Consider the following 115,343-nt stretch of genomic DNA (forward strand, 5'->3'; position numbering starts at 1 on the left):
CCACAGGCAAATGCGCTATTATTTCATGCATGATAACGGACCGGCATTAGCTACAGACCTCATGTTCTCTGATGTTGCGGTGAGTGCTATTTCAAATCTTAGTGGCTGTCAGAATATTCTTTTTAATGTAACTCCTACTTCATACAATAATTGGTTTGGTTCGAATATGATAGACTGGTTTTGGGAAATAGGAACTCAAGGCGTTAGTTTTGCTAATGTTGTGATAACGCGCATCCCGGAACTTGATTTAGACCAATCCACTAAAGAGCAAATGTTGTCAAGTGCCTATTTTCAACGTGCTTGGCGTTACTATCATTTGATTTTTCAGTTTGGCGATATACCTTTTTTATCAAAAGAAGTTTCAACTCCTAAACTGGACTTTCGTTCTACAAAAATGGAAGTTATTATAGAACAAATGATTAAAGATCTGGAATTTGCTGTGGCGCATATTGCTGAACACGCTGATTATGGCAAGGAAAATAGAGGAGCATGTAGAATGTTATTGATAAAATTTTATATAGCAGCAGGTCGGTTTGATGAAGCCATTGAACAAGCTAATGCACTCATTAATACTTCGGGGTATCAATTGATGGAAAATACTTTTGGTAAATGGGAGAATCCTCATCCGGAAGATCACCCTATAACCCGTAATGTTGTTTGGGATTTACATAGGCCAGTGAATAAAGCTGATGTTGCAAATAAAGAGACTATTATGCTGATGGTGAATCGGTATGATAATTCAGAAAGCCGCTTATATACAAATTTTTTATATAATATGACGCCGTTTTGGTCCCAAACTGATAAAAATTGGGGAATTATTACTCCGAGTAAAGCAAATTCAGGCCTAACAAGACAATCTGCAACATCATCTATGTTAAACCAATATCCTGATTTTATGGACCTCAGAGCTATTTATGGTCGGGGTGAGGCCTTTTCAAGACCTACTTACTTTGCGGAAAAGGGTATGTGGAATGATAAATCAGATCTTCGTCATAGCAGAGAGAGTGGTAATTGGTTTGTTATGGAAGATTTGAGATATAATGATCCGAAGTTATTGGAAACGGAGGATGCAGAGTATTATTTGCAACCAATTCGAAAATATGCAGACGATGGCACTTTGTTGTGCAAAGATACTATTCGTTGTTGGTTTGATTTTCCATATTATAAATTATGGGTTGAAGATATAGAAAAAGAGGTTGCAAATGGCTACATAGGCACGGACTATGTTGGAGGGCCAGGTGATTGGTATGTATACCGTTTGGCTGAAGCCTATCTACTAAGGGCCGAAGCTTATTACTGGAAAAAGGAATATGCTAAGGCAGCGGAGGATGTGAATAAGATAAGAAAACGTGCTAATTGTTCGAAGATGTTTACGGCAACAGATCTGATGAATATTGAGGGACTTGATGTTATTATGGACGAGAGAGCAAGAGAATTGATGTTTGAAGAACTTAGACATGTGGAACTGGTACGTGTTTCTTATACAAAGGCTAATCAGGAAGGAGGGTATAACTCTCCTAAAGATATTGCAGATGAAAATAGTAATAGCTATTGGTGGCATAGGGTGACTAACTATAATAATTACTATAATAAAGGAGTAAAGACATTGAATGGTGACGAATATAAAATAGGTAAATATAATATATTTTGGCCTATACCGCAAACGGCGATTGATGCGAACTTGTATGGTCGTGTTAACCAGAATTATGGTTATAATGGTTATGAGATGAATGTAGAGCCGATTAGCTCATTAGAAGAACAGGAACAGGCTAATCAATAATATTTATGGTAAGAGTAAAAGAGATTATGTGATACTACTATTGGATGATTTCTTTTACTCCTACATTTTTGAATGTATTTAAGATAATGAGAACTAATATATTGAAGTGCTAGTGATGCAATAAATAGCATCTGATAATAATTTAATCCACGTTAATCATTAAAAATGAAAAGAATTTATACAATTGCTTTAATGTTATCTTTTTGTTCTTTAATCTTTGCTCAGACGTACGCAATTTATGATTTAAAGGTTAATGGTAAGAATAACCCTGTTGGCGTTGATAATCAGGATCTTGTCTTCAGTTGGAAAATAAGTTCTATAGAACGAAATTTCATTCAACCCTCTTATCAGATTGAAGTATGGGATGAACAAAATAATCTCGTGTGGAATAGTAAGAAGGTGAAGAGTGACAACTCTATCGGAGTGAAATATGAAGGCAAGTCTCTTAAAGCAGGAGGTTATTATACTTGGATAGTTAGGGTAGGGAAAGTTAAGTCGCAGATAGCTTCTTTTGTAATCGCCCTCAATTTTGATGGGGCAAAGTGGATTGGGTTAGAAAATGACAAGGATAATTATAAGGTTGTGCCTGGAATCCATTCACCTCTGGTTCAGCACGAGATTAGAGATCGTAAAACAGGAATGTATATCCTACCGTTGTTAAGACGTGATTTCGATATTGAAAAACCTGTTAAGCGAGCCGTTATGTCTCTTAGTGGACTTGGCCACTTTGAATTATTCGCTAATGGCAGCAAAGTAGGTGATCACTTTCTTGATCCAGGCTGGACGGATTATTCTACAAATGCTCTTTATGAGAGTTTTGATGTGACGGATATGCTGCAAAAGGGGAAAAATACTCTTGGAATAATGCTTGGAGGAGGATTCTATAATGTTCCGCGTGAGAGGTATTACAAACAGCTTATAAGCTTTGGTGCCCCCAAAGCTGTGGGAGTGCTGGAAATGACTTACGAAGATGGAGCAAAGGAGAGGATTGTGACGGATACCGAATGGTTAGCATCCCATTCGCCGATAACCTATTCAAGTATATATGGAGGTGAGGATTATGATAAGAGTCTGTTACAGAAAGGATGGAATACTCCAAATTTTGATGCGTCTCATTGGAAAAGCGCTGTTGAGTCAAAACTAAATATAGAACTGTCGGCTCAAAAAAGTGAGCCATTAAAAGTACGTAACAGATTTAATGTGGTAAAGAGATATAAAAACCATAAAGGGAATACGATATATGACTTCGGACAAAATATGTCGGGAATAATTGAATTGAAAGTAAAAGGAAAGGATGGTACCATAGTAAGGATGCATCCTGCCGAACTGCTTAATAAGGATAGCACAACCAATCAAAGCGCATCTGGAGCGCCATATTATTTTGAGTATAAGATATCTGGAGATACTGTTCAGGAGTGGAGACCTCAGTTTTCTTACTATGGCTTCAGGTACATAGAACTGGACAGAACAGAAAATCTGGAGAGTATAGAGATCAATGCTCTACACACAACAAATTCAGCTCGGGAAGTCGGTCGCTTCAGTTGTTCATCGCCTATGTTTAATAAGGTATACGAACTTATAGACTGGTCAATTAGGAGTAATCTTGCTTCTATCTTGACGGACTGTCCTCATAGGGAAAAGCTCGGATGGTTAGAAGTTGCTCATCTTATGCAGTATTCGATGCAGTACCGCTATGACCTATCGACATTCTATAAAAAAACGATAGACGATATGGCAAAGGCGCAATATCTTGATGGTATGGTTCCAACGATAGCTCCTGAATATGTACATTTCAGTGATGGATTTGAGAATACTCCTGAATGGGGAAGTGCCTTTATTATCAGTTCTTGGTACTACTATAAATGGTATGCTGACAAGACTCTTCTGGAGAAATATTATGATAAGATGTCTAGTTATGTTGACTATCTGACCTCACGATCCAAAGGATATATAGTAGCTTATGGACTTGGCGACTGGTATGATCTTGGTCCTGGTACTCCCGGATATGCACAGTTGACGACTGTCGGAGTTACATCAACTGCTATTTATTACTATGATGTTACTATAATGCAGCGTATAGCGCAGCTTCTCGGAAAGAAAGCTGATAGTGAAAAATTTGGGGCTCTTGGTACTAAGATTAAAAATGCCTTTAATAAAAGATACTTTAATGAACAGACAAAGACATATGATCGTAACAGCCAAACCGCAAACGCGATGGCACTTTATATGGGATTGGTAGAAGACCAGAACAAGGAAATTGTATTATCAAATCTTATAACAGATATCGCAGGTCGTGACTATGCACTTACGGCGGGTGATATCGGCTACCGTTACGTGTTGCGGGCATTAGATGATAACAACAGGAATGAGGTCGTTTACCGTATGAACAGTCGTTATGACGTGCCGGGTTATGGCTGGCAGTTGGCGGGAGGGGCTACAGCTTTGACTGAGTCTTGGCAGAATTATGGTTTTGTGTCTAATAATCACTGCATGCTTGGTCATCTTATGGAATGGTTTTTCTCGGTTCTTGGAGGTATTAAACAAAGTAAAAATTCGGTCGCTTTCAAGGAACTTATGATAGCTCCTGTCCTTGTTTCCGGAATAAACAGTGCTCAAACTAGTCTTGAGACATCTTATGGCAGAGTGGAATGTAGATGGAAGGATGAGACAGACGGCTTTTCTATGGATGTCACTATTCCGCCGGGAAGCATTGCAACAGTAGTGCTCCCTTGTCCTAAAGACGGTAAGGTAATGGATGCAGGTAGAAATGTGAAGGTTGACAAATACGATAATGGTAAGGCATATATTAAGATTGGTTCAGGTAATTATAAATTTACAACAAAATGAATAAAGTAAAAGTAGGATTGGCATGTATCGGACTTGATACATACTGGAAACAATTTGACGGATTGTTGGACAGACTCTTGTCCGGCAATGGTATAATAAAAGAAAAATTAGAGAAATATGGGGCTGAGGTTGTGGATGTAGGTATGATAGATACTCCCTTTAAAGCCTCATTGGCAGTCGATATGCTTCATGGAGTAGAACTCTTGTTTGTCTATATATCTACTTATGCCCTTTCCTCCACTGTATTACCTATTGCAAAAGGAATTAAAAGCAGAGTTATTCTTCTTAATGTTCAACCTTCCGCTGCTATAAATTACAATTATATCAACTCATTGGATGATAGAGGGAAAATGACTGGTGAATGGCTCGCGAATTGTCAAGTTTGTTCTCTGCCTGAAATCGCCAGCGTGTTCAGACGTACGGGAGTTGCCTTCAGTGTAATTACTGGGCATATGGAGCAGAAAGAGGTATGGAGTGAGATAAAAGAATGGGTGATGGCAGTGAGTGCAGTTTATGGTATGCGGCATAACAACTTGGCTGTTTTGGGACATTACTATTGCGGTATGCTGGATGTTTATACTGACCTGACGCGTCAATGTGGTGTATTTGGAACTCATATTGAACTTGTTGAGATGTGTGAGCTGAAAAAGTTCTGGGATGGCGTCAATCAGAATGATATTAAAGCCAAAATAGCTCAGTTCGAGAATGAGTTCACCATTGATTCCCGTTGCAGTAAACATGAGCTTATTCGTGCTGCTAAGACATCTGTAGCTCTTGACAGACTTGTAGAGAAGCATAATATAGGCTCCATGGCCTATTATTATGAGGGGGAAGATGATTATCAGGATATTGTTACTTCGATAATAGCTGGGAATACTCTTTTGACGTCAAAAGGCATTCCTATAGCCGGAGAATGTGAGGTAAAAAATGCTCAAGCCATGAAAATATTCTCCCTTATGGGTGCCGGAGGTTCATTCAGTGAGTTCTATGGTTTGGATTTTAATGATGATGTAGTAATGCTTGGGCATGATGGACCTACACATATAAGCATTGCTCAGGGAAATGCAGAGTTGGTTCCGTTGCCAATATATCACGGTAAACCCGGCTCTGGGCTTTCCATTCAGATGAGCGTGAAACATGGTGATGTGACTATTCTTTCTGTATGTGAGGATACACAAGATATTTACCTGCTTGTAGCTGAAGGAAAATCAGTGAAAGGCCCTGTACTTAATATAGGGAACACCAATAGCCGTTATAAATTCTCTATAGGAGCCAAAGAGTTTATTAATGCTTGGTCCGAATCAGGACCGTCTCACCACTGTGCGATTGGAGTAGGACATTTAGGAACGACTATTGAGAAATTTGGTTCTCTACTTGGCATAAAGACAATTAAAATATGTTAGCTGTTCTGAGTCTATGTTAGGTTTAACTTTTGCAATCGAATCATAGCTGGATAAATTACAACGATTTGATATACAATGAGCAAAATTCAAACTAGTTCTTATAATTAATAACTCAATTATTGTCGGATGCGATTTACTGTATCATTATTAATGTTGAAACAAAAATCTATTTATGAAAAAGAAGTATACTAATAAGATTGTATTAAAATACATTGTTTCTATTTTATTTCATATAATTCCATTGCAAGGTGTAGCTCAGATTAGTTTTGAGGAATTTAAAAGTCCGCTTCAAGAGATGGAACCGTGGGTTTATTGGATGTGGGTAAATGGAAATGTTAGCAAAGAAGGAGTTGAGAAAGATTTGGAGGCAATGCACCGTGTAGGTATTAATGGAGCAATTATTCTTGATGTAGATCAATATAGTCCGAATGGCCCTGTTGTATATAACGATGAAAAATGGCAGGACATTTTTCACCATACGATTGTTACGGCACAGCGATTAGGTATGGAAATTGGTGCTAATAATGGTGCTGGATATTGGGGAAGTGGAGGCCCGTGGATAAAACCTGAGATGGCCATGCAGTGGGTAGTAAGTAGTGAAACTTATATTCGTGGAGGCAGTCGATGGAGTGGAGTCTTGAAATCTCCTGGGTTGGGTGAGGATTATTGTGATATAGCTGTTATAGCAGTAGGTGTGATAGATACTGTACCGGAAAAGCGTTATAATATTCTCGATTTTCCTCTGAAAAGTTGCCAGAATCCGGGTAATGCAGGTCCAGTACGATACTCTTGTGCGAAAGCAACTTATAATGCATTACGATGGCCGGGATTTCCACGATACTTAATGTATAGGGGGACACAAAGTGCTCCTTTGGATGAGGTAGCTCCCTCTCAAACTATTATACCACAGAACAGGGTTGTCAATCTTACTGAAAAGATGCAAAGTAATGGAATTTTGGAATGGGATGTACCTGAAGGTGAATGGACGATCATTCGTTTTGGTCATCAATGGACAGGAAGTTGTATAGGTCCTGTAACAGATGAGGCTATAGGCCCCGAAACAGATAAATTGAGTAAAGAAGCCACTAGATTTCATTTTAATAAGATTGTGAAAGATTTGAAACGCAGTGCTGATAGTAATACTTTTACAACTATTCATATTGATAGTTGGGAAGGGGGAGGACAGAATTGGACACCTGGTTTTGAAGAATTATTTAGGGAGCGTCGTGGATATGATATTTTACCTTGGTTACCGGTTTTGACAGGACGTATCATTAACTCCCTACAGGAATCTGAACGTTTTATGTTTGATTTGCGTAGGACAATTAGTGAACTGTTTGTTGAAAACTATATTAAAGAAATTCAGCAATTAGCGCATAAGGAAAAGCTTAAATTTTCTTATGAAAGTTATACTACTCCTGCAAATGATATGGATGTAATGCAGTATGTCGATATTCCTATGGCTGAATTTTGGATACCTGTGGGGTGGCATCCGAATTTTGATCCTACTATTAAATTAATGGCATCAGCATCTCATTTAAATGGAACTTCAATAGTTGCGGCAGAAGCATTGACTGCTTCTGGTGCTGAACGGTGGCAATGGCATCCTGCTATGATGAAGCCGTTGGTTGATGCTGCTTTTTGTGGAGGAATAAACCGTTTAGTCTTTCATCGTTATTCTAGTCAATATTTTGATGTGGACGGTCCTGGTATTCAGATGAATATGTGGGGCGCTAAATATGAACGTACAAATACTTGGTGGGAATTTTCTACGGCATGGCATAAATACATCTCTCGTTGTCAATACTTGCTACAAAAAGGTACTTTTTGTGCTGATGTGTTAGCTCTCCAATCAGAAGAACCTGGGCGACGTTTTTCTGAGATAGAATTGGCTGGATATGATTATGATGTAATAGGGGCGGAGGCCTTTAAAAAGGTATCGGCAACAGAAAAAGGATGTCGATTTCCTGGACGTCCTTTTTATAAATTACTTTTGTTACCAGATACTGAAACAATGACAGTTGATATGTTAATACGTATTCGAGAACTTGTTCGTAATGGAGCTACGGTAATAGGAAAAAGACCCAGATCTGTACCTGGGCTTTTAAATTATAAAAAAGAAGAGAAAGTACTACAGAAAGTTGCCGATGAACTGTGGGGGACTATCGAAAGTGGAGCAAAGAAACATCATTTTGGGAAAGGTACAGTTTATTCTGGTATGAGTATTGAAGAGGTTTTATCCCATATAGGAGTTGTACCAGACTTTGCAGCTGATTATAATTTGAAATACATACATTATACCATAAATCAAGAAGATTATTATTTTGTTGCTAATACCAGTAATGATGAATTTATTGCTACATGTACTTTTCGTGTAAATGGTAAAGAAGCTGAAGTATGGGATGCAGAAACAGGGGAAAGATATGTTGTGGAGGTAGTTACTAATACTGATGGCACTACTAAAATACAACTGCCTTTTTCTCCAACAAAAAGTTGGTTTGTTGTTTTTCGTTCATCTGTAGATTGCAATTTACCTATGTTACCTGTACAATATAAAGCTATAAATAAGAAAGTTTTAGAAGGTACTTGGACACTGAGTTTTCCGAAAGGATGGGATATATCAACTAAAATAGAATTACCAGAGCTTATATCATGGAGTGAATATGCAGATAATGAAGTGAAATATTTTAGTGGAACGGGGCGATATGAAAAAACAATCTTAGTAGATGAAAAGATGTTATCTTGCCAATTACCATTAATATTGGATTTAGGGCGAGTGGAAGTGATGGCACGTCTGAAGATAAACGGCAAGGATCTTGGTATCGCATGGCGTTCTCCTTATTGCTTTGATATTACAAAAGCGGTGGTTAAAGGGCAAAATAAGATTGAAATTGAGGTAGTCAATCTTTGGGCTAATCGACTGATAGGCGACGAACAGTTTCCCGACGATGTAGGATATGATAATGAAGGAACGATGAAGGTATGGCCTGAATGGTTATTAAAAAGGAAGAAACGTCCAACTGCTCGTAAAGTGTTTTCAGCGCGGAAACAGTGGAGCAATAGTGATTCTTTGCTACTGTCGGGATTGTTAGGGCCTGTCACATTGTTCAATAAGGTGATAGAATGATTTTTTATTTGATATCATATGTTTCTTTTTGGCAAAAATGTTGTACTTTTATTCCGAAAATAAGGTCTTTTATAAATCTATTATATGGGAAAAATAAAAATCTATTTTATTTTTATCTTTTTTTTGAAAGTCTGTTATCCTGTGTTGCTGCATGCCGCAGGCAACCCCGTTTCCATCGGCAAACTGAAAGTAGAATATGCCGAAACCCCATTGGGAATAGATGTGGAGAAACCCCGCTTCAGTTGGCAGATGGAAGTGGCGGACCACGAAAGGGGATACTTCCAAACGAACTATCAGGTTCTGGTTGCCACTGAGAAAGGGCAACTGGTGTGGGATAGCGGAAAGATAAAGAGTGACCTTTCATTGAACATCGAATACGCCGGTGAACCCTTGCAACCTGCCACCCGCTATGCCTGGCGGGTGAACGTCTGGAACCAGAGAGGCGAGCAATCCTCAGCAAGCTCCTGGTTTGAAACCGGGCTGATGAGCAGCGACTCCGCCTATCAGGGATGGAGCGGCGCCAAGTGGATTGGCGGGGGAGATGAGGACATGGTGCTGTATTCGCATTATCTTCCGGTGTTTAAGCTGAACTTTTCCCTTCAACTGGATGAGGCATCCGCAACTACCCGTGCAGCTCTTATCTACGGTGCCAATGACGAACGCCTGATGGATAAGAACAAGAACCTGTATCATCTGGAAAACCGCCCGGATGAATCTTATATCAAGATAGAACTCGATATCGCCCCACTGACTGAGGGCAAAGAAGCCCTGCTGAACGTCTACAGAGTGGGCTATCATCCGGATGACAAACAGGATGCCCCTTTCAAGAGTTTCCCTATTCCGCAACACTTGATTAATAAAGACAATCAATATGCCCGGCACACGATAAGCCTTACATCCGAACTGGGTTTTACGAGATTCTATATCAATAGCGCAAAAGGAGAGATTAACCATGCACAGGCGGGGAGCAATCAGGCAAAGGCGGAGACTGACAACGCAAAGTCTGAAATCGGCTCTGTCAATCTGAATCCTCTGGGACAAGGCGGCGACTTCATCGCCTTCCCGGTAGTGGGAGACCTCGGCTTTGCCGTTCCCGCCGGACAAGCAGCTTCCTTCTCAAAAGTGGAGATTGCCAATCTCAGAAGTCCTGCGCATGTGATAGCAACGGTGAAGGACAAGGATTACCGAGTGGCTGGCGATGCCTCCGCTGCTTTTGAAACGTTCACCCCGAAAGGAAACTCCGCCCCGATGCTTCGTACCGTCTTTACCTCTTCCGGTGCGGAAGTTGCCAAAGCACGACTGTACGTCACCGCACGCGGCATCTATGAAATCTATCTGAATGGCAAGCGGGTGGGAGACGACTACTTCAACCCCGGAATTACCCAATACAATAAAACTCATTTATATCAGACGTTCGATGTGACGGAGTATCTGCATTCCGGTAAGAATGCCCTCGGGGCTTTGCTGGCGGAAGGTTGGTGGAGTGGTGGCTCCACCTTCATGGGCGGTTACTGGAACTTCTTCGGAGACCGACAGTCACTGTTGGCAAAGTTGGTCATCACGTATGCCGATGGGCAGGAAAAGGTGATAGTCACCGAGCCCTCCACCTGGCAATATTTCAATAACGGGCCTGTGGCCTACGGTAGTTTCTTCCAAGGCGAAGTGTACGATGCCCTGAAAGAAACCAGCGTGGAAGGCTGGAGCACCGTCGGCTATCGTGCATCGGGCTGGAAACCGGCCAAGGAGATTGCCCTGGAGAGCAATATCTGCCGGGAAGGATACCCCGGCGTGAACGACTACTCCGGCTTTGCACTCCTCGGACAGTTCGGGCAGACTGTGAAAGAGATTGATGAACTGACAGCTATCTCGGTTGAAGAAGTCCGCCCCGGTGTGTTTGTCTATGATATGGGACAGAACATGGTGGGCGTGCCAAAGATTCACCTTTTGGGCATAAAGCCGGGAACGAAAATCAACCTCCGCTTTGCCGAGGTGAAATATCCCGATTTGCCCGAATATGCGGGAAACACCGGCATGATGATGCTTGAGAATATCCGTGCGGCTATGGCACAGGACATTTATATCGCCCGGGGCGGGCAGGAAACCATTCATCCCCGCTTTACCTACCACGGTTATCGCCTTCTGGAGATAACGGGCATTGACAAACCTTTGCCGCTGGAATCTGTGAAAGGAGTGGTGCTCAGCTCTATCCATCAGTTGGCCTCCCACTACGAAAGCTCTAATGCGAAGGTGAATAAACTCTGGAAGAACATCATCTGGTCTTCCTATGGCAACTTCGTCTCCATCCCCACCGACTGTCCGCAACGCAATGAGCGTCTGGGATGGATGGGAGATATTTCGGTATTCTCCCGCACGGCAACCTATCTGGCAGATGTGCCGCAGTTCCTGAGGAGGTATCTGCGCTCGGCACGCGACTCGCAGCATGCCGACGGGCGCTTTCCGGACATTGCCCCTCTGGGCATCGGCTTTGGCGGCCTGTTGTGGGGAAGTGCGGGGATAACGGTGCCCTGGGAATGTTATCAGCAATACGGCGACAAGGCTTTGCTGGCCGAACACTACGACGCCATGAAGCGCTATATCTCTTATATTCTCGAAAACACAATTGAGACGGAAACGAACCTGATTGTGCAGAACAGAGCATGGGGAGACCTGTGCGACTGGCTGGGACTGGAAGACGAAAAGAATGATAAGTCGCTCGTATGGGAAGCTTATTTCATCTATGATCTGGAGCTAATGAGCAAGATGGCCGCTGCTCTGGGCAAGACTGTTGATGCAGAGTGGTTCAGAGAACTTCATGCCGCCAGGAAGGATTTCTTCAATAAGACGTATATACAACCGGGAACAGGGAAGACGGTCTTTTCAGCTTTCAGTCCCGAGAAGAAAGGAACATTTGTAGATATACAGACTTCCTACGTGTTGCCACTGGCTTTTGACATCATCGACCAGGAAAATAAGAGTAAGGTAGTGACGAATCTGGCAAAGACAGTTGTCCGCGAGAATACTACCGACAGGGGCAGACAGTGTCCTGCCTATTCATTAATGACCGGATTCATCGGCACGGCATGGATTAGCAAGGCGCTGTCCGATAATGGATACACCGATTTGGCTTATAAACTGTTGCAACAGACCAGTTATCCCTCATGGCTCTATTCCGTAGACCAGGGGGCCACTACCATTTGGGAGCGTCTGAACTCTTATACCCACACGGAGGGTTTCGGGGGAAACAACCGCATGAATTCCTTCAATCATTATTCCTTCGGTGCGGTGGGTGCATGGATGTACGGCTATTCTTTGGGCATACAGCGAGATGAAAACACTCCTGCCTTCAAGCACTTCCTGCTCAAACCGGAGATAGACCCGACAGGGCAGATGACGTTTGCAAAGGGCTATTATGATTCCATGTACGGACGCATTGAAAGTAGCTGGAGAGTGGAGAATGGGGTAATTCATTATGACTTTACCGTTCCCGGCAATACGACGGCTTTGCTCTATCTTCCTTCCACGGCGGCGAAGTACATCAGAGAGAACGGGAAGTTTGTTGGTAAAATGCGCAGAGGAATAGAATATATGGGGGAAGAGGATGGAAAGATGATGCTGAAACTTCAATCCGGAAAATACTCGTTCGAGGTGAGGAAGAAAAGGTTGGCTAAGAAGTAAGAAGTCGGCTGGGAAGTACAAACTTGTTCTTGCTGATACTTTGCCAATGTTTTGCCAAGGCTTTGGCAAGCCCTTGCCACCCCTTTGGCAAAGTCTTGCCACAGCCTTGACAAAAGTTTGCCAAAGGGGTGGCAAAACATTGGCAATGTATTTACTTCAGAATCGCCTCAGTGTACTGCTTGTCGTCTACCGGTTCGAGCCAAGTGTTCTTGTTGGTTTGCGGATTACATTCGATGGCGAGGTGGGAGAACCAACTGTCGGGCGCGGCACCGTGCCAGTGCTCCACGTTGGCGGGGATTTCCACTATATCACCCGGCAACAGCAGGCGGGCGGCTTCGCCACGTGCCTGATAATATCCTTTGCCACTTATGGCTATCAGAATTTGTCCGCCTGTGTGGCTATGCCAGTTGTTGCGGCAACCCGGTTCGAAGGTTACGTTAGAGATGGGGCAGTTCAGGTCCTTGTTCTGCGTCAGCCGGGCCAGATAGGCCTGCCCTATGAAATACTGTGAAAACATTTCCGGCAGTTTATCACCTGTGGGAAATACACTTGTTTGTTCAGGAGATTTCTTTTCCATGTTCTGTGCATTTAATTGGTTACAACAGTTGGGCAATGCCATTGCCACAGCCATAAAAATAGGTATTAACTTCTTCATATCCATATTGCTTTGAGGTATTAAAAAAGACTTAACCGGAGGAAGGGGGGTAGTTTCCTTCTTCCGGTTACAAAGTTACGGCATTCAAAGTTGGGAGGCTGTATACGGATTACTGATTGTTATACCAATTTTACGGAAGTGATACTCTTGGAGGAAGGGCAGCCTCTTTTACATATCTTCCATGGATAATCCCATATATTCTACTTGATAATTCGTTAAGTCGGAACTTTCAATGAAGAAACTACCTTTTGTCCGTAAACGTTCCATATCTATTTTTTGTTTCTGAATATCTTTATTCTGTAGCTGCCGACTTTGCATTCCATACCAGCAACGCCAGCACTACTGACAACAGCGCCGCCCCAATCCAGAACCAGTTGATGTAGGTGAAGTCATACGTATCTACTCCGTTCACTACGGTCTTATGCCCTTCTATCAGCACACCGCTCATTACATCCTGCAATCCTGCACCGATGTAACTGGCGATGCCTACTACTCCCAAAGCGGCTCCCGAAGCATTGCGCGGGGCTATGTCAACAGCCATTAGTCCGCCGAGGAAGCAAATCAGTACACCGATGCCTATCCCAAACAGTATCATCGCCAGGGCATCCAGCCAGAAATGTACGCCGGGCACCAGTAGAAACAGGCAAAGCGCCAGTACATTCATTAATCCAAATATAAGTGCCGGTGCATTGCGCCGCCCCTTAAACAGTTTGTCTGAGATTACCCCGGAAAGCATGGTACCTATGATGCCACATACTGAACTGATAGAGATAATAAAACTGGCATCCAATGTTGAGTAACCTTTCTGTGCCTCCAGATAAAATATCCCCCAGCTATTCACCGCATAACGGCTGATGTACATGAATGCACTGCTGAGGGCAAGTATCCAGATTGCCGGATTCCTTAATACGGCTTTCTGCGCACGATTAAATTCTTTCGTCTCCAGTGCACTCATCACTTTCTTTTCTTTTGGTGCGTTGACCGGAGGAAGCCCCTTGCTTTCCGGTGTATCGTGGAAGAAGCGCCAGATAAGTAACGTACCTACTAACCCTACCATGCCTGCACCCAGAAATCCGTAACGCCATCCGAGCGCACTCACGATGGAGGCCACAATGATGAACGTCATTGCTTCACCTATGTTGTGACTGGCACTCCAGAAACCATAAAATGAACCGCGTTCCTTGTCTGTGAACCAGCGTGATAATCCTACAACACAGGATGCCGCTCCCATAGACTGAAACCAACCGCTGATGCCCCATAATATGGCAAACAGTATGAATGAGTTCACAAAGCCCAGACACAGGTTTACCAATGCTGTCACCAGCAACCCCGTTGACATGAAGCGGTTGATGTTGCTTCTGTCCGCTAAGAAACCGTTGGAGAACTTACCTATGGCATAGGTGAAGAATAGTACAGAGCCGATGATGCCCAATTCTGTTTCGGAGAAGATGCCTTCATCTACAATCGGCTTCTTAACGATGTTCAGGCTCAGGCGACATACATAGTACATACTATATCCAAGGGTTGCCGCAAGGAAAGTCGACCATTGCAGACGCTTCAACTGATGCTTCTGTTCGGGCAAAGATTCCCCGTTACAAGGTGCCGGAGCCGACACCTTGTAAAAATCAATGATATGTTTTAACATGCTTTCCTTCTTTAGTTGTGCAGTTTTTTATCCTTTAAGTATTGCAGCAATATAGCGGGACGGTCCGTCTGAATCAGTTTTGCTCCTTGGTTGATGATCCATCCCCAGCTCTCGTCCGGCTGATGTAGCTCTACGGCACGGTCATCATCATGTCCGCCACAAAGCTCGGGCCAGAGGGAATTGATGAATATCTTTGCTCCACTGTCGTGAACCTTCTTGATGAGGCGCTGCACTTCGGGGCTGTCGTTGTTGAAGACCAACTCAAAAGCCTGTGGCTTCATGTGTTTCAGATACCCGTCGATGATAGCTTCTGCTCCCTCTTTGTGTAACTGGATAACAGGCATGAAAATCATCTTATCCAACACTTCGCCATGTTCGGCTTTCACTTGTTCGTAGGGTAATTCCGCTTTCATAATACATTGCTCTACGGTGCCTGTTTTCTCAAGAATGGCATATGCTTCTTTGAAGTAATCATAGCCTTTATCTACGTTTACCATAATCTTGCCTTTACATAATTCCATCACCTCTTCAAAAGTAGGTACCAGATGTCGGGTCTTATGTCCGGCTCCATTTCTCATTTGAAACTGGTGAAGTTCCTCTAAAGTATAATCTTCGGGTTTGCCTTTACCGGTAGTGGTACGGTCTATTGTTTTGTCGTGCATCAAAATGAGGCATCCATCTTTAGTCCGTTTCAAATCAATTTCCACCATATCTACTCCCATATCGATGCAATTCTGAATAGCTTGCAATGAGTTTTCAGGAGCATTCCGCCAGTCTGCACGGTGAGAAACTACTAAAACAACTTTATCTGCAGGTTCGTGAAACGCTTGGCAAATCTTATCGACAGGTTGTTGTCCGAATAAAGCAACAGTGTATAATGATAAGAGGCAACTTAGTAAAAAGACATTCCTTTTCATGGTTATTATTATTTTATGCATTTAAATATTTCTGATTTATATAGTATGCGGCTTTCCGATATGGGAACCATGTCATTAAAGACATACATGCGATATTCATCGCCTCCGGGATACACACGTACCATGATATGTCCTTGATGTGATGCCATCCTGTCGACTATATCACCGATGACGATTTTAGTGGCCGGATGCATATTGGTGGAAAATACATTTCGTTCTTCCGGGTAGATTTCTTTAGAGAAGAGGCGATGCAATACAGTATGGTTGGGATGTAAAGCATCCCAGGTTGACATAATAATGTTCCGGGGTGATAAATTCCGAAGAAAGTTCTCATTGGTTCCGTCTTCATATCCATGGTGATTTAAGACAGCCACTTCTACTTTGCCTACAACATCGGTAACCGGAGTTTCTATATCATGCCACTTCGGACGTCCCGGACGGGGAAAGCCGGGAATATCTCCTCCCGTATAATAATCAAACGAACCATAACTTAGTTTTATGACACAACTATACATGTTTTCTCTTGGCATTTCCTTTTGCGGATAGCTCTTCCGGGTTGGAAATAATGAACTGCTTCCTGCTTTTCCGTTCCATATCTGTCCATTAGCATATATGTTTCGTACATAGAAAGACGGGTACTTTTCCGGCTCATAGCATAATCTGAACTGCTCGCAGGAGCCTACTGAGAATGTTTCACGTCTGCTTTGGTCAATAACTGTGTTTATAAACTGATGATAGTTGGCGTAGCAAGAGTCTTTTGCAGGAGGAGGCATGAAATCATCTCCTCTGTCCACAATGACGCTGGCCGGAAAACTCTGGTATACTTCAGAGATACCGGTCAGATAATACCTGCCTTTATTCTCTTTTTTATGAAACCAGCTACCTATATGATCCGCATGATAATGCGTCAGAAGATAATAATCAATAGATTCTTTGTTCTTAGGGATGAAGAAGCGGATGTAATCAGCAATCCACTCACCAGCCCTTTGGGTGGTGTCAGGTTTCGCGGTAACGACTCTTTCACCGGTCCTGTTATTGTCTCCTGCATCAATCAGCATGGTACTTCCATCGGGCAATATGCAGAATGTACAATCTCCCTTTCCGGTGTTGATGTGATGAATATCCAGATAACCCTCTTTCCATTGAGGTAATTCTTGCGAAGAAGCACATACGGTTACTAAGGCAAATAGTAATCCCCAAATATATTTCATGTTTTCAGGTTTGAAAGAGAAGGGCGTGCCAAAAGCCACTTTGTGCATTTCGGGCGAATGATTATTTGCCTACACATAGTGCAATACTTTTGGCACAACCTCACTTGATAAATACTCAGATTAATTATATCCCGGATTCTGGGGGAATGTTTCCGGATTGTTCACCAGGTCGACCTCCGTTTTGGGTATCGGATATAAATACTCATTTTTAGTTATCGTGAAACCTACTCTTGCCATGGCCTCTATTGCCGTATCGGTGCGGATTAAATCGAACCAACGATGCAACTCGAACGGGAACTCTAAACGGCGTTCTTCTAATACTGCCTTGCGAAAGGCACTTTGGTCTTTCAAGTCCGTTATTTTATACTCTACTGCTTTTGCGCGTTTGCGAACCAGATTCAGGCAGTTCAGTGCTTTGCTGGTGTCGGAACCCTCGTAAGTGATTTCATTATGAGCTTCCGCACACATCAGCAGTATATCCGCCCATCTGAGTAATGGCAAATCAAATCCGACCTTAGCCGTGGTAGCGTCGAATGTATCGTAATACTTGGCAATTACATTATTATTGGCATCTACCCTTTTATATTCAATCATTGCTTTGCGTTCGTCCGTGTTTCCATAGGATGCCAGAAGTTGATTGTCAATGACTGATTTATCTTTAAAATAGTCGTTATATCCATGTCCTTCTCCCAAAACAGATTTTGAGTAGCGGACAGCAAACAGGATTTCTTTGTTCATTTCCTTGCTTACATCAAAAACATCCGCTACGGTATTCTGCAACCCGTATTGAGATGAGTAGTCTTTGATTATGTTGTCCAACAAAGATGCTGCCGAGGGCCATTTCTGTTGTGTCAGATAAACTTTTGCCAGTAATGCTTTGGCAGCTACAGAGGTGGCTCGTCCCAGATTGTCATCATCATAAGAAGAAACAAGCATACCGGATGCTCTTTCTAAATCTTCTTCTATAGTTTTGTAAATCTCTGACATTGCACTGCGTCCGTAACCTTTAGCTTCGGCAGCTGTCACTGGTTTCAGGATCAAAGGCGCATTTCCCCAAAGACGGACGATATTGAAATATGCCAAAGCCCGCAGGAAGCTGGCTTCTCCTTCATATTGTTTTTTAAGGTCGGCGTTAGTTACTACGTCTATATTTGCCAGTACATTGTTGCATCTGTATATTTGGTTATATAATTCTTTCCATGCATACCGCACGACGTTATTCCCGGATGTGACGGTAAAGTTGTCTATGAAGTAGAACATGCCTGCTGCTCCGCCGGGATTAATATCTTCCACATTATCGGACCTTAATTCCATAAGCGAAATGAAATATTCTCCATACTGATATGTTCCCTGTAGCGAAGCATAACAGGCTGATAGGGCAGAGTTTATATCTGAAGTGTTTTTATAATAATTTGCTGAGGATGCCTCGGATATAGGTGTCAGGTCCAAAAAGTCACTGCATCCACTGAGCAGTAAAGACGCAAAAGCTACAATATAATATTTGATTTTCATATTTTGATTATTTAAAAGGTTACGTTTAATCCGAATACGAATGATTTAGACAGAGGGTATGTTCCGTAATCAAGGCCCGGTGTTAATGAATTTCCTTTCATATTTACTTCCGGGTTGTATCCACTGTATTTAGTGAAAGTGAAAGGGTTTTGAGTTGAGAAATAGACTCTGGCACGGCTGATGCCTGCATTAGTCAGCCATGACTTTGGCAGAGTATATCCAAAAGTGATATTTTTAATTCTCAAATAAGAGCCATCTTCAATATGCCAGGTAGAAGTTGTGCCATTCATACCGGTTGCACTTCTATTTGCACGTATCACCTGACCATTACCCGGATTGTTTTCTGACTGCCAACGATTCAATGCATCTGCCTGACAGTTGTTTCCTCCTTCCATATTGTCAATGTAACGGCGGAATATATTGGCAATCTTATTACCTTGCACCCCTTGTAAAGCAACTGAAAGATCGAACCATTTATATTTCAGTTCCGTGGAAAAGCCATATGTGAAATCAGGCATATAATTACCTGTAATGGTACGGTCGTTTTCATCAATTTCCATATTGCCATCCATATCCTTAAAGCGGAAGTCTCCAGGTTTTGCACCATTGACGTGAGCATATTTACGCTGGCTCTTATCTGGATTCTGGGAATTATCAATTTCTGCCTGATTGGCAAATACACCGTCTGTTACCAAGGTGTAGTAATTACCGATGGGTTCTCCGACTTTAGTTATGAAAGTGACACTCTCAGAGGTGGTAATCATCTCGTCGGCACCACCGAGGTCTTTTACCTCATTGCGGTTGGCAGATATATTAAAGCGGTTGTTCCATGTGAAGTCTCCCCAGGTATTTGTCGTAGAAATGGCAAATTCAACACCTTTATTATTAACTTTTCCGATATTCATGGGTACTGTGCTAAATCCTGAGAATTCAACAACCGGTACATTCAGTAACATATCAGTCGTGTTACTATTATACAGGTCCAGTTCCAATGTCAGCATATTGAACAGCCCTATCTCCAAACCGAGATTGAACATAGCTGTCTTCTCCCAACCTAAATCGGGATTTCCGGCTGTTGCAGGGCGCAAACCACTGGACAAAGCGCCATCACCTTTCCCAAATACATAATTGTCTTCCTGTAATGTAGCGTAATACTCGTAATTGCCTATATTAAAATTACCACTGATACCATAGCTTGCCCGCAGTTTCAAAGATGAAAGCCACTTTATGTCTTTCATAAAATCCTCTTCACTGATATACCATCCGGCAGAAGCTGAAGGGAACATACCCCACCGATTGTTTTTCCCGAAACGGGAAGAACCGTCGGCACGCATTGCGGCTGAGAGTAGATATTTTCCTTTATAAGAATACTGCACACGTGCCAAGGCTGATAATAATGACCATTCATAGGCTGTTGCGCTCCAGCTTGTGATGGCCGATGCTGCGTTCATTGTGTGTACCAAGTCATTGGGATAACCATTACCGGCAATTAATGAAGTGTTGACGGATTCTTTCTGTGCACTCCATCCGGCTATGGCCGACAGATTGTGTACTCCTTTGATTGTTGTGGTATATGATAGTGTGTTTTCCCATATCCAGTTCAACATATTCTTATCCCGTTTTGAACCTTCAGGTACTGAGGGCGGAAGTCTGTCTAATGAAGTCGGTAGAGTAGAGGGTCTGTAATAAGAGCGGCTATAGCTGTTGAAGTCCACGCCAAAACTTGTCTTGAACTTCAGGTTCTTATACAGTTCATACTCACCGTAAACATTTCCCATGAACCGGTAGCGTTTCATCTGATCTTCCTTTTCATTTGCCAGAGCTACAGGGTTAATGATTTGCGGATGTCTATACTGCCAGTTCCATTGGTCGAAATTATAAGATCCATCGGCATTGTATACCGGCATGACGGGTGACATGGCTAAAGCTGAAGCCACAATTGTTTCTTCTTTATATCTGTCTTCAGTCGGAACAATGTTATATACTGAGTAATTAAAAGAAAGGTTGGTGCCAAATGTGAATCTTTTATAGTTGGCGTCTACTTTTCCTCTGGCTCCCATCTGTTCAAAGTCCGATCCGATAACGATTCCTTGCTCTTTCATGTAATTACCGGAGATGAAATATCTGGCTGCTTTGTTTCCTCCGGATAAGGAGAGATTATGGCTTGTGACAAGGCCGGTTCTCATAACTTCGTCCTGCCAGTCTGTATTTGTCAGTCCGGTTTTGCCATTAATATATGGCATAATCTCGGGAGGAAGCAAATATGCCTGATTGATTACATCCGGTTTATTCCCTAATTTCTGGTTACGTACCTCATTGGAGTCGTCGATACTGCCTTCAATGCCTTTGCTTGCTAACAAATCAAGGTAAGCATTATTGTGCCCGTCATAAGAGAGCCATGCATATTCATAGGCATCCAGCATATCTATCTTTTTGGTTCGTTGCTGGAAGCCTGCATAACCGTCGTATTGTACGGTTGGTTTCAGGTTTTTACCTTCTTTGCCTTGCTTGGTGGTAATGATAACAACGCCATTGGCACCTCTTGAACCGTAAATTGCCGCCGCCGAAGCATCTTTCAATACTTCAATAGACTCAATGTCATTCATGTTGATTGAACTTAGAGGGGATACATTCTGTCCTGTTCCGCTGCCGGCTTCGTTGGACATCGGGAAACCATCAACTACATACAATAGGTCTGTACCGGCAGTAATACTGCCACTACCTCTGACTTTGATAGATAGTCCGCCTCCGGGAATTCCATTGGGTTGTGTCACCTGTACACCGGCCATTTTACCGACAAGGGCTTGGTCGACACTGGAAACCGGAGCAGTCAATTCACTGGCTTTCATTGAAGATATGGAAGTCGTAACATCACGTTTGCGTTGTACGCCGTATCCTACGACAACTACTTCATCCAGCATCTCGCTATCTTCCTTCAAGGTTACTTTTGATAGAGCCCTGTCACCTGCCTTGAACTCCAATGTCTTGTAACCGATGAATGAAATGGTAATTTGTGCATCTTCCGGAACATTGGCCAGTGTATACTCGCCGTCTACATTGGTGATGGTGCCCAGAGTGGTTCCTTTCACCGCGATGCTTGCTCCGATCACCGTTTCTCCCTTTTCATCGACAATCGTTCCGGTAATCGTCTTAGTTTTCTGATTTACAGCCTCCTTCTGCAACAGTACTACTACATTGTCTTTCTCCATTCTGTAAGTAAGCTCCTTTCCTGCCAGCACTTTCTGCAAAGTCTGTTCGATGGTGGCGTTGCTTACGTTGAAGGAGACAGGCTGATCGAGCCCTGCCAGCTTCTCGTTGTAGAAGAACTTGTAGTCACTTACCTGCTCAATCTTTTTCAATGCGGCACGCAACGGCGTGTTTTCCACAGTGACGGTGATCTGCGAGAAGAGATTGAATGATACACTCAAGAACAAGGTGAGGCAAAGCGCCCGCATAGTTCTTAGATTCTTTGGTTTCCTGTTTTTCATATCAAATAAATTAAGTTGGTTTGATAGGTATACAGGCTTCCTTGTGTCGCTGTCCAAGCGGCTGTCCTCTTTTAACTCACATTAACAAACCAACGGCTATTTCTCCTTTAATATAATGACTGAATCCTCCACTTCGTAGCGGAATGGAGAAGTCAGCATGACGATGTTCAAAGCGTTCTGTATACCTCCACCGGGGATAGTGCCGGTGAAACGTTCTTCTGATATCTTGGGTGAGTCGATGCGTATCGTGACGTCGTAGACCCGGGAAAGGGCTTTCATGATATTCTCCAGAGATTCGTTCTGGAAGTAGAGGTTGCCTTTCGTCCAACTTACGTAGTCGTCGGGGTAGACTTTCTCAGTACTCAGTTTGCGGGTGGACTTGTTATAGTTTATCTTTTCTCCGGGACTTAGGGTGGTAGAAGTGGATGGTGTGTGAATACCGACTTTTCCTTCCAGCAGGACGACAGTCACATCCTGGTCGTTGCTGTAGGCGCAGACGTTGAATACCGTACCCATTACTTTAACTTCCAGTTCGCCCACCTGCACGATGAAGGTGCGGCGGATGTCGTGTGCCACTTTGAAGTAACCTTCTCCTTCCAGTTGCACCCGGCGTTCGTTTGTTCCGAAGTCGCTCAGATAGCTGAGTTGGGAGGCAGAGTTCAGGATGACGTCTGTACCATCAGGTAGAACTACAGTGGCTTTATCGCCCTTGTCGGCTTTCACAATGAAGGGGGAACGGGCTTTATCGGTATTGGAGATACTCAGAATATTGTAAGTGAAGAAGGCGATGCAGATGGGAATGCAAATCATAGCCGCCCACCTTGCCCAGGCGGGAATCAGTGCTTTGTCCGGAGTGCGCTTCACGGCGGGCTGTTGTGGTGTGCGAGACTCAGAGATGCCGGAAGATTCTTTGAGGACTTCCATCTTAATCCTGGCAAACATCTTATCGCGCAGGGCGGGATTGATGTCGGCGGCGGATTTCTCAAATTCTTTCTCCCACCATCCTGCCAGTTGGGCATTGTTGCGTATCCATCCTGCCAGTTCGCTGATTTCCACTTCTGTGATGTCTCCTGCGAAGTACTTCTCGGCTAAGTTCTTATAATATTCTTTTTCCATCTTCTCTTACTTATTTCTATATGTGTATACAGTTACTTCCATCCTCTTGTCCAATGATGCCATTATTATTGCATTTCGTTAACAAAAAAGGCCCATAGGATGAGAATCAGCTTATCGTAATGCTTAATGAATTGTTCGCGCATGAACTTCACGGCCAGCGACAATTGGGTGGCAACGGTGCTCTCTGAAATGCCCAACATCCCGGCTATCTCCTTGTTAGTGTAGCCTTGGCGTTTGCTGAGCAGGAAAATCTTCTTGCGAGAAGGGGGTAGTTCTTCGGCCAGTGAGTCGATGTAATCGTTCAGGAAGCGCAGGTCGGTGCTTTCTTCCGTCTGTTGGTCGCGGTCGGAACTACTTTTCAACAGGTATTCGGTATAGATGTATTCCACCGTCTGGTGCTGATACATATTCATCGACATATTGCGGGCTATGGTGCAGAGGTAGGAGATGAAGTTTTCAGTCGGGTCTATCCGCTCCCGCACCTCCCATACGCGGATAAACGTCTGCTGCACCACCTCTTCTGCCATATACTGATTGCCGGAGGAAATGCGCATCATGAAGTTGTACAGCTTGCCGCTATACAAATTATATAACTTCTCGAATGCCGGAAAGGAACCTTCCGTCAGTGATTGTAGCAATCGATTTATTTCATCGTTTTCAATCATATACTATTGATTTAGGCTTCAAAGGTATGCCTGGTGCTTATGGTAATCAGGTTACAATATTATTAATAATTTCCGAAATAACCGAATAGTAAGGTCGCTTTTGTTCCGCAGCTATGGCATACACATTCCTAAAGCTTGCCGAACGTATTCAGTAAGTTTGTAGAACGTGTTCTGAAAGCTTCAGGAATGCGTTCTGAAAGCTTTAGGAATAAACACTTCATATATAGGAGATTACGGACGATGAAAAGGGATGGATTTATGCAAGCGGGAACGGACGTTTGCTTTGACTATGCAGCGCATCCGGCAATAGGGCAAAAAAAAGGAGTACCGCTGTACTCCAACCTTTGTTAACCTTAAATCTAATACTATGAAAAAAATCACATTGCAAATGTAACCGTTTACTGTATTTCTTCCAAATTATAGCTTATGTTTACCGTTTCTTTTAGAATTCTTTCACGGATATTCACTGTTCTCGCACACGAGTTGTCTTTTTGATAGTATGCTGATGTGCTCAAGTCCGTGCGAAGTCCGTGCTTCTTCTGTATTTGCTCCGTATCTGCTCCGTGTCATCTCCGTATAGGGTCCTCTTTTTACGGACTTGGTACGGTCTTGGTACGGGCCTGATACGGTTCGGGTATGTACCTGATACTTCAATGGAGTAAATAAATAGTATAATTATTCACTTGTAAAGGCTTCATTATTATCTGTAAATCCTGCATTCAGGGAGGTATATGCAACTACAATTGCGGGAATGTTTACTGCAAAGTTGCAAATCTGTTTCATTCGTTTCACAGAACCTTTCACCCCCCGAAAAGAGTTATGAAATCTTTATTTTGTATGATTTTTATAGTATATTTTTGCCTCTATACAAAGCAAAGTTATGAGGGTTCGCGTCGGTTCATATATACTCTTAATACTCTTTTTTTTGATATTAGGAAAAGAAGAGGCGTGCGCCGAAAGATACGCGGCGAATGCCGATACTTGCAAAGTACGAGACCGGATGGTACAACCCGAAACATGGGGGAGAGTTTATCAATGGATAACGGACGACTCGCAGGTTCCGGACCGGGATGAAGTTCTGACGCTGATAAGGTATCATTACGGAGACTTCGGGAAACTGATGAAGTTACTGTGCCGATTGAATGAAGGTAAAGCCTGGGTTTATTTATCGGAACATATATTTCCGAGGATAGAGAAGGCGGAAGAGATAGAAAGTGATTTGTTCATAATAAAATTATCGTTGCCCGCAGATAGTCTGCCGATACTGAAAATGGAGCCAGTGCCTATTTCCGCTGCAATAAAAAATAAGAAAAAGAGAGAATTTAAAAATAGGACGGTATTAGCTATAAAAAACAATCTGCTGTATGATTTGGCACTGGCTCCAAATTTGGAAGTAGAATTGCCGGTAGGACGGCGGTGGTCTTTGAATGTTGAATATAAGTGTCCCTGGTGGTCGGACAATGGGCGCGGTTCCTGTTATCAGCTTCTTTCGGGAGGCGCTGAGGCTCGCCTGTGGCTGGGAAACCGCAAGAAGCGCGACCAATTGACGGGACATTTCGTGGGAGTATATGCCGAAGGGGGAGTGTATGATTTCCAACTGAAAAAAGATAAAGGGTATCGGGGCAATCATTATGCAGCTTCCGGTCTGACTTATGGATATAGTCGCCAATTGACCCGGCATCTGGCTCTTGAGTTCAGCGTGGGCATTGGTTATCTGGAGACGGAATACCGCAAGTACACTACTTACGAAGGTGATTTGATTTGGACAAGTAGCGGGCGCTATCATTTTATTGGTCCCACAAAAGCCAAAATCTCTTTGGTGTGGCTCATTAAGCGTAGGAGGTGAAAGCTATGAGGAATATGATGTATATGTTTCTTTTGCTTCTATCCGGACTATCGGTACTCTTGGCAGGATGCAGCTTCAGAGACATACTGGATGATTATCCCGTCAGTGGGGTACAGATAAAGTTCAATTGGGAGGGAGTGACGGATGAGTTGCCCGAAGGTATGCGGGTCATCTTCTATCCGAAGAGCGAAGAAGGAAGAAAGGTAGAGAGTTACCTGTCGGTGGAGGGGGGTGAAGTGAAAGTGCCTCCGGGATATTATGACATGGTGATTTACAATTATAACACGGAGTGTGTGCAGATTCGCGGCGATGGAGCGTATGAAACGATTGAGGCTTATACGGGATGTTGTTCGGGTCTTGAAACAAGCGAAAAAATGGTGTGGGCACCTGACCCTTTGTATGTAGTAAGTATGAATGATATGAGAATAGAAAAGAGTGAGGATGTGTTGTTGATGGAGTTTCAACCGAAATTGGTAGTCAAGCACTATTCTTTTGAAATAAAGGTGAAGGGACTGAAGAATGTGGCAAGCATTGTCTGCAACGTAGATGGAATGAATGGTTCTTATTGTATAAGTGATGGTACTTGTACGTCCAGCATTGCACCGATTTATGTAGAGGCCAACAGAGGTGATGATGTATTGCGTGGCAGTTTCTCGGCTTTCTCTGCACCAACGTTCACGAGTACCCGCTCAGGCGGAGAGGTGGTGATGAAGTTGTTGCTGATAAAGGTGGATAATACGGTTCAGGAGGTTAAGGTTGATATTACAAAAGCTGTGGCTCCTCCTACTCCTCCTTCGGGCGGTGAAGAAGAACCGGAAACGGATATAGAGATACCGATTGATGAGGAGATTGAGGTGGATGATGTGGAAGTTCCTCCCGGTGGAGGCGGAGGCATCGGAGGCGATGTAGGAGACTGGGACGATGAGACGAATGTGGAATTGCCCGTAGAATGAAAATGAAGAAATAATATATTAACTTATAATACAAACGATTATGAAGAAGATTTTATTGGCAGCCGTTGCTGCTTTGGCAATCGTAGGTTGCACGCAAAATGAAGAGATTGAGAATGTTGGTAACAAAGCGGAGATTAACTTTGGAACAATAGTAAGTAAGACTACAAGAGCTGCTGTGACAACTATTGATTCTTTGCAGAAGAGTGGTTTTACTGTGTATGCTTATAATACAGGTGAAACAAAAATGAATGGTGTCGTTGCTAAAGGATTGGGAACTCCTTTTATGGATGGTGCAGTTGCTACATATACTACAAAGTGGGAATTAGCAGGTGGTCCATATTATTGGCCTTTTAATGGTTATGTGCAGTTCTTTGCATATGCAACTGATGCAAGTGCTACATATAAGTTGAACGATAGTGATATTTATCCAACTATTACTTATACTATAAATAATGATGCTTCTAAACAGAAAGATTTTGTAGTAGCACAATTATATAATCAAGAGAAAACTGAGAGTGCTGTACAGCTTCCATTCCTTCATGCGCTCACTCAAGTGAATTTTTCAGCAAAAGGCTCCAATGTTGATTTGAAATATACGATATCTTCAATATCAATTGAAGGAGTTGCCAATACAGGTATTTATTCATTTGCAAATAGTGCGTGGAATGCTACAGGAACAGCAGGAACCTATGTTTATCCTACTGCTAAAGATGCTCCTGTTTCAGGTACTACAATAGCAACTTTAGATCAACCCAAAGGTGCTTTAATGTTGATGCCACAGACTATGACTGCCGACTCTAAGATTAAAATTAGTTATAATGTTTATAATGCTGATGATGTTCAAATTGATGCGGTTACTGATGCTGAAATAAGCTTGAATAACAAAGCAGCTTGGGAAGCAGGTAAAAAAGTACGCTATACCTTAACTTTGTCAAGTGAAGGAGCTACTATCAGCTTTGCTCCTGAGGTTGGTCCTTGGAATACAGATGATGATACCCCTGTAAATCCTTAAACTAATTCTATAGCTATATTTCCTTTCCCTGAAGACTTTCCCCTAAAAAAGTCTTCGGGGATTTTTTTGTATCTCAATAAAATATTCATATTTTTGCGGCACAATAACAAACAAAAACATTCAATCTACAATGCATGATTACTCCGTCTGTGGGGCGACCATACCGTGTCAGGAATGTCCGAAGGCTGTGGACAACTCCATAATATACGCTTCTCATCCCAGAGGCTTCCACCTCCCAGCTCAAAAATGCGAAGAAAACATCATGATTTTCCTATTGAAAGGAGAAGTGCTTATCAACAGTCAGGAGTATGCCGGAACCGTATTGCATGCCGGAGAATTCATTCTTCAAGCCATTGGTTCAAAGTATGAAGTCCTTGCACTGACAGATGCCGAATGTGTTTGTTACCGCTTCAATCAGCCGGAGCAATTCTGCGAGCAACGTTATAAGCATATTATGGCAGAGGTAACCCCGCCGCTCATCTTCTCCCCTTTAAAGATAATCCCTGAATTGAACTACTTTCTGGAAGCTTCGAAGTCCTATCTGACAGAAAAAAGAATTTGTCGCGAACTACTCTCTTTTAAAAGGAAAGAACTTGCCTTCATCCTCGGACAATTTTATTCGGACTACGACCTCTCCATGCTGGTGCATCCACTTTCTAAGTACACCTCCACTTTCCAGTATTTCGTCCTGCAAAACCATGCCAAAGTGAAGACTGTGGAAGAACTTGCCCAGTTGGGAGGATACAGCACCACCACCTTCCGGCGCATCTTTAACTCTGTTTTCCACAAACCTGTTTATGAATGGATGATGGAGAAACGCAAAGAAAGCATCGTCTATGAGCTTCGTTACACAGAAGCCACCATTTCCGAAATCTGCTATAAATATGGCTTCGAGTCTCTGCCCCACTTCTCCAATTTCTGCAAGAAGAACTTCGGCTCTTCTCCCCGTGGTTTACGGCAGAGTCATCCTGCATAAATGTGCGAGAAAGACAGTATCCGTTATTTGCGGAGCGGCTGATTGAAACGGTACTTCATTGAAATAATGAAATAGCTCCCTATTTGTTGAGTGTGGCGTTCATACAATCCATCTGCCATTGTGCCGCGATAATAATTCTTCTGTTGGCTGAGTATATCTACCCAGTTGGCTGATAGTTCAGCTTGTTTCTTTTTCAGGAAACGCCATGTGACGCTTGCATTCCAGACAAGCTGGTCGTCGTCTCCCTTTTTGATGTTTGTACCGTTTCGGAAAGAGTAATTAGCATCCGTTTTCAGTTGTATGCTTCCCGGGAGATCGGCAAATGTATTTAACCCGAAGCTGTAATTGCGGGTGTAAGTATTTGTTTCTAAGAGTGAGTTGCTGGATTGCTGAAAATTCCATCTCCCATTTAGTTCAAAATTGCCCCATTTAGGCTGGTAGGAGAAACGTAGTTCGCTGTTTAGCCCGGTGTTATGAGTGGTGCTGCGTTCCGGTTGCTCGGTTTGATTCTCGTTGATGAGGCCGACGTTTTGAGACAGATTGCTTCCGGCATTGGCATTGATGCCGAAACTTTTGATACGCTTCTGATAGCGCAGCATGCTGCCTGCACTCCAGTTTCCGTTAATATTGACCGGATAAGTTTCGCGCCCACCCGTCTGCTGGTTGTAGGTCACTGCACGGGTTTGGCTGTTGATTCTGTTTTGCAGGTTCAGCGAGGCAAAGATACCTTTATCGGTGTTCTGTGCTTCCAATCGGAAATATTGGTCGTAGGTCGGTTTCAGGTTGGGGTTACTTCGCGTGATATTCAGCGGATCACTGTTGTTGGTTGGTGAAATCAAATCCTGTAAGGAAGGTTGCCAAGTGTTCCCGAAATAACTCAGGGTTAGCCTGTTTTTCCTTTTCTGCCACGAGACTCTCAGAGTTGGACGGAAGCCGACAGAGTGAATGGCAGTATCAGCTCTCTGCAAACCGGTTTTCTGATCTAAAGTGCGTCGTTCGGGCTGCACGGACAGCCCCAGGTTTATGTTCCATATTGTGTCGGAGTAGTTGAGATAGAAATCTACCGCATGTTGCAAAGTACTGCTGTGGCTTCGGTTGCTAAGGCTGTCAATGTAGTGTGCTTCATATCCCGGTGGCAGGAAACCTACTTTTTCCTCCGTCTCTTCCATAAAGGTGGACAGATCGTATGTATTGCGGTCATCTTGTTGCTTACTGTAGTTGAAGTTATACGAAAGCTGTGAGCGCAGTTGCTTTGTGAATGGGTGCACGAACATCAGTCCGATACCTTGTTCCCGATTGGGTGAAAGGGAAGATGAGTATTGATTACGATAAAGTACGGAATCCTTTCCTGCGCTGTTCTTCAGTTGATAGTAGGTGGTTGAGGAGATGGAATAGTTTTCGTTTTCACCCTTGTTGCTATTGTACTGGGCTGTCAGGCCTATGGAACTACCTTTTTTGTTTAGTCGGCGCATGATGTTGGCGTGGAAGGAGTAGCGCTGCTGATTGCCTTGCATCAGTGAATTCATGGCAATATCATTGATTTTCTGGTCATCGGGCACATGGTCGATACCGCTGAAAGGATCCAGTATATTCAGATGGGGATTTTCATTGAACGTGGCTTGGCGGCTATTGTTGGTGCTATTATTGCGGATGAGACTGAAATTACCGAAGACGTGCACGAAAGTCATGGTGTCTATCTGCCAGCTCAGGCCCATTGTCGCATTCATATTGCGACTGCGGTTCGCATTGTCTCCGGCAGAGTATTGGTATTTGTTTCCACTCGTCAGGTACTGCTCGTTGTATGTGGAGGATTCACTGCCCTGATTGTTATGATAATACATCAGATTCCCATTGATGCTCAACTTCTCGCTGAACTTCTTCATGAAATTCATGGCGACGTTCTCCTGTATGTTATCTTTGTAGCTGGTCTTCATGTCGAGATTGCCGGAATGGGCCATTACGGAGAGGTTGTTTCCGTTCTTCTGGAAGTAATTGCCTTGCAGGTCAAAGTCTTTCTTGTTGTTATTGCCATATCCGGCTTTTCCGGATGCTAGCAGGGTGCCGTTGAACTCCTCTTTGGTTTGCAGGTCGAGCACATAATTCTCATCTCCGGTTTTGACCCCTGTCAGTTTTTCCAGTTTACTCTTCTTATCATACACTTTTATTTTACTGATGATGTTTGCAGGCAGGTTTTCCAATGCCATACGGTTGTCTCCGGCAAAGAAGGGCTCACCATTCACGTTGATTTCTTTGATGGGTAGTCCGTTGTATTTCAGCGTTTTGTTTACGCTGTCGTATTCCATTCCGGGGATACGTTTCACGAGTGCTTCGAGGTATGAGCCTTCCGGAGTTTTGTAGGCTGTGGCATTGATAACCGTAGTGTCTCCTACCTGGTCCATCTCACGAATTTGTCCTTTGACTGTAACTTCTCCCAGTTCAATGCCTTCTTTCAGCAGGATGCTACCGAAATTGATGGTGGAAGATTGGTCGTCCAGTTTGTGGAAAACGGATTGCATTCCCGTATATGAAGTTTTTAATAAGTATTCTGTTCCTTTTTGTGGAATGAATTGAAGATTGAAGTGACCATTCGCATCGCTTGCAGCTCCTTTTACAAAAGTTGAGTCTTTGCTGGTCAGAATAACTACACTTGCATAGGGCAGAGGTTCTTTACCATCTTTATTCTCTGTCACGGTGCACACTTGCCCTTTGACTGTTCTTGTTTTTTGAGCAAATAGAATAGTCGGGACCAATAAGAGCAGTAATAGAGTCCAGAATTTGTGCACGTTTTTCTGTATTATTGTAAGTAGCCACAAAAATAGGGAGTTTTGGTTGTATTCAATATTATTATAAAGGGAAAACGTTCTTTTTTCGTAGAATTTATAGTATTTTTGCTTGGTGTTAATTCTATAATGAAAACCGACAAACTTAAATATATATTTGCCTTTGTTTTTCTGCTATGTGCTTTCCTATGCGGAGTAAACTTTAAACAGTGGTATACTATTAACCATCGGTTGGAAAAACATATTTCACTTATTTATTCTTTTTCTTCTAATGATGGCGGCTACGGGAATTTTGAGGAACTCCTGCAGCAGGAATTCAGAAAACAGGGAATAGAACCTGTATTTGATAAGTTCTATCTGGATTGTAATCATCTCAGCACGAAAGATGAGATAGAAAGTATGAGGACTTATCTTGAGATTGTCAGAAACAACGAGGTAGACCTTATCCTTACGGTAGGTGACCAGTCTACATTCGCCTTGCTTGCCACTCGTCATCAATTGCTTTCTTCTATTCCTGTGGTGGCTTGTAACGTTCATTTTCCTGATGAAAAACTGATAGGAGAATATGAACGTAGTAGAGTCTATGTGTTACGGGATACGCCGGATTTTAAACGTAACCTGGATTTTATTACATTATTGCACCCAAATGTAGACATGGAGATTATCTACAATGTAGACCTGACCATTCTTGGACATAAATCTTTCGACTTGTTTACTCGGTTCATCGACAGGAGGAATGTGCAGGTTTTAGGTTATGAATCGGCTTTCTCCGCACAACTTCAGTACAAGAAATTGCAAGAAATGATTGAGTACTACAATCTGAAACCCGCTGTGGCAAGGCAACGTTTCAAGAAGGAGAAATTGACCATAAGCCTTTGCCCTTTCCGATATATTAAGGGGACTTCCTTGCTCGTTATGATGGAGAAGTCGAGAACTGACCAGGGCAAACAGGTATTCCTGCTGGATAAGTTTGATATGATGGCACTCCCGATAGTTAAAGCTATGAATGTTCCCTCTTTCAGTTGTATCCGCGAGGGTTTCGGGGAAGGTACTAAGATTGTGGGTGGCTACATGGCTACGGATGAGATTTCCGCCCGGTCTGCAGCTGATTTTTCAGTCCGCCTGATGAATAAGGAGAAAATGGGCATGCCTAAAATCAGGGATTTGGAGAAAGAATATGTACTCGATTGGACTTATTTTTCTGCTCATAGCAGCTACCATATGAAGAATGTGCCGAAAGGTGTGCGTATCATCAATTACCCACTCTACGACCATTATCGTGAAGAACTTTATCTTCTGGTCGGGGTGTTTGTTCTTGCTTTTATTCTTGTATTAATCAGTCTGTTGCGTATGCGCCGGCATTCCCGGATTGCACGTGAGAATATGGAGATGCTTGAAGAGGCTCATAAGCGCCTGACTCTTTCTACAGATGGAGGCCGGGTCTCACTGTGGAATATACAAGGGGGTGATATTATTGAATTTGATGAAAATTATACTCGTCTGGTGGGACTGGAGCAGCGGAGCTTTGTGAGAATGGATTTCCTGAAGTATGCACATGCGGATGATGTGCCGTTATTGAATTCATTGTATGAAACACTGCATCAGTCTACAGATATGCAGGTGCAGCGTGTACGTTTCTGCTTTGGCGAAAAAAAGGATGATTACCGTTGGTATGAACTCCGGTGCCGCAGCCTGAAAGATGCTAAAGGAAAGATAATGCTGGCGGGTATCATGCAAGATGTTCAGGAACAGGTGGAGCGTGAGGAGCAGCTTATTCTGGCCAAACGGATAGCAGAAAAAGCCGAATTGAAACAGTCTTTCCTTAATAATATGAGTCATGAAATCCGTACTCCGCTCAATGCTATTGTTGGCTTTACGAACTTGTTGGTAGGTGAAGGCGCTGACGAGATTGAACCGGAAGAGCGGGAAGCTATGCTCGAACTTATCAATCGTAACAACGAACTGCTTCTGAAACTTATTAATGACGTAGTGGAAATATCCCGTCTGGACTCCGGAAATATGAACTTTGAGATTAAAGAGTGGAACATGGTGGAAATTGTGAAGGAGATTTATATGACTTATCAATCCTTGATCCAGCCTTCACTGCATTTCCGGCTGGAACTGGATGAAAAGGCCTCTCTGCCTGTCAATATAGATCGTTTGCGCTTTAGTCAGGTTATTTTCAACTTCCTGAATAATGCGAATAAGTTTACCCGGAATGGTGCGATAACATTAGGATGCAAAGCAGATAAAAACCATAATCAGATTAGTATATATGTGGAGGATACTGGCAAAGGCATTGAAGAAAAAGAACTCATGATGATTTTTGACCGTTTCTATAAAGCTGATGAGTTTGAACAGGGAAGCGGGTTGGGACTTTCTATCTGTAAGGTTATTATCGAGAGGTTGGTCGGGCGCATAGAGGTGCAGTCTGAAGTGGGAAGGGGTAGTTGTTTTACGGTAATTCTGTCTTTAGCAAATCCGGTATAGAATAACTGAAAAGACTTCTTCGCTACCTTTCGGGCTATAAGTATATGAAAACTCCTCTGCCAGTTGCCCGGCAGAGGAGTTGGTGATATTAATCAAATGTAGAAAGGGCTGTTTAGTCTTTCAGTTTTGCGATGATGAAGTCACGATTCAAGCGAGCGATGTTGCTGATAGAAATATTCTTCGGACACTCAGCTTCGCAAGCGCGAGTGTTAGTACAGTTACCAAATCCGAGTTCATCCATCTTGCTCAACATTGCTTTCGCACGGCGCAATGCTTCCGGTTTACCTTGCGGCAGCAAGTTCAACTGGCTAACTTTGGCAGAAACGAACAACATAGCAGAACCATTCTTACATGCAGCTACGCAAGCACCGCAACCGATGCAAGCAGCAGCATCCATAGCTTCGTCAGCAATCTGTTTCGGGATCAGGATAGCGTTGGCATCCTGAGGAGAACCTGTACGTATGCTCACGTAACCACCGGCTTGCATAATCTTGTCATAAGCTGTACGGTCTACTATCAAATCCTTAATTACCGGGAAACCGGCAGAACGCCACGGCTCAACAGTAATGGTATCGCCATCGTTGAAACGACGCATGTAAATCTGACAGGTAGTAGCGCCGGTTGCAGGGCCATGCGGATGTCCGTTGATGTAGAGCGAACACATACCGCAGATACCTTCGCGACAGTCATGATCGAATACAACTGGTTCATTACCTTCAGCAATCAGTTGCTCATTCAAGATATCCAACATTTCGAGGAATGAAGTGTCACCGGGGATATCTTTCATTTGGTATGTTTCGAAAGCGCCTTTTGCCTTTGGACCTTTCTGGCGCCATACTTTCAGTGTGAAACTTATATTTTTATCCATTTTCTTTAATTCTTTAAATGTTCAACTTCCCGATTAGCTCTTATAGTTACGAGTCTGTACCTTGATTGCTTCGTAAACCAACGGTTCTTTCAGCAACTCAGGAGCTTTTTCGTCGGAGCCTTGATATTCCCAGCAAGCAACGTAGAAGAAATTTTCATCATCACGTTTTGCTTCACCTTCCTCAGTCTGGTATTCTTCACGGAAGTGACCACCGCAGCTTTCGTTACGGTTCAGAGCGTCGTAAGCAACCAATTCACCCATGATGATGAAGTCGTACAGGCGGATAGCTTTATCCAACTCTACGTTCATACCTTCCTTGTCTCCCGGGATAAACAGGTCTTTTTCGAATGTCTTGCGGATTTCTTTCAGTTTGGCGATGCCGGTCTTCAAACCTTCTGCTGTACGACCCATACCTACAAATTCCCACATCACATGACCCAGTTCCTTGTGGATAGAGTCTACAGACTTCTTGCCCTTGATGTTCATCATCCAGTTGATTTTTTCCTGAATAGCTTTCTCTGCTGCTGCAAATTCAGGCAGGTCGGTAGAGAAACGGGGAACTGTAATCTGGTCGGCCAAATAGTTTTGGATAGTATAAGGCAATACGAAGTAACCGTCAGCCAGACCTTGCATCAATGCAGAAGCACCGAGACGGTTAGCACCGTGGTCAGAGAAGTTACATTCACCGATAGCGAACAGACCCTTGATAGAAGTCATCAGTTCGTAGTCAACCCAGATACCACCCATTGTGTAGTGGATAGCCGGATAGATCATCATCGGATTATAATATTTCACACCGGCAATTTCTTTTGCCAGTTCACCCGGATTAACGTCAGTGATTTCCTCATACATATCGAAGAGGTTGCCATAACGTTGAAGAACAATATCAATGCCTAAGCGGCTGATAGCCTCAGAGAAATCGAGGAATACTGCCAAGCCTGTATTGTTCACACCGAAACCTGCATCGCAACGTTCCTTAGCAGCACGACTGGCAACGTCGCGCGGAACCAAGTTACCGAATGCCGGATAGCGGCGTTCCAAGTAATAATCGCGGTCTTCTTCGGGTATATCGCTTCCCTTAATTTCGCCTTTCTGGAGTTTTACAGCATCTTCTTTCTTCTTCGGAACCCAGATGCGACCGTCGTTACGCAGAGATTCCGACATCAAAGTCAGTTTAGACTGCTTGTCACCGTGAACAGGAATACAAGTGGGGTGAATCTGTACCATAGCCGGGTTAGCCATCCATGCACCTTTACGGTAGCAAGATATAGCAGCCGTACAGTTACAAGTCATAGCGTTGGTAGACAGGAAGTAAGCATTTCCGTAACCACCGGTAGCGATAACTACTGCGTGGGCAGCGAAACGTTCCAGTTTACCGGTAACGAGGTCTTTAGCAATGATACCGCGTGCACGTCCGTCGATGAGGACAACGTCCTGCATTTCATAGCGGGTGTATAGTTTTACAGTACCTGCGTTTACCTGGCGGCTCAGTGCAGAGTATGCACCCAGCAACAATTGCTGTCCGGTTTGGCCTCTGGCATAGAATGTGCGTGATACCTGAGCACCACCGAAAGAACGGTTATCCAACAGGCCGCCGTATTCGCGGGCGAAAGGAACACCTTGTGCCACACATTGGTCGATGATGGCGTTGGATACTTCTGCCAAGCGATAAACGTTAGCTTCGCGGGCACGATAGTCACCACCTTTTACAGTATCATAGAACAGGCGGTAAACAGAGTCACCGTCGTTTTGGTAATTTTTAGCAGCGTTGATACCACCCTGTGCAGCGATGGAGTGTGCGCGGCGTGGAGAATCCTGAATACAGAAGTTGAATACTCTGAAACCCATTTCACCGAGTGAAGCGGCGGCAGAAGCACCTGCCAATCCCGTACCTACCACGATGATATCCAAACGACGTTTGTTGGCGGGGTTAACTAATTTCTGGTGAGCTTTGTAGTTGGTCCATTTCTCAGCCACCGGTCCTTCCGGAATTTTTGAATCTATCTTAGTCATAATGCTATTACATTTTAATCGTTTACAATTTACAAATTAGCAAGCACCGCCGCACATCAATGATTTTGCAAAGAATACGACAACTACCAGGGCGAAGCATACAACAACGATAGTGGAGTAGATGTTAGAAATACATTTCCAACGGTTAATCCATACTTTGTTGTTCCAGCCCAGAGATTGCATGGAGCTCCAGAAACCGTGAGTCAGATGGAACCATAATGCACCCAGCCAAATGAGGTAAAGCACTACGTATACCGGATTGCTGAATGTGTTTTCAATGTGATGAACACCGTTAGCGGCAAATTCCAGCGTAGTTGCATCGGCATACATACCCATGTTGTGCATCAACTCGGGAAGTTGCATCTTTGCCCAGAAATTAATCAGGTGAAGACCCAAGCCTACGATTACGATAAGACCCAACACGAGCATATTCTGAGAAGCCCATTCCACAGTCTTAGGTTTATCTACTACAGCATAGCGTTCGTTACCGCGCGCTTTGCGGTTCTGCATCGTCAGCCAGAAGGCGTAGATGATGTGAATGATGAAAAGGGCAGCCAAACCTACCGTAGCCACCAAGGCATACCAGTTTGCTCCCAGGAACTCACAAACCATGTTGTATCCCTCTGCCGAGATTAATGCAACCAGGTTCATCGCCATGTGAAACGTCAGAAACAGGACAAGGGCGATACCGGTAACGCTCATCACCACTTTCCTTCCTACAGATGAATTACTTAACCACATAAATGATTGAATTTAAATTATTTAATAGTTAGAAAATTTGCTTTTCTTTAGAGTTTCCTGCTAATTTCCCGCAAAAATAGATGAAATACATTGATTAAACAAGGAATTAAAGAAATAATTCCGTAATTCAAGGGAAAGATAGAAGTTGACAGACGGTAAGGGAACAAACTGACAGGGAATGGATTAATCTTCCCTGTCAGCTTGTTCCCTTGCCGAGTCGTCCCCTTTTTCTTTGATAATGGTGATTTTTTCCCCGCTGGCAGCACGTTTCCGCAGGGCTCGGGGCGTGTCTCCAAAGGAATCTTTGCAGAAGTGGGCAAAGTGGGATAAGGAGTCGAAACCATACCGCGCACTGATTACGGAAACACGTTGTTTGGTAAATTGCAAGTCGTTCAGAATACCTTCACGCTTCTTGTCCAATATCCATTCGTATACAGGTACATTATACATATTTTTAAACAAGCGACGGAATGTAGTGGTGGTGTATCCTCCTAAATGGGCGAATTCTTCCACATTCTTCACCTTGTCGTAGTTCTGCATAATGAAATAATGGAAACTTTCAGTATAAGTACTGATGGGATAGAAGAAAGTACTTATCTGGCGTAGCGGATAATAGCAGGTTAATATGTAAACCAGTTCCTGACGTTTGAGGTCAAGGTATTTTCCGCAAGCAGAAGGTTGTTCTTTGAAATAATCGACGATATCGTGCAGTAAACGTTCCAGTTTTGCGTTGGCTATCAATGGCGTGTAGGTCAGTGGAGCTTCGGAGCGTTCCAGAATCTCTTTATAGCGGTCCTCACATAAAAGTGGAAGTTCCGTAAACCAATAAGCGATATATTCCACATCGGTTAGTGCCAATAACTCCATTTTTGAACCGATAGCTTGCAAAACACATTGTCTACTTTGGAGTGTAGTTCCAGGGTATTCGTTGCTATTTATCAGCAACTCACCCTTTATCACAAAAATCATGCAGTTTTGTGTGCACTTCTCCGCAGAGAAATGCTGCCCCTGAGGATATTGGCGGTATGCCAACGTCCCCTCAGAAACTTTCGGGCACAGACTACAATCTACTTGCCGTGTGCAAAGAGTGTCTTTTGTCATGAAATATAGGACGAATTACTAAATTTATGGCAACAAAGATAGAATTTTTTTGTGAATACTCTAACAAAATCATCTATCTTTGCAGCAAACTATAAGAAAGACTGCATGAAAAGGACTATTTTTTTTGTATTTTTTGCATCGTTGGTTGTATTCAGTATTTCTGCACAGAATTGGGATATTAATACTTTACATCAAATAAATAGCTGGGATGGTAAATTTATTCGTAATTATAATAAAATAATTTCTCGTACAGAACCTTATATTGCCGTGGGAGTTCCTGTAGCGATGGCATTGGCTGCCTGGATAAAAAAAGACCGTGAATTATTGAAAGATGCCATATACGTAGGAACCAGTGTTGCCGGTGCTTTTGTGGTGACTTATGGTATGAAATATCTTATAGATCGTGAACGCCCATTCGACCGTTATCCCGATCAGGTGCATGCTTATAGTCACGAAACCAGTCCTTCCTTTCCTTCGGGACATACGGCAACAGCTTTTGCATTGGCAACTTCGCTCTGTGTGAGGTATCCCAAGTGGTATGTGATAGCTCCTTCCGCCTTATGGGCATGTTCTGTTGGGGTATCCCGCATGAATGAAGGTGTGCACTATCCGTCCGATGTACTGGCGGGTGCAGTCATCGGAGCCGGATGTGCGGTAGTCAATATCTATGTGAATCGTTGGCTGAATAAATGGTTATTCGGCAATTAATTCAGAATTTCCTGATATTTATTGGTATTCAGCAGTTCTAAAGCTTGTTGTACGCTATTGTTCGTAGTGTTTATTACTTGGAAATATTCATTCATATCCCAGAGGTCACGGGCAATCAAGGCTTTCAACTGTGTCTTTATCAAGGGCAGTGACTTGTTGTATTGCTCTTCGTTGAACTCAATCTTTTCCTTCTCGGCAGCAGCGCGTATGTCTGCAAGCATTTGTTCGTCTATCTCGAACTTATTGTTGAAGGAGTCGAACTTCTTGTATTTCTCCTGTAACTCTTTCCGGTGATTTTCTATGTACTTCGTTGTTGCTTTGATGACAACGCCTTTGGCTACAAGGTTCCGGTGGTAGTCAGTGTATTGGGTGGTGTCAATCGGTACAAAATAATCGGGCATGATACCACCACCACCATATACGGTGCGTTTCAGCTTCTTGGTTGAATTCTTCAGTGAGTCGGGGAAGTGGATGCTGTCGGCATGCATCATCTCTCCGCGGTTGAAGCGTTCTACCAAATCCATATTGTATTTCTCCTGACCATCATCTTTTCTGAGGCTTCTGCCATCCAGATTAGCGGTATGATCGTAAGGCTTCTGGATGCAACGGCCGGAAGGGGTATAATAACGAGCGATAGTCAAACGTATCATAGAACCGTCGGGCAGGTCGATGGGGCGTTGAACTAAACCTTTGCCGAAAGTGCGGCGGCCTACAACTAAACCTCTGTCCCAATCCTGTACGGCACCGGTCACGATTTCACTTGCAGAAGCGGAATATTCATCGACCAACACGATAAGGCGTCCGTTCTTGAAGTTACCTGTACCTCTGGCGTAGAAGTTGCTGCGTTGTGAGGTCCTTCCTTCGGTATATACAATAAGTTCTTTCTGTTGCAGGAATTCGTTGGCAAGGTCGATAGCTGCATTCAGATAACCGCCACCGTTGCCTTGCAGGTCAAGTATCAAGTCCTTCATTCCCTGTTTTTGTAGTTCTTTGAGGGCTGCCGTGAATTCCTCGGCGGTAGTGGCGCCGAAACGGTTGATGCGGATATAACCTGTTTTAGGCTGTATCATATAAGAAGCGTCCAGACTGAGAATAGGTATTTTATCACGTTTTACGGTGAAGAGCAAAGGGTCGTCTACTCCGCGGCGAACAATGGTCAGTTTTACTTCCGAGTCCTTTGGGCCACGCAAGCGTGCCATAATATCTTCTGTGGACATCTTCACGCCGGCAATGGCGCTGTCGTTTACTGCAACGATACGGTCACCTGCCAGGATACCTACCTTTTCAGAGGGACCGTTGCTGACGGGCTGTATAATTAATAAGGTGTCTTCTATCATCTGAAACTGCACGCCTATACCTTCGAAATTGCCTTGCAGAGGTTCGTTCATCTTTTTCACTTCCTCGGCGTCATTGTATGTGGAGTGCGGGTCGAGCTGTGCCAACATGCGGATAATAGCTTCTTCCACCAGCTTATTTTCGTCTACCGAGTCTACATACAGGTTGGCAATAGCAAACTCTGCCATTTGTAACTTGCGGGCAGCTGCGTTGCCCATGTTTTGTGCCTGCATGGAAGTCATGGCACCTACACATATCATTAAGATAAGAAGTTTCTTCATTATTCTCTTCGTTTATCACTTATCACTTTGTTACTTATCACTAAATCTCCATCCCTTTGGGAATAAACTGGCTGATGTCCTTGCCAAACTGCAACAGCTCGCGGACGGTGGTCGAGCTGATACACGTCAGTTCGGGCTCGGTAAAGAGCAGGATGGTTTCGATGCCTGCCAGTTTACGGTTGATGTCTGCAATAGTTTCTTCGTATTCGAAATCTTTCACAGTGCGGATGCCGCGGATGATGAATTGAGCATCCACCTGCTGGGCAAAATCAATTGTCAGGCAATCATAAGAATATACTTTGATGCGTGGCTCGTTCCGGTAGAACCCCTGTATCATTTCCACGCGTTTTTCGATGGGGAAATAGGTGTTCTTGTTTTCGTTGATACCAATTCCAATGATGATTTCATCCATAAAGGTCAGCGCGCGGGCCACTACCGAGGAGTGCCCGATAGTGAAAGGGTCGAATGTTCCCGGAAAGATTGCTCTTCTCATGATGCCAAGTCTTCTTCTATAACCAGATTATTGATAATAAAGTTTTGCCGTTCCATGGTATTCTTACCCATGTAGAATTCCAATAACTCTTTCACAAGGTCCGTCTTGCGCAGGGTAACCTGCTCCAGACGCATATCTTTGCCGATAAAGTGCTTGAATTCATCGGGTGAAATTTCTCCCAAACCTTTAAAGCGGGTGATTTCAGGATTCGGTCCCAGCTCCTCAATCGCCTTCTGCCGTTCTTCTTCCGTATAGCAATAAGTGGTCTTTTTCTTATTACGCACGCGGAACAGCGGGGTTTGTAATATATATACATGCCCTTTCTTAATCAAATCCGGGAAGAATTGCAGGAAGAATGTGATGAGCAGCAGTCGGATATGCATACCGTCTACATCGGCATCGGTGGCGGCAATTACCTTGTTGTAACGCAATCCTTCAATGCCGTCCTCAATGTTCAGGGCAGCTTGCAGCAGGTTGAATTCTTCGTTTTCATATACCACCTTTTTGGTCAGGCCGAATGAGTTCAACGGTTTACCGCGAAGACTGAACACAGCTTGCGTATTCACATCACGGCTTTTGGTGATGGAACCACTGGCGGAGTCACCCTCGGTGATGAAGATGCAGGATTCTGCTTCCTGATCCTTTCCTTTGCCGTCGTTGAGGTGATAGCGGCAGTCGCGCAACTTGCGGTTGTGTAGGTTGGCTTTCTTGGCACGTTCGCGCGCCAGTTTGGTTACGCCGGCAATGGCTTTGCGCTCCTTCTCGGAGTCTTGTATCTTTTGCAGCATGACTTCCGAAACCAACGGGTTCTTGTGGAGATAGTTGTCCACTTCCGTCTTGATGAAATCACCTACATATTTATTCACACTTACACCGCCGGGAGACATGGAGGGTGAACCGAGCTTGGTCTTCGTCTGCCCCTCGAACTGAGGTTCTTCTACATTGATGGCGATGGCGGCAACGATACCGTTGCGGATGTCGGCATACTCTTGGTTCTTGTTGTAGAACTCCTTGATGGTGCGGGCGATGTGCTCTTTGAGAGCACTCTGGTGCGTTCCACCCTGTGTGGTATGCTGGCCGTTGACGAAGGAATAATATTCTTCGCCGTATTGGTTGGTATGCGTAAAGGCTATTTCAATATCTTCTCCTTTCAGATGGATAATGTTGTACAACCCCTGCGCAGTCATGTTGTCGTTCAGCAAATCTTCCAGACCGTGGCGCGAAATGATGCGCTGACCGTTGTAGATGATGGAAAGTCCTGTGTTGAGGTACGTATAATTACGCAGTAACATTTCCACGAAATTAGCCTGGAAGGAATAGTTGAGGAATAATGTGTTGTCCGGTTCAAAGAAGATGTAAGTTCCACTTTCTTCATTGGAGCTTTCCGTCACATCGCTTTGGAGATTGCCTTTTTCGAAAATGGCGATACGGACTTTACCTTCGCGATAGCTACGTACTTCAAAACGGCTGCTAAGTGCGTTCACGGCTTTGATACCCACACCGTTCAGTCCGACGCTCTTCTTGAAAGCCTTGCTGTCGTACTTACCGCCGGTATTGAGTTTGCTCACCGCTTCGATCAGCTTTCCTTGCGGAATGCCACGACCATAGTCGCGCACGCAAACACGAAGGTTATCCTCAATGTTTATCTCAATCCGTTTACCTGCACCCATTTTGAATTCATCGATGCTGTTGTCCATTACTTCTTTCAGCAATACATAGATACCGTCGTCGTTCTGCGTACCGTCGCCCAAACGACCGATATACATGCCCGAACGGACACGGATGTGCTCCATGTCGTCAAGATGACGAATGTTGTCTTCCGTATATTCTACATTACCTTCGGGCATCAGTCCGTTGATTTCTTCCATAAGTTTAATATAGTGTTTAGTGATTGGTGATTAGTGATTAGTGCCATGCGGCGTGATAGTTAACTACTAATCACTAACCGTTAATCACTAATGATTAATCTCTTTAATAAACGCCCTGCGCCGTTTATGCTGTTCGGTTTCGAAGTACTCCCATTGCGCTTGTACCTTGCCGTTCAGCTCCAGTTCAGGGTTGCTCTCTGCAAATATAAAACCTAATTTTTGATAAACCGGAATTAAATCGGAAAATAACAATGCGTTAACACCTTTGTTCTGGTACTCCGGTTTCACGGCAATGAGCAATAAGTCCAACATCTTGGCGCGTCGTTTCATGAACAGGGCTTTCAGCAAATAATACCATCCGAAAGGTAATAACCGCCCGTGCGCTTTCTGTAAAGCTTCGGACAGGGATGGCATCGAAATCCCTACGGCAACCAACTGGTCGTTTTCGTCTATGATGAGTGGCACCATGCGCAGGTCTATGATGGGCAGATACATCTTCACGTACTGGTCAATCTGCCGCTGTGACAGGGCCGAGTATCCGAACAGAGGCTTATATGCTTCGTTCATCAGCTCAAAGATGGCTTGTCCGTATTCGCGGGCGATTTTCTTTGAAGAAGTATATTTCTTGATTCGGAGATTATATTTTCGTTGGATAAGGTCGGAGATGCGTTTATGTTTCTCCGGTATGGCATCCGGAATGTAGATTTTGAATTCCACCCAGTCGGCATCCTTTTCAAAGCCCATGCGCTCCATGTGCTGCGGATAGTAAGGATAGTTGTAGATGGTTGCCATAGTACTGAGCTGGTCGTATCCTTCGATGAGCATGCCCTCTGCGTCAAAGTCTGTGAACCCCAGTGGGCCTTGTATATGGGTCATCCCACGTTCTTTTCCCCATTCTTCCACAGTGCGAATCAGCGCATCGGAGACTTCGGGGTCGTCAATAAAATCAATCCAGCCGAAGCGGACATTCTTCTTTTCCCAGGTTTGATTGGCTTTGTGGTTGATGATGGCAGCTACGCGTCCTACTATTTGGTTGTCTTTGTATGCTAAGAAATACTCTGCTTCGCAGAACTCAAATGCCGCATTCTTTTTCTTACTGAAAGTGTTGAGCATATCGTCGTAAAGATCGGGAACGGAGTAAGGGTTGCCTTTGTATAGCCGGTAATTGAAGCGGATGAACCGTTTCAATTCTTTAGTCGTGGAAACTTTTTTGATTGTTATTGCCATAATTTTATGTCTAATGAAGTGGCAAAGATACATGATAATCTTTAAAATACCACGCGACGGAGATAAAAACTAATTGTAAATAAGTACCACTGTATAAGCTATGTAACAAAGTATCAGTATGCTGCCTTCGATGCGCGTGATAGTCCGCTTAGCAAAGAACAGTCCGAATATCCATAACAGGATGCTGGAACCTACCAATACCAACAGGTCCAGATTGGTGATACCCGTCAGATGCAACGGTGTGATGGAGGCGCTGCATCCCAACACAAAGAATATGTTGAAGAGGTTACTTCCGATTACGTTTCCGATGGCAATTTCCGGGTTCTTCTTCAAGGCCGCCACGATGGAGGTGGCAAGCTCAGGCAGAGACGTACCGCCTGCCACGAGAGTCAGTCCGATGACGGATTCACTCACTCCCAGACTTCGTGCAATGCCACTGGCACCATCCACAAAGAAACTACCACCGGCAATCAGTGCCGCCAGTCCACCTATTATATATAGTATAGAACGCCACATGGGCATCTGCTTGATTTCTTCTTCCTCTTCGTCTTCTTTTTTTCCTTGAAAAGCAATGGCAAAGGTATATCCGAGAAAGATAATGAAGAAGCAAAGCAATATCAGTCCGTCTGTGGTGCTGAGTACGTTATCTGCACTATGGTCCAGCAGCACATCATTGGCGCAAATCAGCAGTACGATGGACGAGAGGATGCAGAGGGGAATCTCCTTTCGCAACGTGTTCCTGGAAATAACGATAGGTGCGAAGAGCGCCGTGCAGCCCACAATCATCAGTGTATTGAATATATTGCTGCCCACCACGTTTCCTATAGCGATGTCCGCACTTCCTTTCAGGGCGGACGATACGCTGACCGTCAGTTCCGGAGCGGAAGTTCCGAAAGCAACGATGGTAAGACCGATGACAATGGACGGAATGCGGAAACGTTTGGCGATGGACGCCGCTCCGTCTGTCAGACCGTTGGCTCCTAAAAGAATGAGGAGAAGACCTCCGATAAGAAAGAGAATATCCATAAAAATACTGATTTGGATGCAAATATAATTAATTCCTTTTTATGAAAAGTGAAAAACATTCCGTATGTTTGGCGCGTTAATTAAACTTAAGGTCTAGAGTAACCTGTTAAAGGACTTTCATATATGAGAAGAATTAGCGCGTTATGCATCTGTCTGTTGCTTCTGCCCGTGTGTGGGGCATCTGCCCAGTTGGTAGAGAAGGTAATGGATATTTTTAATGAAGATACGTTGGGAGCGGTTGCGCCGCTCAAAGCAGATACTGATTCTGTATATAAGTTGAGGATGCGGCAGGAGCTGGATGTTGCACGGCTGAATGAAGCTAATCTCAGGATGGAGATAGAGCAAATGAAGCTGAAGTATGATGCAGCCGATTCCCTCAAGCTGGCACAGCAACGCCTGCGCATTGATTCACTCCGGAGGATGACCCCGGGTGTTCCTGTAGTGGTGGAAGGCGACACGCTGTATTATTTGTTTGCCAAGCGGGGCGGACATTCTCCCCAGCAACGTGCCGAGATGAATGCGGCAGCCATTACGGAACTGGGTAAACAGTTTAATCTGCAACCGGACTCGGTGTATATAGACCGTAGTGACATTGTCACCGACCTGATGTATGGCAATAAAGTGTTGACTTCGTTCACCGACCAGGATGGGCTTTGGGAAGGTTGTACGCGCGACGAACTGGCGGCTGCCAAGCGGAAGGTGGTAGTGGATAAGCTCAAAGTGATGAAAGACGAGCATAGTCTGTGGCAGCTTGGCAAACGTATTCTCTATTTTGTTCTCGTCATTATAGGTCAGTATCTCTTGTTTAGACTCACCACTTGGCTGTTCAATAAGCTGAAAGTCCGTATTCAGCGACTGAAAGATACCAAACTGAAACCGATTTCCATTCAGGATTATGAATTACTGGATACGCAGAAGCAGGTGAATTTGCTTGTTTTCCTGGCGAATCTGTTGCGATATGCGGTAATGTTGCTTCAATTGGTGCTGACGGTGCCGCTGCTTTTCTCCATATTTCCTCAGACAAAAGACCTTGCTTACAAGTTGTTCTCATATATATGGGACCCGATAAAGAGCATCTTTCTGGGCATAGTGGAGTATATTCCTAATCTGTTTACCATCTTTGTCATCTGGCTTGCCGTGAAATATCTGGTGAGGCTGGTGCGTTACCTTGCCAATGAAATACAGTCGGAGCGGCTGAAAATAGGAGGGTTCTATGCCGATTGGGCCATGCCTACGTTCCACATTGTGCGTTTCCTGCTTTATGCATTTATGATTGCGATGATTTATCCCTATCTGCCGGGTTCCAAGTCGGGTGTTTTTCAGGGAATATCGGTCTTTGTGGGATTGATTGTTTCGCTGGGGTCAAGTACGGTTATCGGTAATATCATAGCGGGATTGGTGATTACGTATATGCGTCCGTTCAAGTTGGGCGACCGCATCAAACTGAATGACACTACGGGCAATGTGATTGAGAAAACTCCGTTGGTAACCCGCATACGTACGCCGAAGAATGAGGTGGTGACTATCCCGAACTCTTTCATCATGTCTTCGCATACAGTGAATTTCAGTCAGTCGGCACGCGATTACGGGTTGATTATCCATTCTGAAGTCAGTGTAGGGTATGACATACCTTGGCGGAAGACGCACCAGTTGCTGGTGGAGGCTGCGCTGAACACTCCCGGAGTAGTGGACGATCCGCGTCCGTTTGTATTAGAAACTTCTCTACAGGATTATTATCCGGTTTATCAGGTGAATGCTTATATAAAGGATGCCAACCAGTTGGCACAGGTTTACTCCGACCTGCACCAGAATATTCAGGACCGCTTCAATGAAGAGGGCATTGAGATTATGTCGCCGCACTACATCGCTACGCGCGACGGTAGTGAGACGACGATACCTAAAGATGATTTGCGGGGAAAGAAGTAATTCTCTTATCGAACGGAGAAATAGTGTCGTCGTCCAGCAACCACTTCCATATAGGAATGACTTTTTATCGAGTATATTCGATAAAACATCTGTTTGGCGGGTATCTCAGTTTACGGGATTCTATTTTTAATTGTACCGAATTCGGTACTATAAGTACTCTTTCAATGGCAGGTAGCCTGAGTAGTTGCAATGTATTTAAATGAAATCATTGTCCTATAAATATGCATTTAAGTCGGTTAATCTTATTGCTTTATTATGAATATTATTGTCATTGATCGCTTTTATGCGGAAAGACGGGCGAACGGTCTGAATTGAAAATCTGCCGACCGTCCCGATGATAATAGGAAAGAATGCAAGGAACGATATCGTGATTGTTTGGAAAGAAAGCTATTGGCCTGGTTATGGATTTCTTTGTATGTGTTGTGCTAATAAAACCAATCAAATTGTTTTGTAAAGAGGGTAACTCGTATCAAACAGCTCCTATGGGAAAATAGAGAAAGACCTTGTGAATGGCAGATAAAACAGCTCTCAAAGGCGGATTCCCCCTTTCATTTTACCTGAAAACAGCCTTTCAACCCACCAAACTATACCTTTTTGGGCAGATAACTACACTCTTTTGAGTAAATAGCGTAGCCTTCCGGACAAGATGAATCACTATATCCCGTCCCGTTCCCTACCATGGGAACGCTCGTTCCCCTTCGTGGGAACTGGCGTTTCCCTTTGTGGGAACTGTCGTTTCTCTTTGTGGGAACTGTCGTTTCTCTTCGTGGGAACGACAGTTTCTCTTCATGGGAACGCTCGTTTCTCAGGGCGGGAACGGTAGTTTCCTACCGGTAGGAAACTGCAAACTCTTATATATGAATGGTTTGGAAATACTATCAAAAAGCACTAATCGTAAGCATCAACAAGATGCCATACTTCAGTTGTCCGGCAAAGGTTGCAAATGCCGAACAGAAAGGCATATCAAGAAGAAAGCCGACAATAGAGACATCATTTTTCAGTAAAGAAGGGATGTCTCTTCTTGCTTTATCGTGCCATCACAATCTCCGAATAGGAATAGCCGATGCCGGGAACTGATTGCCAGTCTTTACTTACTAAATCGTATGCATAAATCAGTCTGCCGCCCCGGTAAGTGTCGAACAATACGTAGAGCTTCAGTGTCTCTGTATCTTCAGCGAGCATGGTTATGGAACGTGCCGGGTTGGGGAATGTGGCAAAAGGCTCTTTCAGGGTCATTGTAGCCTGGTCCCACAGGCGCAGTTCGGTCTGACCATCGGTTTTCACTATGGCATATCCTCCGGTGCGCACGTACTTGGTGGTTCCGTTATCTTTTTTATCGGTTATTGTCCAGAAGGGAATGAGTGCGGTGGCCTGTATCTGCTCGCCGACATGTACTTTGCTACTTTGCAAATTCAGTACGACGGGCGTAAAGCTGTTATTGCCGTTATCGGCCGAGAGTAATAGCTGGCTGGCACTGCTCTGTATGCCGGGATAGCGTGTCAAGGCTTCGGGCTTTATGCCTGCGGGTAGTTCGTAGCGGTGACTCAGGTTCGGCTCCCGGGTGTAAATCCAGGGTGCGACGGATGCCAGCATCACTTCATTGGAAGATATCTGTCTCACGGCTATTATGGAGCCATCGGTATTGTTGCAAAGGGTCAATATGTTTTCAAGTCCCATATCCTTCCAGTAGCGCATGGAGAGGTCGTAACAGTATACCTTGCGGACTCCGTCCTTCGTTTGTATTCCGCAGAGACGTTGGCTTTCGGGGGCGTTCACTACGCAGGAGAAGTCTTTTTGGTCTTCTGCCAGTTTCACGATGTTCTTAGGGCTGCCATCTGTGAGGTTTACGTGCTCGATGCAGTTATCATGACCCGTGTCGGAATGGGAGTTGGTGATGCCGTAGAGTTGGAACTCTTCGGGTGCCTGGCCGTTGGAGACTGCGATTTCGCCAAGCGTCATTATGTCGCCGGCGCGGCGTAGAAGTATTTTGGTAGTTGAAGCGGGATAGTGTCCGGGTGCCAGGAAGGTGATGCTTGTGGCAGTCTGCTCCAACATGACGGGCAATACGCCACGGGCATAGCCCTGATAGTTGAGTACAGGCTCGTCGGGAAGCGGCCAATAGATTTCGAACATGACATCGTCGTCAGTCTGGAAGCCTTGCGCTTTGATGGTTACTTTATCTCCGGGGTTGAATACGGTGCCTGCGGCAGGCATCACGATGTCGGTTACTAAGATGGGTTGTTTGTCGTCATCTTTTGCACAGGCCGCAAGCAGCAGACCGAATAACAGGAAGAGATATATCTTCTTCATAGCATTTTAATGTTTGAACTATGCAAAGGTATTATTTTTAGCGATATACTTTCTTCTCTTCACTGTGTATTTTGCCTCGGAAAGTTAAAAAGGAATTACCGTGAGGTGCGTGTCACGGTATGTAGCACATTCCCTTTCTTGTCAATCATCCGCAATGTCAGTTCCTTCTTGTCCGCCGAAACGATGGAGAAACCCGGTTCCGGACTGCAAAACACTGTTCCTTTCGTGGGTTTCACTTTGCGGGAAAGGGAGCCGGAGGAGTTGACGATGTAATCAATATTGCTTCCCGCCTTGCGGATGTGCTGGAAGTTGTGGATATGTCCGCAGACGTACATATCTACTTTATGCTTGCGGAGTATCGGGTCGAGGCGGGCTTGCATATCCCGGCGTTCGCTGTTGTCCTTCGGAGTTTCAGCGTAGATGGGGTGGTGTCCGGCAACGATGACCCAGTCTTCTTTTGCGGCGGTCAGTACGGAGTCTATCCAGGCAAGTTGTTGCTGTAAGTCCTGCTTGCAGGCGTCGGGATAGGTGGTGGAGTCGTTGCGGTATTTGTCCATCATGGGGGCGGTGTCCACCCAGACGATGCGGAGGGTGATGCCGTCGTCTTCAAATACTTTGGTATAGTAGCGGGCGGGCATGGTCCAGCGACGACTGACGTTGGTGTAGTCCATTACGGCTTGCGTGTTGCCGCGGTATTCGTGGTTGCCAAGTACGGGAAACCAGTCTATCATTAGTTCCGGGTGGGAGTAGATAAGTTCGTAGTTGGTCATCCATAGAGGGTCGTTCACGCTGCGTACGCCTTCAAAATGGTGGATGTCTCCGGTGGCGACTACGAATTCGGGACCGACTTCTTCGGCCATGGTTCCCATCAGTTCGGCTATGGGCTTCTGGTCGTAGTAGCCATTGCGGCCGAGGTCGTTGGCGACGTAGAAGTTGAATTTCTTGTCGAAGATGGAATAATCCGTTATCTGTGCGGTTGCCCAGTTGCTGAGGAGGGCAATTAAAAGGAGAAAGAATACTTTTTTCATTATTATATTGATTTGATTGTTAGAAGTTGATTTTCACACCTGCATTTACTTTCACTCCGTAATGTTCGCTTTGCATCGTCCGCTCCTTTGTTCCCTGATAGTAGCGTAAGGGCTGGTTCAGCAAATTGGTAGCTTCGGCATAGAACGTTGTTTTCAGTTTTTTTCCGAAGGTATAGCTGGCGTTGGCATCCATATAATTCACTGCATCGTAATAGCGGTCGTAGAACTTCTCCGCTCCCATTTCGTCGATAAATGCCGATGCATAGTTGTAAGAAAGGCGGAGGCTCACGCCGGATTTCTCGAAGAAGAGCGAAGCATTAGCCGTGTGCTCCGGAGAACCCGGCAGGCGCAGACCGCTTTCATTCTCGCGTCCCTCAAAGTTGAAGTTATCCACGCGGGAGTAAGAGTATGTGTATGTTCCGTAGAAACCGATGCACTTCAAGGCCGGGGCTATGAAACTGAAGTCGCGCTGATAGGCTACTTCCACACCCAGCAGGTCGGCGTTGCCCGAGTTGCGCGGCTGGCTGAACTTGGTATACGTGGTTCCGTTGTAATTGTAGTTGCGCATAGTCTGGTCTACGATGAAATCATTGATTTTCTTGTAGAAGACGCCGGCACTGACAAGACCGATGCTCTTGAAGTAATACTCACCGCTCAGGTCTAAGTTATAAGACATGGTCGGTTTCAATCCCGGGTTACCCAAAGAGATGGAGTTGTCGCTGCGCTTAATTGTAATGTTCGGTGCCAGGGCGGAGTACTTGGGGCGGGCAATTGTATTGGTGAACGAGGCGCGCACCTTGAAATCATCATTTACATCATACTTCACAAGAACGGAAGGAAGCACATTCAGATAACTGTCCGACTCGTAGGCTGTGCGGGTGGTCTTGTCTTCGTCCGCATCATACTGGCTACCCGAATATTTCACATGTGTATTCTCCAGACGCAGGCCCAGCATCAAGTCCCACTTCTCACCCAGCTTTTGGTCGAAACGCAGATAACCTGCCGCAACGGTTTCCTTGGCGTTGAAGTTGGTGGCAAGTTCTTCCTGCACCTGGTTCTTCTCAAACAGACTTGCATTGTTCAAGTCAAGTTCTCCCAGATACTCCTTGCTTATGAAACTACCGGCTTTATATTGCTTGCCCGGCATGTATCCGTCCCGGTTCTGGTCTACGGCAGCCGCCAGACTGGCTTTGTCGAAACCGTCTTCATCCAGCGGGGTGTATTCGTAGAAGTCAATCTCTTTATCTTTAGTCTTATGCACCACTTTAGTTCCGAAGCGCAGATGATTGCCGAACTTTCCTTTGGTGAGCGGCAAGCTGAAATCGAGCTTGAACTTGAAATCCTTCTCTTGAATATCTTCCTGCTGCTCCGTCACTTCTTTCAGACTGAAATCGTCGTTCAGATACATAGCCGAACCTTCCTGCGGGGTAAGCAAAGGCTTGCGTTCATCGCTCAAATCCATATTGAACTTCTGTTTCTTCAGTTGATAGTCGATGTAGCGTTCGTTGGGACGTTCTTCGCTGGCTTTGGCATAGTTGACGCTCCACTTCGCGTCCAGTTTGCCAAAGAGGTGCTCGCCGCCAAGAGTGAAGTCCATCGTGCGCTGACGTTCCAGACGGGCATTGCGGTTGTCGGGTGTGCCGCCTTTGGTCTGCACGCGTACAGCGCCTTTGTTGTTGATGGAGCAATATTCGTTGCCATTGTCGTCTTCTTCCAGGTTGATACCTTTCACGTTGAGGCGGTAACGGTTTTCCCAGTCGTTGCGGTTGTTGAAGATACCTTTGAAAGTCAGTTTGTGGTTCTCGTTGATGTCCCAGTCCAGTGCGGCGGAGTAACTCTGACGTTCGCGGGTGACGTAGTATTGGCGCACCTGATAGTCGGTGATGCAGAGTTCTCCGGTTTCTACGTCCTTGTCCCATACAAATTCGATGTCATCCGAGCCGGAAGGGGAGTTCTGATAGGAAGCGGAAAGAATAAGTCCCAGTTTGTCGTTGAAGAAGCGGTCGCCATAGGTGAAACCCAGGTTTAGTTGCGCCTTGTCGCTAATCCAGTTGTAACCTGTTCCGGCGGTGGCGCTGATGAAGCGTTTATAAGGAGAGTTCTTTGTAATCAGATTGATGGAACCGCCGATGGCATCGGCATCCATATCCGGGGTGACTACCTTGTTCACTTCGATGGTCTGTATCATATCTGCCGGGATAAGGTCCAGTTGCACGTTGCGCGTATCGCCTTCGGCAGAAGGGACGCGGTTGCCGTTGATAGTGACGGAACTCATGTCGGCAGAGGTTCCGCGTACTTGTCCGAAGCGGGCTTCACCCTGGTCGTACTGTACGTTGATACCCGAGATGCGTTTCAGTGCATCACCTATGTTGGAGTCGGGAAACTTGCCTACCTGGTCGGCAGACACTACATTCTTGATGCCGAGGCTGTTCTTCTGCGAATTGACGGCGCGGCGTTGTCCCTGGAAAGCACCGCCTACCACAACTTCCTGTAGTTCCACTCCTTCGTTCATCACTACGTCTTTCTCCAAAGTGCGTCCTTCGGGAATGGTTATTTTCAGCTCTACGGGTGAGTAGCCCACATAACTAACTTTTACGGTATATGTCCCCGGTTCGAGGTTGGGGAAGGTGTAGAAGCCGTTGACGTCGCTCGTCACTCCGGCATGCAGCTTTTCGATGTAAACGGAGGCACCCGGGAGGGTTTGCTTCGTGGCATCTATGATGCGGCCGCGCACGGTGCCCTGTTTCACTACGTTTACTTTCTCGTCGGCTTTTGCTGCACTGCCGACTGTTGCAAATAAGAATAAGAGCGTGAATACCTTAACAATGTGTTTCATACCTGTTGTCATTCGTTGATTAATTTGCCGCAAAAGTAGAGACATAACGTTTCATACGTTTTGCGGCAAATTTAAGAATCGGTAACAAATATGATACATTCTGGTTACAGCCTTTTTTATTTGGCATAATGCAGGCTTCGTTTTAAGTATAATATTCTTTTCTTAGAAATTAGGAACTGACCAAAGATATTTGTTTCCATTAATATCTGTATTTTATAATGCGATTTTATGCTTCTTGGCCAGCCCCTATTATTTTGAGAATATCTTATTCTGATATTATTTGTTCTGTAAATTCTGAATAGAAATAATCAATAGCTGTTTCTTCTGGTAGATAAACAGTTCTCCAGCGTAGAACTTTTGATAAATCGCAGTCTTCTATGCGAGTTTCTGTTTCGGCTATTGGTATTTCGATCATTTTTTCATCTCCAGCAGTATTTGTATAATACATTTCACATTTTAATGCATTATTGGCAGGCCTCCATGAAATGATGACCTGTTTTTCCTCAATTCTTAGCTGGTTTATTTTCCTATTGGTGAGATTACTTTCATAGAGCTCTCCGTATACATATCCATCAATGGTAGATTCAATAGAAGAATTTTCCTTCGCATCGAGTGTTGTTATTGAAAATTCATATTGCCCTTCATCCAGTTCACTAATCATTACTTCAAATTTGTCTACGGCTTCTTTGCGTTCAACATCTAATTCTAAAGATTTATCTTCTCCATCCATAGATTGCCACTTGATAATACATTTTTTTTGGGTAACTCCATACATGTAAAGACCTTCTATTAAAATTCTATTCTTACCGGAAGAAGTAGTCAAGGAGTCGACTTTGCCTACATAAATTGTTTCTCCAGCATCTAAATAAGATTCTATATTACTTAACATGCCATCACAGGATGAACAAATAGCAGAAGTAATGCAGAAAATGATAATTATATACTTTTTCATAATTTATTTTATTTATTTTCAACAGGTTTTCCAAAAAAAGAAACCTCCATTATATGGATAAAACGAGCACCAGCAAAGGTGTTTAATGCTTTGAATCGAATATAGCGTACAGGGGGGATATCTGTGGGGAACATAAATTCTTCTCCGGCTGTAGCATATTCTTTATCTTCTGTAGAGAATTGACCCGCTGGTAATCCCGAAGGCTTATAACTTTCACATTTAGTCAATAATGTCCAACCGTCCCAACTTCCACTTTGATCTGGTTTATCAGCGCGTCCCCAGATTTCCCATTCTTTCATATTTCCATGTTGATACAGATAGTTATCTCCTAATCGTTGCCAGTACATATATCGACTGAGTTCAGTAGTTACACCTAAATCGAAAGTAAACCAAACTGGAAATGAGGCAAAGTCTGGTGAATGTGCCATATCCCATTCATCACCATAATTGTGTGAACCATTCCACATTTTTCCCATCCAGTGTCCCCATGCATTCATGGCGATATCATTATCTAATCTGACTTCCTGAAATTTGCTTTTATCTAATTCATATTCTTCCCAAGGAACTACAGTTGTAAATGCTGTATCAGTCCTATTGTCCCATCTGTCTTTGACTATTACTCCAAATACCCGTTCTTTATGTTCGTAGCCTCGTATAGTAACGCTTATTTGTTTGGCAGCTGTATATTGGGTTTGTGCAGTACTCCACTGGTTTAATGAATCAGGAGTGATTACTTCTACTGTAAGATCGCTTGCAGAAGGATTTTTCATGGTGATGGCGATACCACCAAAGGTTTCATTCATTTCAAGAGTATTGTAAGCTTCAATATAAGATGGGGTGAGAGGAACTATTTTACACGTAACAGATTCTCCGACATTTTCCATACGATCCACAGCATAAAAAGTAATAGTTTTTTCTTCAGTGTCTCCAAATCCTTCTACTTTCAACTTGTTGGAATAGGCGGAAACTCGACTTTCCATTTCTTTTCCGGAAGCTAATGTATATTTTGCAACTATATACATGAGATCTTCATCGTCAGGGCTTTTAAAATTTATTTCTGCTCCCCCTGCTTGTGGAATATAAGATAATATTTCTACTTTGCCAGGGGCGGTTCCATCGTTATATCCATAGGGTATATGTAGATTATCTTCCTTGCATCCTATAAACAAGCAGATAAATAAACTGATTATAATATATATTTTCTTCATGTTATATCCTCCGAATTATTGCCAACCTGGGTTTTGAATTAAATTTGGGTTATTTATGATATCGTCGTACTTTAGTGGCCATAAGTAATCCTTTTGCACATATTTCATTTGTGCTATATTACGAATGACATAATAGTCTTCTGTTGTTTCTTGGTCAATGCTCCAACCTCTTACTAATGCATTGTTATAAACACTTCGAGCTAATTTCCAGCGTCGCAAATCATGAAAACGCGACCCTTCTAATGCTAGCTCTATTTGACGTTCTTTACGAATAATTTCACGCATACCTTCTTTCGTAGAGGGCTTTTCGGGATTAACCGAGTATTTACTCCAAGAATCTACGACTCCTTCTAAACCCGATCGCTTTCTTATGATGTCAATGTTATCGTAGACTTCTTTCGGTACAAACTCGCCGTTGTCGGTTGCCTCATTTAGAGCTTCTGCATACATTAAATATAGATCAGCCATACGGACAATGGGGAAGGGATATTCTTCTATTACAGCTGAACTTTCAGATATTATATTTTTGTAATAAACCAGCTTTTTAGCATAATATCCGGTTACTGAATAGTTTGCTAGTTGGCTTTGTCCGGTAATTTGTCCTTTTTTGGCTTCTAGATAATATAAATCATCCGCATGCTCTTTACCATGACCGTACCAGCTTGATCCATCAAAGCCTAATGTTCCATAGAAACGTGGTTCGCGATTGAAATGAAGCTTAACAGTCTGATATCCTTCTTTGATAAAATATTTATCAGTTGCCGTGGCTACAGCAATTTCATAACGGTTATTGTAGTTATTGCTAGTGGCCCACTCTTTATCTTCTTCTATAGGTACACCATTATTGGAATAAAACATCTCTGCAATATCTAAAGTCGGTGAATATGCTCCTTTACAAGTATTTTGTTTTTCTCCATGGAATAATAATATTCTAGGTTGGCACATGCACTGTAGGTCGTATGTATAAGACTTGCCGCATCCCCATACTAATTCTTTATTAAAGCGTTCTGTTACGGCTTGTCTCACATTCATTGAATACATTAAATTTTCAGGGAGATTTTCCAACGTTTCTTCTTTAAAATCATAAAGATCATGTCCGGCTTTTAAAGCTACATCCAAGGCTTCCTTACAGGCATCCGAAGCTGTTTTCCATTTATTCGCGTCATAAGTCTGAGGGAAAAAAGGCTCTCCATCTTTATCTTTGAAATTGGCATAATCTGTATTTCCATTAAATAGTGGACTGGCTGCCAATAATAGTGTCTTGGCTTTGATGGCTAAAGCTGCCGGCTGAGTAATACGTCCCATTTCCGTAGCCTCATTATATATTTTTAGTGGTAAGTCAGTTACAGCCTCGTCAATAAGACCTACTATATAATTAGCAACGGTTTCTATTTTATCCCGTTTTACGCGAACTTCTTCTTCTGGTGCGGATATAGGCAGGTTTACATCCACGATGGGAATAGGACCATACAATTGAAATAAATAGTAATGATAAAAAGCTTTCATTACTTTAATTTCAGCGATCCATCTTCTTCTCTCAGTTTCGTCCAGATCTGCCACTTTGGTTCGATCTGAGACATTCTCAATGAATATGTTACAGTCGCGTATTGCCCGGTATAGCTGTTTTCCTCCATTGCCACCGTCCCAATAATTATTTAAGGGGTCGCTTGTGTTTTGGAGTCCGTTAGCGATTCCAAAAGACCATTTATTGTTAAAACTAGCATCTTCCATGGTATAGAACCATATGTCGTTTCCTGAAGTCAGACCCGGATTATCCCGTTGTGCACCATATAGAGGGATATACGAGTAACACGTTGCTAAGTATTTCTCAGCATTTGTTCTATTGTTAAAAGCCATTTCGATGGTAGCTATGTTATCGGGCACAACATCTAAGAAATCAGTACATCCTGTTAATATGCTGATAGCCATTATACCGAATATTTTTTGAATTTTCATGTTCTTATCATTTAAAAGTTAACATTTAAACCTATATTGTAGACTCTTTGGATGGGGTAGCCTAAACCATTACCACCCATTTCCGGATCCCATAATTTGAATTTGCTGAAAGTTAATAAATTGGTTCCGCTAAGATAGATGCGTACATTTCCTAAACGGACTTTACGTGTCCAACTTTCAGGTAAGGTGTAACCCAATTCCAGTGACTTTAAACGTATAAAAGATCCATCTTGCATCCACCAAGTACTATTCTGTGTGTTATTAGCTATTACTTCATTGGCTAAACGGGGCCAGAAAGCATAAATGTTTCTGTTTGCTTCGGACCAATGGTCATTTGCAATGACTGATAATAGAGCGTTGGAAGATAGTGTATTCTTGTCATCGTCAGTGTCAATGAAAGGAGAGATTTTCTTCGGATCAATCCAAAAAGATGTGCGAGCATTTCCTTGGAAGAAAACAGAAAGGTCCCAATTTTTGTAACCGGTTGACAATCCAAAACCATAAGTAATTTCCGGTGTTGTAGGATATCCTATAGGCACTTTATCTGCTTCTGTTATTTGTCCATCATTGTTTATATCTTTATACTTGATGTCACCGGCCATCACTCGGTCTCCGAAGTTTTGTGTCGGTGAATTGGCTATATCAGCTTCATCCACAAATAATCGTTCTGCTATGAGTCCCCAACTTTGACTTAAATTCTGTCCTACCTTACTTCGCCATGGAGTACCTGCTCCTACATAGTCGGGTTCTTCTACTTTTTCATATTTGCTGGTAGCATATGTGAAATTGGCACGTCCACTTACCCAGAAATCCTTATTGATTGAGTGTGAATAGTCGGCAGATAAATCAAATCCTTTTCCGGAAGCTGCTCCTACATTTGCACGTACAGCAGCTGATAAACCCATAGTGGAAGGAATATATTCACGAGTCATCAGTATGCTATTTCTTTTCTCATAAAACAGGTCTGCTTGAATCTCCAGCTTGTTAAATAATCCCAATTCAAAACCGATATTCATTTTTTTTGCTTTCTCCCATGTAATGAACTCGTTGGCATAACGAGATACACTGATACCATTAATATGATTACCCCAGTTAGTGCCGAAATCTTGTCCTTTTCCACTATCGTTCATGTTTACATTTGACAGATAGAAGAAACGGTCATTGACATCTCCAATAGCATCATTACCTACTAGTCCGTAGGTGAATTTCCACTTTAATTTATTGACGGTGTTTTCTAGTGGTTTCCAGAATTTTTCGTTTGACATTAAATATCCCAGACCAAAAGAGGGGAAAAAACCATAGCGTTCGTTATCAGCGAAACGTTCTGAACCGTTATAACCAAAATTGAATTCAGCGAAATAACGTTTATCATACGAGTAAGTGAACCGTCCGGATAAACCTTGATTTTTGTAAGGCAATGATTTCTGTAGATCACCGGCATTGCTGTTTTGTTGTGTTCGGCGAGTAAACACCAACATTCCACTGACTCCATGTGCATCAAAATCACGATTATAATTAGCTGCTATCTCCATATAATTAGTGGTCGTGACATCTTTTGCACCTTCTGTATAATTGAGATATTCAGTTCCTCCATCTGGATTGAGAAGAGTCAGACTATAAGAATTTTCTTGCTGATTGTAGGCTCCTAGGGCGTAATAATAGGGATTGTAGAAACGGGAAACATCCGAATAGACATAACGGGTTGTACTGATAAGTCCACGTATATTTAATCCTTTTGTGATAAAGTCTAAATTTTGCTTCAATTCTCCTTGAGCGACTATGGAAGTACGGCTATAATCTTTGTATCCTTTCACCATATCGGCATACGGATTGATATAAGTACCTTCTCCATAATTACCAAACATTAAATGGGTGTTTTCTGCATACTCTCTGACATTAGGATAAGTCTTCGGAAATAAAACAGGGCTGGTTTTCATTACTTTGTTATACAAAGCATCTCCCCCATCAATAGGTCCACGATAATCATCGAATGAACCATTTACTCGAATGATAGCTTCTGTTGTTTTGGTTAGATTGATATTAATGTTAGAACGGACAGAATATTTTTTAAGACTAATATTACTATTGAAATTGTTTTGTTTATCTACGTTAAGCACTCCATTATCGTTAAAGAAGGATGCTGCTATATAGTATCTGGCTACGTTGCCACCACCACTGATATTTGCGGTTACACGTTGATTCATTGTATATTTATTAAACATCTCATCATACCAATCTACAGCAGGGAAAGCATAAGGATTCAGATTCTTGATAGTGTTGTCTATCTTCGATTGAGAATATGGCAGTACTCCCAATGGATTACGTGTTCTAACCGCTTCATTATGTAGTGTCATGTATGTAATTGGATCAGCGGTTTCAATTGTACGTGCTGGGGTTGATATTGAATTCTCAAGTCTGACATTTACTGTTGCTTTACCTTCTTTACCTTCTTTGGTTGTGACAAGAATTACTCCGTTTGCACCACGTGCACCATATAATGCAGTGGCCGTTGCATCTTTCATTATGGAAAAACTGGCAATGTCATCTACATTTAGACGGGCGAGGTCAGCAGTGGTGAGTTCTACATTGTCAATTAGGATAAGAGGGCTTGCTGCATATCCAAACGTCGTCACACCTCGGATAAAGAAACTTGCATCATCTTTTCCCGGTTCACCGCTGGTTTGATAAGCTATGACTCCTGACATTCTACCGGCAAGGGCTGTTGTCAAGTTACTACTCGGTACTTTCAATTCTGACGGTTTAACGGTAGTAACGGAACTGATAACGCTTTCCTTTTTCTGTTTTGCGAAGGCTACTACGGTTACTTCATCCAATTCGTCAACTTTAGGTTTGAGATATACAGTGTAGTCGTTACTAACTGTTATCTTAATATTTTTAGTTTGATACCCAAGAAAACTAACTAATAATTCATCTCCAATATTGACGGAAATTGAAAATTTACCGTCAATGTCGGTGATGCATCCCCTTGTCGAATTTTTGACAACTACTGTTGCACCTGCTACGGGAGCATTTGTTTCATCATAGATAATTCCTTTTACCTCTTTCTTCTGTTGGTCCACTATGGTAGTGGCATAGACTGTTGCATTTATGTGATTTACAACAGGGAAAAAAGGTGTTCCTGAAAAGCACAAGATCAAAAGAGTTTTTCTTAATCCTTGTGTTGATTGCCAATAATGTTGGCTGGCTAATCGATGTTTCATAATAATTGATTTATATTAGATTAATAGGCATAGTTGTATTGTTCCAGAAAAACGGTAATACAACTTTGCGTGTAACTGTTATGTTCTAGGTCTGGAAATGAGTACTATATTTATGTTCTTTTTTGGGGAAACCTAAGAAATTTCCTTTTAGGAAGTTTCTGTCGAGAATAATAATAAGGTTAATAAAGTTCTGATTCTCATAGGCATTAGTTTTACTTATACTTATATGCAAATGTATGATATTAATAGTATATAGTAATAGGATAAAATATGGAATATCTAGTAAAATATCGACAATTTATCCTTTAAATAATTAATGTTATAGGATTTAGTCGATAATTATATGGAGTATATCGATTTGGATTTGTGCTTAGATTAGCCATTATTTATAATGGCAATAATCTACATCCACAAAGCCGTCTTCTCTTTTATCACTAAAACAGTAGATCCCTATGCGGTCGCCCCGGTAATTTCCCCATACCAATTGATAAGGTTCGCCAAACGACAGGAAGTTATCCCCGTCCAGACTATAATAATAGTGGGATTTACTATCTAACCCCCACTGTGTCCTAAGCCATACATATTGCGACCGGATGGGTATTCCTCTCGTTATGTTATCATTCTTTCTATATTCCAGATAGCAGGCACTCTCTTCTTTTACTATGCCAATAGCCGAATGTTGTGAAGAGAAGTGGCAAAGCCCGTTCTTTTGTCCGTCTTTCATATTGGAAATATCTATCTTTATCACGACATCATTATCCTGCTTTCTGAAAGTCCTCTGCGTAAGTGTATTGCCGGCTTTCAGAAGTTTATCGGCCTCTAAGGGGCGGTAAGCTTTCAGGCGTAACCAGCCCGGACGTTCGGTGAGTGAAAAGTATTCCTTTCTTGGCTGATAGTTCCACTGCCACTGCGGGGCAAGCCGTTCATCGTCGAAATCATCACTACGCTTGATAGATAGTTTCTCAGTATATTTGAAAGGCATCTTTCCACTCCATTTCATTGCACCGATGTTCTGGGGAAGCACTTCACCCGGTATGGGCCAGCCATCTACCCACGTAACTGGTAGCAGACTGACAATTCGCCCGCTCCAGTCTCCCGTGCCGTGGTGGGTAAGGAAATACCAGTTATTATCTTTTCCCGGGATGATGCCTCCCTGATTCGGTTCCATGGCTTCACAACTGGGCAGTGCCAATTGTCTCTCCTCTTTATAGGATCCCGCCAACTTCCTGGAACGCTTTGCCATGACGTAACGGCCCACTCCCGGCTTATGCTCACTGAAAATCAGATAATACCAACCGTTCACCTTAATCAATTTACTGGCTTCCCTGCCACTGCCCGAATGGATGAGTACCGCAGATTTCCGGTCAATACTTTTTCCATCTTCAGCCATTTTAAAGAGATAGGTCTTATATCCGTCGGCAAAATGGGTACCGACAAAGTAGGCTTTCCCGTTGTCATCCCACATTGCAGTACAATCGTCCCAGCCTGCTTCGGCAAGAAGCGGTGTCAGTGGTTTCCACGGACCTTCGGGGTGAGCGGCAGAGGTCATGAAGTACCCTTCGTCGGGTGTACCGAAGAATAAGTAGAAACGCCCGTTATGATGGCGGAGGGTTCCGGCCCACACGCCACGGCCATAGCGGTCCATGCGGGTCCAGTTCAGGGATTCACTTATTTGGGTCAGATCATCTATAATATTGCTGCATATTTCCCAGTTCACCAGGTCTTTGGAATGCAGTAGCGTCATTCCCGGAGAGAACTGGAAGGTGGAGGATATTGCGTAATAGTCTTCACCAACCTGGATACAATCAATATCGCTATAATCTGACGGAATGATGGGGTTCAGGTAGGTACCGTCTTCCTGGTCGCCCCAGTTTTTCCAGTTCCCCCATTCGGCTTGTTGCTGCCCCATCAGGCAGCCGCTAAAATATACGCAAAAGATTAGTGCTAATAGGTGTTTCATAATAACTTCTTATTAGTAAATATTCCATTCCCAAATTCCTTTTACGCCCTCTGATATCTTTATCCTGAGATACCGGTATTTCTTGCCTGGTGCATCCGTATGCGGTGACTGTATTCTTATATCTTCATATCCTCCACAAGCCTTCCATACCTTTCCATCGTTCGAACCTTCAAGCAGATAGGCATGTCCGGCTGTGGGACGCACAAAGTAGACTTCACTGCGGCGCACCTTCCTGGTTGTTCCCAAATCTGCAACAATCCAGCTTTGATTATCCCTGTCAGCCGCCATCCACCGCGAGCCATTGGCTCCGTCTGCTGCAAAAGCGGGAACGAAATATTCTGTTCGGCGGCACAAAGTATCCTTCATCGGTTTGATGTGTAAAGGCTCTGCTATACTGGACGCATAAATGGTGTCTACCTTTATTTTCTTCTCCTGTTTTACCTTCCGCAAAGCGCCCACTCCTTCCAGACTAAGTTCGACAGGCCTGATTGTGCCGTCTTCATTAAACTCCAATCGGTTTACATAAGTTTGCCGGTTTGTACTACGCCGTCCAAACTCCAGATAAGCGAAATAATAATCATCCGTTCCTTCCGGACTGAATACACAACCATGTCCCGGGCCGAAGACCCCCTTCTTATAATCAGTCGTGGAAATGATATCCTGCTTGGGAAATTCAAACGGTCCCATTGGAGAAATCTTGCTCATCACATAGGCGTACTGATACTTTTCGTCTCCTCCAATGGTGTATAAATAATAGTATATTCCTTTTCTTTTAAAGAAAATGGGTCCTTCGGAATATTCTTTGCGGGGAGTGGAGATCATTTGAATGTCCGAATCCACCGTTATCATGTCTTTATTAAGTTTAGCCACATGCCTGCGTCCCCAGAACACATAAGCCTGACCGTCGTCATCAATAAACACCTCGGCATCAATGCCTCCGGGATCTTCTGTTTGTAATAAGGTGGAAGTCGTGAAAGGTTTATGAAACTCATCTTTTCCACGGGCCAGCCTGAAAGGACCATCCGGGCTATCCGCTACTGCGGGATACATATATCCGTTTATTGTCGGATAGATGTAGTATTTGTCATTGGCTGGAACAACTTTACTGGGGGCCCAGTACTTTTCTTTCGCGGCAGAAGGGAAATAAGTACCGTCAAAGCTCCAATGAACAAAGTCCTTTGATTTCCATACCACAGGCGGTCCCGAAGTTTCCAATCCCCGGCCATATCCGTCAGTGGTAGCATAACAATAGAACGTTCCGTCTATTTCCTGAATGCTTGCATCTGCAATCATATCAGGTATCAAGGCATTACCGAAAGGATTACTTGCTTCTGTCTGCGCTGTTATTGGCTCTGAAATCAGAACCCCTAACATTAAACTGGTAAAAAGACTTTTCTTCATATAATTATAATCGTTTTTAGTTACATCTATTTTAAGAAAAAACAAAGTAAAGCCTTTCTATCAATAAGAAGGTATACAAACAGGTTATAAAAGGGATAAAAATCTTTCATGGCACAATTAAATAATCAGATGAAGGGCTTGAAATTATGGATTACAATATAATTCGTATAAATATACTGGGAACTTAATATTGTTGGAACAAATTACTTGTTCGATTATTCTTGTAATTTAAAACATGCGACAAATCCCCCTTCTGGAAGCCATTCAGTTTCTATTTTATCGTATTTGCTTACTTGATTGCAAGATGTACATATCTGAGTCGCTTTTTTACCATCTGTGAACAGTTCCATCTGATAATTAGCATCTTGTAGGAAATCTAAAACAACAGTTAATTTCTTATGAGAAGTTGTTCCGTTGATTCCTGCTAAATACCATGTTGTTCCTTTCCTACGTGCAAGTACGATATATTCTCCCGGGTATCCTTCAATAAATCGGGTGTCATCCCACGCTGTTGGTACTTTGCTCATGAATGATTTGACTTCATCGGATGATTGGTAGAAACCTTCAGGTCTATCTGCCCAGTGCTGTATGCCGGACTCGAAAATGATAGATAGTGCTAGTTCATGAGTATTTGTCGTATGGTGAGGATGTTGTGAATTTGTAAAAGCTACAGGAGTATAGTCCATGGGACCTACTACGTTTCTGGTGAAAGAATAAGTGCAGTTCAGACGTGATGCAGCTGTAGTCATGTAGGGGCTGTTATTATACTGTTCTGCTCCGTATACTGCCTCCATTGACATTAAGTGCGGATAGGTTCGACTCCATCCTCTGGGTAAGGTGCAGCCATGGAAGTTAACCATCAGTTTATGTTTTGCTGCGTCTTCCAGAATATCTAAGTAGTAATTAACCATGTGTTGCTTGTCACTTTCAAAGAAATCGACCTTAATGCCGGCAAATCCCATTTCTTTGAGTTTTCTAAATTCTTTTTTTCTGTTTTCTTTAGTTATCAATCTGTCTCTTGGAGTACTTGACACGCGATTGTGCGCTCCTCCGGAATTATACCAGATGAGAGGTTTGACACCTTTGGAAATTGCGTAGGCTGCCGCATCCTCAAGCGTGCCGCCATTTTGCATTTGATCCCATTCCCAGTCGAACAAAACATATTCCCACTGCATTGAAGCAGCCAGGTCAACATACTCACAACATTTTTTGTAATCTTTTGTCCCGTGGTTATACGCCCAATATATCCATGATGCTGATCCTGGTAAAATCCAATCTGTTTCTTTTAGCAAGCATGGGGTACTTACATCTTCTACTAAAGTTGATTCAACAATATTCTTTAGTTCTCCTAAAATGATAACTCTCCAGGGAGAGGACCATGGAGCGTGGGTTGTCGGATAGGTGGATCCTACTCCATTTCCTTCTTCCTTGTGTGGATAAGCTATTTGATAATACTCACAATGAGTCGTGTTCGCTAAATGTGTAGCGCAATAATTTCGGTCGATATTGGCTTCTGTCAGAAGTGCCCAACATCCATTGTGGCGGATTAATGCAGGGTATCCCCATTCTCCTTGGGAAATGCTTCCTTTTTCGTGTGGGAAATCTCCTTCATAGTGCGGAATGTACTTCTGCATCCATCGGTCGGCTTCCCGATGGATGCGATAAGTGGTGAATTCATTTGTAAACAGCAGAGAGTCGGGTTGCTCTTCAGATAAAGCATAGCGAAAACAGACCCCATCATTATATACTCTGAACTCAATATTCAGTTTTTGTTTTAGCGTATTTTCCAGGTATATTGTGAATGCATTTCCAATGTTACTGCAAGAACTTCTTTTTCCATGGATAGCAGGATACTGTTCTTGAATGACTGTCTTTTCTGAGAATCCCAAACATTTCATATCATTATAAAATGTTTGATTTTGCTCTTGTATACCAAATCTGATCTCAGGAATAATTGATTTTTTCTGGTATAGGACTGTTGCAATTATATGTTCCTGTTTTTGACTTATAACCAGTTGTATCTTTTTATCAGGAGAGTATAAAGATTGTAGCGGCTTGGCTATAGTTACTGTGCTACATACTAATAATATTCCCCAAAAGGCAAGTAAATTTCTGAGCATAGTTTCTTTTTTATGGATTATTGGTAATTGATTATTTTCACAGGCCCCAGTAAGCCAGATACAGGCTCTCCTCTATATGCAGATGGGATACTCTGATAATGATTAGAGAGAGTGCTGTATACTAGTACCTCTATCCGGTTGCTACCACTTTTGATATAACTGCTAATATCAACTTTATAGGGTGAATGCATCAATATGTCTACTTCTTTTCCGTTGATTTTGACTTGACAAGTAGCATTGACCTTACCTAAGTCCAAGAATGTCTTTTGAGTGTGGACATTTTGGGGTAAATTGATGTTCTTGATATAGTTTATACCTCCGGAGTAAAATTGCAATGCTCCGAAATCTGTCCAGTTTCCGGCAGGCAGCTTTCCTCCTTTACATTCCATTTTTACGGGAGTTGTAAAGAATGCAGGACCAATGTTGCCAGGCTCCGGTTCGGCACTCATTGTAATGGTACATATTCCAGATGTGTAGTATTTCCCCAAGTATAGTGAATAGTCATTGGCGCTAATATGTTTTAGATTCTTCATTGAGATGGGCTTGTCGTCTATCCATAATTGGTTTATTTTTCCTTTTAACTGCATCTTTAATACTTGTGTACCGGGGGCTGTTTTAAATTGATATACCCATATACCCGAATCATCTTTTCGAGTGCTATATGAAAGATGTTTGGTTTGAAACCATTTCATGGCTATAATGGTGTCATATGCATAGTTTTCTTTGATATCTGGATAATCAGAGGGATAGAAGACAATAGCACTACGTTTTCGGTTGTCTATACTATTGCTTTTCTTTTCTGCTAGTATGTAACTTCCTTTAGGAGTGTTGGCATAGGCAAATATCAGTTGATGCCATCCTTTTTTCATTTCAATGATCTTTTGTTTGATAGGGCTTCCATCCAAATAACAGAAATCAGGTCTTTCGCCTTCTTGAACCATTCGGTATAGACGAGTCTCCGGTGCATATACGTATGTCCTGAAAACTTGATGGCCTCCTTGATCTAAAATAATAAAACGATTATCCACTTTGCCTTTTAGCCCATGAAAGCCCTGGCTTCCGGGGTTGTCATAAACCCCGTATTGCCATGAGTAACAGTAAGGAGCCCATTTTCTGTTCGAAAGTCCATTGGAAAGTATATCTTCCAGCACTTCTGTATTAGGCAGAGTAAGGGTTTCCATATAGGGTGCATATCCATATACTCCGTGATTTGCTAATTGAAATCCTTTTTCAATCGTAAATTTATTGCCGGCCGGGATGAATTGGTAGGCAAATTTTCTGGCTTCTGGTCCGATTATTTCATTTGTAGCCGGTAACCGGAAATCCCCCCATTTGTTATTCATCGTAGGCATTATTTCAATTTCCCATTCTCCTTCAAGAGGAATTTCCTGGACAATTTGGAGTTCAGCTTGCTTATTGTTATCGTAAGACGGTGTACCCGGTGTGAATACAAATAATTTAGATTCGTTGTATTCAGCATCATATTTTATCCAGGTACCTTCTTCTGTTTGTCTGAGAATGGGAATTTCTGTGATAACTCCATTCTTAGCATTCCAATATTCTACTTTTCCTTTACTCCTGAAGAAAATCTCATTTCCTTTCTGAATATTCATAACCATATACACATCTTGATTGCCGATTTTACGGTGGAGAACTTTGCCCTTTTGATTTTGGACTTGGAAATCGGGGGTGATCAGAGATGTGATTCGTTGTGATATGTTTTTGATATCTGATTCATGAATTCTATTTCTTTTAAAAATTTCATGTAATATAGTCTCTACTTGACTGTCCTTTTCTCCGATTCGGGTGGTTGCTTTGGGCAACTTTCCTACTGCTATGACGATGCCTCCTTTTTTATAGAATTCGTAGATTTTGAGTAGAGTTTCATAGTGTAGGGCTTTCATATCAGCAAGAATCAGGACTTTGTATTTCTCATCAGAGATATGGAGTTGCTTGGAGTCAACTTCTGCACATTGAAGGGATTGGTAATCAATGAAATCGTAGTCCAAACCACATTCACTAAGATTATCTGTCAATTTCCAGAGAATATCGGCATTAGCTTCAGGATATGCTTGCATGGACTCTGTAGGATACATTACGGCAATATCACATACATGAGTGCCTTGACTGAGTATAAAACTCATTCTTTCTGCATATTTTAGCCAGAATTTCATGTGCGGCCAATAGGGCATGCGAAAGTGAAAACAAGGTGGTGCCCATTCCCACCAGCCGCCGTGAGTAGAATAATAAAGTCCATGTAGGCATAGTAAATTGCCTCCGGCAATCATGTGTTGATCTAATTGCGATGTAAGCCATTCTCCGTTACTATCCCAGCCCATGCTGTGAAAAGCCTCTAACCATGTACGTGGACGCTTATATAAATGGGCTACTGAGCTTGATACTTTAGTCTGCCGAAAACTCGATCCTCTTGCTGGGGCATCGTTGCCGGGAGCTGTGTACCAACTGATAGCTCTAAAATAATCCATATACTGTAATGGCTCAAGTCCTCGTCCATTATTATCGCATCCATAGATCAGTCCGCGGTTATTATGCCAGTCAAATACAGGTTTGAAGTAACGTTCTTCTGCCAACTCTGTGACTATTTGTGCGTAATCAAGCCTGATTTTAGGGGTTATTTCCCCTATATATTCCCATAAAGCGGGTAGATAGGGAAGGATGTCATACCCTTTTCTGCTTTTAAATGTCTCCTGCATGTCTTCACACCAAGAGTGGATGTTCAAGTTATAATGTAGTTCGTCCTGAAAAAAGTAGTTCAAGCCTTTTTTCCCTTGTGCATCCAGTTTATTTTCAAAGCGATTGAAATAAACCTCAACTAATCTTTCTCCATATTGGGGATGAAGTTCAGGAGACTCGGTGGTGTAAACGATATATACCTTCTTCTCTTCTTCTATTTGTGGATGCCATTTTAGTTGTCCGTTTTGGGTATATCTACCTAGATCAATCTTTCCTGGATACGCTGTGATGGAAAGGGTATGTTTAGGAAGAGTGATATCTAGTTTCTCACCGGGACGAATGGTATAACTACTATAATGCAGCCGCCCTTGATAGTTTTTGAAATCGGATGTTTGTAATACTTCGTCTACATAAAACCCGTTCTTTGCCCATCCGACAACGTAATCATCCACTCCCAAGCCAATATTTCTTTTGGCACACTCACTGGAGAATTGATTCCATAATTTCCACCATTCTGCTGTATAGAATCCAGGTATTCCGGCATCGGCCCGTCCGAAGCTACCGTATCCTTGTGCGTTGAGTTCGATATCTACTTCCGGATGTGTATGGATGTAACTTACAGATAACCCATCAGTTGATGCATCGCTTAGAATGGAAAGTTGATCCATTAAACGGTCATAGTTTAAGGAGTCTCCATTCCACCAGTAGAAGGGAATGTTTCCGTATCCTTTGGGGGGATTGGCGAAATTAGAGTTTAAGTCAATATCTCCGTTCCGTGAGGGATATCCCTGATATTTCAGAGACTGGGAGTAAAGTCCTATACATAATAGGCTTAAGATATTGTATGCGATAAATCTGTTCATATTGTTCTTATTTTTAGTCATATAAATAAAACATACGTTCCATTAATTTCCATTTTTCGGCAGATGTGCTCCCTGGTACGCATTTTTGAAATTTTGAAACATACTCTTCCCATTCTTCTTGCCTGGGTAAATGAGATAGCTTATTCATGGCTGTTTCCCAGTCAAAATCGATAGGGGTTTCTACAATCATGAATACTTGGGAGCCTAATATATACATTTCCATTTCTATAATTCCTACGGAGCGGATTCCTTTACGGATTTCGGGCCAAGCTTCCGATTGACTGTGTACTTTGCGGTATTCTGCTATGAGAGTAGCATTATCCTTTAAACTTAATGTTTGGTAATACCTTTTGGTTGGTATTGGATGTTCTTTGACTATATATCCCTGATTTGATGACATAAATATATGTTTTAATTATGATATATTTTTCCCCATGTGTTGACTAGTTCTCCTATACTTCCTTTCTTTTGATTGCATAATGCCATATCCGTGTATAGGGTAGCACACCATGGGCTAGATTGTTTTAATAATTTTCATTCTTTTCAAAGTTGATTATTTATTATAATGGCCTCTTCTATTATTTTGATAGTAGAACAAAAATATCGAAAAGTGAACTTTTGGGGATTCTAATCAATAGACTATATTGCTGTCCTAATTATACTTTGTTTAGATATTTGATGCTTTGAAATTACAATTTTACATGTTTTATCCATAGATCTGCCATATGCTGATGACCTGCAGGAGTAGGGTGAATACCATCCCAAATCCAATATGTATCTTTGGATGTTGGAATGGTTCTCAATATTTCGTCAAACATTGTATTATAAGGGAGATAGACAGCTTTGTAATCTCTCGAAATACGTTCAACAATCTTTGCACAGCAACGTACTAGGCTGTCACGCTTTGCAAAATTTGGACTTTTACGCATACTGCCAGTGTTTGCTACAAAGGGTGCACATAGTACAATCTTTAGATTCGGATTAGCTTGTAGGGAGCGGTTGAGCAATGAACAGTAACGCTTTTTCCATACCTCAAAATCAAAAGGTTGTTTTTGGTTTCCTTGCAAATAGAAATGTATGTCGTTGGTTCCAATTAATATGGAGAGAATATCCGGCTTTATATCGATAGCATCCGTTTCCCAACGCTTTTCCATGTCTTCTAGTGTATTTCCACTGATGCCTCGGTTGAAAAACTCATATTCTTTTTCTGGATAATTGCCTTGATAATAGGTAGCACATAGATACATGTAGCCACTGCCATAAATGTGGTTCATATCCCAAAGTGTACGTTCGGAAGAGGGTTTGGCAGTGCCGCAACTATTTCCCCAATTGCCGTCTGTTATGGAATCGCCAATGAATAGTACACGTACTCCACCGGCAGTGGCAGATAGTGTTACAAATAAAATCCCAATTACAAAAGTTACTATCCTTTTCATAAGTTATATTAATTATCTGATTATTCTTGTTTCCAATTATAAAATGATATTTTCAGACTTCCTATTTCATAAGTTAGTGTAAGTAAGACGAGTACTAAAATTGGGTCTGTAATGCTATTTCACTTATTACAACTTAATGATTTTATTTCTTTATCTTGAATACGGGAGCTATATTATTGAGCTTTTTCTCCGGTAAAGTAATGGAAAGCCCCTCTGCTGTGCGGTTGAACCGTACCGTACCATATCCCAGCAACTCTACCTTCCTTATTTTTTGCGGAAATAGTTTGCTGTCGGCACCTAATGATTTGATGGTTACGTTTCCATTTTCCGGCCATGCCAAAACCGTAGCATATAAATCCTTCTTGGTTTGCGTGAAACGGATCTCCTGTGCCGTAGCTTTGCTATACGCTCCTTCGTTGAATCCCTGTGCATTGATTTTGATATCGGCTTCGGCTATCGGACCTTCACCGAATATTTCCCAAGGACGTGTATTGTAGATAGCTTCTTTATTAATATTCATCCACTCACCGAATTCATTCAATATCTTTTCTTCTTTTTCATCAAACGTACCGTCGGCTCGCAATGGAACGCTGAGAAGCAGATTACCATTCTTACTTACGATATCAATCAACAGTTTTGCAACGTCTGACGCTGATTTATACCAATTGTTCTCATAAATAGATGTATTGTAATGCCATCCGCCAATGCATGAGCAAGATTGCCAGGGCTGCTCCATAATTTCATTGGGTGCACCGCGTTCCACATCCCAAACAATGGCTTTGCGTTGGTTTTCATCCAATATCTTACTTAACATGACGGCTTCCAGTTTCCCTTTATGGGTTGCCATATTGTGGTTATAGAAGTGAGCCGCAATCTTCAATCCGGCATCACTGATTGGATAGAATGGAGCTACAGTTACATCAAAATAAATCAGATCGGGATTATAACGATTGATGGCATCTACTGTACGGTCATAAAAGTTTGTGCAGTATTCCTGGGTTGGCAAACATGCCCCGTTTCCCCAGGCCCATTGGCTGTGAATCATGCCGTCTGCCCAACTTCCCTTACTCATTGGATGATTTTGTGCATATAAGTCCTGAGGATCATATCCTTCCCACCACTTACCTTTGCCATCAGCTTTGGTTAAAGTGCCATCGTAAGGAACACCGGCTTTAGAACCGTGTCTGTCATAACGTTGGGAGGGTTCATACCAAGTCCAGGCATGGTCAGCATGGAAACTGATACCAAATGGAAGCTCGTATTTGCGTGCCGCTTTTTCCCATTCTGCCAAGATATCACGTTTCGGACCCATGTTCTTTGAATTCCATGGTTGATATTTACTATCCCAAAGGTCAAAATTATCATGATGGTTACCTAAAGCAAAAAAATACTGTGCTCCTATTTTCTTATAGAATGCCACCAGTTCATCCGGATTCCATTTTTCAGCTTTAAATAGAGGGATAATATCTTTGAAACCCACTTCAGAAGGATGGCCATAGTGTTCTACATGATGCTTATATTCTGATGTTCCTTCCATATACATGGAGCGCGCCATCCAGTCGCCTGAGCCTTCTACACACTGAGGACCCCAATGTGCCCATATTCCGAACTTTGCGTTCTTGAACCATTCGGGCACTTGGTAATTTTCCAAAGATTTCCATGTGGGCTGGAATTCACCTTTCATCATAGGTTCGTTTTTTTCCGATACCGGAACCTGATAGTTTTGAGCAGATAACGTTCCTATCGAAAGAGCTAAAGAAGCTAATAAAATTTTAGTTTTCATAGGTATTAATTTTGTTTCTATTGTACATTGCAAAGATATGTATTAATAAGTAGTTGTAATAGGATTAAAAAGTGTTTGTATTGGAAAATATCGATGATATTGTTGGAAAGTATTTGATATTATAGGATAAAAACGATTTTTATATTGAGAATATCGATAATCACTTTGAGTGATAAAGAAATTCACTTATCTTTATCAGGTTACTAAATACTATATACTATGGCTTCATTGGTTGATAAGTTACATCCTCTTGTACTGAATGTCGGTTTGGCAGTGCATAATGCGGACTGGAATTGGAAGAATGTAAATAGTCCGTTTACACGTTTGTATTATATAACAGAAGGGACGGCTCAGATAGAACTTTCCGGAGGAATACAAATTCTGAAACCAAACTATTTGTATTTTATTCCCGCTTTTACAGTTCATGGATATATATGCAACTCTAATTTCTGTCACTACTACCTGCACATTTATGAAGAACACCAATCAGATTCCAATTTATTGGATGAATGGGAATTCCCGGTAGAGATACCTGCCGGCGATCTGGACCTGGCTTTGTTTCAGCGCCTATGTGCAATAAACCCTCACATGAGTTTACCTAAATCGGACCCTGCAAGTTATGATAATAACTCAATGCTCATGCAGAATCTTCTGAAAAACAAGCAACGAGCATTGTGCGATAAGGTTGAATCACGTGGCATTGTGTATCAGTTACTGGCACATTTTCTGAAACGTGCTCAGGTTAAGGTGGAAACAAAAGATGACCGGATAGAGAAAGCTATTCTTTATATACGAAAACATATATACGAGACTATAGACTTGACAACGTTAGCCGAAAACTCGTGTTTGTCAAAAGACCATTTCATTCGTCTGTTCAAGAAAGAAACAGGTGTTACTCCCTCTAAGTATATCAGTCAGAAGAAAATAGAGAAAGCACAGCTCATTCTGGTGACTGATGAGATGTCGGTGAAGAATGTGGCTTTTGCCCTTTCTTTCGATGATTATTCTTACTTTAACCGGCTCTTTAAAAAGACGACCGGACTGACACCACAGGAATACCGTAACTCTTATCATTGATAATCGGAGATTTAGAACAGTTCTCTTGTCTGAACCATATCCGGTCCGTGTCTGGCCCGTACCTGGTCCGTATCAAGTCCATGCGTATAGATACGGAGATGACACGGACTTGGTACGGTTCAGGTAATGAGATGGGGAAAAACAGAACAATAATCTTATATATACGTTCTCTTGTATTTTTCAAAGAGTATTACCGTACTTTTGCATATACTCTTTGGGTGAAATACCAAACTGCTCCTTGAAAGAGTTAGAGAAATGTGCCAGATTGTTAAAGCCGACGGAATAGGCAATATCGGATATATTCATCCTCTTATCTTGCAGGAGTTTGGCGGCTTGCTGTATGCGAATGTTCCGGATAAAGTCGCGGGTGCTGAGGTTGGTTAACGCCTTTAATTTGCGATACAAGTGCACACGGCTCAGTCCCACACTTTTGGCCAGCATCTCCACATCCAGTGTAGGCTCTGCCAGATTATCGTTGATGACTTTCATTATTTTCTCCATCAGGATTTCGTCCGCAGGTTTTATATTCAGCATTTCCAGTTTCTCTTCCTGTTGCTGCATACCACTGAATTTGTTTTTTAAGAGTTTCCGGTTGGATATCAGATTGGAAACTGTTTTCCTCAGTATTTCAACATTAAATGGCTTTACCATGTATGCATCGGCTCCGGTGTCTATACCTTCTGCATAATCTTCCGGTTTTCCTTTGGCTGTGAGTAGGATTACCGGTATGTGGTTGATATTTACGTTCTGTTTGATTTTCTTGCATAAGGTTATGCCATCCATTTCCGGCATCATGATATCACTGATTACCAGATCGGGAGTAGTGGAGAGAATAGTACTGAGAGCCTCTTTTCCATTATTGCAGGTGATTATTTTGTAGAGGTCCTTTAATTGTTCCACCAGATAGTCCTGAATATCTTTCTCATCTTCTACCACCAATATGTGGAAATTGGTTTTGGATTTGGTTTGCACGTTATCAGCAGGCATTTCTTTTGCTTCAAATTCCAGTTTCTCGTTGACGGGCAAAGTATGGGGGATATTTTCAAAATTTGCAGGATCCTCAAGCTCATTTGGTTTCAGATGAGAGGCTCCCAACGGTATGCGTATAATGAAGCGGCTTCCTTTGCAGTCTTTACGGTTCTCGGCGCTGATTGTGCCATGATGGAGTTGTACCAGTGAATGAGTCAGGTGCAGACCTATTCCGGTTCCCATATTATTATAGGTCGAACCGTTGTTTATCTGATAGAAACGATCGAAGATACGCTCTATTTTATCTTCTTCCAGTCCGATGCCCGTATCCTCTATTGTTATTTCAAAGTAATTCTTCAGTGGGCCATCGGTGTTATCACTCCCCTGCGTAAGTGTGATGCTGATTTTTCCGTTCTCGGGAGTATACTTAAATGCATTCGACAGCAGGTTCATAAGAATCTTGTCGAAGTTATTTAAGTCTATCCATACCTTTAGTAGAGAGGCTTCATGAATAAAAGCCAGCCGAATATTTTTCTGCCGGGCTGCATATTCAAATGTCAGCGTCAGGTCGTCAATGAAGCCTACTATATCCGTTTCTCTGAATTTCATGAACATTTGCCCTTTGTCCACCTTACGCATATCCATCAGTTGGTTCACCAGCCGCAGGATGCGCTGGGAATTGCGGTAAATCATCAGGTAGGTTTTGTTAAGTTCCGATGTTTTATTCTCCGATAGCAGTTTTTCAATTGGATTGATGATTAGCGTCATCGGGGTACGTATCTCATGGGAGATGTTGATGAAGAACTGTAGCTTGGCTTCGTTGATTTCTTCCTGATGCTTACGCTCTGTCATCTCCTGCCGTTGGCGGATACGGCTACGGATATAAATGATGATAGCCGATATCAGTAACAGGCATAATATGGAATATATGAAGTATGCCCAACCGGACAGATACCAGGGAGGGGTAATGATGATGTCGACAGTACGTATTTCTGAGGTGTTGCCATGCTCGGTGGCGCATACTTGGAAAGTATATTTGCCGTGAGGAAGTTTGTTATAAGTTACGCGGTTATTGCCAGTTTCAGTACTTTGCCATTCTTCTCCTAACTCTTTTATTTTGTATTGGTACTTTATCTGTTGAGGATTGTCATACCTGAGAGTGGAAAACACGATACTGAACGTATTGTCCTGATGACTGAGGCGAAAAACATTCGCATCAATTACTGATGTTGTTATAATAGGTCTGTTGCCGGATAAAGTGTTTTTGTTGATAGGCTGGTTGAATACCTGGAAGTCGGTTATATAGACGTCATTCTTCCGGGGTTGTTCTATGATTTGCTCCGGAATGAAGTAGGTGATACCATCACTTCCGCCAAAGTAGATTCCTCCGTCTTTCTCATGGAAGAAAGCACCGTGAGTGAATTCATTTCCTTGCAGTCCGTCTCCCACGTAATAGTTGATAAAACGTTGGCTTTTCCTGTCGAACTTACTTATGCCGTTGTAAGTACTAACCCATATATTCTGGTTCTTATCTTCGCAGATTGCACAAATGATATTGTTGGGAAGGCCGTCTGACATAGTGTATCTTTGTACTTCCTGCGTCTTTTTTTCAATACGGTAAAGTCCGCTTGATGTACCTGCCCAGATGTTTCCTTTTTTATCTTCGAGAAGACTATAACCTACACTGCCCGGTACAATCTGCTCTGTTTTGCTAAAACTGTTTTGCGCCGGGTCATAGCAGGAAATTCCTTGATATCCACCTATCCATATCTGCCCATCGCGGTCGCAAAGCAGAACATTCACCCAGTTATTGCTGGGCTCGTTGACTCGCAGCCCGCTTTCCTCATTGCGGATAACATTGTATTGACGGAGAACTTTTGTATCTAAATTATAAGTATATAGTCCGTTCCCCAGTGTGGCTATGTACAAAGTACGGTGTTTGTCTTCGATGATATTCATTATCTTTTCATGCAGGAGTTGAGGGACATAGTTGCATTTACCCGTTCTCCTGTCAAACATAGCTAATCCTTTGGCATAAGCTCCCAGCCAGAGATTATGGTCTGAGTCCTGAAAGATACTCGTAATTGTATTTGAAACAGAACCGGGGAAATCTTCCGGGCGATAGTGCCTGATTAGTTTATGATTGGCATCCAGTTCAAAAAGGCCTTCATTATCCGCTCCTATCCATAAGTGATTGTCTGCATCCTTAAAGATGGACATGATACATCCGGAACCTATCGGATTGTTGTATAATAGCTTGTGGCCGATATACTCGAAGCGCTCCCTGTGTGCAGGCAAGAAAACAATACCTTTCTGAAATATACCCAACCACAGATTTTGGTCTCTATCTTGCAATATACTGTGTACTTTTCCGGTACTCAGGTCAAATGGGATGGCATTGATGGGGAAATTCTCAATCCGGTGGAGTTCCGGATTGTAGGTTTTTACCCCTTTTCCGTCTGTACCAATCAGAAGCTTACCATCTATGAAAGCCAACCTTTTTATTGGCAAGTCTTGTGTGTTTTCGTATGGAATACGTATGAACTTGTTTTTGTCTTTGTCATACAAGCATACACCTTTGGTTAGGGTACCGATGAATAAATTCCCTTTATCATCCCCCTCGATGGCTGATATGCTGTTTTCCGGAATATCGGGATAACTGAAACGCAGTATCTCTTCGGACTTAGGATGATAGCAAACAAGTCCTTCAGTCTCCGTACTAAACCAAAGGTTTCTCTCTACATCTTCAAAGATGGCATTCAAAGTTGTTAGTTGGAGCTTGTCGTTTATCTCGTTCATCGGTTCCATTACTTTGTCGGAGAGGTTCATGCGAAAGATAGTGTCACCGGCTGTTGTTCCCCACACTTCGCCGTTGTGCAGTTCTGTGAGGCTCGTTACGTGAACTGTCCCCATCATTCCTTTCATTTTTATGAGTTCAAAATCATCCGTTTCGGGATGATAGAGCATCAGTCCTCTCAGGCATCTTATCCATAAATTCTGGTAGCTGTCTTCGAATACAGCTCGCACATGACTGTTTACTAAAGAAGTTGAATCATTGTCGAGATGTTTGTAGTGAGTAAAATGTATACCATCGAACTTGTTCAGCCCGAACTCGGTGGATGCCCAGATGAAACCTCTCTGATCTTGATATAAATGATTGATAAGGCTACTGCTGAGTTGCCCGTTAGCAGAGTAATAAGTTCCTGTCTGTGATATGCTTTTGGAGGGAATAACCAGAAGTAGCATTATAAAGATGGTGTGCTTGAGTGTTTTCATATCCATAGTATTATGATTAGTAGAGAATGTACTGCAAACTTACACAAAATAATCGATTTACAAGCATACCCTGATGCCCTCTATCTCTGTTCTAAAGCTATTTCATGGCATGTATGTAACGTTGGTATAAGGTTTTGTAACCTGGAGAAAGGTAATGTACTTTTCATATCATATTTGTGTAACCCCATTAGAGCCTTTATTTTTCCATATAATCTACTTTTGTAAAGTCCGAAACGGAATAGGCATTATGCCTTATAATAAGTATGTGACTGTTTAACTTTTAATTTTAATAATATGAAGACATGAAAAAGAATCTATTTAATTATTCATTCAACTTAAATCAACAAATTGTATCACTCATTTAATTAATGATTTTATGAAAAGCACCAATCATTATTTTAAGTCCTTAGGGCTATTATTCTTATTGTGCCTGATACCATTGTGGGCATTTTCACAAAATGTCACGGTGAAAGGCATAGTAAAAGACGCACTCGGTGAATCGGTCATCGGTGCCAGTGTGGTCGAAAAAGGTACTACCAATGGTATTATTAGCGATATCGATGGTAACTTTACTCTCAATGTCCCCAAGAATGCAACATTAGTCATCTCTTTTGTGGGTTATCAGACTCAGGAAATACCATTGAACGGACAGACTTCTCTGACGGTTATATTAAAAGATGATACGAAGTTACTGGATGAAGTAGTCGTTATCGGTTATGGTACGCAACGCAAAGAGGCAGTCACCGGTTCGGTAGCTTCCATGCGGGGTGATGATCTCCGGGCGGTACAAACCGGTAACATCACGAATGCCTTGCAAAATCGTGTGGCTGGTGTGGAAATGACACAGACCTCCTCTAAGCCCGGTGCCGGGATGCAAATCCGTATCCGTGGTACGCGCTCGCTCAGTGCCAGCAACGACCCCTTGATAGTGCTCGATGGCATTCCTTTTGCGGGCTCCATCAATGATATTGATCCTAACAGCATCAAGAGCCTCGATATCCTGAAGGATGCTTCGGCAACTGCTATCTATGGTTCGCGTGGTGCGAACGGTGTTATCTTGATAACGACTGTTCGTGGAAATAAGGGACAGAAACCGCAAGTTACTTACAGTGGTTATTATGGTGTGAAGAATGCCATTGAATTCCCGATGATGAACGGACCCGAATTTGCCCAACTGCGTGCGGATGCAGCAAGAACTATTGCAGACTTGGGAAAAAGCACTGCTCCGGTTACAAACTCCAGCGACGAATCGGATGATGTAAATACAAACTGGCAGGATATGATGTATCGCACCGGTGTGATTACCAATCATGATGTCAGCGTAACGAAAGGTAGCGATGACGGCAATTATGCCTTTGGCGCAAGCTACTATCTTGACCAATCTCCCATTCCTACACAGCAATATAGCCGTATATCGCTACGCGCTTCCGTAGATCAAAATATCGGCAAATATGTTAAGGTGGGATTGTCGTCCAACAACAGTTACAGTTTATCAGAGGGTAGTCAGATAAATACCGGTGATGTACTTTCCAGTTCGCCGTTGGCCAATCCTTACAACGAAGACGGCAGTCTGAAAAGAGCGGTACAGAGCGGACCAACTGATATCTATAAAGTATGGACCAAAGACCTGCTGAAAGAAGCATCGGACAAATGGATGAGCGATAATAAATCTCTGGCTTCCTATAATAGCCTTTACGGAGAAATAAGCGCTCCCTGGGTACAAGGTTTGAAGTATCGCTTCAATCTCGGTCTGAATGTCCGCACAACTACGGGTGGTGGTTTTACAGGAATTGGCGTGACAAGCCCAAGCGACCCCAATGCACCATCATCTGCTTCTATTAGTAACTCACTGACTACCAACTGGGCGGTAGAAAACCTGGTGACTTATGATCGCACCTTTGCCGAAAAGCACAACATCAATGTTGTTGCGCTTTACTCTGCCGAGCAAACTCGCTATAACCGTTCGGGTGTTTCTGCGAGAGATTTTCCGGCAGACCACTTCCAATATTACGATCTGTCGAAAGCAGAAGGTGAAATAACTATAAGTCCAAATAACCAGGGCTATTCGGAGACTGGTTTGATGTCATGGATGGGACGTGTGATGTATTCGTATGATGACAAGTACATGGCAAGTGCCACGTTTCGTGCTGATGCTTCTTCTCGTCTGGCTCCGGGGCATAAATGGCATACGTATCCTGCCGTGTCCGTTGGCTGGAACATGCATAAAGAAGGTTTTATGGAGAGTCTGACATGGCTCGACCAACTGAAATTACGCGTAGGTTATGGTGAGACTTCCAATCAGGCAGTTGATCCTTACAAAACGCTCGGATTGCTGGGCACACGCCTTTATAACTTTGGCGATCTTTATCAAACCGGTTATGTACTGTCCGAGTTGCCCAATGCAAACCTGGGATGGGAATATACTACTACGTGGAACTATGGTGTCAACTTCTCGATGTTCAATAACCGACTGAGCGGTACAATCGAATACTATTCACAGCATACAAAAGACATCCTGTTAAAGGTGAACTTGCCCAGTACTTCCGGTGTAGGCTCTTATATGGCAAATATCGGTGAAACCCAAAACAGGGGATTCGAGATTTCACTGAATGGTGTAATATTGGATAATCTGAACGGATGGACTTGGGAAGCAGGTATTAACTTCTATCACAACAAGAACAAGTTGCTGAAACTGACTTCACAAGCAGACCGTGACGAGGGTAACTGGTGGTTTGTGGGAAAACCCATTAACGTGATTTATGATTATGAGAAGATTGGCATCTGGCAAGAGAGTGAAGAAGAAATACGTAAGATTCTGGAGCCGGAAGGAAATGCCGGTATGATTAAGGTGAAATATAACGGAAAGTATGATGAAAACGGAAAGCCCGTCAGACAAATCGGAACTGACGACCGTCAGGTCATCGAAGTGGACCCCAAGTTTCAGGGTGGTTTCAATACTCGTGTGGCTTACAAAGGCTTCGACCTGACTGTTGTAGGTGGTTTCCAATGTGGCGGAACGTTGATTTCAACACTTTACGGTGGAACCAGCTACCTCAATCTCCTGAGCGGACGCCATGGCAACGTGAAGGTAGATTACTGGACACCTGAAAATACAGGTGCCAAGTATCCGAGGCCGGGTGGAGTTACTGCAAACGACAATGCCAAATATGCCAATAGTATGGCTATGTTCTCCGGCTCTTATATGAAAATACGCACTATTACATTGGGTTATGATGTGCCTAAATCATTCCTGAACCAGTTTGGTGTGAAAGGCTTGCGCCTTTATGCCACTGTGCAGAACCCGTTTGTACTATTCTCACCCTATAACAACGAAACAGGACTTGATCCCGAACCCAATTCTCTTGCTACCGAGAATCAGGCAATCACTACACAATACGCTAATTCAGGGTTGGCAATTGTAGGTTACAATACTCCGGCAACGCGGAACTTCCTGTTCGGTCTTAATTTATCATTCTAACCCTTTTAAAAAGATTAAGATATGAAAAGTATATATATAAAGTTTATTCTGGGAATCATGATTCTCTCATCTTTCCTCACAGGATGTTCGGATATTCTGAACGAGAATCCACGTAACATTTACGAGCCCGGTTTCTTTGAAACCGAACAGGGCGTGGTGGGTGGACTAACAGGCCTCTACACCAGCTTACGCAGAGTTTACGGACAACCCTACTATTACAATGCTTGTGAAACAGGTACCGACGAATATACCTACGGTTCACAAGCCGATGCAAACTTTCAGAGTGCCGACCTGAGTATCCAGGGCAAAATACCCGATGCTGCCAACAGTCGTTTTGATGTGTTGTGGAATGTAGCTTACTCTGCCATAAACAATGCCAGCGCCATTATTGACAACGGCACGAAGGCAGGTATGCCCGAAGCTCTCACTGCCGAGGCCCGCTTTTTCCGTGCGTTCTATTATTTCCAGCTGGTGCAAGCTTTTGGCGGCGTACCTTTGGATTTGGGTGGTGGCGAACTGAAGGCCAACTCTACTCCGACGCGGGTTTCCATGCGTAATACTGTGCCCGAGGTTTATACCAAGGCTATTTTCCCGGACTTGCTTACAGCTATTTCAGCTTTACCTGAAACGTCACGACTGACGGGAACAGTAACCAAGAATACTGCTCGGCTCGTTCTCGCCAAGGCGTACCTCACTTATGGCTGGTGGTTGGAAAATCCGAATAATATAGATACTTATCCGGTCTGTGACCGCTCTGACCCGGATGGGAAAGACAAAGCATGGTACTTCCAGCAAGCCTACGATGTATCGCTTACGGCCATCAATGCGCCGGGCATTTACGGACTGCAACCGACGTACTATGATGTGCATGTGTTCACCAATGACCGTAATAAGGAAATCATGCTTTATGCTGACCATACGGAAGAGAATGCATCTTACAATGAGGGTAATGTAGTTGGATGGGACGGAGCGCCAAATGACGATACTTCTGCACAAAATCAGGCTATATGGATGGTGACATGGTATTTCCAGTCCGTACAAAGTAGCCGGACGGCAGATGCATGGAACGGAACAGGTACGTTCTTCCGCAGTGTCAGAGCCGGACAGTCGTTCAGCCGTATGTGGAGCCGCATGGCTCCCTCAATTGATGTGTTCGAAACGACCTTTGCCGATAAGACGATTGACTCCCGCTTTGACGGTACATTTGTTTCCGCATATCCTGCTACATATAATCTGGCTGGAAGCACTGCACCGACGGTAGTTTATAATGCCAATTACCTGCCGGTATATCCAGGCGAGGTGGCTGTTTCTTTCCTGCCGGAAGATCCGGGAAATATTGATTACAGTAACAACAATAATCAAATGGGACTTGGAACTTTGCCGGATAGAGCAGACTACGTGATGCCTTTAACTAAGATTTCACGCGCCGTCTTCCCGGGACTCTGGAAACTGGGTGTTGCCCGTAAAGGGACTGATTACAACGACGATAAGGCGTCAAGCACCCGTCCATTCAATATCTTAAAGTTCTCCGAGTTCTATTTCATCGCTGCCGAAGCGGTAGTGAAAGGTGCCAATGCACAAGCAGGTATGGGTGCAAGAGAATTGATAAACGTCATTCGTGCCCGCGCCGGGAAATGGAGCTTCTGTGTGGCTGAAAACGCTCCGAAGGTAGTGGATAATAGTGCTGCAATGACAGCGGCTACACCTGCCACTATAAATATCGACTACATTCTTGCTGAGCGCAGCCGGGAGTATTTTGGTGAAGGTTTCCGTTGGTATGATCTGGCACGCACCCAGAAGTGGGAAGAGTTTGCAAGCACTTACAAAATCAGTAGCAAAGGTGGTGATAATCCGGTGACAGTACCTCGCTTTATTGAGAAATATATGTATCTGCGCCCCATTCCTACAAGTCAACTCGACAGGCTGGAGGGTGATGTGGATTATAAAAAGAATTACCAGAATCCGGGATACAATTAATGTTAAGTAAATAATAAAGCCGCAGGCAAAAGACTTAATCTTGCTTGCGGCTTTTATCATTTGTAGTTGATTTATATTTAGCGTACCGAGAATTTATAGATGCATTGGCTCTGATATTTCTCTCCCGGCCGTAACACAGCCGACGGCCACTCCGGTTTGTTAGGAGTGTCGGGATAGTGTTGCGTTTCCAGGCAAACGGCTGTACGGAAATTGTAGACAATTCCCTTCTTGCCGGTCAATGTACCGTCCAGGAAGTTACCGCAATAAACCTGTATGCCGGGCTCATTGGTGTAAACATCCAGAACGATGCCTGTGGCGGGTGATTCAAGTGTGGCACATACTTTATTTATGTCTCCTTGAGTATTCAGCACCCAGTTATGGTCGATGCCGTTTCCATTCTTCAACTGTGCGAAGTCCTGATTGATGTTGGCACCGATGGCAGTAGGTTGTCTGAAATCCATAGGAGTACCTTCAACGGTTGCTATTTCGCCGGTCGTCATAAAAGTGCTGTCCACCGGAGTATAATGGTCGGCGTTCAGGGTCAACAGATAACTTGAATTATCCTTTGAAGGATTGCCATCCAGGTTGAAGTAAGAGTGGTTGGTCATATTGACAATGGTCGGTTTGTCCGTTTCCGCTTCATACTGTATGTCAATGGCGTTGTCATCCGTCAGTTTCATGGTGACGGTGCATTGAAAATTACCCGGGAAACCTTCTTCTCCATCTTTTGCCAAATAAGTCAGTTGCACTTCTTGATTGCTCTTCTGAACGGCATTGAAGATGCGGTACTGGAAACCTTTCGGACCACCGTGCAGGCAGTGTCCGTAATTGTTCTGCGGCAATTGATATTCCACTCCGTCCAATGTGAAACGCCCCTGGTTAATACGGTTGGCGTATCGCCCGATGCTTGCTCCGAAGTCAGACGGATACTTGATGTAATCTTGTATGGAATCAAAACCTAATACGACATCTTTCATAATACCGTCTTTATCAGGCACCATAACCGACACGATACGTCCGCCGAAATTGGTGATGCACACTTCCATATTGTTTTTGTTTGTCAGGACAAACAAATCGGTCTTTTCACCATTGACTTCTGTCTGAAAATTGCTTCTCTTTAATCCGGATGCGGTTAAGTCTTCTTTCATATTTGCGGTACATCCAACCATCAGGGCTGTGCATACCAAAAGAATCAGTTTATTCATATTGCTTTTAATTAGATTGTTTCTCATAACGGAAGAAATCAACATCCACATATCCGCCGGCAGTTTGGGTGGCATAATTGAATATGGCGAACTTATTACCCGTGAAGTGTGCCATGCTGAATATCATGTGGAACTTATCTCCCAATTGAGTCCAGTTACTATCGTCCAGACTATAAGAGAACACGGCATGGTCTGTAGTAAAGTCGCAGTCCATTTTCAGATATACGATATCCTGATTCAGTTCTTTGCGAGCTTTCTCTACATTACGGTCGGTCATCACTAAATACTTTTTACCATTCTCCTTAATGACGGAAATAGTTCCCGGCTCTGAGCAGAAGGCTGCCAGACCAGTATGGTCACCATCATTCATATATGTAAGGTCAAGAGAGATGACACCGCTGCACTTCGGACCTTCCGTGCGTTGCGTCAGTGTGTTGCGTGCTTCAAAGATGTCCTTCACTACCTTTCCGGTCTTCAGGCGGAGGTATCCCGGACGTTCGGTAAGTGTCCAGAGTGAATTATCCGGATTGTGGTTCCATTGCCAGGTCAGACCCAGTTTGGGAGACTTGTCAAAGTCATCGCTCACCACGAGTTCCGTCTTTTCATCATAACCTTGTACAGGTGTTTTCATTACCGGAGGCACTTTGCCGTTTTCATCGCCCAGTATCGGCCAACCATCCTCCCAACGGCAAGGCATCAATACCGGTACACGACCCACAGCCTCATGATCCTGAAACAACATAGCATACCATTCACCCTTCTCTGTGTCGATGAAGCAACCTTGTGCCACACCGTGGTTGGCATATCCAAGGTCGTCCGAGAGAATTGTTTTCATGTCGTAAGGTCCCGCCACTTTATCAGAGCGGAAGCAAAGCTGTGTGCGTATGCCACCTTCCGGCCACCAGATCAGGGTGAGATAATACTTACCGTCGAACTTATAAAAGTGCGTGCCTTCCAGCAAACCTTTCGGCTCACCGGGGATGACTTCTACCTGTAAGCCGTCGGGATTGATGCCGGACAGATCTTTGTTGAATTCAATAATGCGGATATGGCGTGCACCATAAGCCAGGTAGATTTTCCCGTCGTCATCGAACAGCATGGAGGCATCGTGCAGGTATTCGTCGATTACTAACTTCTGTTCCCACGTTCCTGCCGGGTCTTTTGCCGTATAGATATAGGACTTGTTGCCAGTGCCGAAGAATACATAGAAGAGCCCGTCGTGATAGCGTAAAGAAGCTGCCCACTGTCCGCGGCTATAGATGTTGCCGCCTTCCAGATCGTTGTAGGGGCTTTCTTTGATTTCATCGAACACGTAACTGATGATTTTCCAGTTCACCATGTCCTTGGAGTGCATGATGGGGGCACCGGGAGACATGTGTGCAGTGGTACTTATCATGTAGTAATCACTACCTACGCGTATCACGTCCACATCCGGCACATCCGAGTAGATGACAGGGTTTGTGAAGGTTGTTTCTTCTTTGGCTGCCTTCTTGCCGGCATTTGTGCAGCCGGCAAGGAGAAACAGAATAAGGCAACCTATCCATAAAAATGCTTTGTTCATAATCGTTTATAGGTTTCAGTGAGTTATTATTTAACCTGTGTACCCGATGGCTTTTTCAACCGCGTACTTTTAGGGTAAGGAGTACCAAATACAGGATAATCGTCCGCTTTCCATTCTATCTTCTGGGTGCGTGGAGATCTTGTATCGCCCATACCCGGAGGGTCAGTCTGGGTGTCACGTGCATGATAAAGGATGTAATGCTCTTTACCATCGGGAGATTTGAAGAAGCTGTTGTGTCCTGTTCCGTACACGCCATTCTCGGGTGACTGGCGGAATAGGGGCTGAGGCGATTTCTTCCAGGATGCCGGGTCCAGCAAATCTGCATTGGTGTCTGCTGTCAACATACCCAAAGCATAGTACGGAGTCCATACACCGCTTGCCGAATAAACGACGTGGATGTACTTTCCTTTAGGACTTTTCAGAGGTTGAGGCCCTTCGTTTACAAATACTTTGTGCGGGGGATTCCAGCCATTATCATTCTTATAGTGTCTTTCCCAGTCCAGTTCCGGCTTGGAAATCAGTACTCTTTCGGAACCAAGAGTCCATGGATTTTTCATCTCGGCAATGTAGATACATTGAGTCTCTGTATCTACGCGGCGTGTCTGCCAACCGGACCATACCATATACAGTTTTCCCTTGTTCTCGAATACCGAACCGTCGATGGCCCAGTTGTTATCTTTGTCGGTGCTGATGCGACCTTTCATTACAAATTCGCCTTCAAACGGATCTTTGTTTACATTCTCCAGTACGTACATCTGATGGTTGTCCGAGTTGCCGTCATCTGCTGCATAATAGATGTACCATTTTCCGTCGATGTTATGGATTTCGGGTGCCCAAAGATTATGTTTGTTCGATGGGTCGGTAGGAATCCAGATGGTCTTCTTCTCCGCATTGCGGATGTTGGTCACGTCCTTCGTTTTCCAGAGGACGAGACTGTCGACCATGGTGTGCATGTAATAATAGCAACCATCGTGCCACAGTGCCCAGGGATCGGGACCATAATTGAGCAACGGATTGGTGTATGTATCTGCCACATCTTCAGGATTCTTGCTGAAGATGTCATGAATCAGTTTCGTGTCAAATTTAGGAGTGCGGTCATAGTAGTAGATACCGTTCTGTTCCTGTTCAACATCAGTCAACTGGGTGTAGCAATATCCCCATACCTGGTCTTTCAGTTCAAGAATACCATTCATCTGACCTTCCAGACGTTCCAGGAATTCTTTTTCTGTCTTTGGCGGTGTGCCGTATCCCCATGACTGTGTGCTGGAGTTGGTCTTATCCTGATCTTTCACCCATTTGATGCCACCTACTTCATCTATCAGATAAGGCATTTTGCCATCATATACCGGGAAGTCGTACATCTCATTCTGGCGCAAGCCGTTGAAACCGATATTGGCGGATGGAACTCCTATGGCATAGTTGGGAGCCTGGAAGAACTTGCCGTCCTTGTAGATGATGTCTTTCAGCTTGGCAGGATCCTGTTCATAGTTGTGTACAGTCCATATGTCCGTTTTGATGTGGCAACCACCGCTGGCGTCGTTTACAGGACGGGTGGGGTCGAGTGATTTGGTCAGATTGTATAAATCCGTCGTAAAGCGGGGATATTGCACTCTATCCGGCCACCATTCTTCGTTCATCGGTGTCCAGATCAATAAAGAAGGGTGATTGCGGTCACGAAGCACCAGTTCCGACCATTCCATCAGGAAGTTGCGAGCTACTTCTATGCTGTTGGCATCCATACCCCAGCTTGGAGCTTCGCCCCAGGTGATGTATCCCAGTTTGTCCGCCCAATAGTAGAAACGTTCTTCGAATGCTTTCTGATGCAGACGTGCACCGTTGAAGCCGGCAGCCATCGATAGCTCGATGTCACGTTTTAGTGCTTCGTCGGTAGGAGCTGTCCAGATGCCATCGGGATAGAAGCCCTGATCCAGTACCAAGCGTTGATAGTAGGGTTTGTTATTCAGATAAATCTTATTTCCTTCGATATGCACTTTGCGCATACCGATGTAAGAAGAAACCTCATCAATCACTTTTCCTGCCGGATCGATGACCTGATAAGTGATGTCGTATAAGAAAGGAGACTCTGGCGACCAGAGTTTGGCTTTCTTCACCGGAAGCACAGCTACGGAGCTGTTCGTGCCTTTCACGGTGGTGGAAGCAACTACCTTGCTACCGTCTTTCAGTATTATTTTCAGTTTGTTGTTGCTGTCACTGTAGAAGGCAGGCCATACTATTAATTGCTCCTGATCCACGTCGGCAATAGCCTGTACGGACTTCAAGCCGGAAGGATTGACCGCTTCCATCCATACCGTCTGCCAGATACCTGTGGTGCGGGTGTAGTTACAACCATAGGAGCCGAATTGCAAACTTTGTTTTCCGGCACTCTGCATAGCCGAGCGCAGGTCGCTGGATGCACGCACCACCAGATGGTGTTTCTTTCCGGGAGTCACCAACTTCGTGATGTCGATGCTGAACGAGGAACTGCCACCAAAATGACGGCCTGCCAGGGTTCCGTCGATGTAGATTTCCGAATTGAAATAAACGGCTCCGAAGTTCAGCAATACATTCTTTCCGCTCCAATCCTGCGGAACACTGATTTCTCTATGGTACCAGATGTGATTGATGAAGTCCTTGTGTTCTACACCGGACAGACTGCTCTCAGGGCAGAAAGGCACTGTTATCTTTCCGTCGAAAGACGTAGCCTTGGGGTAGCCCTGTTCCATACCCGAATTGGCAAAGTCGAATGTGTAATCCCATTCGCCGTTCAGGTTCATCCATGTTGCCCGCTCAAACTGTGGGCGGGGATATTCCTTCCGTGGAACATCTGCGGCATTCACCTGGAATGCCATGCCGGCAGCCAATAAGGCTGCAATCAAGATTTTCTTTATTTCCATAATTCTTATTTTATATATGTTACGTTAGGACCTAAGTAAGAGCGCTTCATTCCGCCGAAGTCAATGACTACCTTCTGGATAATCATGCCCGGATCGGCGCAGATAAGCTTCAGGGTATGTTTGCCGGGCTTGTCCACATTCACATTGATCGTGCTGATGGCGCTGTTGCGGAATACATTCAGTCTCCATTGGCTGGAGTACTCTCTGGATGAAGTAGTCATCCACTGCACCATGCCATTGTCAATCATGACACCGTAGCGCGTATCGTGCTTGGAGTCGATGGGAAACAGGGGCAAGGCATAAATATGCACGGTTGCATTGCCGCCATTGAAGGTGTAGAAATCATACTCAGCCTTGGGACTCTTGTTGGTGAACCACATATTGGGTACGGACTGGGTGGCTTCTCCCAACTGCACGCAGTCGTTCTCGTATCCCAATCCCTTGATGGCTTTAATCTGTATGCTGTTGTTCTCCACTTTCCGGTGGAACTTGCCCGCATTGATGGAAACGCATCCGTTGTCTTCCACATAGAGCCCTTTCAGTTCTTCCACTGTAGGGCTGGCGGGGTTAAAAACAGGCACGAACACTTTCTTCGTCCGGTTGCCGGATGTCAGTTCAATTTCTCCGGTGATATCATCGCCCTGGGGCACTTTAGTCCAGTCGATGGAGACTGTGATTCTGTCTTGCGCAGTCACTTTGCCTGTGCTGCGGCTGAGTTTAATCCAGTTCTCCTTGGTAGTTGCTTTCCAATTGAAAGGCTTGCTGCCTCTGTTGTACAGTTCGATGAACGAGCTGTTCTTTGTGTAAGGATTCACACAGGGAAGCACGTGCATGGCTCCCATGCCGTAAGTACAGTCCTGTCCCGGAATGAAGATTTGCATATCGGCCTCTGTGGGGACTATTATGTTCTCTACCGGGGGCATATTTTGATAAGTTGCCGTCCATCCCGGAGTGATTGACATCATGTGGTTCCATTTGCCGTTCAGCAAGGAATTAAAATGATCTGTATAGTATGCCAGACTGTCTTGATAGGATTTTACCTGGTCGGCAAGTATGTTCGTAGCTGCACGTCCCTGGCGGGCGTACCAACGATTTTGTTGGGCTACTAACATTTTCTTATTCATCAGGGCGGCACCTTTCACTGGATAATGAACCAGTTCATAGTAAGCCGCCTGATATTCTTTGGGAAGCGATTTCCATATCTTTTCGCTTTTGTCGGCAATGCGGTCATACTCCTTCATGCGGTTCTCCGCTTCGTTGTAGTTGATGAAAGAGAAATCAGTATCGATAATTCGTTCGCGTTCCTGGTGGTTGTTCCACTCGTAGCCCCATCCCATTGACTCCGGCTTGTGCTGGAATGCCAGGAGGTAATAGCTGTCGAAGATGTCGGTCAGGTCCTCTTTATGCTTGGAGCCAAAGAGGGTGGCAAGGAATTCCGCTTCGTAAGTATACGTTTTTTCAAAGTTGAAGCTCTCTACATCCCATGCCATATCGAGGAAGAATTTCATGCCGAGTTCGCCGGGTTTGATGTCGCCCACGTTCAGTAGCCAGTAGCGAGTAGCGCCCGTGTCGTAGGCTTTGCGCATTTCCTCATAAATCAGTGCGGGAGGGGTGGTGTTGATCCACAGGTAATCGTGAGGCTCGCCACAATAGGAGATATGGTAGTAGACGCCTGAGCCACCTTTGCGTTTCTGTTCATCTTTATTGCTCAGTCTTTTCAGGTAGCCATAATTATCGTCCGGCCATACCAGAGTCACGTAATCGGGCACTTTCAATCCTTTTTCATAGATGTCCATCACCTCCTTATAAGGGACAAATTGCTGGGGAATGGAATCAATGTCCTGGTTGATGTGCTTGGCCAATATATTCCGTTGGTCATTCAGCACTTCTTCCATCAGGCTGACTTCATTGTCCTTGGTTACGCCTACCAGACCACTGTCATGGATGCCGCGCATGGCAAGGGTATAGAAGTTTTCGTAGGGTCCGTTCTCAGAGATGCGTTTATCCAGCACCTTGTTGATGCCGTCTTTATTGGTGATGTAGTTCCAGTCGCCCATCGGGTCTTTGAACCACTCCGTTACGTTGTTAAATAGCAGAGGCTCACAATGAGAGGAAGTCATGACAATGCCGTAGCTATCGGCCACTTCCTTGTTCTGCGGATACTTGTTGAAGGCACCGGAACCCGGATGCATGGCGGGAGCCAGCATATTGCCTTTCATGCGAAGAATTAACTCGCAGACCTTGGCATAGGTCTTGGGACCAATGTCACCCAGCTCCGGGTCAAAGGTTTTGGCAGCCCAGGGAGTGATACCCCAGCCTTCGTCGTTGATGAATATGCCGCGATACTTGATGGAGGGAGCTTTAGAAACATATTCGGTTGTCTCCAGATAGATAGCCTTTTGTTTCCTGACCGGTACGTCGGACCACCAGTATAAGGGGGATACTCCCATTGCTTCCGACAGGGCAAATGTACCGTAAGCTGTTCCGCGACGGTCGCAACCGGCAACAACCAAAGCTCTGTCCACACCTTTGAAGGGGCGGTCCACTACTTTGATGACGTATTGCTCCCAGCCGTTCCGGATGGAAGAAACGTCCAGTTTATTCTTCTTTACTAAATCGTCGATGAACTTGTTGCGTCCCAATGTTCCGATGATGACCGTCTCTTTTTCTTTGATAGATTTGGAATCGGATACAATTCCTTTGGTTCCCGTTACCCGTTCAAGGTCTTCGGCGAATAAGTGGGATACTTTGTTCACCACCTCATAATCGGCAGCATCTATCTGTATGTTACAGGTTTTACCATTGGCATGCAATGGGAAGTCTGTAGCCGATTTCTGCCGGTCGTTTACTTTTATCTGCGCAAATGTATGGGTGGCACACGCAAGTAAAAGGAGGAGGAATAGTTTTCTCATAATGCTACGTTTGTATATCATTCTTTTTAGTGTATTTATTCTTTCTTTTTGCCGGTGAAGTCGAAATAGACTGTATAATGCTGGTTATAATTGCGGAAGAGAGGGCTGAGGATAACATCTTCCGGCTGTCCTATCCCTGTCGTGCGGAAAGTCAGTGGCTTTCCGTCTACGGGCTTGATGCACTGCTCTATTTTCCTGAAATCTCCTGCCAATGTGGGGACAGCAGGATTTTGTGCAGGGTCTTCCGTCTTACCCAGTTCGGCTGCCAATACAATCGGGCCGTACAGGATGGCGCCTTTTTCTTTAGTATCCGGCATGTATTCTATGTGGAGGGACATCGGCATTTCCATTGTGATGACGTCTCCCTGCCGCCAGGTGCGGTCTATATGGATGTAGCTGCCGGGTGCTTTCTTTACATGCTGTTTTTTACCGTTCACCTTGATCGTTACTCCATCGACCGCCCATGAGGGGTAGCGGAGCATAAACGGCATCTGTATTCCTGCCTCTGGGGCTGCGGCGATGGTAATCCGGGTGGAAGCTTCATCCGGATAGTTGGTTTCCTGACGCACAGTGAGGTCTTTCTCCTTCCAGTTCAGCACGGAAGCGATGAAGAGGTTGACGTAGAGACCTGACTGGTCGGCTGTCTTGTAATAGATGGCTTCACCATACTTTGCATGGTTCTCGTATCCTGTGCCTACGCAACAGGTGTTGTCGCGGAAGGGGTAGTGGAACTTCTTGCAACTGCCGGGATGAAGTGTATGGTAATACGTGACGCCACCTGTCTCCGGATTCTGTGAAGAGAGAATGTGGTTGTAGAGGGCACGCTCGTAATAATCTGCACGGGCGGGCGATGCATCCCAGGTGAACAGGTGGCGTGTCAGTTTCAGCATGTTATAGGTGTTGCAAGTCTCTGTTGTATTCTCACTAAGCTGGTCGGACAAGATGCCGGGCTTGCTGAATATTTCTTTATCACTGTTTCCACCCGTTACGTAAGTATGATCTCCGACTACGGCTTCCCAGAAGAAGTTGGCAATCGTTGCACTCTGCGGGTTGCCGGTCATCTCGTAGCCACGTGCTTCACCGAGGACTTTCGGGATTTGAGTATTGACATGGATACCTGCCAGGCTATCCCTACGGGCGGCCAGAGGGTCGAGAATGCTGTTGTGATAGAACATTTCGGCCAGTTCTTTATGTCGGGCGTTGCCTGTGAGGGCGTATAGGTTATAGAACGTTTCGGGCATTCCGCCGAATTCACTGTTCAGCATGCCTTGGAGTTGTGTAGGGGTCAGGGGTTTCAGTTTGTTGTAGGCCCAGTCGCACATGCCTGTAAGTACGTCGAGTGCCTGCTGGTTGCCGCAGAGGGTGTATTGGTCGAGTAGTCCGGCATATACTTTATGCAAGGTGTAGAAAGGTGCCCAGACTATCTCTTCCTTGATGGCACGGTCTATGAAATATTCAGGGAAGGCACTCAGATAGCCGTTTTTCCCCAATGTCTGTTGACACTCTGCCAATCCTTTCACTAACTCTGCGCCTTTGGTGCGGTACTGTTCGTCTCCGGTGGAGGCATACATGAGGCTGAGGGCACTGAGAAGATGTCCGGTGGTGTGTCCGCGGAGTTCGCAATCCAGAGATTCCCAGCCACCCAGGTTCTGTGCTCCCGTAGCCAGTCCGGCAGTTACGCGGAAAGCGTGTAGGAAGCGGTTCACGTCCGCTTCTTTCAGCCAGCGCTGGTCAACCTCCATGGCACGCTTGAAGGGACCGTCCAATAGCCGGACATCCGAATAATCAAAAGATAAAGCCTTCAGGGGGACGCTGACTTTAACTTTGGTCATATCTTCTATCTGCCCGGGATATTGTGCACGCATGGCAACAGGAGCTATTGCTAATGCAGCACTGGCAGTCAAGGTTAATAGTTTTATTTTCATAATCTGTAGTTTTTATTATCAGGTTATCAATCAGGTTCATTTCTTATGATGCGGGCGTATATTGGAGAGCTTTACCGTAAAAAGGATGAGGTACAGGTAATAGAGAACCAGGCAACTCAATGCTGCCGATGTACCGATGGTCAGTGCATCCGCTCCGAAACTCTGTTGCAGTGCCCCCATTAGCGGAGGCAGGATAGCTCCGCCTATGGCAAAGGTGCATATGATGCCGGAGGCCCGTTTCGTATGCTCTCCCAAGTCTTCGGAGGCCAGGTTGAAGATACTTCCCCACATGATGGAGTTGAAGAAACCGCAGAGCAACATCAGGATAATGGATACCTCGCTGTTTATCAATAAAGAAATGATGAGGAAAAGCATAGCCATGCCCGCACAGAACACCATTGCCGTGCGAACCTTTACTTTCCGCAATATAATGGAGCCGAATAAGCGTCCCACCATCAGTCCGCCCCAGTAGATGGACAGGATGCCGGTACCTCTCAGTTCATAGCCGAAAAGATTGATAGAATCTATGCCCAGTGCTCTCATGCGGTCGGGCAAGAAACTCGGAATGCCAATTTCCACTCCCATATAAACGAATATGGCAATGGCACCGAAAATGAGGTGTGGATATTTGTAGGGGCTGCTACTACCTTGCACTTTATCTGCCACCTGTTCCTTCACTTCCGGCAGACGGAGGAAATAGAGCAACAGGCAGAGCACAAAGGCTATCCCGGCAATCATAAGGAAAGGTATCCGTACGTTTGTAGCATCCGGGCGGACCTCTATCGGGGCCGACTCACTGATAGTCTCGGCAGAAATGAGCATGGTGACGAATATAGGTGCGGCAACCGTGGCTGCCGAATTAAAGAACCCTACCAGATTGAGGCGGCTGGCAGCTTCATTGGGTGAGCCTAACGCCAGTACATAAGGATTCAGTACGATTTGCAACAATGCTATCCCCAGCGCAATGAGAAACATGGACATCAGGAATGCAGTATATCCCATGCCTACCGCCGGATAAGTCAGGACAAACCCGATACTCACCACGAAAAGAGATAATACGGCCGAAGTTTTATAACCTAATTTATTCAGGAGATACGACAGGGGTATGGAGAATAAGTAAGCCCCAAAGAAAGCGGTGTTCACCAATTGCTTTTCCGAGAAAGAAAGCATCCATTTGCTGGACGCGAGGAAGTCAATCAGTGAGTTGTTCATTGTGGTGATGAAGCCTACCATAAAAAATAGGATAGACATGACCACCATCGGAAAAAAGAAACTGTTCTTTTCTATATTTTTGTTCATGGTATTTAGTATTAGTCCCTGTTGCACTGCGGCAAGCAAGGTGATTACTCTTTTGTTCTATTTATCTCTTCTGCCTTACCTCCTTCGTATCTTCTTCGCTTCTATAGAGGGACGGGATAAGCAAAGGAGGTACGAGGAAGGTACGAAGAGGGTATAAGGGCGATACGGGAAGGCCCGGATTGTTCTCTTTTACTTCTTTTTCAGCATCCTGAATCCGAATAAACCTCCTGCATAACAGTCGGTATGCGACTGGAAGCGTACGTTCACCTTCTCTTTCCCTTGGGTGAAGGACAGGGGAATTGTATATTCCTCCTCAAATACCTTTGGACCGTGTGTACCGTTCAGGTGGACTGTTTTGAACTTCTTGCCGTCTATCAGGATGTCGAAGCTGCGTTTATCTTTGTCCTCTCCCCAATAGCCACAGAGCATATGCATTTCTTGCGCCGGGTCTACCTTGGCGGTGAAAGAGAACCAGCCGTTGAAGGCATCGCGGTATTTGTTTCCACCCACATCACCTGTTCTTGAATTCTCCGATTGCAGTTCATGGTCTCTTTCGGGTTGCATTTCTCCAATGCGGAGATGGTCTGTTGTCCGGGCTTCCAGTGCTTTCTGCTTTTTAATCAGGGCTTGATATTCTTTTTCTTTCTTCGCCCATTCCTGTACCGGGAACCGGTCGAAGTAAACCGCATGCTTCTGACCGTGGATGGTATAGAAAGGCACCAATAGCAATTGGGCATTTGCGGTAGTGTTGGCTGTGAAAGTCAGGGGCTTGTCCGGGACGGGAGCGATGGATTGAACGATAGATTCTGTGTCGGAGATAAAGCAGGGAATATCATATGCCTGTAACTCTCCTGTTCCCAGCGGTGCAGCCAACAGTACCGGACCGTAGAAAATACCCATCCTGTCGGCATTGTCGGGCATGGATACGGTGTAAAGCTCCATTGGGATTTCAATCACTAATTGGGTATCTGTGTCCCATTCGCCTTGTAGGGTGAAGTAGGAACCGGGAGTTCCCGTTACTTTTTCTTCTTTTCCGTTCAGCGTTACTTTTATTCCTTGGGTTGCCCATCGCGGATAGCGTATGTGCAATGGGAATTCTTTAGATTTTCCCTTGAAAGAAATCTGCACCTTGTTGTCTGCCGGGAGCTGTGTTTCCAGTTTCACTTCCATACCTTTCTCTTTCCAGTTCAGTGAGGTCGGGATGAATAAGTTGACAAATAAGCCACCGTCTTTGACGGATTGGAAAAATACACTTTCGGCATATTTCACGTGGTTCTCAATGCCACTGGCTACACAACACCAGAAAGAATCAAAACGGGTGCTGAACTCTTTCTTCGTGCCGGACTCCAAAGGAACACTGTAGCAAACCATGCCGTCGTCCGGATTCTGTGAAGCAAGTATGTGATTGTACAATGCCTGTTCGTAGTAATCCATATAGGCTGCCTGCGGGTCCCAGCTAAACAGGTGTTTAGTGAGTTTCAGCATATTGTAAGTATTGCAGGTTTCGGAAGTAAAGGGGCTCAGACGGTCGTTCAGGCAATCCGGTTTTCCCAAATGCTCATAATTACTGTTACCTCCATTCACATATGTGTGGTGGTTTACAATCCGGTCCCAGTAGAAAGTAGCAATGGTGTGCATATCCTTGTCTCCCGTCAGCTCATACAGGCGTGCTTCGCCTATGATTTTGGGCACCTGGGTGTTGGAGTGTTTTCCTTCCAGTTCGTCCCGTTGCTCTTTCAGTGGGTCGAGGATGGCTTTGTGATAGAACTGGCGTGCTAATTTCAGATAGCTTTCATTGCCTGTGATGGCATACATATCGGCAAAGGATTCGTTCATTCCGCCGAATTCGCAAGCCAACATTTTCTGAAAGTCTTCTTCGGACAGGTCGCCGAAACTGCGGACAGCCCAGTCGCTCAACTTAGTGCCCACCTCTTTGGCTTGTTCGCTGCCGGCATACCGATAGGCATCGATTAAGCCTGCCCATAGCTTGTGCAAGGTGTACCAGGGCACCCAGCCGCCGTTCAAATCGAATCCTTGCGAGCGTATATCGCCGGAAGATACTTCTGCCCATATTTTGTCTTCGTCGGGTATGCCTCCCACGTATCCTGTTTTGCGGGCATCCTGACACTCTGCCAATTCTTTTACGATGTAGTCCACCCGTTCCTTGAAGCGCTTGTCGCCACTGGCGGCGTACATCATGGCACAGGCCGAGAGGTAATGTCCCAGTGTATGGCCGGATACTCCCCGGCTTTCCCAACCGCCATAGATTTCGCCTTTAGGTGTCAGGCCTGCATTGAGGCGGAAACGGTGCAGCAGACGGTCGGGACTCAGGTCCAGCAGCCACTCCCCGTTCTTGTCCATTGCATGTTTGAAGGGGCTTCCCGGCAGCAATCTGAGGTAGGAGAGGGGAAACGCTTCGGCTTCCATAGAGACTTTATTGGCCACCACTACCTTTCCGGACTGCGACTGGCAGGCTGAGGAAAGAATGGTGAGTGACAGAAGAAGTAACAGCGGTATATTTTTCATTTCAGGTATAAGATTTTCCCGCTATGGCGGGTGGGTGAGGATTATTATTGGTGATTATATTCGTTCAGGGCTTCATAGAAAGCGGTTATGTTCTCCATCGGCACTTCGGGCGGGACGTCGCATCCTGATGACAGAATGAAGTTCTTCCATTGGCTGGTTTTCTGCAGCAAACTCAGGGTTTCTTGTTTGATTTTCTCCGGGCTTGCCATCTTGAATATGCCTACGGGGTCTATATTTCCCATCACCAGGATGTCTTCGGGACATTCCTGCAAGACACCTACCATGTCTATCTTGTTGCCGAAGTGCAGTCCGGCTGCCTTGGTTTCAATCATGGCGGCGGTGCAATGGCCGGTGTTGCCGCAATTGTGCAGTACGATCATGAAGTGGTCGTCTTGCAGTTCTTCCACAATGCGGGTGATGTAGGTGGAAGAGAAGGAGGAACAGTCTTCGTTGGATACCAGTCCGGCTGCCGGTTCGGCTATGATGACTCCGTTCACTCCGGTTTCCTTCATTGCACGCAGGTAGGAGATGATGAACTCAGTACATTTCTCTAATAAAAGGCGTATAGTGTCAGGTTCCATATAAAGGGCCATCATCATTTCCGACATGTCGTACAGGCGTCCGGCGAGGGAGAAGGGGCCGATACAGCCGCCGAATACGGGCTTGTCCGTGATGAACTCTGCCGCTAGCTTGTTGGCTTTCAGATATTCGGGCATGCGTCCGCTGTGGATGGAAGGCACTTGCAGGGCGGAGATGGAAGCATGGTCCTGCACCAGTCTGCCCACTACGTTAGGAACTTCATTTTCGGTAAATACAATTTCCGCACCAAAACATTCGGCTTCCACCGTCAGGTCCATGATTACCGTGGAGGCTGCTGCCGGATACGCTTCATTCAGTTTCCGGATGGCCTCAGCATGTATTTCTCCGTTGGTGACGGCCTGTTTTACGGTCTTGCCGCACAACTCGATACCGGGGTGCGTCATAATGGGGATGGCTATTCTTTCGGGGCTGGCCATCACCTCGCGGCACCATTCTTTCATGTTTCTCATATTCTTTTTTCCTTTCTTTTGTAACATTGTTTATTGTTGCATATTTCACAACGGTAGGGCTGGGGGCGCAGCTCTTTGCCTAATCCTATGAATCCACTGATGGACTTGACCGGTGACATGAGGAATGAGTCCGACAGGACAATTCCGCAAGGTTCCGGCGGGAAGAATGAAAAGAGCTTCTGTTGTTCGCAGATGTTCCACCCGCAATAGCCTGGACTGTAGGGGAGCGTATGGAAAAGTTCGCTTTCGGTTTCCAGTTCTTTGGCAAGTAAGGTGCCACAGGCTTCGGCAATGACGCTTCCGATGGAATCGGCTATATACTCCTTGACGATGTTATCCTGCGTTTTAAGAGTGTGTAGGTAAGCATCATATTCTTTTCCGGCAGTTGCAACAAACAGGCACACCTGCGTCATTCCTTGCAGGTAAGAGCCTATAATGCCCCCTGTGGTGAACCCGGTACCCTCTCCTGCGGCGAACCCGGTATCTCCGACTTCTATTTTCTGCCGGGATACCTGCCGGGCTTCCAATATCCGAAACATATAGCGGGGGAGGCACAGAGGTGCTATCTCCGAATATGTCTCAGCTATAAGTTCACATGTATAGCTGTCGGGAATAGCTCCCCTGTATCCCATAGCCTGATATATTTCCTCTTGGGAGATATTCAAAACCTGTAGCCCTACTTGCCGTTGTTTTAACATCTTCCTAATACCCTTTTTGCTAATGCCACTGCGCCATTGGCATTGGAGCTATATCCGTCGGCTCCGATTTGCATGGCGAACTCCTCGCTTACGGGGGCTCCGCCTACCAATACTTTCACGTTTTGGCGCAAGCCTTCGCTATCCAGTGTATCGATTACCTCTTTCATGTAGCTCATCGTTGTGGTGAGCAGAGCCGACAGGCATACAATTTGCGGATTGTACTTTCTGACCGCTTCTACAAACTGCTGACCGGAGATATCTACCCCCAGGTTAATAACTTCGAAACCACATCCTTCCAGCATGGAAGCCACCAGGTTCTTGCCGATGTCGTGCAGGTCGCCTTTCACGGTTCCGATAACCAGTGTGCCTAATGAAGCTCCTGATGCATCCTTCAATCTCGGTTTCAGGATTTCAAGACATCCTTTCATGGCACGTGCGGCCAGCAACAGGTTGGGTACGAACGCTTTTCCTTCTTCAAAGCGTTGTCCTATTTCTTCCATTCCTTTTATCAGGTAGTTGTTGATGATATCCTGGGCATCCATTCCTGCCTCGATAGCTTCGTTGACAATGGCTTTGGCATCTTCCAGTTTTCCGGCAACAATGGCCTCTTTCAAATTCGTTAAATCGTTCATGGTATTATTGTTTTAATTGTTTCTGTGCAACTTCTATAAATGCTAATATATTCTCAAACGGAGTGTCGCCCTCTACCGAGTGGGAGGGAGAGAAGATATATCCGCCCTCTTTGCCCAGTTCGAGCAGGCGTTCCGATTCGGCAACCACTTCTTCGCGTGTTCCGAAGGGAAGTATCTTCTGCATGGACAGACCTCCATGGAATGCCAGGCGGCCGCGATAGCGGGGCAGGATGTCATATACATCCATTACTTCCGGCTGGAAGGGGTTGAAGGAGTTCAGGCCTATGTCTACCAGGTCGTCGAAGAGTTCGTCCACGTCACCGCAGCTATGTATCATTACATATTTTCCGGCGGCACGCACGTGGCCATACATACGTTTGAGGCGGGGATATATGAATTCTTTCCAGATGTCGTATCCCATGATGAGGCCTTTTTGCTGTCCCCAGTCGTCGCCGAAGTATACGGCATCGATGTCATATTCCAGTGCTTTGTCCACTTGGGCCAGGTTGTAGTCGCAGATGGCATCTAATAGCTGGTGTACGAATTCGGGGTTGATGATGAAGTCCATCAACAGATTCTCCATACCACGCATGGTCCATGCGCGTTCGTAGAGGGAGAAACCAATCTGGAAGCAGCGGAACATGTCCGGCTTGGCGGCTATTTCAGACTCTATGTTCGCAAAGAAGCGAGGGTCCAGCGGATTAGGGAAGGTGTATCCTTCTAAAGTAGGTTCGGGCAACACAATACTCTTTACATCGCCGATGTCCTTGTCGATGCTTCTGTCCCACACTACCTTGAATACATCTTGATAGAGATCACCGCCGAGATGTTCAAAGAAACCGATGTCGCTGCCTAATTGAAGAACGTGGTTGCCCAACACCACATCCAGGTCTTCTACACCATAATATTTTTGCAATTGTTCTTTGGGCTCTTGCGTGAATTTAAAAGACCAGGGCACATAAGGAGGTTTTTGACCGTCCAGTACCATTTTTATGACTTCCCGTTTTGTTTTACTGTTTTGCATATTACATAAAATTTAGTGATTAACAAATCTAACTCTGCCGATTGCAAACATACTGAAGATTAGCTCAAAGCCTTGGCAATACAAAACCAAAAAATGACACTTTTCATTCATTCTGTATATTCCTAAGGGGGTTGGGGTAGGAATGAAAAGACACTATTCTGTCATTTTTAGTGTTTTTCTGCCAGAATACCCCTTTCAACCTTTATTCTGAGCTTGATTTATAGGGGAAATGATTTTAATTCATAAATTTGTGCCGATTACCTGTTGGTAGGATTCATTCATTTTTGAATGGCAATGGATAGTACTGATTAGAACTAATGAAAAACATATTCTTATGAGAAAAGTAATACTAATGCTGTTCTTCTGCTTATTCTGTTCCGGGGGGCTTTGGTCACAACAGATTAAGCATTATAATAATAATTCGGGCTTGTCGCATAATACGGTGATGAGCTTGTTTCAGGATAGTAAGGGTTTTATGTGGATAGGAACCAAGAATGGTTTGAACAGGTTCGACGGGCACGAATTTAAGATTTACCAGCGTGGAGACTCGCTCACCGAGCTCCGGAACAGTATGATATATTGCATTACTGAGGACAAGGAGAAAACGCTGTGGATTGCCACCGATAAGGGAGTCTCGCTCTACAATCCCTTCACAGAAACTTTTTCGAACTTCAATAAGCAGACGGATAGGAATGAGAAAGTGGAAGGCTATATCAATAAGATTTTTATAGATAAGGCAGATAGAGTCTGGATACTTTCGGGCGAAGGATTGTTTCTTTACAAGCCGTCGGAGGATAAACTATATAACCTGAAGGAGAAGTTTGCCCCTTATACGGATTATTCCCCCTGGGCACTGTTTGTGGATGATGACGGGGTGGCTTATCTTGGTTTTCCCAATATAGGAGTCATCAAGTATGATATAGGAGCTGATAAAACGACTTATCTGGCTCATAACAATAACCTCCCTACCGTTATCTGCGGATATAAGGATAAGTATATATTGTTTGGAACCAGGGATAAAGGCTTGTTCCTTATTAATAAAGAAACCGGTGATCAGGAGAAGCTACTGATTGATGAATCGCTGAACTCCGACGTATACGTGCGCCATATTGAAGAGATTTCAAAGGATGAATATTGGATAGGCGCCGAGAGTGGGATTTATGTATTGAAGGATGGTACGATGCAACACATCATCCATGAAGACTACAATGACTTATCTATTTCCAACAATGCCATCTATGCCATCTGCAAGGATAAGGAAGGTGGAATCTGGATAGGGAGCTACTTTGGCGGTGTAGACTATATCCCTAAGCAATATTCTTATTTTGAGAACTTCTATCCTATAGCTTACAAAAACTCCATCAGCGGATACAGGGTGAGGGAGTTTGTGAGCGACAAAAAAGGAAACTTGTGGATTGCTACTGAAGACAATGGATTGAATTATTATGATACGCATACCGGTCTCTTCACCCATATCTCCGAGAGAACCAGGCCAGTGAATATCTCTTTCAGTAATATTCAGTGCCTGAATCTGGCAGGAGATAAGCTATGGATCGGTACATTCACCAAAGGAGTGGATGTGCTCGACCTGAAAACCAACCGTTGCAAACATTACGAAAAGGACGGGATGCCCAACTCCATACTCAATAACGATATCTTTGCCATCTATACCGACAGCCGGAATACGACCTGGGTGAGCTCCACTACCGAGCTTTATACATACGTTCCCGAGATAGACGGTTTCAGGAAGTTCGAACCTATGAGCGGCACGTTCATCAGTGATATACTGGAGGATGTAAACGGGTGCATCTGGTTCACGACCTACAATATCGGAGTCATCAGGTATAACCCTGATACGAAGGAGATAAAGCGTTTCCGCTATGATGTGGAGAATCCTAACAGTCTTTGTTACGACCGCATCACGTGCGTGTTTCAGGACAGTAAACAGCGCTTGTGGTTTGCTTCCGAAGACAATGGCTTCTGCCGCTACAATGAGAACGATGGAACTTTTACACGCATCACCACCAAGCAAGGACTTCCCAGCAATGTGGTTTATAAGATACTGGAGGATGATAACCAACGCTTCTGGTTAAGTACCAGCAACGGATTGGTAAGCTTTAATCCTGAGACGATGAGTGTAGAGGCATTATACAATCTTCCCAATGGGTTGCGGAGTAAACAGTTTAATTACAATTCCGGTATAAAGACGGAAGACGGAACTCTTTATTTCGGCAGCATAGACGGATTTGTAGCCTTCAATCCCAAGAACTTCCATCCCAATGAAAACAGGTATTCCGTGGTGCTGACAGGCTTTTATATCTTCAATCAGGAGGTAAAAGGAGAGGCTACCGATAAAGTGCTGGACCAGGCGATCCCTTATGCGAATGCCATCAACCTGAACTATGACCAGGCCACCTTCAGCTTTAGCTTCTCGGCACTGAATTATTCGACTGAAGGAAACGGGAAGTATGCCTATATGCTGGAAGGGATTGACAAGAAGTGGAACTATGTGGACAACGTATTCAGAATATCATATAACAGCATACCGCCCGGTGATTATGTATTCCATATCAAATACTCGAAGGATGGACGTGATTGGAGTGATACGAATACAACGGTCAACATCAGCATCATTCCTCCTTTATGGCGGACATCCTGGGCTTATGCGCTGTATACCATCCTGATTATGGGTATTTTCTTCTTTGCCATCCGTCTGTATGTCTTGAAGAAGAAGAGGCAGGTGGAAGAAAGAATGGCTCATCAGGAACAGGAGAAGAAGGAAGAGATTTATAAAGCCAAGATAGACTTCTTCACCAATGTGGCGCACGAGATACGTACTCCGATTACGCTTATCAAAGCTCCGCTGGACTATATCCTGACTTCCCAGCCGGATGAGCATGAAACGAAGGAGAACCTGATAACCATGGAGAGGAATACGGACCGGCTGTTGGTGCTGGTGAATCAGTTGCTCGATTTCCGCAAGATAGAATCCAAAGCTTTTACGCTGTCGTTGAAGGTGCGGAATATCAATGTGCTGGTAGCTAATACCTTCAACCGCTTTGTGCCCACAGGTAAACGGAAGAAGCTGGAAATGATACTGGAAGCTCCCGACCGTGACGTCATGGCATTGGTGGATGAGGAGGCGATAACCAAGGTGTGCAGTAATCTCTTTAATAATGCCGTGAAGTATTCGGCCACGTATATCAAAGCCATACTTTCGGTGAGTGAGGATTCACGTTATTTTCGGATTACGGTGAAAAATGACGGTACGCCTATTCCGCCGGATATGCGCGAACGTATCTTTGAGGCTTTCTTCCAGTTGAAAGGAGCTCATCCTACGCAACCGGGTTCGGGTATCGGGCTTACGTTGGCATCATCGCTGGTGCAGTTGCACAACGGAAAGCTGTATCTGGATGAAGAGGCTGAGGATACGGCTTTTGTAGTGGAAATACCTACCAATGTATCCGCTGATGCACAACAGGTTGAGGATGATGTCTTGATTGAGGAGCCCATAACTGATGAAGACAATGTATCGACGGTAGTGCTCGAAGATTCATTCTCGGCTAAGGATGTTGTGTTGGTGGTGGAAGATAATGAGGAGTTGCAGTCGTTCCTGACTGTTCAGTTGAGCAAGTACTATAAAGTGCTCACTGCCAACAATGGGATGGAGGCAATGGAGGTGTTGAAAGACCAGATTGTGAATCTTATTGTTTCGGACATCATGATGCCGCTGAAGAATGGGCTTGAATTATGTAATGAGATTAAATCGAATATTGAGACTTGCCATATTCCGGTTATTCTGTTAACGGCCAAGACGACGCTGAACAACAAGATAGAAGGGCTGAATAGCGGAGCGGATGCTTATATGGAGAAACCGTTTGCCATGCCTCATCTGTTGGTTCAGATTAAGAATCTGCTGGAAAGTCGCATGAAGCTCCGGCAAAACTTTGCCAACAGTCCTTATATTGCCACCAATAGTATGGCGCAGAATAAGGCGGATGAAGACTTCCTGAATAAGCTGACGGAGATAATCAGGCAGAATCTGGATGATGATACGTTTAATATTGATGACTTGGCACGGGAGGTGAACATGAGCCGCACCAGTCTGCACCGCAAGATAAAGGTGATTACGGAACTGACTCCGGGTGACTTCATCCGTATTATTCGCCTGAAGAAGGCTGCCGAGTTGTTGCTGGAAGGGGAGTATCGTATTAATGAAATCTGTATGATAGTGGGAATACGTTCCCTGTCGTACTTCTCAAAGAGTTTCCAGAAACAGTTTGGGGTGCTTCCGAAGGACTTTGCCAAGAGCCATGTGAAGCAATGATAGTGAAAAGAAACGCAGGTCATTTTAAAGTTCCCTTTATAATGACCTGCGCTGTTGAAAAACAATCTTTGTATCCTTAATTATCTGAAAATCTATTGTATCTCTAATGTAACGATGCTCAATGGAGGTAGTTTCATCGTGATTTTACCATCATTTTCCTTTTTGAATCCTTTATACTCCTTCGTTACAATCTTATCGGGTTCGTCGAAGGAGTTATAATCTGTATATGAAGCGGAAGTCAGGAGCTCTCCCTTTATTTGTTTAGCGTTGTAGCCATTCAGAATGACGCTGGCAGGCACGGCTTTGTTGGGGTTTAAATTTACCACGGAAACATGTATTTTGCCGTCTTCACCTTTGGATGCTGATACATTGACTCCCGGAATGCTCTCAGTGCCGTACTTGTAATCGTTGACGCTGACGCTAGACTCCAATAGATTAGCTTCCTGATGCACTTTATACATTTTGAAAATATGGTATGTAGGAGTTAGCAGTATCTTTTCTTTATCCGTCAGAATCAAGGCTTGCAATACGTTGATGGCTTGTGCCAGGTTGGCCATGCGCACACGGTCGGAGTGGTTATTGAAAATATTCAGCGTGGAAGCGGCTATCAGTGCGTCACGCATCGTGTTTTGCTGGTACAGGAAGCCAGGATTAGTGCCGGGCTCAACTTCAGTCCATATACCCCATTCATCTACCACCAATGCTATCTTTTTGGCCGGGTCGTATTTATTCATCATGGCAGCGTAGTTCTTCAATAGAGTATCCATGTATAATGCGTTCTTTACTCCACCGAAGTATTCTTTTTCATCGAAGTCGGTAGAAGAACCCTTTTGTCCCCAATTGCCTGTGGCAATGGTATAGTAATGCAATGAAATACCCCATAATGCATATTGGGGAATTTTTTTCAGGCATACTTCCATCCAGTTGTAATCTGTACTGTTAGGTCCGGAAGCTATTTTCTTAATGGGATGGTTGGAGTAATTGCGGGCATACTCCTGAAAAATGCGGTATTGTTCGGAGTAGTGTTCAGGAGTCATGTTGCCGCCGCATCCCCAGCTCTCGTTTCCGATACCGAAGAAACTCACGCCATAAGGTTCTTTATGCCCGTTTTGCTCACGAAGTTGTGTCAGGTGCGTTTTACCGTCGAAGTTGAGATATTCAATCCAGTCGCGCAGGTCCTTAGGAGTGGAAGTGCCCATATTGGCTGATAGATATGGTTCGCAACCGAGTAAATTACATAGCTTCATGAATTCGTCCGTACCGAAGCTGTTATCTTCGGTAACTCCACCCCAATGGCTGTTGAGGGTTACGGGGCGTTTGGCCGGGTCACCGATGCCGTCGCGCCACTGATACTCGTCGGCATAACAACCACCGGGCCAGCGGAGGTTGGGTATATTAATATCACGCAGAGCATCCACAATATCCATTCGGATGCGCCCGTCTTTGTTGACGTTCATTGCTGGATCTACCCAGAAACCGTCGTAGATACAACGCCCCAAATGCTCGGCAAAGTGTCCGTAGATGTGTTTACTGATGGTCTGCCGGGGCTGGTCGGCCTGAATGGTAATGACAGCTTGCTCGTTTTGCGCCCATAACGGGGCGGAAGTTGCTAATGCAAGGGTTAAGAGGAGTGTTTTCATACTATTGGTTTGTTGTTTTTTTGATTACTTCTATTTCTTGAGTGGAGTATGGGGTATAGTCTCCTTTATAGATGTCATGTTGCCATGCTCCGGTATAGGGCAACTGTTCCGGGCGGTGTCCCCAGCACAGGTGGGTTTGTGTCTTCCCATTCACCAGTCCCCATATCATACTGCCTACATTTGCTTCCTTAAACATAGGGAGGATTTCCGGAATGGTGGAGTGCGCCACGCGATTCATCCATTCCGTGCAGATGGTGGGACGGCCTGCTTTGAGATGCTCTTTCATGGTTTTCTCAGTTTCTTCTTTAGAGGCATAGCAGTGGAAGGTGATGATGTCCGAGTTGGCAGTCAGGAAGTCGTTCAACTCTTTGTTGCCGTTCCATAAGCCTGATGTGATGGGTTGTGTGGGGTTAACCTCACGTGCCCAGGTGAAGACTTTGCGAAGTAAAGGCCAGCTTCTTTCGGGCATGGTGGTATTGGTGGGTTCGTTGTATAAATCCCAGACAAAGATGCGTGGGTCGTCCTTGAAGCGGGTCATGACTTCTTTTACATACTTCTCCAGTTTGCTGTGGGTACGTTCGTCCACTACCATCGAATAGCCGGGTGATGGAGACCAGGCCCAGGCATACCAGCCTTCCAGCGGTTCGGGTTGTTTGCCCACTTTGGGATCTGTATTGACGCCGAAAGCACAGTCGTCGAAGAAGATAGGCATTACTTTTACATCGTATTTGCTGCAAATGCTGAGGAAGCGGTCGAGAGTGCGTATGAAGTACGCCGGGTCTTCCTCATATACTGCGTATTGCATCACGACGCGTGCGCAGTTCATGCCGAGGCTTTTCATTAACTTCATCTCTTTCTCTATTACTTTGGGTGAGAAGGAGGTTTTATCCCACATGGCAGTGTAATTGATGGCGTCGGCAGGAATGTAATTCACACCGCAGTACCATGGATTCTCTTCGCCCCATTGGCGGGCTTGTTCTGCGCTCCATACTTTGCCTTGGGCAAAAGCGGAAATAGTGGTGGTGAGTGCCACGCATACGCAGATTAATAATCGTCGCATATTCATGATATTATATATTTAAGTTCGGTGCAAATGTAGGTGAAACTTTCTTTTTCGGATGACGCCAGTCTTTCAGAAAACAACACCATTTAACCAATTTGGCGGGAGATGGGAAGTCTGGGGTGGAAAGGAAGAAAAGAGGTGGGAGGATTATAGGGGGGATAAGGTGGTTGTGCTATATATCACAATGATAACCAATACTATCTTACTTCTCCTGGTTCAAAACTGTTTCGGAATAAACCGATATAATCCCCGTATTTCCTTGTTTGGATAGAAACAGCACTTTTTTGGAAGAATAGAGCGCATTGCCTCTTATCCCCTTTCAGAAACTGTTTCGGGCCTGTTTTGCAAATAGACAAATTAGAGCAATTTTTTGGAACGGCAGGGACAGTTTATTATCGTATTTCACGTTAGATTTGCATCATCAAAAACGAATGTTACATCGTAATCGAAATACTATTATGAAAACGCTGAATCTTCTTTTCTTATTAAGTTGCTTGTTTCAAAGCTCTTTTGTTTTCTCACAAGAAGTGTCTCTGGCATCCGGTGACGTTACACTGAATGTTACCCGGCAGAAAGATAACACTTATAATGTGACCTTTTCTGCATATGGCAAAGAATTCAATGCAGGTACTGATATGAATCCTGCCCTGATGATTGATGTTAAGATGAATACTTTTTATCCCACTTATACCTCCTATACGAAGGCAGACGGTAAAGTAGAGTTAACGGCAAAGCTGGTTGCTGCTCCCCGGACTACTGTTTTCGAAATAAATGATGCATATACTGCAAAAGGAAATGGAGAATTTGAACTGAAACGGAATGTGAAGGTGGTTGAATTGGGAGCTAATTCTTATGATGAAGGTTTCTCTTCATCCTTTGGATTGCAGTTTGCTCCGAAAGATGTTCTGGCAAATAGTGAGTACTTCATTCCCGCCGTTTGGTACAAAGGTAACTTCGAGAAAGAAGGGAATATCCCTTCCGGTATTCCGGTAGCTACCGATTTGAATTTCCTCTATAGAGAAGACCGTATTCCGCTTCCGGTAGTGATGATGCGCGAAAAAGCAAGTGGATTGACTTTCACTTTAGTACATAAAGACTCTAAATGTGAAACTGTGCTGAATGACTCACGTGGTGTTGTAACTGATGAGGAGTATCAGTTTGGTGGTGTAGGTGTTGTCAACTGGAAGAAGTCCGATACTTTTGCTGCTGTAGTTACTTATCCGGGGTCAGACTTGCGCACCGGCGGATTGGGTAGACGCATGCATCCCATAACGAAGGGGTTTGATAAACATGCTTATAATGTATATTTCAAGATAGATAAGACTTCCGACTATGCCACTGCCGTAAATGAGGCATGGGAGCTGGCTTTCAATCTATATAATCCGAAGATTTACGATGTCAACCTGACTTCTGCTTATCAGGGATTGATTGAAACTGTCAACCATTACTATCTGGACTCTTCGGTTGATAAAGATGTGAAGGGTCCCGGATTCCCTTGGAGCGTAAAGCTGACAGATTTTTCTTTAAATAAGAATACCTATGAGATAGGTTTTGTAGGTTCGCAGCCAGTAGCCGGTTATGCATTGTTTCGTGCGGGGGTGGAGACTGGTAACGAAGAATATAAGGTAAGAGGAACCAATGTGCTGAACTTGTGGGCTTCCGAAAGCTTATCAGAATTAGGACTTCCCAAGACGCGTTATGCCGCTTTGTGGGGTACATGGGATGATTGGGCGCTGACCTCCATGCGCCAAGCTTGCAACGGAATGGTGGGATTGCTGAATGCATGGTGTTATGCCAAACGTAACGGAATAGATATTCCTTCATGGCTGGCTGCTAGCAAGAAGTTCGGTGACTTCTTGGTAACCAATCAGAATGCTGACGGCAGCTATTATCTGGAATACAATCCTTTCAAAGTCGTGAACGGTAGGCATCCGGCAGGCAATCAGAATAAGTTCCTCACTATTTGTGCTGTCCGTTACCTAGTGGAGCTGTACATCGCTACCAATGACGAACGCTACAAAACTGCTGCCTTGAAAGCTGCCGAGTTTTCTTATGCCAACATTCATGAAAAATATCTGTATGTGGCTTGTGTAGTAGACAATCCGCAGACTATCGATAGTGAATCCGGCCAGCAAGCCATTAATGGTTTCCTTGCTATTTATGATCTAACAAAGGACCCCAAGTGGCTGGCTGCTGCAGAGCAAGCGGCTACCTACACTGAAAGCTGGAGCTATATGTTCGAGGTACCTGTAGAAAAAGATCAGACAGCAAAAACAGATTGGCCCAAAGATAGAAGCATCGTCGGACAGCATATTATTGCCATCGGTCATTCGGCTACTGATTTAGGTTTTGCCTGGTCTTCATTCGTGTACTATCGTTTGTACTTGTTGACGGGTAAGGAACACTATCTTCATGTTGCACGTATCAGTGCCCACAACACCAAGCAATCTATGAATCTGGGACAGGAACTTTATCCTGGACAACCTGAAGGCTTGCAACAAGAAGCTTTTCAAGTGAGAGTAACCGGTGGTGCAGGACGAAGGATGAATTCTATCATGGAGGCATTGACTTGGAATTTTGCTGCTCACTTAGATCCGATGATTCGTTTTAAGGATGCCTTTGGCACTTATGATTTGGAAGAAGTGGAAGCAATGCCTAAATCAAAAGTACAGGAGTTGAATAATAGATACTCGCTGTATCAGTCTTCCGATTATGGGCAAGACCCGGAGACTGGGATCGGAACAATCGACAAAAATTCATTTTCAGCCTATATTTCAGGCGATCAGCTTTTTCTGATAAACAAAGGCAAGGAAGAAATTTCAAAGGTAGAATTGACAGATTTGGCCGGTAGACGGTTATGGGCCGAAGACATAAAGGTAACAGATGAACAATACACATTTCCGATGTATGGAGCTTTCTCAGGTTTTTATCTATTGAATGTGCATTCGGTTTCAGGAGAACAAAAAGCATTTAAAGTTTATAAAAATAAATGAGTATTCACTTTTTTAGAACTAGGAAAGGAGGGAGTTGTATAGCAATTAAAACAAGTATAATAATAAGATATTCATAATTAAGGTAAAATAGTAAGTTTTCAGATAAGTTCTCATTTTTCAGTTTTCAATATTATACAAATAGATAACCAATTTATGTTTAATTTTAAATAATAACTTATGAAGCACTTTTTAAATGAGTTAATCTCGGCTGGTAATAGAAGGAAGAATCTCTTCTTATTATTAGTTGCTTTAGTGTCTTCCGCAATGCTTCAGGCACAAAATATCAGTGTGTCGGGTATAGTGAAAGATGTTACAGGTGAATCTTTGCCTGGAGTAAACATTATGGAGAAAGGAACTACCAACGGAACGATTACTGATCTCGATGGTAAGTTTACACTTTCCCTCAAAGGAACTAATCCTGTTTTGATGGTCTCTTTTGTGGGTTATGCACCACAAGAGATCAGCGTAAAGGGAAAACGAAATTTTGACATTACACTGAAGGAAGATACGGAACTGCTCGATGAAGTTGTGGTAGTGGGATATGCTACGCAGAAAAAAGCTACAGTGGCTGCGGCAGTAAGTTCTGTGAACAATAAGGATTTGTCCCGCTCTACGTCTACTTCGGCTGCCAATGCTTTGGTAGGTAAGGTTTCCGGTATCACGGCACGTCAGAAGTCCGGTCAACCGGGAACTTCTACTAACCTAGAGATTCGTAACATGGGTACTCCTCTTTATGTAATCGACGGTATTATGAAAGATGAGACAGCATTCAATGCTCTGGATATTCATGATATTGAGAATGTATCTATCCTGAAGGACGGTGCTGCTGCTATTTACGGTGTGAAGGCTGCCAATGGTGTTGTATTGATTACTACGAAGACCGGTAAGAAAGGGCAGAAGCCTCAGATAAACTTGAATGCACACATGGGCTGGCAAGGATGGACTAAATATCCTGAACTACTAAATGCTTATCAATGGAAATGGGGTAACTACATGAAGCAAGCCAATGATGGTAATTTGACAGGAGCCGATAACATTGCAAATGCCAAAGCTGACCTGGAGAAATGGAGAACAGGATATTATAATCCGTCTACGGGTGAAGACTACCGAGGCTACGACTGGAAAGGTAACTTTGTGAGCAATTCTGCTCCCCAGTATTATGTAAATGCTAACATTAGCGGTGGTACGGAGAAAACCGATTATTATATTTCAGTAGGACATATCGATCAGGATGCAGTATTCAAAGAATATAACTATAACCGTACGAACCTGCAGGCCAACTTCAATATGCAATTGACTGATAAATTCAAGGTTGGTTTTCAGACCTTGGGTAAGATAGAACAGAATGTCAATCCGGCACTTCCGGGTGGTGATGACTACTTCCAGATGCGTAATTCTATCTTCAACCTGATTCCGACTATGCGCCCTTATGCTAATGATAATCCGGATTATCTGAATTACATCAGCCCGACCCATGATGGTGCCCGCAATATGGCTGCTTATACGATAGACAATGCTGGTAAGCACCAGAAAGACTTCCGTACGATTCAGCTCAGTGCAAACTTGGAATACCAGACACCGCTTCCAGGACTGACTGCTAAAGGTTTGCTGTCTTACTATTATGAACACATGCGTCAGGAAGATAATGAGAAAAGTTGGAATGAATATAGATATGATGCTGCAACGCAGGAGTACAAAGTAGCCTCTACAAAAACAGATACTTATCGTGGAAAGATTACGAACCAGAAAGTTGAAATGATGGGGCAGTTTACTTTGAATTACGATCATGTTTTTGCTAAGAATCATCATGTGACAGCTGTTGCCGGTTTCGAGTTCTTTAAAGAAGACCGGAAAGAATTAAATGTATATCAGAGCCCGGTAGAGAATCCATTCGTAGACGTAATTACGAAGAATGCTAATAATGATGTGAAAGAATATCTACGTACCATTACTACGGCTAGTTTCATTTTCCGTGCAGGCTATTCTTATAAAGAAAAATACATCATTGACTTTGCTGGTCGTTATGATGCTTCCTGGCGTTTCTTGCCGGGCAATCAATGGGGTTTCTTCCCGTCAGTTTCCGGTGCATGGCGTCTGTCTGAAGAAGAATTCTACAAAGATTCTAAGGTGGCTGATTGGATATCCAGTATCAAGCTGAGAGCTTCTTATGGTGAGATGGGTGATGACATGGCTAAAAACTTTAATAGTAGTTATGTAGACTTTGCTTATCTGCCCGGTTATACATTTGGAAAGTCAGGATCTATCATAAGCAGTAATCCTCTGGGTAATGGTGGAGATATCTATAGCACAGGTACTACCTCTAATGGAATTCCTCAGACCGGACTTTCCTGGATGAAGATTTCCATGCTGAATGTTGGTTTCGATATGGGCTTCCTGAACGACCGTCTGAAACTGGAAGTGGACTTCTTTAAGAGAAAAAGAAGTGGCATTCCTGCTGAACCGATTGATGTGATCTATCCGTATGAAGCCGGTTATGGCGCACAGAAACGGAATCTGAACTCCGATCAGGTAAGTGGTATTGATGGTATGGTGAAATGGAACGATCGCGTTAACGATTTCAACTACTTTGTAGGTGTGAATTTGACTTTAGCTCGCCAGAAGACGATTAATAACTATGGTGAAATGTTCCTGAATGGATGGGATCAATACCGTTGGGGACAAGCTAATCGCTGGTCTAACGTGAAGAATGGTGCTGTATGGATGTGGGAAACTATAGGTGTGTTCCAGACTCAGGAAGAAATTGATAACTATCCGGTGAACATTGATGGTGCCAACAACGTGAACCTGCGTCCGGGTGACTTAATCTTCAGGGATGTCAATGGTGACGGTTTGATTGATGACTACGATAAACGTCCTTTGGGTTATGCAGCTACCGACTATGATTGGGATAACGGCAATGCCAACAAGAATCCTTTGCTTTCAATGGGTATCAACTTAGGTTTCGAATATAAAGGTATCGACTTTGCAGCCGACTTTGCCGGTGGTTTCATGAATACATTTATCGGTGACTGGCATGTGAAGTATGGTATCGGTACTGACCAGATGGGATATGTATATAACGTGGTAGATTCTTGGCAGCATGAGGACATTTTCGATACGAAGTCTGCTTGGAAACCCGGTAAGTTCCCCGCTGTTCGCAGCAATAATCCTTCTATCAGAGACTGGAACGACTTTTATGCAAAGGAAATCAACTATTTGCGTCTGCGCAACTTAGTGGTAGGCTATACATTGCCTGTTAAGTGGACAAAGAAGGCTTTAATACAGAAGCTCAGAGTTTACTTTGAAGGTTCTAATCTGCTTTGCTGGGATAGCTTGAATGACTTCGGTTTCGACCCTGAAATCTC

Annotated in this window: 63 protein-coding genes and 1 pseudogene (2 of these 64 only partly in view); 18 read left to right on the forward strand and 46 right to left on the reverse strand. The window is 44.0% G+C overall.

All coding sequences use genetic code 11. The features are described from left to right. From HMPREF9447_RS12780 to HMPREF9447_RS12800, 5 genes are all read left to right on the forward strand, one after another. Nucleotides 1-1,780, forward strand: partial view of a RagB/SusD family nutrient uptake outer membrane protein gene (locus HMPREF9447_RS12780; protein WP_044138172.1) — the 3' portion only. The gene continues 164 nt to the left of window position 1, outside the view; 1,780 of the gene's 1,944 nt are visible here — the last part of the coding sequence; the start codon falls outside the window, past its left edge; the stop codon is at nt 1,778-1,780. A 165-nt stretch (nt 1,781-1,945) separates the two neighbouring features. Further along, complete coding sequence (locus HMPREF9447_RS12785) at nt 1,946-4,627, forward strand: alpha-L-rhamnosidase (RefSeq protein ID WP_009130160.1); 2,682 nt, start codon at nt 1,946-1,948, stop codon at nt 4,625-4,627. After that, on the forward strand, nt 4,624-6,030 hold the full coding sequence (locus HMPREF9447_RS12790) for an L-fucose/L-arabinose isomerase family protein (RefSeq protein ID WP_009130161.1): 1,407 nt from the start codon (nt 4,624-4,626) through the stop codon (nt 6,028-6,030). Before HMPREF9447_RS12785 ends, HMPREF9447_RS12790 begins: the two co-directional genes overlap by 4 nt. Nucleotides 6,031-6,202: 172 nt before the next feature. Then, nucleotides 6,203-9,157 (forward strand): glycosyl hydrolase, encoded by a 2,955-nt coding sequence (locus HMPREF9447_RS12795; protein WP_009130162.1) that lies wholly within the window; start codon nt 6,203-6,205, stop codon nt 9,155-9,157. Nucleotides 9,158-9,241: 84 nt separating this feature from the next. After that, the gene (locus HMPREF9447_RS12800) at nt 9,242-12,832 is read left to right on the forward strand and encodes an alpha-L-rhamnosidase (RefSeq protein ID WP_009130163.1); all 3,591 of its coding nucleotides are present in this window, start codon (nt 9,242-9,244) and stop codon (nt 12,830-12,832) included. A gap of 163 nt (nt 12,833-12,995) precedes the next feature. On the opposite strand, the pseudogene HMPREF9447_RS12805 reads toward HMPREF9447_RS12800, so the two are convergent. The 8 genes and pseudogenes from HMPREF9447_RS12805 to HMPREF9447_RS12840 all read right to left on the reverse strand — a co-directional run. After that, a pseudogene (locus tag HMPREF9447_RS12805) lies at nt 12,996-13,487 on the reverse strand (cupin domain-containing protein); the annotation flags it as partial. A 292-nt stretch (nt 13,488-13,779) separates the two neighbouring features. Continuing rightward, nucleotides 13,780-15,132: an MFS transporter gene (locus HMPREF9447_RS12810; RefSeq protein ID WP_009130166.1), complete on the reverse strand. Its 1,353-nt coding sequence runs from the start codon at nt 15,130-15,132 to the stop codon at nt 13,780-13,782. A gap of 11 nt (nt 15,133-15,143) precedes the next feature. Beyond that, nucleotides 15,144-16,049, reverse strand: coding sequence for a glycerophosphodiester phosphodiesterase family protein (locus tag HMPREF9447_RS12815; RefSeq protein ID WP_009130167.1), 906 nt, complete (start codon nt 16,047-16,049; stop codon nt 15,144-15,146). Between the two features lie 8 nt (nt 16,050-16,057). After that, nucleotides 16,058-17,260, reverse strand: coding sequence for a ComEC/Rec2 family competence protein (locus HMPREF9447_RS12820; RefSeq protein ID WP_044138175.1), 1,203 nt, complete (start codon nt 17,258-17,260; stop codon nt 16,058-16,060). Nucleotides 17,261-17,380: 120 nt separating this feature from the next. Further along, the gene (locus tag HMPREF9447_RS12825; RefSeq protein ID WP_009130169.1) at nt 17,381-18,772 is read right to left on the reverse strand and encodes a RagB/SusD family nutrient uptake outer membrane protein; all 1,392 of its coding nucleotides are present in this window, start codon (nt 18,770-18,772) and stop codon (nt 17,381-17,383) included. Between the two features lie 11 nt (nt 18,773-18,783). Further along, nucleotides 18,784-22,260 (reverse strand): TonB-dependent receptor, encoded by a 3,477-nt coding sequence (locus tag HMPREF9447_RS12830; protein ID WP_044138075.1) that lies wholly within the window; start codon nt 22,258-22,260, stop codon nt 18,784-18,786. 96 nt (nt 22,261-22,356) lie between these two features. Then, a complete protein-coding gene (locus HMPREF9447_RS12835; RefSeq protein ID WP_009130171.1) occupies nt 22,357-23,376 on the reverse strand; it encodes a FecR family protein in 1,020 nt (339 codons plus the stop codon). A gap of 65 nt (nt 23,377-23,441) precedes the next feature. After that, complete coding sequence (locus HMPREF9447_RS12840) at nt 23,442-24,041, reverse strand: RNA polymerase sigma-70 factor (protein WP_009130172.1); 600 nt, start codon at nt 24,039-24,041, stop codon at nt 23,442-23,444. Between the two features lie 880 nt (nt 24,042-24,921). Between HMPREF9447_RS12840 and HMPREF9447_RS12845 the strand changes: the two genes are divergently transcribed. The 4 genes from HMPREF9447_RS12845 (at nt 24,922) to HMPREF9447_RS12860 (ending at nt 28,828) form a co-directional block, all read left to right on the forward strand. Continuing rightward, a complete protein-coding gene (locus HMPREF9447_RS12845) occupies nt 24,922-25,887 on the forward strand; it encodes a DUF3575 domain-containing protein (RefSeq protein ID WP_009130173.1) in 966 nt (321 codons plus the stop codon). Nucleotides 25,888-25,892: 5 nt separating this feature from the next. After that, a complete protein-coding gene (locus HMPREF9447_RS12850) occupies nt 25,893-26,840 on the forward strand; it encodes a DUF5119 domain-containing protein (protein WP_044138076.1) in 948 nt (315 codons plus the stop codon). Between the two features lie 40 nt (nt 26,841-26,880). Then, on the forward strand, nt 26,881-27,852 hold the full coding sequence (locus HMPREF9447_RS12855; RefSeq protein WP_009130175.1) for a fimbrillin family protein: 972 nt from the start codon (nt 26,881-26,883) through the stop codon (nt 27,850-27,852). 130 nt (nt 27,853-27,982) lie between these two features. Then, on the forward strand, nt 27,983-28,828 hold the full coding sequence (locus HMPREF9447_RS12860) for a helix-turn-helix domain-containing protein (protein ID WP_009130176.1): 846 nt from the start codon (nt 27,983-27,985) through the stop codon (nt 28,826-28,828). A gap of 23 nt (nt 28,829-28,851) precedes the next feature. Here the strand turns inward: HMPREF9447_RS12860 and HMPREF9447_RS12865 are convergent, their stop codons facing one another. Beyond that, nucleotides 28,852-31,611 (reverse strand): outer membrane beta-barrel protein, encoded by a 2,760-nt coding sequence (locus HMPREF9447_RS12865; protein ID WP_009130177.1) that lies wholly within the window; start codon nt 31,609-31,611, stop codon nt 28,852-28,854. Nucleotides 31,612-31,737: 126 nt separating this feature from the next. Between HMPREF9447_RS12865 and HMPREF9447_RS12870 the strand changes: the two genes are divergently transcribed. Further along, nucleotides 31,738-34,098 carry a sensor histidine kinase gene (locus tag HMPREF9447_RS12870; RefSeq protein ID WP_044138177.1) on the forward strand — a complete coding sequence of 787 codons (2,361 nt, stop codon included), beginning with the start codon at nt 31,738-31,740 and terminating at the stop codon, nt 34,096-34,098. 112 nt (nt 34,099-34,210) lie between these two features. Here the strand turns inward: HMPREF9447_RS12870 and HMPREF9447_RS12875 are convergent, their stop codons facing one another. The 4 genes from HMPREF9447_RS12875 to HMPREF9447_RS12890 form a co-directional block, all read right to left on the reverse strand. Next, entirely contained in the window at nt 34,211-34,966 is a 756-nt protein-coding gene (locus tag HMPREF9447_RS12875) for a succinate dehydrogenase/fumarate reductase iron-sulfur subunit (protein ID WP_009130179.1), read from the reverse strand. A 33-nt stretch (nt 34,967-34,999) separates the two neighbouring features. Next, nucleotides 35,000-36,979 (reverse strand): fumarate reductase/succinate dehydrogenase flavoprotein subunit, encoded by a 1,980-nt coding sequence (locus HMPREF9447_RS12880; protein ID WP_009130180.1) that lies wholly within the window; start codon nt 36,977-36,979, stop codon nt 35,000-35,002. A gap of 36 nt (nt 36,980-37,015) precedes the next feature. Continuing rightward, nucleotides 37,016-37,720 (reverse strand): succinate dehydrogenase/fumarate reductase cytochrome b subunit, encoded by a 705-nt coding sequence (locus HMPREF9447_RS12885; protein ID WP_009130181.1) that lies wholly within the window; start codon nt 37,718-37,720, stop codon nt 37,016-37,018. A 183-nt stretch (nt 37,721-37,903) separates the two neighbouring features. Continuing rightward, nucleotides 37,904-38,821 (reverse strand): helix-turn-helix domain-containing protein, encoded by a 918-nt coding sequence (locus HMPREF9447_RS12890; RefSeq protein ID WP_009130182.1) that lies wholly within the window; start codon nt 38,819-38,821, stop codon nt 37,904-37,906. Between the two features lie 105 nt (nt 38,822-38,926). Here HMPREF9447_RS12890 and HMPREF9447_RS12895 point away from each other — a divergent pair, with 105 nt between their 5' ends. Then, nucleotides 38,927-39,529, forward strand: coding sequence for a phosphatase PAP2 family protein (locus HMPREF9447_RS12895; protein ID WP_044138077.1), 603 nt, complete (start codon nt 38,927-38,929; stop codon nt 39,527-39,529). Here the strand turns inward: HMPREF9447_RS12895 and HMPREF9447_RS12900 are convergent. The 5 genes from HMPREF9447_RS12900 to HMPREF9447_RS12920 all read right to left on the reverse strand — a co-directional run bounded on the left by HMPREF9447_RS12900 (nt 39,526) and on the right by HMPREF9447_RS12920 (nt 45,759). Further along, nucleotides 39,526-41,145 carry a S41 family peptidase gene (locus tag HMPREF9447_RS12900; RefSeq protein ID WP_009130184.1) on the reverse strand — a complete coding sequence of 540 codons (1,620 nt, stop codon included), beginning with the start codon at nt 41,143-41,145 and terminating at the stop codon, nt 39,526-39,528. The two genes, HMPREF9447_RS12895 and HMPREF9447_RS12900, sit on opposite strands and share 4 nt — an antisense overlap. 40 nt (nt 41,146-41,185) lie before the next feature. Continuing rightward, nucleotides 41,186-41,638 carry a pantetheine-phosphate adenylyltransferase gene (coaD, locus tag HMPREF9447_RS12905; protein ID WP_009130185.1) on the reverse strand — a complete coding sequence of 151 codons (453 nt, stop codon included), beginning with the start codon at nt 41,636-41,638 and terminating at the stop codon, nt 41,186-41,188. Beyond that, a complete protein-coding gene (locus tag HMPREF9447_RS12910) occupies nt 41,635-43,506 on the reverse strand; it encodes a DNA topoisomerase IV subunit B (protein WP_009130186.1) in 1,872 nt (623 codons plus the stop codon). The genes coaD and HMPREF9447_RS12910 overlap by 4 nt, the downstream gene beginning before the upstream one ends. An 87-nt stretch (nt 43,507-43,593) precedes the next feature. After that, nucleotides 43,594-44,733 (reverse strand): hypothetical protein, encoded by a 1,140-nt coding sequence (locus tag HMPREF9447_RS12915; RefSeq protein ID WP_009130187.1) that lies wholly within the window; start codon nt 44,731-44,733, stop codon nt 43,594-43,596. Between the two features lie 69 nt (nt 44,734-44,802). Then, nucleotides 44,803-45,759, reverse strand: coding sequence for a calcium/sodium antiporter (locus HMPREF9447_RS12920; RefSeq protein WP_009130188.1), 957 nt, complete (start codon nt 45,757-45,759; stop codon nt 44,803-44,805). 123 nt (nt 45,760-45,882) lie between these two features. Here HMPREF9447_RS12920 and HMPREF9447_RS12925 point away from each other — a divergent pair, with 123 nt between their 5' ends. After that, nucleotides 45,883-47,685, forward strand: a complete 1,803-nt coding sequence (locus HMPREF9447_RS12925; RefSeq protein WP_009130189.1) for a mechanosensitive ion channel family protein — start codon at nt 45,883-45,885, stop codon at nt 47,683-47,685. Between the two features lie 1,026 nt (nt 47,686-48,711). Here HMPREF9447_RS12925 and HMPREF9447_RS12930 read toward each other — a convergent pair. The 14 genes from HMPREF9447_RS12930 to HMPREF9447_RS12995 all read right to left on the reverse strand — a co-directional run bounded on the left by HMPREF9447_RS12930 (nt 48,712) and on the right by HMPREF9447_RS12995 (nt 73,453). Then, nucleotides 48,712-49,995, reverse strand: coding sequence for a WD40-like domain containing protein (locus HMPREF9447_RS12930; RefSeq protein ID WP_009130190.1), 1,284 nt, complete (start codon nt 49,993-49,995; stop codon nt 48,712-48,714). A gap of 95 nt (nt 49,996-50,090) precedes the next feature. Then, nucleotides 50,091-51,023 carry a metallophosphoesterase gene (locus HMPREF9447_RS12935; RefSeq protein ID WP_009130191.1) on the reverse strand — a complete coding sequence of 311 codons (933 nt, stop codon included), beginning with the start codon at nt 51,021-51,023 and terminating at the stop codon, nt 50,091-50,093. Nucleotides 51,024-51,042: 19 nt separating this feature from the next. Then, entirely contained in the window at nt 51,043-53,859 is a 2,817-nt protein-coding gene (locus HMPREF9447_RS12940) for a TonB-dependent receptor (protein ID WP_044138178.1), read from the reverse strand. 265 nt (nt 53,860-54,124) lie between these two features. After that, nucleotides 54,125-54,811, reverse strand: a complete 687-nt coding sequence (locus HMPREF9447_RS12945) for a DUF4998 domain-containing protein (RefSeq protein WP_009130194.1) — start codon at nt 54,809-54,811, stop codon at nt 54,125-54,127. Nucleotides 54,812-54,819: 8 nt separating this feature from the next. Then, on the reverse strand, nt 54,820-56,019 hold the full coding sequence (locus HMPREF9447_RS12950) for a DUF5000 domain-containing lipoprotein (RefSeq protein WP_009130195.1): 1,200 nt from the start codon (nt 56,017-56,019) through the stop codon (nt 54,820-54,822). A 15-nt stretch (nt 56,020-56,034) separates the two neighbouring features. Next, nucleotides 56,035-57,975 carry a RagB/SusD family nutrient uptake outer membrane protein gene (locus HMPREF9447_RS12955; protein ID WP_009130196.1) on the reverse strand — a complete coding sequence of 647 codons (1,941 nt, stop codon included), beginning with the start codon at nt 57,973-57,975 and terminating at the stop codon, nt 56,035-56,037. A gap of 11 nt (nt 57,976-57,986) precedes the next feature. Next, the gene (locus HMPREF9447_RS12960) at nt 57,987-61,196 is read right to left on the reverse strand and encodes a SusC/RagA family TonB-linked outer membrane protein (protein ID WP_009130197.1); all 3,210 of its coding nucleotides are present in this window, start codon (nt 61,194-61,196) and stop codon (nt 57,987-57,989) included. Between the two features lie 382 nt (nt 61,197-61,578). Beyond that, nucleotides 61,579-63,156, reverse strand: coding sequence for a glycoside hydrolase family 43 protein (locus HMPREF9447_RS12965; protein ID WP_009130198.1), 1,578 nt, complete (start codon nt 63,154-63,156; stop codon nt 61,579-61,581). 12 nt (nt 63,157-63,168) lie between these two features. Beyond that, on the reverse strand, nt 63,169-64,557 hold the full coding sequence (locus tag HMPREF9447_RS12970; RefSeq protein WP_009130199.1) for a family 43 glycosylhydrolase: 1,389 nt from the start codon (nt 64,555-64,557) through the stop codon (nt 63,169-63,171). 215 nt (nt 64,558-64,772) lie between these two features. Further along, entirely contained in the window at nt 64,773-66,677 is a 1,905-nt protein-coding gene (locus tag HMPREF9447_RS12975) for a glycoside hydrolase family 97 protein (protein WP_009130200.1), read from the reverse strand. 17 nt (nt 66,678-66,694) lie between these two features. After that, on the reverse strand, nt 66,695-70,234 hold the full coding sequence (locus tag HMPREF9447_RS12980; RefSeq protein ID WP_009130201.1) for a glycosyl hydrolase: 3,540 nt from the start codon (nt 70,232-70,234) through the stop codon (nt 66,695-66,697). A 13-nt stretch (nt 70,235-70,247) separates the two neighbouring features. Continuing rightward, nucleotides 70,248-70,634, reverse strand: a complete 387-nt coding sequence (locus HMPREF9447_RS12985; protein WP_009130202.1) for an L-rhamnose mutarotase — start codon at nt 70,632-70,634, stop codon at nt 70,248-70,250. A gap of 289 nt (nt 70,635-70,923) precedes the next feature. Further along, nucleotides 70,924-71,670: an SGNH/GDSL hydrolase family protein gene (locus tag HMPREF9447_RS12990; RefSeq protein WP_009130203.1), complete on the reverse strand. Its 747-nt coding sequence runs from the start codon at nt 71,668-71,670 to the stop codon at nt 70,924-70,926. A 142-nt stretch (nt 71,671-71,812) separates the two neighbouring features. Next, a complete protein-coding gene (locus HMPREF9447_RS12995) occupies nt 71,813-73,453 on the reverse strand; it encodes an alpha-L-fucosidase (protein ID WP_009130204.1) in 1,641 nt (546 codons plus the stop codon). Nucleotides 73,454-73,672: 219 nt separating this feature from the next. On the opposite strand from HMPREF9447_RS12995, the gene HMPREF9447_RS13000 reads away from it, so the two are divergent. After that, the gene (locus HMPREF9447_RS13000) at nt 73,673-74,530 is read left to right on the forward strand and encodes a helix-turn-helix domain-containing protein (RefSeq protein WP_009130205.1); all 858 of its coding nucleotides are present in this window, start codon (nt 73,673-73,675) and stop codon (nt 74,528-74,530) included. 180 nt (nt 74,531-74,710) lie between these two features. Here HMPREF9447_RS13000 and HMPREF9447_RS13005 read toward each other — a convergent pair whose 3' ends face one another. After that, nucleotides 74,711-78,781 carry a hybrid sensor histidine kinase/response regulator transcription factor gene (locus HMPREF9447_RS13005; RefSeq protein WP_009130206.1) on the reverse strand — a complete coding sequence of 1,357 codons (4,071 nt, stop codon included), beginning with the start codon at nt 78,779-78,781 and terminating at the stop codon, nt 74,711-74,713. A gap of 370 nt (nt 78,782-79,151) precedes the next feature. Here HMPREF9447_RS13005 and HMPREF9447_RS13010 point away from each other — a divergent pair, with 370 nt between their 5' ends. Both HMPREF9447_RS13010 and HMPREF9447_RS13015 read left to right on the forward strand, forming a co-directional pair. Then, the gene (locus HMPREF9447_RS13010) at nt 79,152-82,253 is read left to right on the forward strand and encodes a SusC/RagA family TonB-linked outer membrane protein (RefSeq protein ID WP_009130207.1); all 3,102 of its coding nucleotides are present in this window, start codon (nt 79,152-79,154) and stop codon (nt 82,251-82,253) included. Nucleotides 82,254-82,274: 21 nt separating this feature from the next. Further along, nucleotides 82,275-84,230: a RagB/SusD family nutrient uptake outer membrane protein gene (locus tag HMPREF9447_RS13015; protein ID WP_009130208.1), complete on the forward strand. Its 1,956-nt coding sequence runs from the start codon at nt 82,275-82,277 to the stop codon at nt 84,228-84,230. 77 nt (nt 84,231-84,307) lie between these two features. Here HMPREF9447_RS13015 and HMPREF9447_RS13020 read toward each other — a convergent pair whose 3' ends face one another. The 11 genes from HMPREF9447_RS13020 to HMPREF9447_RS13070 form a co-directional block, all read right to left on the reverse strand. Beyond that, entirely contained in the window at nt 84,308-85,435 is a 1,128-nt protein-coding gene (locus HMPREF9447_RS13020; protein WP_009130209.1) for an aldose epimerase family protein, read from the reverse strand. A 7-nt stretch (nt 85,436-85,442) separates the two neighbouring features. Next, nucleotides 85,443-86,996, reverse strand: a complete 1,554-nt coding sequence (locus HMPREF9447_RS13025) for a glycoside hydrolase family 43 protein (protein WP_009130210.1) — start codon at nt 86,994-86,996, stop codon at nt 85,443-85,445. A gap of 26 nt (nt 86,997-87,022) precedes the next feature. Then, complete coding sequence (locus HMPREF9447_RS13030) at nt 87,023-89,890, reverse strand: glycoside hydrolase family 2 (protein ID WP_009130211.1); 2,868 nt, start codon at nt 89,888-89,890, stop codon at nt 87,023-87,025. Between the two features lie 5 nt (nt 89,891-89,895). Next, the gene (locus HMPREF9447_RS13035) at nt 89,896-92,802 is read right to left on the reverse strand and encodes a glycosyl hydrolase 115 family protein (RefSeq protein ID WP_044138180.1); all 2,907 of its coding nucleotides are present in this window, start codon (nt 92,800-92,802) and stop codon (nt 89,896-89,898) included. A 35-nt stretch (nt 92,803-92,837) separates the two neighbouring features. Then, nucleotides 92,838-94,727 (reverse strand): glycoside hydrolase family 127 protein, encoded by a 1,890-nt coding sequence (locus HMPREF9447_RS13040; RefSeq protein ID WP_009130213.1) that lies wholly within the window; start codon nt 94,725-94,727, stop codon nt 92,838-92,840. Nucleotides 94,728-94,763: 36 nt separating this feature from the next. After that, nucleotides 94,764-96,026 (reverse strand): glucose/galactose MFS transporter, encoded by a 1,263-nt coding sequence (gluP, locus tag HMPREF9447_RS13045; protein WP_009130214.1) that lies wholly within the window; start codon nt 96,024-96,026, stop codon nt 94,764-94,766. 189 nt (nt 96,027-96,215) lie between these two features. Beyond that, nucleotides 96,216-98,552, reverse strand: a complete 2,337-nt coding sequence (locus HMPREF9447_RS13050) for a glycoside hydrolase family 127 protein (protein ID WP_009130215.1) — start codon at nt 98,550-98,552, stop codon at nt 96,216-96,218. A 44-nt stretch (nt 98,553-98,596) separates the two neighbouring features. Continuing rightward, nucleotides 98,597-99,601, reverse strand: a complete 1,005-nt coding sequence (locus tag HMPREF9447_RS13055) for a uroporphyrinogen decarboxylase family protein (protein ID WP_009130216.1) — start codon at nt 99,599-99,601, stop codon at nt 98,597-98,599. Next, on the reverse strand, nt 99,598-100,299 hold the full coding sequence (locus HMPREF9447_RS13060) for a vitamin B12 dependent-methionine synthase activation domain-containing protein (protein ID WP_009130217.1): 702 nt from the start codon (nt 100,297-100,299) through the stop codon (nt 99,598-99,600). The genes HMPREF9447_RS13055 and HMPREF9447_RS13060 overlap by 4 nt, the downstream gene beginning before the upstream one ends. Beyond that, entirely contained in the window at nt 100,293-100,931 is a 639-nt protein-coding gene (locus HMPREF9447_RS13065; RefSeq protein ID WP_009130218.1) for a corrinoid protein, read from the reverse strand. Before HMPREF9447_RS13065 ends, HMPREF9447_RS13060 begins: the two co-directional genes overlap by 7 nt. Nucleotides 100,932-100,935: 4 nt before the next feature. Further along, nucleotides 100,936-101,955 carry a uroporphyrinogen decarboxylase family protein gene (locus HMPREF9447_RS13070; RefSeq protein WP_009130219.1) on the reverse strand — a complete coding sequence of 340 codons (1,020 nt, stop codon included), beginning with the start codon at nt 101,953-101,955 and terminating at the stop codon, nt 100,936-100,938. A gap of 334 nt (nt 101,956-102,289) precedes the next feature. Here HMPREF9447_RS13070 and HMPREF9447_RS13075 point away from each other — a divergent pair, with 334 nt between their 5' ends. After that, the gene (locus HMPREF9447_RS13075) at nt 102,290-106,282 is read left to right on the forward strand and encodes a hybrid sensor histidine kinase/response regulator transcription factor (RefSeq protein WP_009130220.1); all 3,993 of its coding nucleotides are present in this window, start codon (nt 102,290-102,292) and stop codon (nt 106,280-106,282) included. 92 nt (nt 106,283-106,374) lie between these two features. On the opposite strand, the gene HMPREF9447_RS13080 is transcribed toward HMPREF9447_RS13075, so the two are convergent. Next, entirely contained in the window at nt 106,375-107,922 is a 1,548-nt protein-coding gene (locus HMPREF9447_RS13080; protein WP_009130221.1) for an alpha-N-arabinofuranosidase, read from the reverse strand. 1 nt (nt 107,923) lies between these two features. Continuing rightward, nucleotides 107,924-108,982, reverse strand: a complete 1,059-nt coding sequence (locus HMPREF9447_RS13085; RefSeq protein WP_244267613.1) for a glycoside hydrolase family 2 TIM barrel-domain containing protein — start codon at nt 108,980-108,982, stop codon at nt 107,924-107,926. 461 nt (nt 108,983-109,443) lie between these two features. Here HMPREF9447_RS13085 and HMPREF9447_RS13095 point away from each other — a divergent pair, with 461 nt between their 5' ends. After that, entirely contained in the window at nt 109,444-111,978 is a 2,535-nt protein-coding gene (locus HMPREF9447_RS13095; RefSeq protein WP_009130223.1) for a hypothetical protein, read from the forward strand. A 177-nt stretch (nt 111,979-112,155) separates the two neighbouring features. Continuing rightward, nucleotides 112,156-115,343, forward strand: partial view of a SusC/RagA family TonB-linked outer membrane protein gene (locus tag HMPREF9447_RS13100; RefSeq protein ID WP_009130224.1) — the 5' portion only. Its footprint extends 67 nt past the window's final position; only the first 3,188 of its 3,255 coding nucleotides appear in the window; it begins with the start codon at nt 112,156-112,158; its stop codon lies off the right edge, out of view.

Origin of the sequence: Bacteroides oleiciplenus YIT 12058 (genome assembly GCF_000315485.1) — a bacterium.
Taxonomy (GTDB): domain Bacteria; phylum Bacteroidota; class Bacteroidia; order Bacteroidales; family Bacteroidaceae; genus Bacteroides; species Bacteroides oleiciplenus.

What these genes read in the sequence shown, in the direction of transcription:
- HMPREF9447_RS12785 (WP_009130160.1), top strand. Translation starts at nt 1,946, where the DNA reads ATGAAAAGAATTTATACAATTGCTTTAATGTTATCTTTTTGTTCTTTA.
- HMPREF9447_RS12790 (WP_009130161.1), top strand. Translation starts at nt 4,624, where the DNA reads ATGAATAAAGTAAAAGTAGGATTGGCATGTATCGGACTTGATACATAC.
- HMPREF9447_RS12795 (WP_009130162.1), top strand. Translation starts at nt 6,203, where the DNA reads ATGAAAAAGAAGTATACTAATAAGATTGTATTAAAATACATTGTTTCT.
- HMPREF9447_RS12800 (WP_009130163.1), top strand. Translation starts at nt 9,242, where the DNA reads ATGGGAAAAATAAAAATCTATTTTATTTTTATCTTTTTTTTGAAAGTC.
- HMPREF9447_RS12810 (WP_009130166.1), bottom strand. Translation starts at nt 15,132, where the DNA reads ATGTTAAAACATATCATTGATTTTTACAAGGTGTCGGCTCCGGCACCT.
- HMPREF9447_RS12815 (WP_009130167.1), bottom strand. Translation starts at nt 16,049, where the DNA reads ATGAAAAGGAATGTCTTTTTACTAAGTTGCCTCTTATCATTATACACT.
- HMPREF9447_RS12820 (WP_044138175.1), bottom strand. Translation starts at nt 17,260, where the DNA reads ATGAAATATATTTGGGGATTACTATTTGCCTTAGTAACCGTATGTGCT.
- HMPREF9447_RS12825 (WP_009130169.1), bottom strand. Translation starts at nt 18,772, where the DNA reads ATGAAAATCAAATATTATATTGTAGCTTTTGCGTCTTTACTGCTCAGT.
- HMPREF9447_RS12830 (WP_044138075.1), bottom strand. Translation starts at nt 22,260, where the DNA reads ATGAAAAACAGGAAACCAAAGAATCTAAGAACTATGCGGGCGCTTTGC.
- HMPREF9447_RS12835 (WP_009130171.1), bottom strand. Translation starts at nt 23,376, where the DNA reads ATGGAAAAAGAATATTATAAGAACTTAGCCGAGAAGTACTTCGCAGGA.
- HMPREF9447_RS12840 (WP_009130172.1), bottom strand. Translation starts at nt 24,041, where the DNA reads ATGATTGAAAACGATGAAATAAATCGATTGCTACAATCACTGACGGAA.
- HMPREF9447_RS12845 (WP_009130173.1), top strand. Translation starts at nt 24,922, where the DNA reads ATGAGGGTTCGCGTCGGTTCATATATACTCTTAATACTCTTTTTTTTG.
- HMPREF9447_RS12850 (WP_044138076.1), top strand. Translation starts at nt 25,893, where the DNA reads ATGAGGAATATGATGTATATGTTTCTTTTGCTTCTATCCGGACTATCG.
- HMPREF9447_RS12855 (WP_009130175.1), top strand. Translation starts at nt 26,881, where the DNA reads ATGAAGAAGATTTTATTGGCAGCCGTTGCTGCTTTGGCAATCGTAGGT.
- HMPREF9447_RS12860 (WP_009130176.1), top strand. Translation starts at nt 27,983, where the DNA reads ATGCATGATTACTCCGTCTGTGGGGCGACCATACCGTGTCAGGAATGT.
- HMPREF9447_RS12870 (WP_044138177.1), top strand. Translation starts at nt 31,738, where the DNA reads ATGAAAACCGACAAACTTAAATATATATTTGCCTTTGTTTTTCTGCTA.
- HMPREF9447_RS12875 (WP_009130179.1), bottom strand. Translation starts at nt 34,966, where the DNA reads ATGGATAAAAATATAAGTTTCACACTGAAAGTATGGCGCCAGAAAGGT.
- HMPREF9447_RS12880 (WP_009130180.1), bottom strand. Translation starts at nt 36,979, where the DNA reads ATGACTAAGATAGATTCAAAAATTCCGGAAGGACCGGTGGCTGAGAAA.
- HMPREF9447_RS12885 (WP_009130181.1), bottom strand. Translation starts at nt 37,720, where the DNA reads ATGTGGTTAAGTAATTCATCTGTAGGAAGGAAAGTGGTGATGAGCGTT.
- HMPREF9447_RS12890 (WP_009130182.1), bottom strand. Translation starts at nt 38,821, where the DNA reads ATGACAAAAGACACTCTTTGCACACGGCAAGTAGATTGTAGTCTGTGC.
- HMPREF9447_RS12895 (WP_044138077.1), top strand. Translation starts at nt 38,927, where the DNA reads ATGAAAAGGACTATTTTTTTTGTATTTTTTGCATCGTTGGTTGTATTC.
- HMPREF9447_RS12900 (WP_009130184.1), bottom strand. Translation starts at nt 41,145, where the DNA reads ATGAAGAAACTTCTTATCTTAATGATATGTGTAGGTGCCATGACTTCC.
- coaD (WP_009130185.1), bottom strand. Translation starts at nt 41,638, where the DNA reads ATGAGAAGAGCAATCTTTCCGGGAACATTCGACCCTTTCACTATCGGG.
- HMPREF9447_RS12910 (WP_009130186.1), bottom strand. Translation starts at nt 43,506, where the DNA reads ATGGAAGAAATCAACGGACTGATGCCCGAAGGTAATGTAGAATATACG.
- HMPREF9447_RS12915 (WP_009130187.1), bottom strand. Translation starts at nt 44,733, where the DNA reads ATGGCAATAACAATCAAAAAAGTTTCCACGACTAAAGAATTGAAACGG.
- HMPREF9447_RS12920 (WP_009130188.1), bottom strand. Translation starts at nt 45,759, where the DNA reads ATGGATATTCTCTTTCTTATCGGAGGTCTTCTCCTCATTCTTTTAGGA.
- HMPREF9447_RS12925 (WP_009130189.1), top strand. Translation starts at nt 45,883, where the DNA reads ATGAGAAGAATTAGCGCGTTATGCATCTGTCTGTTGCTTCTGCCCGTG.
- HMPREF9447_RS12930 (WP_009130190.1), bottom strand. Translation starts at nt 49,995, where the DNA reads ATGAAGAAGATATATCTCTTCCTGTTATTCGGTCTGCTGCTTGCGGCC.
- HMPREF9447_RS12935 (WP_009130191.1), bottom strand. Translation starts at nt 51,023, where the DNA reads ATGAAAAAAGTATTCTTTCTCCTTTTAATTGCCCTCCTCAGCAACTGG.
- HMPREF9447_RS12940 (WP_044138178.1), bottom strand. Translation starts at nt 53,859, where the DNA reads ATGAAACACATTGTTAAGGTATTCACGCTCTTATTCTTATTTGCAACA.
- HMPREF9447_RS12945 (WP_009130194.1), bottom strand. Translation starts at nt 54,811, where the DNA reads ATGAAAAAGTATATAATTATCATTTTCTGCATTACTTCTGCTATTTGT.
- HMPREF9447_RS12950 (WP_009130195.1), bottom strand. Translation starts at nt 56,019, where the DNA reads ATGAAGAAAATATATATTATAATCAGTTTATTTATCTGCTTGTTTATA.
- HMPREF9447_RS12955 (WP_009130196.1), bottom strand. Translation starts at nt 57,975, where the DNA reads ATGAAAATTCAAAAAATATTCGGTATAATGGCTATCAGCATATTAACA.
- HMPREF9447_RS12960 (WP_009130197.1), bottom strand. Translation starts at nt 61,196, where the DNA reads ATGAAACATCGATTAGCCAGCCAACATTATTGGCAATCAACACAAGGA.
- HMPREF9447_RS12965 (WP_009130198.1), bottom strand. Translation starts at nt 63,156, where the DNA reads ATGAAACACCTATTAGCACTAATCTTTTGCGTATATTTTAGCGGCTGC.
- HMPREF9447_RS12970 (WP_009130199.1), bottom strand. Translation starts at nt 64,557, where the DNA reads ATGAAGAAAAGTCTTTTTACCAGTTTAATGTTAGGGGTTCTGATTTCA.
- HMPREF9447_RS12975 (WP_009130200.1), bottom strand. Translation starts at nt 66,677, where the DNA reads ATGCTCAGAAATTTACTTGCCTTTTGGGGAATATTATTAGTATGTAGC.
- HMPREF9447_RS12980 (WP_009130201.1), bottom strand. Translation starts at nt 70,234, where the DNA reads ATGAACAGATTTATCGCATACAATATCTTAAGCCTATTATGTATAGGA.
- HMPREF9447_RS12985 (WP_009130202.1), bottom strand. Translation starts at nt 70,634, where the DNA reads ATGTCATCAAATCAGGGATATATAGTCAAAGAACATCCAATACCAACC.
- HMPREF9447_RS12990 (WP_009130203.1), bottom strand. Translation starts at nt 71,670, where the DNA reads ATGAAAAGGATAGTAACTTTTGTAATTGGGATTTTATTTGTAACACTA.
- HMPREF9447_RS12995 (WP_009130204.1), bottom strand. Translation starts at nt 73,453, where the DNA reads ATGAAAACTAAAATTTTATTAGCTTCTTTAGCTCTTTCGATAGGAACG.
- HMPREF9447_RS13000 (WP_009130205.1), top strand. Translation starts at nt 73,673, where the DNA reads ATGGCTTCATTGGTTGATAAGTTACATCCTCTTGTACTGAATGTCGGT.
- HMPREF9447_RS13005 (WP_009130206.1), bottom strand. Translation starts at nt 78,781, where the DNA reads ATGGATATGAAAACACTCAAGCACACCATCTTTATAATGCTACTTCTG.
- HMPREF9447_RS13010 (WP_009130207.1), top strand. Translation starts at nt 79,152, where the DNA reads ATGAAAAGCACCAATCATTATTTTAAGTCCTTAGGGCTATTATTCTTA.
- HMPREF9447_RS13015 (WP_009130208.1), top strand. Translation starts at nt 82,275, where the DNA reads ATGAAAAGTATATATATAAAGTTTATTCTGGGAATCATGATTCTCTCA.
- HMPREF9447_RS13020 (WP_009130209.1), bottom strand. Translation starts at nt 85,435, where the DNA reads ATGAATAAACTGATTCTTTTGGTATGCACAGCCCTGATGGTTGGATGT.
- HMPREF9447_RS13025 (WP_009130210.1), bottom strand. Translation starts at nt 86,996, where the DNA reads ATGAACAAAGCATTTTTATGGATAGGTTGCCTTATTCTGTTTCTCCTT.
- HMPREF9447_RS13030 (WP_009130211.1), bottom strand. Translation starts at nt 89,890, where the DNA reads ATGGAAATAAAGAAAATCTTGATTGCAGCCTTATTGGCTGCCGGCATG.
- HMPREF9447_RS13035 (WP_044138180.1), bottom strand. Translation starts at nt 92,802, where the DNA reads ATGAGAAAACTATTCCTCCTCCTTTTACTTGCGTGTGCCACCCATACA.
- HMPREF9447_RS13040 (WP_009130213.1), bottom strand. Translation starts at nt 94,727, where the DNA reads ATGAAAATAAAACTATTAACCTTGACTGCCAGTGCTGCATTAGCAATA.
- gluP (WP_009130214.1), bottom strand. Translation starts at nt 96,026, where the DNA reads ATGAACAAAAATATAGAAAAGAACAGTTTCTTTTTTCCGATGGTGGTC.
- HMPREF9447_RS13050 (WP_009130215.1), bottom strand. Translation starts at nt 98,552, where the DNA reads ATGAAAAATATACCGCTGTTACTTCTTCTGTCACTCACCATTCTTTCC.
- HMPREF9447_RS13055 (WP_009130216.1), bottom strand. Translation starts at nt 99,601, where the DNA reads ATGAGAAACATGAAAGAATGGTGCCGCGAGGTGATGGCCAGCCCCGAA.
- HMPREF9447_RS13060 (WP_009130217.1), bottom strand. Translation starts at nt 100,299, where the DNA reads ATGTTAAAACAACGGCAAGTAGGGCTACAGGTTTTGAATATCTCCCAA.
- HMPREF9447_RS13065 (WP_009130218.1), bottom strand. Translation starts at nt 100,931, where the DNA reads ATGAACGATTTAACGAATTTGAAAGAGGCCATTGTTGCCGGAAAACTG.
- HMPREF9447_RS13070 (WP_009130219.1), bottom strand. Translation starts at nt 101,955, where the DNA reads ATGCAAAACAGTAAAACAAAACGGGAAGTCATAAAAATGGTACTGGAC.
- HMPREF9447_RS13075 (WP_009130220.1), top strand. Translation starts at nt 102,290, where the DNA reads ATGAGAAAAGTAATACTAATGCTGTTCTTCTGCTTATTCTGTTCCGGG.
- HMPREF9447_RS13080 (WP_009130221.1), bottom strand. Translation starts at nt 107,922, where the DNA reads ATGAAAACACTCCTCTTAACCCTTGCATTAGCAACTTCCGCCCCGTTA.
- HMPREF9447_RS13085 (WP_244267613.1), bottom strand. Translation starts at nt 108,982, where the DNA reads ATGCGACGATTATTAATCTGCGTATGCGTGGCACTCACCACCACTATT.
- HMPREF9447_RS13095 (WP_009130223.1), top strand. Translation starts at nt 109,444, where the DNA reads ATGAAAACGCTGAATCTTCTTTTCTTATTAAGTTGCTTGTTTCAAAGC.